The following is a 115,343-nucleotide window of genomic DNA, read 5'->3' as shown; positions in this document are numbered from 1 at the left end:
TCCTATATTATTGATTTTATGTGAAAGTTTTATGAAATTCAGGCTGACAAGCACCGCTCCAGGTAAAAGCGACACAATAATTGTTCGCCACAATGAAGGGAAGGCACATCAACCCTTGCTGCACACATGGATTTGAACAACGTCATGCCTTATGAAATACTCATCATCCGTTCCAATGATCTGTAAACAACGCTGAAATTTCTTGCACAGGAGAATCAAAAATGCCTTACGTCAATATCCGTCTGGCCGGCACATTAACCCGCGAACAGAAACAGCAGCTCGCCACTGAAATCACTGATGCGCTTGAACGTATCGCGCATAAACCTAAATCCTACGTTTATATTGCGTTTGACGAGCTGCCGCATGAAAGCTGGGCGATTGGCGGCAAATTACTTGGTGAGAATAAATAATGGAGTCAGGCTGTCTTGTCAGAATCCGCATTTGACGGAAAAGCATTTGTTCTGACCCTGCCCGCCCAGCCAGGTGTGTATCGCATGCTGAATGCAGCAGGCGACGTGATTTATGTGGGGAAAGCGATCGATCTGAAAAAAAGGGTCGCGTCTTACTTCCAGAAATCCAATCTGTCGCCTCGCATTCTGCTGATGGTATCGCAGATTGCGGGGATCGAAACTACAGTCACCCGTTCCGAAGCAGAAGCACTGCTGCTGGAAAACAATCTGATCAAGAGCCTTGCGCCACGCTACAACATCCTGTTCCGGGACGATAAATCCTATCCGTATCTGCTGCTGACCCGGCATACTTTTTCCCGGCTCGCGTTTTATCGTGGTGCATTGGATGACCGCCATCAGTATTTCGGCCCGTTCCCGAATGCAGGGGTCGTCAAATCCAGTATCCAGTTACTGCAGAAAGTGTTTCGCCTGCGTACCTGTGAAAACTCGGTATTCAATCACCGCACACGACCGTGCCTGCTGTATCAGATCAAACGCTGCAGCGGACCCTGTGTCGGGCTGATCTCGCCAGAAGCGTATCAGCAGGATGTAAACAGTGCGGCTCTATTTCTGCAAGGCAAGCAGGATGAAGTACTGAAAACAATCGAACAGAAAATGTTCGCCGCATCCGATCAGCAGGATTATGAACAGGCTGCACAGTTACGCGATCAGATGCAGGCGTTGCGCAAAATTCAGGAAAAACAGTTTGTCGACAGCGGCAAGGCGCTGGATGCGGATGTGATCGCCTGTGCAATTGAAACGGACAGCCGCGCCGCTGCCGTCAATCTGGTCATGATCCGCAGTGGCCGTCACCTGGGTGACAAAACCTTCTTTCCACAGAACGCTCATGAAGAGAATATCAGCACAGTGCTAGAGGCATTCGTCACGCAGCATTATTTGGGCCGTAGCGTTCCTCCCCTGATCATTCTCGGCCAGAAAATTCGCGTTACACTGCTGCAAAAACTGTTATCCGATCAGGCCGGGCACAAAGTCACCCTGACGATCCACCCGATCGGAGAACGGCGCAAATGGCTGGACATGGCAGCCGAAAATGCACAACTGGCACTGCAGCAGAAACTGATTCAACAGGCCAATCAGGAGGACAGATTGCAAGCTTTGCAGGAAGCATTGAATCTGCCCGGTCTGGGGCGTATTGAATGTTTCGACATCAGCCACACCATGGGAGAAGCCACGATTGCCTCCTGCGTAGTATATGACCGCTTTGCCATGCGCAATGGTGAATATCGCCGCTACAATATTACCGATATCACACCTGGGGATGACTATGTCGCGATGCGTGACGTACTACAGCGGCGCTATGCAAAAATTGCCATGGAGGAAGGAAAGTTGCCTGATCTGATTCTGATCGATGGCGGCAAGGGACAAATCAGAGTTGCCCGTGAAGTCATGATCGAACTGGGGCTCAATGATATTCCGCTGGTAGGCGTAGCTAAAGGAGAAACACGCAAACCTGGTCTGGAGCAGTTGATTCTCCCCTGGCAGGAAGAAGCACTGCATCTGCCGGACGACCACCCTGCTCTGCACCTCATCCAGCAAATCCGCGATGAAGCACATCGCTTTGCCATCCAGGGACATCGGGCAAAACGCGCCAAAACCCGCAAAACCTCTTCTCTTGAACAGATTGCTGGCATTGGTGCAAAACGCCGCCAGAGTTTGCTTACGCGCTTCGGCGGCCTCAAAGGCGTAAAAACCGCCAGCATCGAGGAATTACAACAGACCGAAGGCATCAGCCGGTCACTGGCAGAAAAAATCTACCGGGAACTCCGCTGACAGAAACTTAAGCTCCAGCAATCCATCTTGCCGCCGGATCCTGACAATAAAACCGGGCCAGTTGCTGGTACATATCGGGAAAATGCTGTTTGATCAGACACGGTCTGGTGAAAAAGACTTCACTGGATACAGCAAAGAATTCCGCAGGATCTTCTGCCGCATAGGGATTCATCGCAGTGACTTCACCCTGCTCCACCTGCCTGCAGAAAATTTCATACGCCCGACTGAAAACAGCTGCCCATATCCGCCGATCCATATCGCCGTGCAGTGGCGGATACCCATCGGCAGAACCATTCAGCATATCCAGCTTATGCGCAAATTCGTGTATCACCACGTTGTATCCGGATTCGCAGCGAATATCTACCACATCTTCCCACGACAGGATGACTGGTCCGGCCTGCCAGGATTCACCCGAGGCCACCACTCGTCTGGTATGAACGACGCCGGTTTCATCAGTATAAGTATGATCAAGCACAAATTTACCGGGATAAACGATCACCTCTACCCAATTATCATAATATTCCGGATCCAGTTTCAGAATCAGCAGACAAGCCTGTACCGCAATCATCGCACGCATTGCCTCTGTCACGACCAGCCCCTGCACACCATTTATTTTCTTGTTATACAAAAAAATGGTGCTCCATTCCCGCAACAGCCTGAATTCATCCCGGGTCAATCCACGCAGAAAAGGCAGTTGATCCACTACGGACCGCCAGATAGATTCCGGAATCGATTCACGTCCGAGAATCCAGCGTCGTCGCCATTTTTCCGGATACCAGATCATAAATCGACAAGGTTTTCGATAGCAGTCAACATAAAATTATTACCATTTCTCCCAGTGTACCAGTGGCTCTAATGAGGATTGGAGATTCAGCATACGCTGTTGTTTTCACTCTCGTATTTTAATTTTTACACGAGAATAATTCTCGATTACAATGTGCTGATCTTTAGGCAGTAACCCTATAGAACCGTGTCAGCCAGCATTTGCCAGCCAGTGCATATTAAGAAAACAAGAAAAAGGAAAACACTGTGTTGCGCAAAATGGATTTTATTTCCCCCTCCTCGCGCGTCTGCGCGAGCATGTTCCCCAAATCGCCAAATTTTGCCATGTGTATGATCTTCGCAGGCCTGCTGACTGTGGAATTCAATCCTGTTCATGCGCAAACTGCGCTAAAGGAAAAACAAGAAGGTGCCGCCGGCGATGTCACGACACTTCCTGAGATGAAAATCAGCGCAGAACGGCCTGATGAGCTTCCACAATCCTATGCCGGCGGACAAGTTGCGCGCGGCGGACGGCTCGGCGTGCTCGGCAATATGGATCTCATGAAGGCTCCTTTCAGCATCAGCAGCTATACCTCGCAGATGATACAGAACCAGCACGCCATCACGGCGGCTGACCTCTTGACCCGAGATCCCTCAGTCCGTTCTACCGGTCAGAGGGGTGGTGTCGTCGATTCTTTCTATATTCGTGGCTTTCCAATCGGCGAAGGCAACGTAGGGGAGTCCGCCTTCGACGGGCAGTATGGCGTGGCCCCCAATTATCGCGTATTCACGGAATACGCTGAGCGCATCGAGGTGCTCAAGGGGCCTGCTGCACTGCTGTATGGGATATCCCCGAACAGCGGAGTTGGCGGCGTCATCAATATTGTTCCGAAGCGTGCCTCGGCCGACCTGACCCGGCTCACGGGCAACTATTTATCAGGCACGCAGGGAGGCGGACACCTCGATATCGCCCGGCGCTTCGGTGCGGATCGCCAGTTCGGTATCCGGCTTAACGGCAGTCATCATCAGGGCGATACGCTCCTGGACAATCAGTTCCGCCAGGCGGATATCGCTTCCGTGGCGCTCGACTATCAGGGCGAGCGGTTTCGGGCAACACTTGATACCTTCGGCCAGTATGAATGGTTCAAGGCCCCGTCACGCCCATTCCTGGTGACTGCCGGTGTTGCGATGCCGTCGGCACCCAATGGCCGGCGCAACGTCACTCAACCTTGGGGCTGGTCGAAAATCAAGGATGCGGGACTCCTGCTTAAAGGCGAATACGATCTGTCCGACGCGCTGACATTGTTCGCCAGTGTCGGTGGTACTCACGCCTGGGTGGATCGGCTATCGGATCAGACGCCAACGATCCGGAATGTCGCCGGCGATACCAGGTCAGTACCGATGTTTTTCAGGTTTGGTGTCGGTCGCTCCAGCGCAGATGGCGGATTGCGCGCCCGATTCAATACCGGCCCTATTCACCACAACGTGACGCTTCAAGGTACCGGTTATCGCGATCGTCTGGAGCGAGGCTCCACCACTGGCACGGCGGTGTTGTCGAACATGTATTCCCCGATTGACCGTCCCGACCAAGCTCTGGCCACGCCTGACCTGATGAAAGTCTCGGAGACCGAATTCTACGGAGGCGCATTAACCGATATCGTATCCATAGCTGACGAGCGTGTATTGCTCACCCTGGGTGTACGCTTCCAACAAATCAGATCGGACAATTTCAGCTCAACAGGCGCCGTCACGTCCACCTACGACAAGGGAGCGATCAAGCCACTGGTGGGTTTGGTCGTCCGGCCCTGGAAAAACATCTCGATCTACGCCAACCGCATGGAAGGGCTTAGCAAGGGTGATATTGCTCCTCAGATCGCAATCAATGCCGGCCACGCTCTCGCACCCTACAAAACTGAACAACTTGAGGCCGGTGTCAAGGTTGATTACGGCCGTCTGATCACCACGCTGAGCTTCTTCCAGATCAAGCGGCCCAGTCCTCTGCTCACTGACAATGTCTTTTCCCTTAGTGGCGAGCAGCGCAATCAAGGTGTAGAACTCGCCATGTTCGGTGAACCCGTATCAGGTATCCGGCTGTTGGGTGGCGTAACATTGATAGATGGCGAGTTGACAAAAACCAGTAGCGCTGCCACGCGAGGCAATAAGCCAGTCGGGGTACCAGTATTGCAAGCCAATATGGGTGCCGAGTGGGACATGCCGTGGCTGCCAGGGTTCACCTTGACCGGTAATCTTGTCCACACCGGCAAGCGATATATCAACCAGACCAATACGCAGAGCGTGCCTTCCTGGACGACATTTGATTTTGGTGCTCGCTACAGCACTAAGGTGCTTGGAAAATCCACCAGTATCCGCGCCAATCTGCTTAATGCTTTCGATCGTAATTACTGGGCGGGCGTGGCTTCTTTCGGCACTTTATCAGTCGGCACGCCGCGCACTGTGCTGGTGTCGGCTACGATCGACTTCTGAGTTGAGCAGGGAACGCATTTTCTATTGATGGAGGGCCAGGCGGAGTGTGTACGTGTTCGTCTCCATTGCAGGTTGAAGCACTGCAGATATCCTCTATTGGGCACCCCGAACGCTTCTGGAATTGGTAGATCGCTCTGAATCTTCCCTCCATGTCATTTTGGAGTGGTTCTGGAAAGCGGTAAAGTACTGGTGTGTCACCTGCATGCCTTTGACGATGGTCAGCAACTGCACCAAACGCTGGCTTCGACTGGTACAACCGGGAATAGCTTCATGCCACCTTCAGATTCCGGCTATCAGGACGTAGAAAAAAGCCCTAAGATACGGATAAGGCTATTGAGTGGGTGATTGCCATGCGTCTTGGTCAGTACCGTCAACTGCCCGATTTTAAAATGGGAGCCCCCCGAAAAACAGCAAGAAGCAGGATAAAATTATTCAAAAATAATCAGATTTCCACTCAATTGGAAATATTGAGTGGAAACTGTAAAAAAATTTATTAAAGAACACTATTTGTTCAGTATTTCCATAACAATATGAAAACAATAACGTACACGGAAGTTCTCTCATTCTGGTTTCACGAAAGCGAGGAAAGACTCTGGTTTTCAGCCAACACCCATTTCGATGAACTTATCCGTCAACGTTTTTCCGCTTTGATCCAACAGGCTGCCGCTGCAGAACTGTTTTCATGGCGAGCTACTGCAGAAGGCCGTCTTGCTGAAATCATTGTACTGGACCAATTTTCCCGTAATATATATCGCAATACATCTCAGGCATTTGCGCAGGATTCCATGGCGCTGGTGCTCGCTCAGGAAGCGGTCGTATCCGGAGCATTGCAGTCATTGAATCAGAAACAACGAGGTTTCCTGCTGCTTCCTTACATGCACAGCGAATCAAGGCAGATACATATCACGGCAGAAGTACTCCACAAGGATTTTGCTTCTGCGAGAAGCTACGGGCATGAGTTACGGCACAAAGCCATCGTTGATCATTTTGGCCGCTACCCGCACAGAAACACAATTTTGGGCCGCATCTCCACATCGGAGGAACAGGAATTTCTGAAACGATCAAAATGACACTTCTTGTCAATGAAATGAAAATTGACGATTCATCTGAACTTACTGCCAGCCAGTCACCTCGTAGCCTTTTTCACGCAAACAGCGGTTTACAAAATTCGTATAAGCTGCTGCAGGCCGTGAAGTGCCGGAACCAAGCATACTTGATAATAATCCCCAGCTGGCACCACTGGCAGCACCAACCATAGCGCCACGCCCGGCAGAACCGGCAATGGCTCCACCCACGGCACCACTGGCTGCACCGGCACCCGCTCCAATGGCTGTTCTCCTTGCTGTATTTTCAGCGCTTCCACTTCCTTCTCTTGCCCCGGATGATTCAGCCAGTTGTCTGCATTCTCTAATATCCCGGTCTGCGATTGTTCTCCCGACAGATTGATAGTGAGCATTTGGATACAAAACGGGCTGATAGCTCGCACAGGCAGACAATCCTGATAGCACTATCCCGATTCCCACTATTCTTCCTGATTTGCTGATCATCGTATTCTCTCCCACTTTGGCATTATAGAATTTTCACTTTGAACTGACTGTCTTGCTAACGCTTCTCCGAGATTCCCTAAAAAAGAAGTGGCAGCTCCGCCAATGCCGGACGCGGCGCCAGTGTGCCAACATGGCTGGAAGCAAACGAGATATCGTCCTTCTGCATGATCAGTCGTGTCAGCGGTGAGCGGGTAATCGGCCACTGACCCTTATAGACATTATTCAGCTCGTTTCCCTCAAATACCAGATAGCTGTATTTGCGGTAATGCGGCAATTTTCTGGCCAGTTCCGCAATTGCTGCGGGTTGATCGGCAGCTACCCACAGCAGAGTCAAATCTGGATTAGCGGGCTGGCGGGCTGTCAACACAATGGCATGTTTGTCCTGTTGCCAGGTTTGCCCGCCCAGTTGCAACTTACCCTCCTTTCTGGCAACACCATGCTCCGCCAAAGTATTGGTTACCTGATTGCTGAATTTGTTCTGCCAACCCAGAATCCAGATCGTACGATCAGCGGGCAGCGCTTCCAGCTGATCATCCCGGACAATCTCCAGTAAACCGGTTTGCGTTTTCTGCCAGTTGGCAGCCAGTGCCTGATAGGCCTGCAAGTTCTCCCTGCTGGCATCAGCAGGTAATATCAACAAAGGATTTTCCGCACCCAATCCTTGTGACAAGGCAGAAGGAATTTCACGACTGTCCAGACGCCGAAATACATCGAACTGAGGATCAATATCAATGCGCACCGGGCGTGCCGGAAAGTCCATTTCGATGATGTTATCTGCCTGACCAATTCTGATCTGCTTCTGCCGAGCGGCCGCCTCTCCTTCCAGATGAACTGCAATCGGCACGCTCAATTGATAAGGCGTACCCGGCTGAGTCTGTCTGATAACAATCCTGAGCCGATAACCCTGATCCTGAGGTTCGGCCTGTGCGCTTTCCAGTAATAGATCAGGTGCGCCAGTCTGGTATACCCATTGCTGAAAAAACAAGGAAAAATCCCGGCCGGTCTGAGTATTGAAAGTCGCCAGCAAATCTTCAAAAGCGGCTTCCTTGAATTGATATTGCTGGTAGAAAGCACGCAGCACCCGAACAAAATCCTGATCACCCAGCTCCTGCCGCAACATATGAAACATCATCATGGTTTTGCCATAGCCGATTGCCTCCGTACTGGGACTGTGACGGGATGTAAACCGGGCAATCGGGAAATCCTTCTCTCTATTCACAAAATCAGTATATTTTTGCAGTACATCGCGGCGATATTCTTCTCCCTTACCATCCTGCTCACTGACAAGATGATCGGCCAGGTAAGCTGTCAACCCTTCTGACCAATTACCCTTGCTGTAATCGACAAAAACACCATTACCCCAATAATTATGCAGAATTTCATGAGGATAGGAAGTATGCAGAATAAAAGGGAAACGCACGACTCTTGGCCCCAGCAAGGTAAACGAAGGCATGCCATAACCGGTCTCCCAGAAATTTTCCACCAGAGCAAACTTCGCATAAGGATAAGGTCCGATCAGCTCACTATACATGGCGATGTACTGCCCGGTAGCATCCAGATATTTCTGTGCCAGCCCTTCATCCGGGCTGCGCAGGTAAACATAAGCTTCCACTGGTCCGGCTGATTGCTGGTAGCGCTGATAGCGTCCAGCTACCAGATAAATATCATCCTGTGGATGGTTTTCCTCCCAGATAACACATCGGATCGTTTTTGTAGTCTGTTCCTGTATCAATCTGCCCTGACTGACAACATCCCAATCGGCTGGCAGTTGCACATCCAAATGAAAAGACACCATGCCCGCATCAAACCGTGGATACCAGGCGGTGGAGCGGGCAAGAAACACCCCTTCCTTTGAAATTAACCCGGGCGAGTAACTGAAGCTGCGTGCATATTCCAGACTGGGATCGCGCACTGCATGGTGAATCTGTCCACTGAAAGTGAGCGAAAAAGATGTCTGTCCTGCAGATAATGTGACGACGTACCGTTTGAGTGGTACCAGGCCAACATGATCAGCAGCAACTTCCGCTGTCTGGGTAACAATATCCGTTCCTTCATCCGCCGTAACCGACAAACCGGCATGCAAACTGAATTCCAGGCGGGTAACCGCTGTTTGATTGAGTGCATTCCCTGGAATCTGGATGCGATCCTTTACCTGGATTTCAGAAGTATCGGGCGATAACGTGATCTCCATCCGGTGATGGAATGTTTGATCATCGGCCCATACAGGGACGCTACACAGCGAACTGACCACAATAAGGCAACACAGGGTAAAAAAACGGGTTAGAAGTGTCATGACTGATTAAAAATTACCGGAAATTAGTTGGATAACGGATCAGCTTGTCTGAGCTTGTTCGACAATTTCTCTACCCTTAGTGCCCTTGCAGAAGATGATTTCCTTACTTCTTTGCCAGGAGAAGGCAGTACAGTCGCGAGATGAAACTGATAAGATTCATTTTAGAAATGAGGCACCATCCCGCCGCAGATATAATATATCAGATGAAGTACGGATATTGTCCGAACCACACTTACCCAGTCACCTGAAAGTATGGGAAGGAATCACCTGAGGAAACATCTCTGATTCCGGAAAACTTGCGAACATACCACAACAGGAAGGTCAGGATGCAGTATCCCAAAGAGCATCTATCACAAGCAGGATACGAGGATTATCCGAAGGCATAACAGCAGGGGAGCGGTGTATTGCTCCTTGTCCAGCATTGCCCTGCCACAGTGTACCTTTGAGCAGCACTACATCGAAGCAGGAGGCAGCTTCTATTGATGTTTCATCCGTGGCAAACAGTCCTGATTCGGTATCAGGTAGTCCATTGGCTCCGGAACCGAGCTTGGTGCGATCGGCTTGTATGTCATCATCGATCCATTCTGTACCTGGACCCCGGTAGGTGCAGACCATACGTATTCCGGTACGATCCACGTGAAAGCGCGGGCACATGGCACCGTGCAATACCTCCAGACGCAGACCTATCGTAGAGCATCCCAGCAGATCGTGATAGAGGATTGAAAGTTGATGAATATCATCGGCAAGAGTATTGCGGCCCGATCCATCCGGGAGGTGAATCGGGTCGAGTTGCTGGTTTGCCTTGAGGCAGGTGCGGAAACCGCTGCTCAACAGGCCCTTTGTCGTGACTTGCCGCAAGTAGGTGGTAATAGCAAGATCTGCGCATCGTTGCCAGCGAACGACCTGGGTGCCAGCATCAAAGATCCGCAGCAGTTCTGCGGGGTGTTGCGCTACCCGGCTGTATGGCTGAAGGGTGAAAGTAACGGGAAATAACGACATTTATAACCGATTGTCGGAGAGAGCGTTCTTTGATGGAAAAGGAGTTCAGGAGCGATGGTTGCGTTCTATCAGCTCGTGACGTTCCTGTGCTTCGATGCAGAGAGTAGCAACGGGTCTCGCCAGCAGGCGAGGAATACCGATGGGCTCACCCGTCTCTACACACCAGCCATAGTTATCGTTTTCGATACGTTGCAATGCTTCATCGATCTTGCCGAGCAGCTTGCGCTCACGGTTTCTCACACGCAGCTCGAGAGAAAGTTTCTCTTCCATGCTTGCCCGATCACTGGGGTCCGGTGCAGTATTGACGCCGCGTATTTCCTCCAGTGTGTTGCGGGTATTTTCCAGCAGAGCACTCCGTTCCTGTTCGAGTCGCTGCCGGAAAAATGCCAGTTGCGCGGGTGACATGTACTCGCCGGGTGGCACGAGATCTTCAGGTATCTTCTCGGGTTGGTTTTTCATGATATGGATGAAGTTGTGCGGACAGACTGCGTATCGTTCAGCGCATGCTCGAACCAATGGATGATTCGTTGCCGATGCACCTCGCCGTAGTGTCGTACGAATCGCTGTGTTTCCTCATGCTGTGATTTACGCAGTATCGTCAGCCGGGCCGTTATGAATTCAGAGGTCAGGGCAATGCCGCAGTCGTGCTGAATGCAATATTGCCATTCTTCGAACGTTTCCGGGATGATCGCGCTCATGACAATTCCAGCTCTTCCGTCAGAGATGCCACGGACCACTCGGGAAAATCATCAGGCAGAGTGCGCCAGTAAGTCGGGCCTCGAGAAATTTCAACCGGGGTCAGCTTACAGGCGGAAAAAGCTGCTTCGATCGCGAGTCGGTCCCATTCCCGATGGCGTCCGATAAAAACAACCTCATTGATACGATCTCCATAGGGTTTGTACCAGTTCTGTTCGATCAAGGTACGCTCCTGACTGCCTTGAGCAGGCCACTGATCCTGGGGTACGGCCGCCCACCACTGCCCCACCGGCTCTACTGAAACAGTGGGGCCGGAACGGGAATAAGAAATTGCCCATTCGGGGCGACTGGCTAACCAAAGATAACCTTTAGCCCGCAAAACACCCGTCAACGGCATATCGAGGAAAGTTGCGAGGCGCCGGGGGTGGAGAGGCTCGTGTGTGCGCAGAATGAAACTGTCAATGCCATATTCTTCGGTTTCAGGGGTGTGCTCACCCGCCAGTTCCCGAGCCCAGCCCGCCATTGTGCTGGCATGTTCCAGATCGAAACGGCCGGTATTCAATATTTTTTCAAGTGGGACTTGTCCATACTCGGCATGAACAATGTCTGCTGCAGGATTCAGCGCCTTGACAGTGCCGATGACGGTATCAAGTTTAGTCTGACTGACGCAATCGACTTTGCTGATGATGATTACATCTGCGAACTCGATCTGCTCGATCAGCAAACTGGCGAGAGTACGATCATCTTCATCACCTGCCACTTCACCGTGCTGTGCCAGCAGATCTTCACTTGATAAATGATCCAGCAGATTGACTGCATCTACGACCGTGACCATGGTATCGATGCGGGAAATATCGTTAAGCGAGCTACCATGTTCATCACGGAAATCGAATGTAGCCGCAACCGGCATCGGTTCACCAATACCGGTTGATTCGATCACGAGGTAGTCGAAGCGATCTTCCGATGCAAGTTCATGCACTGCTGTAAGAAGATCGCCGCGCAGAGTGCAGCAAATGCAGCCATTACTCATCTGTACCAGCTTTTCCTCGGTACGCGACAGGGCCGTGCCTGTATTCCTGGCACTGCGTTCGATCAGTGAGGCATCGATGTTGACTTCGCTCATGTCATTGACAATGACCGCGATGCGCAACCCGGCGCGGTTTGCCAGAATATGGTTAAGCAAGGTGGTTTTACCTGCACCCAGAAAGCCGGAGAGTACCGTTACTGGCAGGCGTTTATCTGCTATCGTCATAATGTGTTGTGGAAATACTGGAGTCTAAGGCGCTGTTTGTGCTGGATATTCATCGATCAGTAGCGCGTGAATCTGCGTTTGATCCAGGCCAGCAGGCACAACCCGGCGGCAAACAGCGTGTATGTCTTGGGTTCGGGAACGGCTGTTACGGAAAAGTCAAAGCTGAACAGACCGGAGCTCTGGAGGGATGAATTCGAGCTGTTATTCAACAATTCAAACGTAGCCGAATAGATGCCTGCTGCGGCGTTTGTATCAACCCAGTACACCGGTTTGAACTCAGAACTGTTGCCTGCCCCCAGTGCGATGACATCACTACTCTCGTAGAGATCGAGGATCGTTTCAGTTCCGATATGCAAACCTGGTGTATTGCTCACCAGCCGGAGGCCAATCTGTGCGCCATCGAGGGTACCTGACCAGCGATCGCTGCTGCTGTGGAAGAGTATATCTTCAGTACTGTCAGGCGCATGACCTGCCAGGGATTGAATGGACGCAATGCCAAGATAACTATATTCGGAACTGCCTACACTGGAGCGCAGCATTCCCGTGTACAGATCGTTACCTGCGGTGAGAAGTAAAGGTGATTCTCCGGAGCTGATTTCAGGAATGCGATTATTGGTGCTGATCGGTAATATCTCCGGTGCGTCGGGGAGTCCAGTATAGCTGTAAGTGCCAATTCCATGAAAATGATTGCCGTGGTCAAGCAGAAGGGTGAGACGGTTTGCATTGGGGTTAGGAAATCCGGTATAGATACCGGAGCTGATTGTGGTGAGTGCATCGTAACCAATATAGAAGCCAATGCCTTCATCATGCCGCGATGAGGCTAACACATCTAGAGAGACTGTGATCATCAGGCCTACCAGACTGAGGTTCACTGCTCTGGCGGCACGGAATAGCTTGAGGTGCATATACATTTCCCTTCTGCAATTATAAAATAGGCTTTCGCTGAGACCTCTGCCCTTGCTCGAATGAGCAGACGCCATAGCCGTGAAGCAGAACAAACGGCTATTGATAATAAGATATCAATAGCATTGCAGTCAAGATTCGAATACAAGACAAGCTATGTAAATTGGAAGAACGGACTGTAACTGAATAGATCCTTGCCAGAGCAGGTTGGGGCATCAATACCATTGAGGTGAATATGGAACGAAATACCCGACAACGTAACACGATATTGAACGTCATTTCGGAAGCGGGCCGACCCTTATCCACACAGGAGATACACGAAATGGGTCGGGCCGATGTGCCGTCACTTAGCGTTGCAACGGTCTACCGGACGTTGAAGGATCTGGTAGCAGCAGAATGGATACTACCGGTCAGGCTGCCCGGAGAAGCGGATCGCTATGAAATGGCCAAGCTGGATGATCATTACCATTTTAAGTGCAGCTCTTGCAATCGAGTATTTGACGTTCATGAGCGCATCAAGAAAAACAATCTCCTTGCTCCCCATGACTTCGTGGTCGAGAAATACGACCTGATTCTGTACGGGCAGTGCAGCGAGTGCAGATAGCTGACGCCTTGCACCTTATGTTTTACGGATGGAATGCAAGACGAGTGAGGCAGTGAATGGTTGGTCTCTTTACAAAGGGCTCAACACCGTAATTCATCCGCAAAACCAGTGTTCCAAAGGATTGCGGAAAAATCATGCGTTCGCTGTGTCGCGCTTCTTGCGTCTTGCGATCATCATGATTTTTCCTGTACGCGGCTCATGGAGCACTGGATCAGAGTCTCCTAAGCGTCTTATTTACGCTTGTTCTGCTGCCGGTTGCTCAATCTTTTCTGGCTCCTGATGGCCGGATGGATCGGTGAACCGATCGTTCAGCATCTGGATGTAATCATTGGCATCTTCCTTAACTTCGGCCAGGATACGTTGATTCGTTGTGTTCCAGCCTGCTGGCTTTTTCAGGAACATGGGACGATAACCCGCAGTGCTTTTATTGAAAGCACGAATGATCTGTTTGGAGCTGGTGTGATCGTGGCTGTGTTCAGCCGCAAGCTGCTTCAGGACACTGCGGGCAGCATTTTTGCGGACAGCAAAGTGGATATAGCTAAAGACACCCGCTAAAACAACAATAGACAGAATCGGAAATACACCTCCGGCAGAAATACCAGCGATGCAATCTTCAACAAGCTGCCAGCTTTCGGTTACTGTCAGTGCTGCGCCTGTCAATATTACCAGCAAGCCAAGTATGATGCCATCCAGCGTGAACACCTGATTTCTCCACCGATCAAGCGCAGCTTCAAGTTTACTGACAACCTGAGTTTCAATGATATTGGCCGTTTGTTCAAGCATGGCGGCAATCCGGTAAGAGCGTTCGATTTCGATTTGCTGCATGCGTGCACTGATATCTGCCAGATCTTCTTCGCGCTTTTGCTCGAAACGCTCCCGGACTTGCGGATCGTCGATAGGAACAGCCGCATCCTTATCGTAAATCCGATAGAAACGTCCAGCCAGCAATCCGGATTGCGCTAGTGAACGCTGCCAGGCGGAAATGACTTCCTCGGGATTGTCTTCTTTTGCAGTTACATCAATCTGATTGAGTATATACAAAAACTTGTTGGCATCCGGACGATGGATCGTGGCGGACACCAGGTATTCAAGCGTGTCTTTCATGGCACCGGGTTCCGGGTGACGCGCATCGAAAAAAACAAGTACCAGATCAGACAGATCAATGATGTGCTGAGTCAGACGCAGGGTGGAAGTACGCTGGTTGTCCGCATCAAATCCGGGAGAATCGATCAGGATTTTGCCGCGAATTTTTTCCGACGGACAGGTTTTGAGCTGAATATAGGCATCAATGCGCTGTGGCCCGGTCTCTGCGATTTCATCGATGTTATGGCTGATCTGATAAAAAGGAAAACGCGGATCAGCATCAAGTGCCACGCCCGGCAACGTCTTGACTTCATCGTGACGGCTGTAGCAGATCACCGTAAATTTGTCATCGACTGCCTGATTACCGGTACGCTGCAATGGCAGCTCCAGGTAGGAATTAATAAAAGTGGATTTTCCTGATGAGAAAGTACCCAGCACTGCAATCATAGGCCACCAGGTAACATAGGTGGCATATGACTCGTTCAGTTCCAGCAATCCGAGTGCCTGGGCAACACTGTCCAGTTTTCTGAAGCTGTGGACGGCCTTAGTCAGAACCGGATTATCCGGGTGTTCCTCTGCGAGATGTTTTTCCAGATTGGCAAGGTGCTTAAGAATATTGGTTGTGCTCATAGTTGATGATCCTTGTTTGGTTGGTGGGGGTTGATGTTGAAAAGCATGAGTTGGCGGCAGGTCCTTACTTGTTTTCTACTTTGCTGTCCAGATCAATTTTATTGCGACCGCAGCCACTTAACAAATGAATACACAGGTGAACCAATTCTATCCATCCATACTAACCGAGTTCGGACAGTAGTTTTTTCATAATCGTTTCTGCCTGACCCAAGTATTGTGATCCAAACAGGTTAAGGTGATTCAGGATATGGTAAAGATTATAGAGCTGCTTGCGAGCAGCATATCCTGCATCCACCTGCCAGATATCACGGTAGGCGGCATAAAAATCCGGCGGGAAGCCGCCAAACAGTTCTGTCATGGCCAGATCAGTCTCCCTGTCGCCGTAATAAACAGCAGGATCAAAGATGACAGGTTGCCCGTCCGGATCAAAAGCATAATTACCCCCCCATAAATCACCATGCAGCAGTGAAGGCGGCGGCGGGGTATCCGTAAAGAAATGCTGAAATTCGGACAGAAGACGTTCCCCCAATGATTGTAGTGAACCAGTGTAGCCATTTTTGCGAGCAAGGGCTAACTGATAGCCCAGCCGGTATTGCCGCCAGAAGGAAATCCAGTTACTGCTAACCGCATTTTTCTGAAGTGTCGAACCGATCGTATTATCACGTACCCAACCGAATGCTTCCGCGGTATGCCGATGCATGTTTGCCAACCCAATACCCAATGCAGCTGCATTTCCCCGATTGTGCAGATCAATGAATTCCAGTACCAGCCAGGCATGATCGGGATTACTTCCAAAGCAAAGCGGACGAGGGGCACGCAGGCTGGCAGAATCAAGTATTGCTTCCAGCCCTGCTGCCTCAGCCTCAAACATGGCCAGGCCGCTGGCTGCGTTCAGTTTGATGCAGTATCGCCGCTCGCAATCACGGATACAGAAAGTCTGGTTGATACAGCCCCCACCAATCGGGATAAGACTTTCCGGAATAAAGGGGGACCGGGTAAATTGCGAGATTTGTGCAACAATTGTTGTCCACAGAGGAGAAGCAGTCTGCAGAGATGTCCGCTTCATTCCCGGCTTAGTCTGGCAACTGTGAACGCGCCCGGCGGATCGCTTCGCGCACTTGTGCCGGCGCGGTACCACCGGGATGATTACGGCTTTGCAGAGAGCCTTCCAGGGTGAGTACCTCGAATACATCCTGTTCAATAGTTTCGGAAAATTGCCGTAAATCTGCCAGAGAAAGCGCACTCAGATCACATGCCTTGCTTTCCGCAAAGCGCACAGCCTGGGCGACTGCTTCGTGCGCATCACGAAATGGCATTCCTTTCTTGACCAGATAATCAGCCAGATCGGTAGCGGTTGCATAACCGTGCAGTGCCGCCTGGCGCATGGCTTCCGGGTTGACGTGCAGTCCAGCCAGCATGTCGGCGTAAATGGTCAAGGTATCCCTCAGGGTATCAACCGTATCGAACAAAGGCTCCTTATCTTCCTGATTATCCTTGTTGTAGGCCAACGGCTGGGATTTCATCAATGTCAGCAGCGCAACCAGATGACCGTTGATACGACCGGTTTTGCCACGTACCAGTTCAGGAACATCAGGATTTTTCTTTTGTGGCATGATGGACGAGCCAGTACAAAATCGGTCCGCAATACGGATGAAACCGAATGCCGGACTCATCCACAGAATCAGCTCTTCCGACAGGCGGGAGAGGTGCATCATGATAAGCGCGGCACTGGCGCAAAATTCAATTGCAAAATCGCGATCGGACACAGCGTCCAGCGAGTTGTGGCAAATACCTTCAAACCCCAGTTCACGCGCTACCTGTTCACGATCGATCGGATAGCTGGTACCCGCCAGGGCGGCTGCCCCTAATGGCAATTGATTGACCCGTTTCCTGCAATCCTGCAGGCGTTGTCCGTCACGCTGCAGCATTTCGTAATAGGCGAGCAGGTGATGTCCGAACGAAACCGGTTGCGCCACCTGTAAATGCGTAAACCCAGGCATGATCGTGGCAGCGTGCTGCTCTGCCAGGTTCAGCAATACATGCTGCAGGACATGAATAAGGCCGATGATTTCATCAATGGCAGCGCGCAGATAGAGCCGGATGTCGGTGGCCACCTGATCGTTGCGCGAGCGGGCAGTATGCAGTTTTTTACCGGCATCTCCGGTCAGTGCAGTCAAACGCCGTTCGATATTCAGATGGACATCTTCCTGTTCGAGTTGCCATTCAAACTCACTCTTGCGGATTTCTTCACGGATCTGTATCAGCCCTTTCTCAATGGCCTCCAGATCGGCAGATTGGATAATATTGGTGGCGGCCAGCATACGTGCATGTGCAAGTGATCCCTGAATATCGTACTCGGCCAGCCGGTAGTCGAATCCAACTGACGCAGTATAACGTTGCACCAATTGCGCAACCGGCTCGCTGAAACGACCTGACCAGGTCTTGTTATCTTTTTCCACGGAAATTTCTGTTGTTGGTTGAAAGCCCCTATTTTACCCGCAACCCGTAAGGAATCTGCGCAAGACTGGCAGATTTTGTAACAAATATGCATAATATGCAGGTTATTGGCAACGCTGCTTTCCCTGAGAAAAGGAATGGTGGATAATTAGCGCCTTTCATTCGAGTCACTTATTAATACGAAGGAGCAATTCATGTCGGATCAAAATACGCAGAACGGCGGCGATCAGTCCAAAGACAAGGTTGAATGGACCAAACCCGCTTCATTATTCAACATTCTGTGCAATAAGTTTGCGCCAATTTCCGATCTTCAGCATAAACAGCTGCCTTCGTGGTCGATTCTAGTTTTTCTGGGTGTACTGCTGCTGGTATTCGTCTGGAAACAAATTGCCGTAAACCAGGCTGAATCACGACTGGAAAAAGGCCAGGCAGAATTAACCCTGAAACTCGAACAGGAAAGCGAGGCACTGGCTAAAAAGGCACGCGCATACGCAGATAGCCAATACAACAAGGAAGAAGAGCGCTTTGGTCAGGTGCTGGCATGGGCTGTACGTGGTGAACTGATCCGCAATAATCTTGACCAGATCGACCAGTATCTGTCCGAACTTGTCAGAACAAAGGATACCGAGCGTGTCGTACTGATCAGTGACGAAGGCAAATTGCTGGTATCCACCGATAAAAGGCTGATAACCGAAGAAGCCTCAAATCTTTATCCAGAGGCAGTCCTCGATCTGCAAACCATTACCGTTAAATCGGATGTGGGTGGTAAAAAACTGCTGGTTGTGCCAGTCATGGGACTGAACAAGCGTATGGCCACCATCATCATCAGCTATAATCCGCCCCCTTTGCTGGATTAACACCATAAAATCATCACCTTCAAACCCCCCGTGCAACGGGGGGTTTGTTAATCTGCTGCGGGTGTAATTTCCTCTCCCTTGAAGCGTAACGTATTCACGTTGAGTGTGTATTTACACAAGGGTCATAACGCAAAATATTGTTATATTATTCTATACTTCGGCAAAATACTGAAAACTGCATTTGACTCGTGCACGAGTGAAACATTGAAAGACACATGCAGGTAAGGTAACAGGGCAGATCTCCCTGAAACCTGCTCAAAAATCTACCGAAGGATACATTGCGACGTTAAAACCGGACTCAATCACATACTTCAAGTATGTTCCGTTGTTCAATTCTGTCTTGCATTGTCTCCCTTGATTGAAAGGTTGAGCGGGTAAGTGAATTGCAATGAATGATATTCAATACTCCGCTGCTTGCGGCGAGGTTGTTTATTTTTCTCTGCTGGAATTTCCGGCAACATCATTTACATTATTTACCTGAAGATGAACAGCGAGGCCTTCCTTCTTCTCCTGATACTGTTGCCCTTTGCCGGAAGTACCCTGGCAGCCCTGTTGCCAGCCAATGCCCGCAACACGGAAGCATGGTTGTCAGGATGCGTCATGATCATCGCATTTGCAATTGTTGTATACCTTTACCCCTCTGTTTCAGAAGGAGAAGTACTTCGTAATAACATCGAATGGCTGCCTGGGTCGGATTTGAATTTCACACTCAGGATGGATGGTTTCGCCTGGATGTTTTCAATGCTAATTACCGGCATCGGTTTTCTGGTGGTGCTCTACGCACGCTACTATATGGACCCCGAAGACCCGGTTCCCCGTTTTTTCTCCTTTTTACTGGCTTTTGCCGGTGCCATGCAAGGCGTAGTCATCGCGGGCAACCTGATCCTGTTGGCAATCTTCTGGGAGCTCACCAGTATTTTTTCATTTTTGCTGATCGGTTACTGGCACCACAATGCTGCAGCACGTGACGGTGCACGGATGTCATTGATTATCACCGGAACCGGCGGGCTTTGCCTGCTTGCCGGATTAGTTCTTATCGGTTATATCGCTGGCAGCTACGATCTCGACGTTGTACTGGCTACCGGCAACACAATCCGGGAACACGAACTCTATGTTCCCGTGCTGGTGCTGATCCTATTGGGCGCACTCACTAAAAGCGCACAATTTCCATTCCATTTCTGGCTACCTAATGCAATGGCAGCCCCAACACCGGTATCAGCCTATCTGCACTCTGCGACCATGGTAAAAGCGGGTGTATTTCTGCTCACCCGGCTGTGGCCGGTATTATCTGGCACCAATGAATGGTTTTTATTGCTCGGGTTTGCCGGCATGAGCTCATTGCTGCTCGGCGCTTACTTCGCCATCTTTCAGCAGGATCTCAAAGGGTTGCTGGCCTATTCAACCATCAGCCACCTCGGCCTGATTACAACTTTGCTCAGTTTTGGCAGCCCGCTGGCCGCAGTGGCTGCCATTTTTCATATGCTGAATCATGCTACGTTCAAAGCCTCCCTGTTCATGGCCGCCGGTATCATCGACCATGAAGCAGGAACACGTGACATGCGCAAGCTGAGCGGCCTCTTCAGTTATATGCCGATTACCGCCACACTGGCCATGGTCGCCAGTGCTGCCATGGCGGGTGTACCACTTCTCAACGGGTTTTTGTCAAAAGAAATGTTTTTTTCTGAAACACTTGGTCAACACTCCGGCTCTATGCTGGATAGTATCCTCCCTTATGCTGCCACGATTGCCAGTGCCTTTTCCGTAACCTATTCCATACGCTTCATTCATACCGTCTTTTTCGGCCCCAAACCTTTGGAGCTTCCCCGCGAACCGCATGAACCTCCCCACTGGATGCGGCGGCCAATCGAATTCCTGGTGCTAGCCTGTCTCATTATCGGCATCATTCCCGGTATCACCATTGGCCCTTACCTGCATACTGCTGTGACTTCGGTATTACACGAACATACACCACTTTACAGCCTGGCCGTATGGCATGGTATCAACACACCCCTGATTATGAGCATGACGGCGCTGATCGGCGGAGCGCTGCTTTACCTGGTTCTGCAGAATTACCTCGCCCAAAGTGAAGATGGTCCACCCGGCATACGACAGTTCAAGGGACAGCGCATTTTTGAACGATTACTGGTTGCACTCTCCTGGCGCTGGGCGCGCTGGATGGAGGAAACATTTGGTACGCAACGTCTGCAGCCACAACTGTTTCTGGTCATTTTCATTGCGTTGATTGCGGGCAGCTGGCCATTCCTTGAGATGAATTCCGGTTTTAGCCTGGCAGCGACTGCCGGAATCGATCCCGTTTTTGCGCTACTCTGGGGAGTAGGGGCCGCCTGCGCGCTTGGAGCTGCTTATCAAGCCAAATATCATCGGTTGGCTGCATTGATCCTGATGGGGGGAGCTGGTCTTGTCACCTGTGTCACTTTCGTCTGGTTTTCCGCACCCGATCTGGCCGTTACCCAGCTGCTGGTTGAAATCGTCACCACCGTTCTGATTCTGCTCGGCCTGCGCTGGTTGCCAAAAAGGCAGGAACAGGTTGACAACGCCACGACGCCGATTTCATGGACACGCAGAGTGCGTGATTTCGTGCTTGCTGTCAGCTGCGGTAGCGGGATGACATTCATTGCCTACAACATAATGACTCATGCCGAACTGTCGGAAAGCATTGCCGAATTCTTTCTGGAACGGGCCTATTCGGAAGGTGGCGGCAACAATGTTGTTAACGTCATTCTGGTCGATTTCCGCGGCTTTGACACACTTGGAGAAATCACGGTGCTGGGCATTGTGGCGCTTACCGTGTACGCGCTGCTAAGACGCTTCCGTCCTGCACCAGACAGTATCGAAGTTCCGGAGCAACAACGCATACAAAATGACTTCGATGACCGTCATCCTGATCGCAAAATTGGCGAAACGGTACACGATTACCTGATGATACCTGCCGTGCTCATGCAGTGGATGTTCCCGTTTATCATTCTGTTGGCTGTCTATTTCTTTCTGCGCGGCCATGATCTGCCAGGTGGCGGATTCGCCGCCGGTATCACTCTGGCGATCGGCCTCCTGCTGCAATATCTCGCCAGTGGCACCCGTTGGGTGGAAGATCACTTGCGTATCCTGCCAATCCGCTGGATTGGCTTTGGTCTGCTGCTGGCTGCGTTGACCGGAATGGGATCCTGGTTATTTGGATTTCCCTTTCTCACTTCTCATTCCACCTATCTGGAGATACCTCTGCTCGGCAAAATACCTGTTGCTACTGCCCTGTTCTTTGATCTGGGCGTCCTTTTGCTGGTTGTCGGCGCAACCGCCCTGATGTTGATTGCCATTGCACATCAGTCGATTCGCAGTCATCGTGCACGTGCTATTGAACCCGCCAAAACCAAGGAGGACAGCTGATGGAGCTAGTACTATCTCTCAGTATCGGAATATTGGCTGGATCCGGCGTCTGGTTATTACTGCGTCCACGCACCTATCAGGTCATTATCGGGCTGGGACTGCTTTCCTATGCCGTTAATCTATTTATCTTCAGTGTAGGCCGACTGGTAATGGGCAGACCACCCATTACACAGGCAGGCGCCCAGATTGATCCGGCTGCCTTTGCCGATCCGGTACCCCAGGCGCTGGTGCTGACAGCCATTGTCATCGGGTTTGCCACAACGGCACTGTTTCTGGTCATTCTGCTGGCTTCACGTGGCCTGACAGGTACCGATCATGTAGATGGTAAGGAGCCCGATCGATGAGATTGTCTCCGGAAGCCCTTGTCATTGCTCCTATTCTGATTCCGCTCGTTGCTGGTGCATTACAGCTTTTTCTCGATGATCGCGGACGCAAGCTGAAAGCGGCCCTATCCATTCTATCGACTGTTGCCTTGCTGATAATCTCGATTCAGCTGCTACGCTTTACTCATGCCGATGGTGACATAAGCGAAGGCAGAATTGCAGTCTACCTGCTTGGCAACTGGCCTCCTCCATTTGCCATCAATCTGGTACTGGATCGCTTGTCCGCCATGATGCTGACTCTGACCGCAACGCTCGCTCTGCCTGTTTTGATATTTTCACTGGGACGCTGGCACAAGGCCGGAGTACATTTTCATACGTTGTTTCTGTTGCTATTGATGGGATTAAATGGCGCATTTTTGACCGGGGATCTGTTCAATCTCTTCGTGTTTTTTGAAGTCATGCTAGCAGCCTCCTACGGATTGGTACTGCACGGATCCGGCTTGCTTCGGGTAAAAGCTGGAGTACATTACATCGCCATCAATCTCGTTGCTTCATTGCTATTCCTGATTGGAGTAGCCCTGATCTACGGCGTCACCGGTACACTGAATATGGCTGATCTCGCCATACGCATCCCGCAAATCAGTGAAACCAATTACATGATGCTGGAGTCCGGAGCCGCCATTTTGAGTGTGGCTTTTTTGATCAAGGCAGGCATGTGGCCGTTGAGCTTCTGGTTGCCGGCAACCTATGCCGCAGCTCCGGCACCATCTGCTGCTATCTTTGCCATCATGAGTAAAGTCGGCATTTATGTATTGTTACGCCTGGCACTACTTTTTTTCGGACATGACCCTGACTTTCCGGAAGGGCCAGGTGCGCAGATATTGCTCTATGGTGGTCTGGCAACCATCAGTTTCGGCACTGTCGGTGTCCTCGCCTCGCAGACTCTGGGACGATTTGCCGGTTTTTCGGTGTTAATCTCATCCGGCACATTACTGACAAGCATGGGCCTAGTGCAAACCGAAGTGACCGCCGGAGCCTTGTATTATCTTGTGAGCTCCACGCTGGCAATCAGCGCTCTATTCCTGCTCATAGAGCTGATTGAAAGAGGGCAGAACATGGCTACCAGCGTACTGGCCGTTACCATGGAAGCCTTCGGCTATCAGGACGAGGAAACAGAGGATGAGGAAATTGTGGGGGTAGTCATTCCTCGAACGATTGCAGTTCTTGGCACCTGCTTCGCCGCTTGTGCCATTTTATTAATTGGCCTGCCACCCCTTTCAGGTTTCATTGCCAAATTTGTCATCCTGTCCGCGTTATTCAATCCTGATGCAGCAAACCAGATGACGAATATCCCGACAGTATCCTGGTGGTTCATGGCATTGCTCATTCTTTCCGGGCTGGCTACGCTGATTGCCATGAGTCGTTCTGGTATCCACGCATTCTGGGTGCCTCCGGCTGATGCCGTACTGCCACGGGTGTTATTTATTGAAATTCTTCCGATTGCTGTTTTACTGTGCACAACGCTTGTACTGACCCTACAGGCAGGACCAGTGATGCGTTTCATGGAAGCAACGGCAAGCAGTCTACATGCGCCGCAACCCTATATTGAAAGTGTAATGCATGCGCCTCGTACTGAACTGCCGCAACCGCTGAAGGCAACAGAATGAGCAAGCTATTCTCTTACCCGCTGCTTATTGTTTTGCTGACCACTACATGGCTGATGCTGACCGGCTTTTCACTCGGCCAGTTTTTACTCGGCCTGACCACTGCCCTCGTTGCCGCATGGGGATTAACGGTACTGAGTCCGGCAAAACCACGGTTCAGGCGCTGGGATTTGCTGCCTAAGCTGTTTGCAATCGTATTTTATGACATTGTGCGATCCAATCTTGCTGTCGCCAGCATTATTCTGCATGGCGGCAAACGCATCGGAAAATCGAACTTTATGGCTATTCCGCTTGATCTGCGTGATCCTACTGGATTGGCTTATCTGGCTGTTATCATCACCAGTACCCCTGGTACAGCCTGGATCGACTACAACTCAGCACGCAGCGTCCTGATACTGCATATTTTCGATCTGGTTGACGAAGCAGTCTGGTTGGATCTGATCAAGAATCGCTATGAATACTTGTTACGGGAGATATTTGAATGAGCGCGGCCATACTCTTCTGGGCTGTTACCATCGCACAGGTTGCGCTGGCAATTGCCATGGCATTAGCATTGATTCGCATCATCAGAGGGCCACGCGCCCAGGATCGCGTGCTGGGACTGGATACGCTCTATTGCAATGCAATGTTGCTGATGCTTGTTTTCGGCATACGCACCAGCAATTCACTGTATTTTGAAGTTTCGCTAATTATCGCAGCTTTGGGTTTTGTGGCAACTGTAGCACTTGCCAAGTTCCTGATGCGTGGGGAGGTTATTGAATGAATCAGGCTGCCGATTTGCCTATATGGGCTGCGTTACTCATTGCCATCTTTCTGCTCATTGGCGCCGGATTAACCCTGATCGGTTCTTTCGGATTCTACCGTTTGCGCAGCTTCTACGATCGCATTCATGCACCAACACTGGGAACAAGCTGGGGAACAGCTGGTATCGTTATCGCTTCGATTATCTATTTCAGTGTAGTGGAATCACGGCTTGTTCTATATCAGTTGCTGATCGGCGCATTCGTCATTGTCACCACACCGGTAACCCTGATATTGCTGAGCCGTGCCGCACTGTACCGTGATCGCGCAGAAAACAGTCCTGATGTCCCTCCACTTGACGTCCTTCCCCTAGCTCCGTCCGAAAATCCATCCAGGACATCAAACCCGGAGAAGGCGCCCATCACTGCCCATAACAACACTCACATCGGGGAAAAATAATCTGATTTCGCCGCTGCTGCCAGACTCAAAACCCATTTAACGAATTACTGCTTTACTTTCTCAGTACCTGCAATGGTGGCTGGGACAAGGTTGTGCGTGTTCCCATCAAACCAAACGCCGTCACGCCAATCACGCTGATCAGTATGCCCGTCACTCCAATCCACGGGCCAGGTGAATACGTGATATGCAATGCATATTTTCCGATCAGAGAACTCAGCACGGCTGCCCCAGCTGCCGCAAAAAAACCTGCCAGTGCTCCGAGTACAGCAAATTCCACCGCCCACGCGCGTGCAAGCTGCCGTTTTCTTGCCCCGAATGTGCGAAAAATTGCAGCCTCGTAAATTCTTTCGTCTTGAGTCGAAGCAATCGCCGCGTACATCACAGCAAATCCCGCCAACAGTGTAAACAAAAATACAAATTCGATTGCGTGCGTCACCTGCCCGACCATGCTTTGCACACGTTCGATCACGCTTGCCACATCAATAATCAAAAAATTCGGAAAAGCACGTGTCAGCTCCTGCATGATATAAATCTTGTCGGGTGGCAAATAAAAGCTGGTGATGTAACTTGCAGGATAATTATCGAGTAGCCCGGGGCGAACTACTGCAAAAAAATTCACATGAAATGTATCCCAGTCCACCTTGCGTAAACTCGTAATTGTTGCCGAGAAGCCCCCTCCCCCCGTGTAAAAACTCAGGCGATCTCCCAATTTGAGGCCAAGCGTTTCAGCAAATCCTTCCTCCATGGACAACTCATGTTCGGAAGAGATCACTGTCTCGCGCCACCAGTGTCCTGCCACAATTTCATTGTCTGGTTGCAGCGTATCCATCCAGGATAAATTGAATTCGCGGTTAATCAGTTGCTTTGCCCGCGGATCAGGATAATCTTCGAGATTGACTGCCCGGTCATTAATCTTCAACAATCGGCCACGTACCATTGGAAAAACCTGCGGTCGCGGAATGGCGTGGCCATCGAAAAACACCATCAGCTGCTCCTGCTGATCCGGCTGAACATTAACCAGAAAGCGATTGGGTGCATTTTCCGGCAAACGTGCCTGCCAGTCCTGGAGCAGATCATTACGCGTTAATGCTAATGTCAGCAATGCCATCAATCCCAATCCCAATGCAGTCGCCTGCACCAGACTGGGAATAGCGCGCCTCCGGATATTGGCAAGCCCGTAACTCCACGGGCCGGAACCAGGTGAACGCGTCAGCAGAAACAGCCTGATCAGCAGCCAGCCAATCAGGCCAAAGAGAATGACTGCCAACAGAAAACCCAGCATGATCATGATTCCCAGTTTAAATGACCCGGCTTTCCAGATAAACAGTATGGACAGTATGGCTACCCCGAATCCATAGCCGGCCAGGCTGTGTATATTGGCCAGCTCCAGATCACGCCGAATCACCCGTAATGCGGGCACCTGTCGCAGATTCAGAAGTGGCGGTAAGGCAAAACCCAGCAACAGCACCATACCGGTCAGCATTCCCTGAATAGCTGGCAGCGTACTGGGTAACGGTAATGTCACCCCGATCAGCTCCTCCAGCCAGTAAGATAAAAATTCCTGAGTAAGCACGGCCAATACACACCCCAACAGGCTCGCGGTAAAACCCAGCATCATGAAGTAATAAGAATACAGGCGCAGCAGATCGGATTCGGTTGCACCCAAGCAACGCATAACCGCACAGCCATCCAGGTGACGTTGAATGAAACGGCGAATGGCCAGCGCAATCGCAGCTGCCGCTACCACTACACTGGCGAGAGCAGCCAGATTCAAAAATTTGCCGGCGCGATCAAGTGCTGAACGGATTTCCGGGCGTGCGTCCTGAATACCTTCTACACGCTCGCCCGGAGACAGCCTGTCTTTGACCCAGTGCCTGAACTCACTCACCCGTGCCTCATCTCCCGCTACCAGAAGCTGATAGCTGATTCGGCTGCCCGGCCGGACAAGCTGGGTAGCAGCCAGATCTTTCTCATTCATCAGCAATCTGGGATTCATGCCAATGAAACCGACAGAATGATCCGGCTCACTTTTGACCATGGACATGATTGTCATTTCGGAAACGCCTACTTCAATCTTATCGCCCAAAGTCACTTTCAAGCCATCCATCACTTTTTCATCCACCCAGACTGTTCCGGGCTCAGGAATTCCCTGGGCAGTCCTGACGGATTGAACAAGATCTTTTTCTGCAGGCGGGCCGGCCAGTTTCAGCTCACCCCGCAGCGGATAACCAGGCGCCACTGCCTTGATACTCGTTAAAAGATTATTGTCGCCAAAACTGATCATGCTGGGGAATCTGATCAAATGAGTAGTACTTAACCCGATCCGGTTCGCATATTCAGCATAGGCAGGGGGTACAGGATTATCGGAAGTTACCAGCAGATCTCCGCCCAGCAGCTGATTGCTTTCCAGCACCAATGCCTTTTGCACTCGATCCGAAAAGAAACTGACAGTTGCCACACTGCTCACTGCTATAACCAGTGCAAGAGTCAAAATATGCAACTCTCCCGCCCGCCAGTCCCGCAGCAGCATACGCAAAGAAAGCCTGATCATGTTCATTTCAGGATACCCTCGAACAAATAATTCAAAACAGAAATGCCCAGAAAGCGGGAAGGTTGATGCATATCAATCAACAGCCCGGCCAGCAACCAGCTCAATTACCCGGGAGCACCGGGCAGACAGGTTTTTATCATGTGTCACCAGAACGAGCGTGGTTCCCTGTTCCCGATTGATTTTGAACATCAGATCGATGATCTGGGCTCCGGTTGCCGCATCCAGATTGCCAGTCGGCTCATCAGCAAATAACAATTTGGGACCGGTGACAAAAGCTCGTGCGATCGCCACACGTTGTTGCTCCCCTCCGGAAAGCTGTCTGGGATAATGTTCGACCCTTTCTTCCAACCCGACCCGCACCAGCCAGTTATGTGCGATATCATGTACATTGTCAGCACCCGACAGTTCCAACGGCAGCATGACATTTTCAAGCGCAGTCAGTGACGGCAACAACTGGAATGACTGAAACATGAACCCCAGCAACCTGCCACGCAAACTGGCGCGCTCATCCTCATCCAGCTTGAAAATATCTTCCCCATCCAGAAAAACGGTGCCACGGGTCGGCACATCCAGCCCTGCCAACAAACCCAGCAAGGTTGATTTCCCGGAACCGGAAGCGCCCACTACAGCAATTGATTCCCCCGCACTGACCTGCAGATTGATATCCTGCAGAATAGTCAGCCGGTCTCCCCCCGTATCCACCTCTCTGGTTAAATTACTAGTCTGTATGATAGGCTGATTACCACTTACAGGAACCGATTGTTCAACAGCTGACTTTCTTGCCATGAAAAAACTATTGTTTGTCATATTATGTTTATTTGGTACCCTCCCGTTCAATTCAGCCTGGTCAGGAACAGACACCAGAATCATGGTGCTGGGGGACAGCCTGTCCGCAGGATACGGGCTGCCACCGGAATCCGGATGGGTGAATCTGCTGGAACGGCGATTACACAGTAAATCCACCAATTACAAAGTTATAAACGTCAGTATCAGTGGAGAAACCACCCTGGGTGGGCGCAAACGGATAGAGCAGGCACTGAGAAACAACGAATCGGATATCATCATCGTTGCACTGGGAGCAAATGACGGTTTGCAAGGCCGCTCAATCTCGTCCATTTATGAAAATCTGGAAGCGGTTATCCTGATCTGTAAACAACACAACGTCACCCCACTTCTCGTCGGCATGCAATTGCCACCTAATTATGGCATAAGTTACACGCAAAGGTTTCGTGATATCTACCCGCGTCTGGCGGAGGATCAACAACTGCAACTAGCTCCATTCCTAATGGAAGGTTTTGGTGATCAGATCGAATTCTTTCAGGTGGATGGTATCCATCCCACTGTACAGGCTCAGAAAAAAATGCTTGACAATATCTGGCCTTCACTGATTTCCGTGCTGAAGTCACGACAAACACAAACACCCGTCACCAGCAAGAATCAGCCTGATGAAATTGATACGTCAACCGGATTAACGCAGTAAATTCATCTATATGAAATATCAACTTCCAGACAGGAGTATCAGGACATTCTAAAATTCATATCCAGATTTCTCAGCAATATCCGTAATTCATCCGGAAGAGGTGCTTCCAGACGCAAAAGATTGCCAGTTACCGGGTGTGTACAAACAAATACTGCAGCATGCAAAAACATGCGCCTTAATACCCGCCCTTTTCCGTCATCTTTTTGCAATCGTCTATTCAATCCGAAGTCACCATATTTATCATCTCCGGCAATTGGAAAACCAAGATGCGCCAGATGTACCCGAATCTGGTGAGTGCGACCGGTTTTAAGCTCAGCATCAAGCAGACTGAAGTCTTCCCGGGCGCTCTGCAAAGTAAACAACGTATGCGCCTGCTGCACCTTATCATGATCATTTCTGCCAGTGGCTATTGCCACACGTCGTTCCCCTTCCGCAGTTAAATACTTATGCAATGGCAAGCGAACATTTTGCAGTGGATTTTTCCATTTCCCGCGAACCAGTGCCAGATAATGCTTCCGGACTGTCCCCTCGCGAATCTGCTCGTGCAACGCCAGCAAGGATCGCCGTTTTCGGGCAAGCAGCAGTACACCAGACGTTTCACGATCAAGGCGGTGCACCAGTTCCAGAAATTTCCAGTCCGGGTGTTGCCGGCGTAACTGTTCAATCACACCATAGCTGATACCACTACCCCCATGAACCGCGATCCCGGCCGGCTTATCGATCACCAGCAGATCGTCGTCCTGATACAGAACAGTAAGGTGATCCGCCTGATACGGCACCTGATGAGATATTGGCTTTGCCCGCATGAGAACGGGTGGGATACGCACCTTGTCATGCAGCAACAAACGATAGCTTGCATCAATGCGTTTGCTGTTGACACGCACCTGGCCACTGCGAAGCAATTGATAAATATGACGTCTGGGTATACCCTTGAGTAGTTTGATGAGAAAATTATCGATACGTTGCCCTTCAGCAGTTTCATCAATCTGTTTAACAGCTGCATGTTCCGATATAATAGTCGGTATAATTTTCTCTTTACCGGGCACACTGCTTTTACCTATACTCTTCAAACTCGAATTCCTGTAAATCTGTTTTTTCACCATGAAGCAATTGCGTGGTCTATCAAGAAATCATATACCCGGAGTTTCGTTTTCATACGCTGGATGAACCCAGTTTCCGGATGGTTAATGTCGCTCACCATTTTAAAAAGTAGCGATGATAATTAATTTGCGCGCTCGAAACATACATAGATTCAAGTTCCTGATCTCATACCCGGCCATACAGGGTATGCTCTCTGCTGGCTCCGTGCCTCACTCATTCCTGATCCGGCCAGCCCGAAGATCGAGATGCCGAGTGATCATTATCGATTGGTCAACCTCACAGGATATCGAAACCATTATTCGTATCATGTCCAGCACTTGGACCACAGGCAAATCCGTACAAAAAATATTAGGACGCCACACTGACAGCGAACGAAAGGTTTACCCGTACACCGAGCGCGGGAGACACTAAATGAAACGCATGTTATTCAATGCGACCCAGCCGGAAGAGCTGCGTGTCGCTATTGTAGATGGGCAAAAGCTCATTGATATCGATATTGAAACCTTAGGCAAGGAGCAACGCAAAAGCAATATTTACAAAGCCACTGTTACGCGCCTTGAACCCAGTCTTGAAGCAGCTTTTGTTGATTACGGTGCTGGGCGCCATGGTTTTTTACCCTACAAGGAAATTGCGCCCACCTGTTTTGACAAAAAGACCGAACGATCCAGCCATCGTGTCGGTGAGCTGCTGCGCGAAGGCAAGGAGCTGATTGTACAGGTTGACAAGGATGAACGCGGCAATAAAGGTGCTGCGCTCACAACCTATATCTCGCTGGCTGGCCGCTACCTCGTTCTGATGCCCAACAATCCACAAGGAGGGGGTATTTCTCGCCGCGTCAGCGCAGAAGAACGGGCGGAGCTGCGTGAAGTTATCAACCACCTCCAAGTACCTGACGGCATGAGCATCATTGCACGCACCGCGGGGATCGGACGCAATGAAGAGGAATTGCAGTGGGATCTGAATTATCTGGTGCAACTCTGGCGCGCGATCGAGGAAGCAGCAAATAGTGAAAGCGGCGTCTTTCTGATTTATCAGGAAAGCAGTCTGGTGATCCGTGCCATTCGCGATTATTTTCATGCGGAAATCGGTGAAATTCTGATTGACAATCCTGAAATATACGAGCAGGCATACCAGTTCATGGCCAATGTCATGCCGGCAAATGTTGATCGGTTAAAGCTCTACCAGGACGATATCCCGCTATTTTCCCGTTTTCAGATCGAACACCAGATTGAAACAGCCTACTCCCGCCAGGTTACCCTGCCTTCAGGAGGATCGATCGTAATTGATCATACCGAGGCACTGGTTTCGATCGACGTCAACTCGGCACGCGCCATACGGGGTTCCGACATAGAAGCCACCGCGCTCAACACCAACCTTGAAGCAACCGATGAGATCACCCGACAATTACGTTTGCGCGATCTGGGAGGCCTAGTGGTCGTCGATTTTATCGATATGGAAATCACTCGCAACCAGCGAGAAGTGGAAACCAGCCTGCTCAAGGCATTGCGCCTGGATCGTGCGCGTGTCCAGATTGGCAAAATTTCCCGCTTCGGACTGCTGGAGTTGTCCCGTCAACGTCTGCGGCCCTCGCTCGGGGAAGGGAACTACATCCCTTGCCCCCGTTGTCACGGTACTGGCCATATCCGGGGAACAGACTCATCCGCGCTGCACATCCTCAGAATTATCCAGGAAGAAGCAATGAAAGAGCAAACCAGTATGCTGCAGGTGCAGTTGCCGGTAGATGTTGCCACATTTCTGCTGAACGAGAAACGATCAGAGATCTATCGGCTTGAAGCACGCCTGAAGGTTGGAATTATCCTGATCCCCAATATCTATATGGAGACACCCAATTACACGATAACCCGGCTGCGCCATGAAGATATCAAATCGGCGGAATTACCACCAAGCTACGAAATGGTGGAAAAAACCACTGAAGAAGTCACACTGCCATCCACCTCTCATGAGCAAAAGACTGTTCGACCAAAAGCAGCGGTAACGGGTATCAAACCTGAACAACCCGCACCCGTTCCGGAAGAGAAACCCCGGGAACAACTCTCATTCCTGGACAAGTTTTTCAGTCTGTTCAGGCCGGCAAGCAGCAACCGGGTGGAGTCTGATCAGATAGCAGAGGAATCTCAGGCCAAACCGCTCCGTGGAGAACGCAGCCGGAACAGGCGCGATCGAGGCCGTAACAGGCATACAAAAAACAATATTCAAGGTACAACGACAAGCGAGGCATTACAGGAAACAGGCAATCCATCTCTACTCGAACCCACAACTGAACATGCTGTTGAAAATACGAACAACGGTAGCCGTCATCGCCATAAAGCCAGCCGACAAGAGCAGAAGCAAATGCAGGAACCCGGGGCGGAAGGTAACCTGCCTGATACAACGACAACCGGGGAAAACACGATACCAGCAGAAGATTCTGTTAACGAAAGAAAAACAGATAGAAGAAGCCGTTCACGCCGTCGCCGCGGAGGAATGCATCGCGATCGGGAAGATACAGGCAAAATCATAGAATCAGGTAAGGCTGCCCAGGTTACTGACAGCAAGAATACCGAACCGGTTGCACCTTCGACTGATGATAAGGAAGACACAAAGCTTTCATTCCTGCCTCCCTTAGAGCCGACTCAGCATATTATACCGACAGCATCCACTGATGCCATTGCGATAGCACAGGAAATAACATCTATCAGGGTAACTGAACCAATAAATACTAATGCTGAATCAGGCGCTAAACCACAGGCTGCTTCGGCTTCGGAATCCCGTCACCCCATCGAGCTACCTGATCTTGCTCAGAGTGGCTTGATCATGATAGAAACTGCTCCGGATAAAATATCCGAAATACCAGAAGAATCCCTGGCACCAGTCAAAAAGCGGCGCAGCAGGCCCAACCATTCAGCAGAACCGGATACAACAAGCTCCGAACCTTTGGTACAGGTAGAAACAAAGGATTGATCCGTAACTGAACATTGTATCTATGGCGGATGCGCTAACGATGAGGGTGAGTACGTCCGTCATTATGCTGCAGCTAAGGAGCCTCTGAAAAATGTTAACGAGGCAGTCAGTTCAAGACAGAAGTCGGCAAAAAGGCGGAGTTTATGCGTAATAAATGAGCATTTTGGGCCGACTCTTAACGCATAAAGACAACGCAAATCGTTTCTCAGAGACTCTTTAACACGTCCAGTGTGTCGCTACAGCTTCCCCCTTGGATGATGCCGGGCATGCAGCTGCCTGAGCCGCTCGCGTGCAATGTGGGTATAAATTTGCGTAGTTGCAATATCACTATGGCCCAGCAGCAGCTGCACCACGCGCAAATCGGCGCCATGATTAAGCAAATGGGTGGCAAACGCGTGGCGAAGTGTATGGGGTGACAGCAATTTTACAATCCCGGCCTGTTGTGCGTGACGCTTGATCAAATACCAGAACGCCTGGCGGGTCATGGCATCCCCTCGTGTCGTAACAAACAACATATTGCTGTGTTTGCCTGCCAGCAATACCGGGCGCGCTTGCGTAAGATACAAACCCAGCCAGTGCAGCGCCTCTTCTCCCAAGGGAATCAGACGCTCCTTGCTGCCCTTGCCCAGGATACGTGCCACGCCCATATCCTGACGGATCTGGGCAATGCCCAACCCAACCAGTTCTGAAACACGCAATCCTGCAGCATAGAGTACCTCCAGCATGGCACGGTCACGTAAACCAAGTGGCTGCCGGGTATCCGGGGCTGCCAGCAGTGCTTCCACTTCAGATTCAGTCAGGCTTACAGGGAGATGACGGGAAATTTTTGGATTATCTATATTGACAGCAGGATCGACAAAAATCTTTCCCTGACGCAGCAGATACCGGTAAAACCGTTTGATACAGGCCAGTGTTCTGCAAGTAGTACTCGCTTTCATCCCCTGCCCGATTCTGTCTGACAGAAAAGCCAGTAAATCAGCTTGTGTTATTTCTCTCAATGACACGTTTGCCCGTTCCTGTCGATTGAGCCATTCGACCAGTTGCATCAAATCAGATCGATAGCTGGCGAGTGTATTACGCGATAAACCATCTTCCAGCCACAAGGCATCTGTAAACTCATCCAGCATCCGGACATTGGTCTCAGCGACATTCATCCTAGAAACCGTAGTTGGAAGTACCCAAGTGTACGTCTGGGACGCTGCTTGGCAAGATGCAACGGTAGTATGGTAATCAGAGTTTTCAGAAGCTGATAAGCGATCAACAACTCTCTTCCAGATTTCCAATTACCGGTCGAGAATGATTTCCAGCACAAATTTGCTTCCAAGGTAAGACAGAACAAGCGCCACGAACCCTGCCAGCAACCAGCGAATCGCAGTGCGTCCACGCCAGCCGTACAGATGTCTCCCGGCAAGCAAAGCCGCGAATATTCCCCACGAAACGAAGCCAAACAATGACTTGTGCGTCAATGGCACTGACTTGCCAAACAGCTCCTCTGAAAACACGATACCGCTCAACAAGGTGAGGCTAAGCAGAATAAAACCGATCCACACGAGGCGGAACAGCATTTTATCCATCACCAGCAGGGGTGGCAGCTGCACAAATATAGCGGACACCACCGGATGGTGCAGACGACGTTCAAGAAGTGTCATAAGAGCCGCATGCAGAGCGGCAATCGTGAAAAGGCTATAGGCCAGCATGGCTGCCAGCAAGTGCGTGACAAAGGCTGTCATTCCGGCATGTGCCAGCGGATGAACAGAAGGCAGCAACAGTGGAACCAAAACAGCAATTGCCGCTATGGCAGAAATTGGTGCCATAAGATTTTGCAATCCCCGCAACGAGGGAAAAAACCCCGACACCCAATAGATCAAGGCAGTCAGCCACACAATGGCTGAAATGGCATTACCGACACCGAAACTCAGCATGTCATCCATAAATACGGAATGGTAAAGTACCACACCATGCACGATCAGAGGGATGAACATCATAAACTGCTGTAATTTCACGTTCGGTATCATGCCCGCAGCATTCGCCTGTAATGCTGGCACGGCTGTGCGCAAGGTTCGCCAGAAATACCATCCGGCAATCCCGTAAAGCAACGAAGCACTGAGATAAGTTAAAATACTGGGCATTGGCAATCGATCTGAACAATTGGTGGAAAACAACCAGTCTACCCTTCGTCCGGACAAAGCTGAAGTGCTGTTTGACAGTTTCCATAAAGTTTAGCACAGGGAACAACTCTCATCTGCAAATACCGTTTCTACAGGAGTTTACATGTTTGACAATTTGACCGAACGACTTTCCGGTGTCATCAAAACATTGCGTGGCGAAGCACGCCTGACCGAAAGCAATATCCAGGATGCACTGCGCGAGGTGCGCATGGCCTTGATCGAGGCAGACGTAGCCTTGCCGGTAATCAAAATATTCATCGAACGAGTCAGACAGCGCGCAATCGGCCACGAAGTGCTGGATAAACTTTCTCCCGGACAAGCGCTGATCGGCGTTGTCCACGATGAATTGGTTGCCATCATGGGTGGAGAAAAATCAGAACTCAACCTGAATACCGCTCCGCCTGCTGTCATTTTAATGGCGGGATTGCAGGGCGCCGGGAAAACCACCAGCAGCGGCAAGCTAGCGAAGTGGCTGATGGAGCAGAAAAAGAAAAAAGTATTGCTGGTATCCTGCGACGTTTATCGCCCTGCTGCAATCGATCAGTTGATGTTGCTGGCTGAACAAACCGGAGCTGATTTTTTCCCAGTACAAACCAGTCAGCGGCCTGCTGAAATTTGTACCGCTGCGCTGGATTTTGCACGCAAGCATCATCACGACGTGGTAATTGTCGATACCGCCGGGAGACTGGGTATCGATGAAGCTATGATGCAGGAAATCAGCGAGCTGGAACAATTGCTGAAACCGGTCGAAACCCTGTTTGTCGTCGATGCCATGCAGGGTCAGGATGCGGTCAATACAGCCAAAGCCTTTGCTGAAGTACTGCCACTGACGGGTGTGATTCTCACCAAGCTGGATGGAGATGCGCGCGGAGGTGCGGCACTATCCGTCCGGCACATCACCGGTAAGCCAATCAAATTTGCCGGTGTCACCGAGAAGCTGAACGGACTGGAACCATTTCATCCCGATCGCATGGCTTCACGTATCCTGGGTATGGGAGACGTGCTTGGACTGATCGAGGAAGCACAGCGAACTTCGGATCAGAAAGAAACAGAACGCCTGATGAAAAAAATGAAATCAGGCAAAAATTTTGATCTCAACGATTTTCAGCAACAGTTTCAGCAAATGAAAAAAATGGGCGGGATGAGCGCCATGCTGGAAAAACTGCCTTACCAGTTGAACCAGGCCGCCCAAAACATGAATGTTGATGAAAAAACCATCAACCGCACTGAAGGTATCATCAACTCCATGACACCCAGAGAACGAACCAAACCAGAGATTATAAAAGCATCCCGCAAGCGTCGCATTGCTGCTGGCTCCGGCGTTTCTGTACAGGAAGTCAACCGCCTGCTCTCACAATTTGAACAGGCACGCAAAATGATGAAAATGATGCACAAAGGAGGTATGGCAAAAATGATGCGGGCCGTCAAAGGCATACTGCCGAACATGCGATAGTGTTGATCAGTCAATCTGCGGTTGGCAGTATCGTTCGTATAAATAATCCATCGCTTTCTGCAGATCAGGCTGGAATCCATCCGGACCCAGCCGATCAACTATCCCCATATTACGTAATTTACGTGCGACACGAACATTGGCACCACATAATATCAGACAAGCACCACGCGCCTGAAAATCCATCACGATCCGATCCAACACCTGGATCGCAGTCACATCCATAAAGGGAACCTGCTCCAGCCGAAGTACCACCACTTCAGCCTGGGAAGCTTCCAAAGTGCTTTTCAGGTGTTCCACTGCAGCAAAAAACAGCGGGCCACGTACTTTAAAAATTTCCAGCTCTGGTTGTTGCGCATTTATCACCGGGTCGGTACCGCCCAGTTCCTCACACAAAGCTTCGCGAGTCTGCGGAATCACATCGGAACTTTCTGCCATACGACGCAGAAAATGCAAAACTGCAAGAGCAATCCCGATATTGACCGCAACTACCAGGTCAACAAAAACCGTCAATAGAAAAGTGACCAGCAGAATAACAACATCAGCCTGCGGCGCACGGCGTATCAATCGGATGACACGCGGCATCTCGCTCATATCCCAGGCAACCACGAACAATATGGCAGCCAGTGCCGCCAGAGGAATATCACGTGCCAATGGCGCCAGCAGCAATAAAATCAGCACCAAGGTAACAGAATGGATTATGCCGGCCAGCGGGCTGTTGCCGCCGCTGCGAATATTGGTAGCCGTTCGTGCGATAGCGCCAGTCGCCGCAATACCACCGAATAATGGTGAAAGAATATTGGCAGCCCCCTGACCGATCAGCTCGGCGTTAGAATCATGGCGAGTATTTGCCATACTGTCCGCCACGACAGCTGAAAGCAGAGATTCGATGGCCCCGAGCATCGCGATGGCAAATGCCGGTCCCGTCAGATCAATCAGTTTGTCGAGAGACCACTGTGGCCATACAAATGCTGGCAGACTGCGTGGAATTTCGCCAAAAGTACTCCCGACAGTAGCCAGTTGCGGAAAATGAAAAATCCCCTGAATAATAGTTGCCACCACCAGCACCAGCAAAGGTCCCGGTATATGGCGCAACCAGCGAACATTGCGCGGTAACAGCATCAGAATCAGCGATCCGACGCCAAATACAGTGGTCAACAAATCCAGACTGGAGAAACGCTGTAGCATAAACCAGAATTTTTCATGGAAATAATGCCCCTGTACTGCCGGCAATCCAAAAAAGCCTGGCCATTGATCTACCCAGATAACCACTCCGATTCCGGCAGTGAAACCCATGATAACCGGCAGAGGGATATAACGGATAACGCCGCCCATACGGGCAACACCGAGCAGACAAAGAATTACTCCGGCCATGAGCGTTGCCAACTGCAATCCATCGACACCGTGCTCCGCCACAATTCCTGAAAGGATCACGATAAAAGCGCCGGTAGGGCCAGCAATCTGGGTACGGCTTCCGCCAAATATCGACACCACCAGACCGGCAATAATCGCGGTATACAGCCCTTGTTCCGGTTTAACGCCTGAAGCAATGGCAAACGCCATCGCCAGCGGCAAAGCCACAATGCCTACAATAACTCCTGCAACCAGATTCCTGGCCCAGTGCGGCCTAGTGAGAAGTCCGGCCCGTTTGGCCTCAATGATGGCAAACATACTTTCCGCCTCCTATCTGCCGCAATTGATCCGGAAACACCTGCTGCAGATAGCAGCTATGGCTGCCTGCACTGCTATCCTCAATTTAACCGTCACCATATATCCGTACATGATGCCTGGCGTCGAACAATCGCTCCGATCAGGCTCAGCAACAAGGTAGAAAACATCCGGTTCGGTGGTCAAGCCGGTCATTAGAGTAATGGAATCGATAGCGGTAATCATAGCGTCGGCTCAATGAGTGATAATTCGAGATTACCCCCGAAAATAAATTGTCCCAACCCTTGATCAATGATGCGATAGCTAAATCAATACCATTGGTGAAACAGTATTTCATTTCCTATCTCTTCGTTTCCGAGTGATTGAAAAAACTCCTGTCCGTTTCAATATACAACAATAGCGCGTGATCTGCTGAGGCGAATTACATCTCTTTCGGGAGCTCAGTAACTGTTTCCAACGGGAGTCAAATTGTATCATGACAATTGAATAAAAATGAGAGCGCCATACGTCTCATTCGCAATCCTTTTCCAGGCACCCCAAACACAAATAGGAATTTTAGATTTTATATACGAAAGGCGGGGGCAGTCCACCACGAGATGGTGCGTACACATCCATGACAGCCCGCATAATCTTCATGCAGGCTTTCTACTGCATATTGTCGGAATTTATAGCGCCTGTGAGCCGATCTCCCACTTTGATTTTTCGTGCGGCGAACCAGCCAGTGTTCATTTCCAGCGCATAACGGGCAGCACGGACAGAACAGTGGGGAATCAAAGTCTCTGGAATCATCTCAGCAATATTGACAATTTTTTTTGCTTCATCCAGAAAAGCAACACTCAAAGGAAGAACAGTATCTTTCATCCACATGCAGTGAATGCCGGTTGTCGGAAAGATAAACAGCATGCCACTGTCTTCCGGCAGATATGTGCGGTGCATCAATCCTGTCGAACGTTTGGAAGCTGTATCTGCCACCTCGGCAATGATTGTATGCTCCAGAATACCGAGCGTCACGACTGGCAGCCAACGATCTTCTGCTCCCGCCACATTTAACTGACAATAAGCTGTTAATAACACCACAAGGCAGATTCTCGATATTTGCTGGTATTTTTGTTCTTTCATCCTTAACGCTCGCACAGCTAAAATGGAACAACATCAACTGCCTCTAACACATTTTAATATTTTTCCATAAGTGAAATAGCTATGAACTCCGAATTTAATATCATTGATCGCTATTTTTCACGTCCTGCATGCGATGCACTGCTGGGGCCAGGAGATGATGCCGCACTGATTGCCTGCAAAGCAGAAACGGACTGGGCAATATCGGTTGACACACTGGTTGCAGGACGACATTTTTTCCCTGATACCGAGCCTGCCACACTCGGCCACAAGGTGCTGGCTGTTAATCTTTCCGATATGGCTGCCATGGGTGCCACACCGCGCTGGATAACACTCTCCCTGACATTAACTGAAACAATTGCACAGGATGATGCCTGGCTCAAGGCTTTTTCCAGTGGTTTTTTCGCACTGGCAGATCAGTATCAGATCGAGCTGATTGGTGGAGATACGACCTGTGGCCCGCTCAATATCAGTGTGCAGATCATTGGCGAGGTTGAACGGGGCAAGGCACTTCAGCGAAGCGGCGCCAGGCCGGGAGACGATATCTGGGTATCCGGTTTTCTGGGCGATGCCGCTCTGGCATTACAATTTCTGCAACAACGCATACCGCTGACAGAACAGGAAGCCGCTTCCTGTCTGTCCGCCTTGCACACCCCCGCCCCTCGTGTCACTCTTGGAAAGGCACTGGTAAATGTGGCACACAGTGCGATTGATCTCTCTGATGGCCTGCTGGCCGATCTCGGACATATTCTGAAACGCTCCGAGGTTGCCGCTACAATCGATTTCAATTGCATCCCCTGTTCCCCAGCATTGAAAAACAGGCTACAGCCGGAAAATGCTGCCCGGCAATTGGCTATTGACTGTTTATTATCAGGCGGTGATGATTACGAACTGTGTTTCACTGTGCCGAAAAACAGACGCGATCTCATTGCACGACAAGCCGGTATAAAACTTTCTCGCATCGGAGAAATAGTGCCGGGAAAAGGATTGACTGTACTGAACACCAGCGGCAGCCCGCTCATTTTCAATAAAAAAGGCTATGATCACTTCCTTACACGATGACTATTCGCCACAACGCCAAACACCGCTCAAACCAGATATCACCTTTGTGCACGTCCGGCTTGCACATTTCATTGCAATGGGCGCTGGTGTCGGCCTCATCCGCTATGCGCCAGGTACTTTCGGCACGCTTGCCGCCATTCCGCTCTACCAGCTTCTGGATTCGATTCTCGAACCTGCTTCGCTGCTGCTGATCATTGATGTTTTTTTCATCATGGGCATCTGGGCATGTGCAGTCACCGGACGGGCTCTCAATTCCCCCGATCATTCCGGCATGGTATGGGATGAAATCGTCGCCTTCATGCTGATCCTGTTTTTCACACCAGCCCACTGGGGCTGGCAGCTTGCCGCTTTCCTGCTGTTTCGGTTTTTTGATATTGTCAAACCCGCACCCATCGGCTATCTGGACAGCAAGCTCAAAGGAGGATTGGGTGTCATGCTGGATGACTTGCTGGCAGCATTTTATACCCTGCTTTGTCTCGCGGGCTGGAAATCAATGGTTTTGTACGAGAGCTACTTTTGAGTGAAGCTCCAATCATTCCGGATGATAAAATGTTGCTGGAACTCGCCTGGCAAACCGGACAGGCACTCAAAGACAACACACTAAAACTGGTTTCGGCAGAATCCTGTACTGGCGGCTGGATCGGACAGATCATCACCGCGATCTCCGGCAGCTCCGATTGGTACGACCGCGGCTTCATTACCTACAGCAATTTATCCAAACAACAAATGTTACGCGTACAACTACTAACGCTGACACAGTTTGGCGCTGTATCCGAACAAACCGCGCGCGAAATGGCACAAGGCGCGCTCACCATGAGCCAGGCACAAATTGCAGTGTCCGTAACCGGCATCGCCGGGCCCTCCGGCGGCTCTGCAGAAAAACCGGTTGGAACCGTGTGTTTCGCCTGGGTGCTTAAAACTGCACTCATAAAATCTGCAAACAGCAGAACCTGTCACCTCAGCGGCGACCGCGAAGCCATCCGGCGACAATCCGTCGCCATAGCTCTGCAAGGCACGCTTGGACTACTGGAAAACACCCTGCCTCTGAATTTTGCTTGAAACGCGAGGTAATAACAAAATGTGCCCCGACAAACGCATCATCCCGAGGCCGGAAGTTGTATGGATCCCAGTAGATGTCACCTCTCCTGCATGTGAGGTTCAATCAGAGGTTCTCTGGATAATGAGCGGCGCGCAGGCGCCCAAAGGTTACCAAATCATCAGGTATTGTGGTAGCTTAGCACTACCTCAACCTCGTTTTTTGAGCCCAGAATCACGGGCACACGCTGGTGCAGATTCTCTGGTGTAATCTCCAGAATACGCTCGTAACCGGTTGAAGATATTCCCCCTGCCTGTTCAACGATAAAACTCATCGGGCAGGCTTCATACATCAAACGCAGTCGGCCAGGTTTGGCTGGATCCTTGGTATCGCGCGGATACATAAAAATACCCCCCCGGGTCAGAATGCGATGTACTTCCGCCACCATTGAAGCTACCCAGCGCATATTGAAATCACGGCCACGCGGACCTGTACTGCCTGCCAGGCATTCCGATACATACCGCTGTACCGGCGCTTCCCAGAAACGCTGATTAGAGGAGTTGATAGCGAACTCCCTGGTATCCGCAGGAATTTTCATGCCCGGATGCGTCAGCACGAATTCGCCGATATCGCGATCCAGCGTAAAACCATTAACGCCATTCCCCGTAGTCAGCACCAGCATGGTAGAAGAGCCATACAAAGCATAGCCGGCGCAGATTTGTTTGGTGCCGGGCTGCAAAAAATCCTCCATGCTGGCAGCCTGCCCAGATACTGGAGCGCGCAAAATCGAAAAAATAGTCCCGACCGAAATATTGATATCAACGTTGCTGGAGCCATCCAATGGATCAAATACCAGCAAATATTTTCCCAGCGGATATTGCTTCGGGATCGAATAAACATCATCCATCTCTTCTGAAGCCATACCCGCCAGATGACCGGCCCACTCATTGCTCTGAATCATGATTTCATTGGTGATCACATCCAGCTTCTTTTGCGTTTCACCCTGGATATTTTCTGTATCCAGCGCCCCCATGACACCAATCAGCGCGCCCTTGTTCACTGCATTGGAAATAGTTTTGATAGCGGTCACAATATCGTTCAGTAATGCGGTGAAATCGCCACTTGCGCCCGCAATGTGACGCTGATCTTCAATGATGAACTGGGTAAGGGTAGTACCGGTATGCATCATGCTTCCTCTTGATAAATTAAAAAAGCATTGATTATACTGGTTTGGCAACACCGGCGAGCGTGTGAAAAATCGATTACCACGCCCCATTCTCCAAAATCACTGTCTCCCGGCATAAAATCCGGATCCGAAGCCCAGCATACCGACTATATTCCATCCGCAAAACACAGTGTGCGGCCATGTGGAATTTAATCAGCGATTCCTTTGCAATCTGTTTTTTTACCCCCTCCGACTGCATGTGCCATACTTACCACAGCAGATGGCACCTGTCAGATGGCAATGAAACAAGCAATCGGCCCACCATCAGGCAGTTTTACACCCGGATTTTTGAAAGGAGAATTGCAATGACTTCAGATATAACAAAAAAACCAGAACCGGATCTGACTAAAGGAATTTCCCTGGCGGATTTTGGTAATCAACAGCTGCTGCGCGGAAAAGTGGGCGATGAATCCGTAGTCCTGGCTCGTGTTGGCAATGATGTCATGGCGATTGGTGGCAATTGCACGCATTACGGAGCCCCTTTGGAAGAGGGCCTGGTTGTTGGCGATACGGTACGATGTCCTTGGCATCACGCCTGTTTTTCATTACGCAGCGGCGAAGCGCTGAGGGCGCCCGCTTTTGATCCCCTGCCCTGCTGGAAAGTTGAACGTGATGGAGACCATATTTTTGTCCGCGGCCAGATCACAGCCACACCGCAACCCGCACTACTTGTCCCGGTCGCGGATCAGCTCGAAAACATCGTGATCGTGGGCGGTGGCGCAGCAGGATTTGCCTGTGCAGAAATGTTACGCAGACGCGGTTACCAGAAAAATCTGACATTATTAAGTGATGACACCGATGCACCTTGTGATCGTCCCAACTTGTCAAAAGATTATCTTGCCGGTACTGCACCTGAAGAATGGATGCCCTTGCGGTCGGAAGATTTCTACACAGATCACCATATTGATCTGCAGCTTAATACCGCTGTCCAGCGCATTGACACGCTCAATCATCAGATACTGACAAAAGATGGCCGCAGCTTCCCGTTCGATCGCCTCGTACTGGCCACCGGAGCTGAACCCGTTCGGCCTCCTATTCCCGGTCAGGATGGCGCACATGTGTTCACCCTGCGTTCTTTTGCCGATAGCCGCCACATCATTGAGCATGCAAAAAATGCCAGGACAGCCGTAGTGCTCGGCTCGGGATTTATCGGTCTGGAAGTGGCGGCTTCTCTACGTGTACGCGGCCTGAATGTCCATATTGTGTCACTTGACGAATGTCCGTTGCAAAACGTACTTGGCCCGGAACTGGGTGATTTTATCCGCAGCCTGCATGAAGAACATGGCGTGATATTCCACATGAAAACATCCCTGACGCACATCGAATCGGAATCAGTGACATTAAGCAACGGCAGCAAACTAGCTGCCGATCTCGTCATTCTTGGCATAGGTGTACGGCCCCGTACCGCATTGGCTGAATCAGCCGATATCCATATTGATCGCGGCATATTGGTCGATGAATATCTACAAACCAGCGTACCGGGTATTTATGCTGCAGGTGATGTGGCTCGCTGGCATGATGCAGCAAGTGGCCAGACATTGCGCATCGAACATTGGGTGGTAGCAGAGCGACAAGGGCAAACAGTTGCTGAAAATTTACTGGGAGCAAACAAAAAATTTCAGGATGTACCCTTTTTCTGGAGTGTCCACTACGACCTGACCATCAATTACGCTGGCCACGCCCAATCATGGGATGCAATTGAAATTGAAGGTGATATTACTGCGCGCGACTGTCTGGTTCGCTATCAGGAAAAAGGTGCCACCGTTGCTGTTGCGGCAATCGGGCGCGACCGGCAAGTACTGGAGTTTTCGGCGGCAAAGACATTGTAAGGCCCGTTTTATCGCAGCAATGGCAGCAGCACAGCTTTCCATAAGAGCGCCTAAGGAACTTCTGAAAAACTACCTGCGTTGTTTTCGGCGTTAAAAATCGGCTCAAGATGCTCATTTATTACGTATACACTCCGCTTTTTCGCCGATTTTTGTCTTGAACTGACTACCTCGCTGACGTTTTTCAGAGGTTCTCCAACTTTACATCCGTATCATCATGTCAATCAGAATTAAACTATTTCTGGCCTTTTTGCTGACCACTTTTCTGGTGGTAATGGGTATGCATTTTTTCACTCGCTGGTCACTGGAACGGGGGTTTACCGAATTTATCGAAAAAAGACAACAGGAGCGTCTGGATAAAATTATTGATGTGCTGGAGGAATACTACACCGATCATCACGGCTGGGACGATTTGACAAGAAACAAGCAGGATTGGGTAGCACTGCTGTGGCACACGGATCCACATCAACGTCGTCCACCACAATGGATAATCGAACAAGCCCGACAAGAGCCGGATCAATGGTGGCCCCCCGCAATAACCTCCGAAAAAGCCGGAAAAAGATGGATGCCATTCGGACTGCGCGTGATGCTACTGGACGCGGATCAATCAATTTTGTTCGGACGGGAAGAATTACTGCCTCAGCTGGATTTGTACCCGATCCAGAGTAAATATCAAACAGTAGGATTTCTCGGGTTGCTGCCCGGGAATCCGGTGAGTCAGGCCAGTGATATTTATTTCATGGAGCAACAGACCAATCTGTTTTTCTGGATCGCCACAGTCATGATTCTGCTATCTGCGTTAATCGCCTGGTTTCTCGCCTACCATCTTGGCCGGCCACTCAAGCAAATCGCAGCAGCAGCAAAGCAGCTGGCAACCGGGGATTACAAAACCAGATTACCGGTCATATCAAACGATGAAACCGGACAGCTGGCATTGAATTTCAACAATATGGCCGCCGCATTGGATCAGGCAGAACAAAGCCGCAGACGCTGGGTGGCCGATATTTCGCATGAATTGCGTACCCCACTGACAATTCTGCGCGGTGAGCTGGAAGCCGTACTGGACGGCGTCCATCCACTTAACCACGAGACAATCGAATCCTTGTCCAGCGATGTCATGCGTCTTAATCGTCTGACGGAAGATCTCTACCAACTTGCTTTATCTGATCAGGGCGGCTTGAGTTACCGCAAAACGCTACTCGATCCGGTACCGCTACTGAGGGACGATCTGGCAACTTTCGCATCCGATTTCAACAATAAGGAAATCGATATTAAATGGGTCAGTCGATTATTCAAATCTACACTGGTCAACGCCGATCCTGATCGACTGTCGCAATTGTTTCGCAATCTGCTGTCCAACAGCCTGCACCATACCGATCCAGGAGGACGGATGGAAGTTACGGTGCAGCGGTCGGGAGGCAAACTGATTATCGAGCTGGCTGATAGTAGTCCCGGCGTTTCCGAACAGGATATTACACATCTGTTTGATCGTTTTTATCGGGTTGATCCTTCACGTAATCGACACCTGGGTGGAGCCGGGTTGGGATTGGCTATTTGCAGCAATATTGTCAAAGCTCACGAAGGTACACTAACAGCCTCCCATTCACACCTGGAAGGTCTGTTAATACACATTGAACTGCCAATTGCAGGATAAATCACTCATGAATCGCATTCTGATCGTTGAAGATGAGCCCAAACTGGCCAAGTTGGAAGCTGATTATCTGCAACATGCAGGATTCCGGACACATTGTCTGGATCAGGGGTCGGAAGTTATTCCCTGGCTGAAAGAAAATCCAGTTGAATTGGTATTGCTCGATCTGATGATACCAGGCCGTGATGGCCTTGAAATCTGCCGTGACATTCGCAGTTTTAGCCAAATACCGATCATCATGGTCACTGCACGTGCTGAAGAAATAGATCGCTTGCTGGGCCTGGAAATGGGTGCCGATGATTACATCTGCAAACCGTTCAGCCCGCGGGAAATGGTGGCACGCGTCAAGGCCGTGTTACGCAGGCAACAGCCGGCCGCTATGGGTATTGATACGGCAGATCAGATTCTCAGGTTGGATCCACAAAGTTTCAGAGTGCAATATAACCAACGTGAAATCGAGCTGACTGCTGTGGAATTTCAACTACTCCACGTGCTGTATCAGCAGCCTGGGCGCATTTTTTCACGCGAACAACTCATGGATCGGATCTATCCAGATCAGCGCATCGTTTCAGACAGAACGATAGACAGCCACATCAAGAAATTGAGGAAGAAACTCACAGAACTCATCCCGGAAGAAGAAGTAATTCACTCGGTTTATGGGGCGGGCTACCGTTATGATCTGCAGGCAGTTGAACGAGATCAATGAGATATAACCGGGTGAATAATGAATGCAGGCAGCCACCATAAAATACGATCAGGATTTGATATGGAGCGCTATTTATCCTCCACCCCGTTTGTTTCATCACACTCCACCAGGGAATGAAGCGGCTCGATCAGGTTTTCACCACCAGAGGGGGTGTCAATGCCCAGCAGAACATGACTTCTACGATAACCATACAGAAAATAGAAAATCAGTCCAATGCCTGTCCAGATCGGAAATACCAGCTGGGCATCCAGTGGCAGAAACATAAAGAGGATCAGGCAGCCACCAATTGCAATCGGCCCTACCAGCCAGATTGCTGGCGTTTTAAAGGGTCTCGTGCGGTTTTTATCCTTAACCCGCAGAATCATGACGGACAGCGCCACTACCAGAAAAGCAAACAATGTTCCGGAGTTAGAGATATTTGCCAGTTTACCCACCGGCAGAAAAGCAGCGGATGCAGTAACAATCAACCCAGTGATTAACGTCACGATATACGGAGTTTTGAAGCGTGGATGAATATGGCTCAATACTTCCGGCAGCAGACCATCACGCGACATGACGAAGAAAATGCGCGTTTGTCCGAACAACATCATGAGAATGACTGAAGGCAGCGCCAGGAAAGCTGCCAGACCAATCAGATTTCCGATTTTTACCCATCCGATTTCGCGCAATACATGTGCCAGTGCTTCTTGCGAGCAAACCACCGGCCGCTGCCCTTCAGCCGCGAGCACTTTGCATTGCTCGGCCATTTCCATGGAGCCGGGCATAATGCCTTCCCCTGCCGCATTGATCAACGGTTGCGCGCCTGTCGCTCCAACCACACCGATGGATATCAACAGGTAAAACAAGGTACAAATCAACAATGAGCCCACCAGCGCAATGGGTAAATTACGCTGTGGATCCTTGGTTTCCTCCGCTGCTGTTGAAACAGCATCGAAACCGACATACGCAAAGAAAATGGATGCTGCTGCAGCGACAACTCCCGAAGCTCCCAACGGCAAGAATGGATGAAAGTGATCCATATTGGTAATCGGCAATGCGAGCACAGTAAATGCTGTCAGTGCAAGAATCTTGACTGCAACCAGCACGGCGTTAAATGTAGCACTTTCCCGTGTCCCGATAATCAACAAAGCGGCCACCAGAATACAAATGACGACTGCCGGTAGATTGATAATGCCTCCGGCAAAAGGGCCGTTTGCCAGCGCGAAAGGGATTTCAATTCCCAACGAGGAATTATTCAGCAATCCAACGAAATAACCTGACCATCCCACAGCCACCGCACCGGCTGCAACAGAGTATTCCAGAATCAGCGCCCATCCCACCATCCAGGCGATTAATTCACCCAATACTGCGTAAGAATAAGTATAAGCGGATCCGGATACCGGCACCATCGAGGCAAGCTCGGAATAGCACAGTGCCGCTACTGCACAAACGAAACCAGCGATGACGAAAGAGATCATCATGCCAGGACCGGCTTTTTGTGCAGCCTCGGCTGTCAGTACGAAAATACCGGTTCCTATGACTGCGCCAACTCCCAACAGAGTCAATTGCCACACCCCCAGGGAACGTTGAAGACATTTTTTCTCGGCTGTGGCCATGATGGAGTCCAGCGATTTGACGCGCCAGAAAATCATAGGCTTTCTCCTATAATGAAAACAGATGACTACAATACTTTTAGCAAGCCGTTAATTCGTGGCAAGGCCACTCATAACACTGCATAGTGTTCCTCATTACGTTTCTCAACGGCCTACTGGGTTCGACCAAAAAGTAGTCTACAAGAAATACCTGGACAGAAGACCAGAATCAGATCTTATTACCCGCAAACTTCCACATTTTTTACATAGTTGCTGCAATTTATTTACAAACTGGCAAGATATAGTTGTCATCAAGAGTGACAAACACCTTGCTCTTTTTAAAAACCAAACTGGAGGATTTATCATGAATACAAATCTTGTTGCTATCATCCTCGCTTTGACATTGCCTTTGACAGCAACTGCCAATCCCGGCGAATACAAAGGTGATCATGATCACTACCGGGCAAAGAAAATAGAACGGTTAGATAAGGAATTGTCACTGACCGATGATCAGAAATCCCGACTTGAGACACTTTTCAAACAGAGTGGAGAAAAATTCAAAGCGTTGCGCGAAGAGACACAATCCCAAATGCAAACCATCCTGACGCCCGAGCAATACACCACACTACAAGAGATGAAACAGCGTCGGCATGAGCAGTGGCACGCAAAGCAACAGAAGAAACAACATGAACATAACCAGGAAAAATCCGATACTACACAACCATAACAATATTTTCTGACATATTCAGATTATCTGAACTGCCTGCAGTGGCACCTTACCCTCCTCCGCCGCTGCAGGCAGATTATTCATCAGTCACTCCCCCCAGCGCATCCATCAATTCAGGTAGCAGTTGCCGCAGCTCACCGGTCATCAGAAGGAAATCACTGTCGAACTGCTCCGCAGCCGTCTCTGCTGGCTCATGATCAATATCGAGCACAGTCATCCGTTTTAACTGCAGATTTTCATCCAGAGTAAAGGAAATTTTGTCACGCCAAGTCATTGCCAGCTTGATGACTTCCTTGCCGGTCCGAACATGCCGGGTGATTTCCTGTGGATCAGGTGATTGCCGGATATAACTTACTGAAGCTTTTTTATCTTCCCGGCTACGAAAAATACTATCGCTATCAACTGAAAAGATGGAAGGTGGATCATCTCCTGACAGCCAGGTCGTCATGGCCGCTATCGGAGTCACCGATGTTCTGACACGTTTCAAGCCAATACCTGTTGACTTGATAAATACTTCGATCAGTGTATCTGCCCTGGTGGCATTGGCCCCTTCAATAATAAACCAGCCATCTGCAGGATCAATCCAGACATGATTCCTCTGCCGGACAGCAAATGCACGCGACAGCAGCTCATGATAAGCCGCTTCCTTGATTTCTTTCATCTGCTTGCGGCCAGGTGCATATCCCTGGCGAGCTTCCATTTCCTGCGCACGAACTTGAGCCAGCTGATTGACGACGGACACCGGCAATAGTTTTTTCTCGATTCCCAGCGCGATCAGTATTTGCTGTCCATAGCTATAGACCAGATCAGCGTCCTCTGCTCCGGGGGAAATCCATCCCCTGCTTTGCGCCTCCAGCCCCAGACAGCCTTGCAATGTTTGCTTTGCCAGATATGCTCTTAGTTCGTCCGGAGCAATCATCTCATCGACCAGACGATAAATCTGTAAATTTTTAAACCACATGAATTTGCATTGAGATAGAAATGCGCTATTCGTCTATAGCGGGCCGGATACTTCTACAATCCGGATGATCTGTTAAATGACTGTCTGCAAAGCGATTTGCATCGCGTCATTACACTAAAAACAGGCTCAAAATGCTCATTTACTCCTTGTAAACTACATTTTTTGTCTGTTTCCGCCTGGCGCTGGTGATCCCACTAATATTTTTTTCTTAGCAGATCGATGAGCTGGCGCCCTGGAGACGAATCGAACGTCCGACCTACCCCTTAGGAGGGGGTTGCTCTATCCCCTGAGCTACCAGGGCGGGGGCTGCATTTTACGCCAAAATTCCGGATGGATGAAATTGGTATGCTCTTCTGATCCAGAAAAATTCAATTTATTCCCAGATTTTCCACCAGGGTTTTTCTACCAGTGAACCCGTCGCAGTGAGGTAAGCACTTTCTGGAAAATTTTTCTGAATAATTTTTTCCGTATCTTTGCGCAAATCAGTCATACCCAGTTCGTTGTAAGCACTTGCCATGATATACAGCGCTTCTTCTATTGCCGGTGTTTGTGGATATTCTTCCAGCACGAATTGTGCACGTCTGATAGCCGCCACATAAGCTTTCCGCTTCATGTAATACTTGGCAACATGAATTTCACCCCTTGCCAGCGCATTGACCAGATAAGCCATACGCTGCAATGCATCGGGTGTATATTTACTATCTGGATAGCGGGTCACCAGCAGCTTGAAGCTTTCAAATGATTCTCTTGAAGCCTTTGCATCCCGTTCACTCAAATCCTGCTTGATGATTTTCGTTGTTATATACCCCAGCAGACCCTGATCATCATTAAAGTTGGCAAGTCCCTTGATATAATAAGCATAGTCAATATTATGATGATGCGGATAAAGCTGGATAAACCGGTCTGCCGCCGCAATGGCCGAAGCCTGTTCCTGATCCTTATAGTAAGCGTAGGCTATTTCAAGTTGTGCCTGTTGAGCGAACCGCCCATAGGGGTAACGGGCTTCCAGAGCCTCAAACAGCTTGACTGCAGCTGAATAATTACCCTCGTTGAGCTCATTTTTAGCTTCAACATAAAATTTACTCGCAGACCACTGACTGTTATCAACAGTTTTCTCGGACAGTATGCCGCATGAGACCAGCAATACTATCACCCCCCCTGCCAAAAATTGTCGCAACATATGAATAATCTCGATAACGGGCAAGATAAGCGCGATTATAGCGCAAAGCCTGATGCATCCGCAGCCGGCGATCAGGAAAGTAAAAACATCATTGAGCTGATTGCACCAGGCAATCTTGCAGGATTACGACTGGATCAGGCGCTGGCTCAACTGCTTCCTCAATGGTCGCGTAGCCGGCTACAACGATGGATTGGAGAGAACCGTATCAGCGTGGATGGTACGACAGGATCAACCAGGCAAAAAATATGGGGAGGAGAAACAATTTGTATTACCGTCGGGTTGATTGAAAGTGATCAGAGCTATCAGGCTGAGGCTATTCCACTCAGCATTATTTACGAGGACGATCATCTGATTGTTGTCGACAAAACTGCCGGCCTGGTCGTCCATCCAGGAAATGGCAATTGGCATGGAACATTACTGAACGCTTTGCTTAACCACGCTCCACAGTTAAGCCAGGTGCCCCGTGCCGGTATCGTTCATCGGCTGAACAAAGATACTACCGGTCTGCTGGTTGTTGCCAAGACAATCGAGGCACAACTCGATCTGGTCAGGCAATTGCAGCAACGTACAGTCAAACGTTACTATTTCGCACTCGCACTGGGCAAGATCGAGAAAGACGGTCTGGTAGACGCACCTATCGGACGGCACCCTGTACATCGCACCCGCATGGCAGTGGTACGACATGGCAAACCCGCCCGCACATATTATCAAGTTCTGGAAAAGTTCACTGCCTGCACGTTGCTGCAATGCAGCCTGGAAACCGGGCGCACACATCAGATCCGCGTTCATCTGATGTCTATTGGCCATCCACTGGTAGGAGATCCAGTATATGGCAAAATTTCATCCAACCCGCCAGCAATCAATGTAATTGCACACCTGCCCAGGCAGGCGCTGCACGCTCTGCAGCTCGAACTCACTCATCCTGACAGCAGACAGATCATGCGCTGGGAATCTCCGTTGCCAGACGATATGACCCAGCTTCTGCAAGCAATACGAAATACTCCACAGTCCACCCTGACATTTTCATGAGCCTCTGTTTCCGGATGTAACCTGTGCCGCCGTTTTCCGGATTTTTATTCAAAATGCAGATAGGCCACAGTTTTTTACCCGAAATAAAATGATGGGCCTATTTATTCGCTACCTGCCCAACGGTACAATACCGGTCAACGTACCTTGCTTGCATTTTCCCTGCCAAGTTCGCGTACCTTGCAAACCGTTTCACAAAACAAATGATACTTTTCTGGAGAAAAACTGTGGCAGCTGATGTTTTAAAGATGATTCAGGACCATGAAGTCAAGTTCATTGATCTGCGCTTCACCGATACCAACGGCAAGGAACATCATGTCACAGTTCCCGCACATACTTTTGACGCTGATAAATTCGAAGATGGCCATCCGTTTGATGGATCTTCAATTGCCGGCTGGAAAAATATTCACGCATCCGATATGTTGCTTATGCCTGATCCGGAAACTGCTTCACTGGATCCTTTCATGGAAGAAACCACATTGCTGCTGACCTGCGATGTTATCGATCCTGCAGATGGACAGGGATACAGCCGCGATCCGCGATCACTGGCCAGACGGGGCGAAACTTATCTGAAATCCACCGGTATCGGTGATACTGCCTACTTCGGCCCGGAATTAGAGTTTTTTATTTTTGACTCGGTACGCTGGCATGCCGATATGTCCGGGTGCTTTGTCAAAATCGAATCCGAAGAAGCCTCCTGGAGTTCGAGGAAGCGCTATGAGGGCAGCAACAATGGTTATCGACCCGCAGTCAAAGGCGGATATATGCCGGTACCACCAGTAGATTCCCTGCACGATATCCGCTCAGCCATGTGTATGGTGCTGGATGAACTAGGAGTTCCTGTTGAAGTTCATCACCATGAAGTTGCCAATGCCGGGCAATGTGAAATTGGCACCCGCTTCAATAGTCTGGTGAAACGCGCTGATTGGAATCAACTGATGAAGTACGTTATTCATAATATTGCTGTTTCCTACGGCAAAACAGCGACATTTATGCCTAAACCGATTGTTGGCGATAATGGCTCGGGCATGCATGTTCATCAGTCAATCTGGAAGGATGGTAAAAACCTGTTTGCAGGAAATGGCTATGCTGGCATGTCAGAAATTGCATTGTATTATATTGGCGGTATTATCCGGCATGCCAAGGCGCTGAATGCTTTTGCCAACCCGGGCACCAACTCTTATAAAAGGCTGGTTGCCGGTTTCGAAGCGCCAGTCAATATTGCGTACTCTTCCAGCAATCGGTCAGCCGCTGTGCGCATCCCTTATGCCAGCAGTCCCAAACAGCGGCGTATTGAAATTCGCTTCCCTGATCCCAGTGCCAACCCGTATCTTACCTTTACTGCTTTGCTGATGGCAGGGCTGGATGGCATACAAAACAAAATCCATCCGGGCGACCCAATTGACAAAAATCTTTATGATCTGCCTCCGGAGGAAGCCTCGATGGTGCCCAGTACCTGTGCATCACTGGAAGAAGCTCTGGAAAGCCTGGACCAGGATCGCGAGTTTCTGATACGCGGCAATGTATTTTCCAACGATACAATCGACGCTTTTATCAAGCTCAAGTCGGAAGAAGCAACACTGTTGCGCACTACGACGCACCCTGTTGAATTTGCCTTGTACTATAGTCTGTGAAAAAACGGTACTAACTCACGCTTATTTACAGATCGTCTGCTATACACCCGGCTTAAAATCTGATACTTCCCAGACAGAACCCCGTATTTCTCCTGATTTATTTAATACGGGACTTCGGTTTGAAACCATTTTTTCAGAAATCGGGAAAGTTATCATGAAACAAACTTACTACGTGAGCATTCTGATTGGAATTGTTGCATTCGGATCTTCCACTATTTGTACGGCCTCCGGTATTTATAAACTGGTGGATGAGCATGGGCGCATCATCTTTACCAACAATGCAGCCAAAGGTTCCATAGAAATTCAACCCGGGAAAACCAGATTGGTAAATACCACCCGCCGGGTGGACCCCAATTCCGGAGTCACACAGATCACCCTTAACGGAAGCTATCCCAAAGTCAGTAAACTTCAACAGGATCAGCGAGATACCAAACGTCGGCAAATCCTTTCTCAGGAACTTGCCAACGAAACCAGATTGCTGGAAGATGTTCTGAAAATCATTGATCTGACTCTCCGGAAAATGCAAAGCCATTTACCCAATCATCCATATTTTATCTCAAACCATTTTGATATTCTCCAGCTGCGTAACCAGGCTGTCTCACATGAACGTAACATCCAAGCGCTGAAAACAGAGCTTAACAACCTCTAAACAAACCCGGTTAGTTGCAATTAATACAACTTCTTGAATCCGGCGGGTACTAGTCACCAGCCAGTATCCGAGGGCATATCCATCCTTATTGTTTTACCCGAAATAATCACCTGCCTCTCCGTAAATACGGTTATTGGACAGAAAGCTTCGTCATAAAAATCAAATCGCGATAAACTGCCATCCTTTTGCACGTATACAAGATTTATCATCAATACCTGTCGGATAAACAATATTAATGCTGATCAGAGATCCTCTGGATTCTCGCGAAACATCATTTTTAAAATGACACAAACAGTATGAGAATTTTGCATGATTGACTTGTCCTACACGCTTGCCGGTACATTCACTGGTTTTGTGATTGGACTGACCGGTGTTGGAGGTGGCGCTTTGATGACACCTATCCTGTTACTGTTTTTCGGAATATCACCAACAACTGCCGTCGCTACTGATTTGTGGTTTGCAGCCATCACTAAAATAGCTGGCGCACGGATACATCACACCAGCGGCAATGTGGACTGGCAGATAGTCAAGCGTTTGTGGACAGGCAGCCTTCCGATGGCCTCACTTACCGTATTGCTGGTAAGTATGGGAACGCATATCGTAAAGATAGACTGGCTTACAAAGGGTATCGGCACAATAGTGCTGGTTACAGCGATCGGGTTACTGGCAGCCCCAAGACTGGTCGCTTTTGCCAAAAGAAAGCAGACTGGACATCCAGAACGATTCAGGACAATGCAAACAGTGCTGACGATCCTTGCAGGCTCAATCCTTGGAATATGTGTTGCACTGACATCAGTGGGAGCGGGCGTTCTGGGAAGTGTAATGCTGCTGTACCTTTATCCATTACGTATAACACCGCACCGCCTGGTTGCCACGGAAATCGTACATGCCATACCATTAGCGGTTATTGCCGGCATGGGTTATTTGTTCGCAGGAATGGTGGATGGCGAAATGCTCATCAGCCTGTTAGCTGGCTCCATACCAGCAGTCATTGCGGGGAGCAAGCTTGCCAACAGGATTACAGGACGATGGATCCGTTTTGCTTTAGCAATCGTGCTTGCTACAGCAGGGTTGAAGGTTCTGCTTTGACAGGATCATTGAAAAATGCAGCAAGAAAGGTTAGATGCATGGCATGCAGACCAGGAAAGGTGTGAGACTGCCAGCGCAAAGGAAAACAGACAAAAAAGTATGGTTTGCAGAAATAAATAGTATTTTAAGCCTGCGTATTGATTACCATTCCCTCAACGCACAGCAGCCCAGATTCTTTTCTGGATAGCATACATAATGCCTGTAAAGATGAGCAGGAAAAGCAACACTTTCATCCCGGCACGTTTCCTGTCCTCTAGCATGGGTTCCGCTGCCCAGGTTAGAAATGTCACGACATCTCGCGCATATTGTTCCAGTGTCTGCGGTGTTCCATCTTCGTAGGCAATCATATTTCCTGCCAACGGCGGCATCATCGCGATGATGTGACCGGGCATGTATCGATTCCAATACTGCCCTGCACGCAGAGCTGTCCCTTCCGGAGCCGCTTCATAGCCAGTCAGAATGCCATAGACATGATCTGGACCATGGTGACGCGCCTTGATGATCAGAGAAAGGTCGGGAGGCAAAGCCCCGTTATGGATAGCTCTGGCCGCGTTATGGTTGGGATAGGGTGATTTGAAATAATCACTGGGAAGACCGGGACGCTCATACATATTGCCTCCTTCGTCAGGCCCATCGGTATACATATACTCTGCAGCAATCGCTTTGATTTGTTCCTCGCTGTAACCAATCGCTTCCAGGTTACGAAAGGCTACATGCTTCATACTGTGGCAAGCAGCACAAATCCTGCGATAAATCATATAGCCACGTTGAAGTGACGCACGATCGAATGTGCTCAGCGGCCCGGAGAAGTGCCAATCCTGGATCGGCAACTGGATCGGCTCGACGGTATGGGCTACAGGTGACAGCACCACTGCCAGAACAGAAAACAATGCGAAAATGAGTAATCGTTTGATTTTCATGGCCTTACTCATTTTTTCCGCTCGTTGAACTGTTACCTGCCTGCAAAATTACCTGATGAATGCTGGTGGGAAGCTCGCGCCCTTTCTCGATTTTGCTAAGTAAAGGCAGTATGACCAGAAAGAACGCATAATAATAGACAGTTCCAGTCAGGCCAAAATGATTGAGCGGGATATCCAGTAATGTCGCATCAGCTGGCTGAGACCCTACATAGCCAAGAAAGACAAAATCAAGTACCAAAGCAATTAGAAAGAACCGGAACAGCGGACGAAAACGCGCACTGCGAATCGGATGCGAATCCAGCCACGGCAGGAAGAACAACAGAATGATCGATCCGAACATCGCAATCACTCCACCCAATTTGGCGCTAACCAGGATGATATCCATAAATGGAATAGGAATATCAAAGGTAATCGCACGCAGCATGGCATAAAAGGGGAGAAAATACCATTCCGGCGTAATATGCGTCGGCGTAACCAATGGATCGGCCGGAATATAATTATCCGGATGGTTAAACACGTTAGGCATGTAGAACACAAACACGGCATAAATCATCAGGAAGACCAGCAGCCCGAACATATCCCGCGTCGTAAAGTACGGGTGAAACGGCAGTGTATCCTGTGATTTCTTAACATTGATACCCAGTGGGTTATTCGATCCGGCTATGTGCAGCGTACAGACATGCAGGAATATCACAAAAATAATAATGAAAGGCAACAGGTAATGCAGCGCGAAAAAACGCGTCAGTGTTGGATTATCAACGGAAAATCCACCCCACAGCAGGGTAACGATACCGTCACCAATCAATGGAATGGCGGAAAATAAATTGGTAATCACAGTGGCACTCCAGAACGACATCTGTCCCCACGGTAGAACATGGCCAATGAAGGCTGTTCCCATCAGCAACAGGAAAATCAAAACCCCCAGCATCCAGAGCAATTCACGTGGTTTTTTATAAGAACCGTAATAGATACCGCGAAAAATATGAATATAAACAGCCACAAATAAGAAAGAAGCACCGTTCATATGCACATAACGGATCAGCCAACCACCATTGACATCACGCATAATGCGTTCGACGGAATCAAAGGCAAGCCTGGTATCGGCCGTATAATGCATAGCCATTACAATGCCGGTAGCCATCATCACTATCAGCATGAATATGGCAATAGCCCCGAAATTCCAGAAATAGTTGACGTTGCGAGGAATAGGAAATACCTTGTACTCTTTCCTCATCAGCGTAAAGATCGGTAATCGCTCATCAATCCACCTGACAACCGGATTCTTAAAGGTTACGCGCTCCGTTTTGCTCATTTTGTAAATCATAGAGCTCTCTTTTTAGCCAATTTTCACGACAACATCACTGACAAACACATAGGGGGGTACTACAAGATTTTTTGGTGCCGGGCCTTTGCGGATACGACCTGAAGTATCATAATACGAACCGTGACAGGGACAGAACCAGCCTCCATACTCTCCGCGTGAATCACTGGTTTTTTGCTCTATGGGCACGCATCCCAGATGGGTGCAAATGCCCACAACAATCAGCCATTCTGGCTTTTGCACACGTGCAGAATCCGCTTCCCTATCCACTAATGCGGCAACATCATCCTCTCGTGCCTGCGTAATCTCCTCGGATGTACGATGACGGATAAACACTGGCTTGCCACGCCACATGACAGTTCTAGCTTCTCCGACTGGAATATGACTGATATCAACCTCGATCGTAGCCAGTGCCAATGTATCTTGTGCGGGATTCAGGGAATTAATCAGGAATGTGGCAGCGTATGCGGCACCCACCACGCCGAAGGCTGCTCCGGAAAGGCAAAGAAAATCACGGCGCGAAGCACCTTCCTGACCATCCCCTTGTTCACCACCCTTATTACCGTCGTGGATTTCACTTTCTGCTGTCATCGTATTGGCCTACCGAAAAATTTATCGGGTTGTTTGCTCTGCAAAAGTTCTATGTCTTCCTTTTACAAACCCCTACTTCAAAATCATATCAGGTTAGTCTGTTCGCATGAACGGCAAGTTTGAAATAGAATGTTTACACCAAATCACCCACAGCAAGAGAGAAATTATCGCAATCGCTGTTATTACGTATTTATTGGAAATAATCTATTGGCACTTCATAAAATAACTCCTTTTTTTTATGAAGTGCAAGAATTTCTTAGTGCTGCTTACAGTTTCTTCTGAATACTGTAAGTGAACATACATCAACGTACTCATTTGACTTTAGAAGGGATACGGCTGGCAGAACATTTTTTGTGTCAGCCAGCCGGAATTTCAGAAATATCTGAGGCAGGAGAAAAATGGTTGATACTTATAATTACAGGATTGCGTTACAGGGCAAATCTTTTAGCCAGATACCACCCGAATATCCGGCTCAATCGTCCTTAGAAGCTGCTCAATTCCTCTTAACGTTCCGGAAATCGAACTTGGACAGGTTCCGCAGGCTCCTTGATAATGAATGCGCAGCACACTGCCTTCCAGAGCCAGTACATGAAGGTCACCACCATCGTGTTGCAAATAAGGTCGCACTTCTTCCTCTAGTAGAATATTGATTCGCTCCAATCGTTGCTGATCTTCTTCACTAAGATTCATCAAGGCTGCATTCGCTTCAGCAACTACCGTGGCTGATTGATCTGCAGCAGCCGGCGCAGCCCGAATCGGATCCGCCACCTCTCGCGCCAAATCTTGCCAATCCGCGCCTCCATCCTGTGTGATCGTAATCCAGCGATCCACATAGAAAACATTGATGACATGATCAATATCAAACAATGCAGCGGCAAGCGGATCATCAACTGCCTGCTCGGCGTTGCTGTAAGATTTTGTCACACCCCAGGTCAATGGCTCTTTCAGGATAAACTTCAATGCGTTAGGGTTTGGAGTTCCCTCGATTTCTGAGATCTTTGGCATGGTGATATCAGTGATTATTTGCTACGAGCTTGTTTGAATGATCATCTGCTTCGGTTGTGGCTTCTCCTGTTGAATTTATAGCAGCATGCAAGGTATGCCACGGCAGAATCGCACACTTGACCCTGGTCGGCAAGTCACGCACCCCTGCAAGTACCTTGAGCCGGCCAAGATGATCTAAATCATTATTGTCTTCCTTACTAACCAGCATCTCCCGAAATTCCCGAATCAGCGCTTCTGCTTCCTGACGTGATCTCCCCTTGACAGCACTGGTCATCATTGAAGAAGAAGCCTTACAAATTGCACAGGATTCACCGCGAAATGCAATTTCTTCAATATGGCCATCCAGCATATTGATATCCAGATCAATACGATCACCACACAAAGGGTTGTGTCCAGTTGCATGATGCGTAGGACAGTCAAGAGAGCCATAGTTACGCGGCTTACGGTTATGATCCAGAATAACTTCCTGATAAATTGATTTCAGATTCATTGTGCGAAAACCTTTTGTACAGATCGAATACCAGCCACCAGAATATCGATCTCTTCTTTAGTATTGTAAAAAGAAAATGAGGCACGTGATGTTGCCGCTACATTAAAACGCTGCATGATCGGTTGTGCACAATGATGGCCTGTGCGCACAGCCACACCCTCCTGATTCAGCAGAGTACCGACATCATGCGGATGAATACCATCGATAACAAACGATATCACCGCAACCTTGTTCGGACAGTCGCCTACGATTTTCACACCCGGAATCGTTCTGATTTGGCTGGCAGCATAAACCAGCAGTTCATGCTCATAAGCGGCAATGGCATCAAGGCCGATCTGTTCCAGATAATCAATTGCCACGCCAAAGCCTATGGCCGCTGCAATAGGAGGCGTACCCGCCTCAAATTTGTAAGGTATCTCGTTATAGATTGTTTTTTCAAAAGAAACCGAGGCAATCATATCCCCTCCACCCTTGAATGGCTGCATGGACTCAAGCAGATGCGCCTTTCCGTACAAAATACCCACCCCGGTAGGACCGCACATCTTATGCGCAGAAAACGCATAAAAATCACAATCGAGATCCTGAACATTTATTTTCAAATGTGGCGCTGCCTGGGCACCATCGATCAGAACGGGAACACCATGCTGATGTGCTATGGCGATCATGCGTTTAACCGGATTAATACTGCCAAGCGCATTGGAAACATGTGACAAAGCTACAAATCGGGTCCTGGAATTGAAAAGCTTTTCATATTCCTCTACCAGCACTTCTCCTGCATCATTAATTGGAGCCACCCGGATATGTGCACCTTTTTCTTCTGCTAACATCTGCCAAGGTACGATATTGGAGTGGTGCTCAAGTTCGGACAGGATAATTTCATCGCCATCCTGAATAAACTTGCGCCCGTATCCATGCATCACCAGATTGATACTGTCAGTTGTACCACTGGTGAATATCACCTCTCTATCTTCACGGGCACCGATAAAATTCTGTAGTTTGCACCGCGCTGCCTCATACTCCTGTGTGGCCAGGTTGGATAAATAGTGCACTGCACGATGAATATTTGCATGCTGTGTTTTCTGGTAACGAACCAGACAATCGATTACTGCCTGCGGCATCTGACTGGAGGCAGCGTTATCAAGATAAACCAGCGGTTTGTCATCCACCTTGATATCAAGAATCGGAAAATCTGCACGAAATCGCTCTATTCCAAGTGCGGTTGTCTGCTGTGCGGATGAAGTAACTAATGCATCGACAATTTTCATGATTTAACTGATTCGTGTTCTTGCAAGAATATATTCTTCAAGTCGTTGTCTGAGTGAAGCCACTACAACGCGATTAATAATTTCGCCCCCAAATGCATAGGTCAACAAATTACGGGCCGCCTCTTCAGCAAGCCCCCTGCTCTGAAGATAAAAAAGGGATTCCTTGTCAAGCTGCCCCACCGTAGCCCCATGCGCACATTTAACATCATCAGCGAAGATCTCAAGCTGAGGCTTGGTGTCCATACGCGCTTTCTCCGACAACAATAAATTATGGTTCAATTGCTTGGCATCAGTCTGCTGTGAATGTGGGCGAACCATAATTTTTCCGCTGAAAACACCATGCGCACTCTCATCCACAATACACTTGTGCAGCTGTCTGCTTCCACAATGCGGATTGGCATGATCAATGAAGGTATGTGTATCCGCAAGCTGACGCCCAGCTATCAGCGCCAACCCATCTATCTGACACTCAGCACCCTCGCCTGCCAACGTAATTTTCTGATCAAAACGTGAAATACGCGCGCCAAACGCAAAGCTGACCGAATCATAACGCGCTGCCTTCGCAACAAATGTAGCATTATTGGCAATATGAAAAGCCTGTGGAGCTTCACGCTGTACACGGATATGATTCACGCGAGCCGACTCCCCGATGTATATTTCTGTTACTGCATTTGTCAGGGAAGCACCTTCACGCAATGCTACATATTCTTCAACAATTGTTACTTCAGCTCCGGATTCGGCAACAAGCAAACAACGCGGATAGGCAGCCACTTCTTCCTTTCCGGAAGTAACATATAGCACATGAACAGGTATCGTTGCGGAAACATTAGCCGGTATAACAATACAAACGCCATCATGCATAAGAGCGGTATTCAGTGCCACAAATACGCTATCCTGAAAATCGGCGAGCTGGCCGAGATGCCGTTCCGCTTTGGAAGCACATGTATTGGCCAGTCCGGATAACCTGCAAACAGTAACAGAATCATCATCTACCAGACTGGATAGCTCGGGTATATATTGACCATCCACAAATACCAACCTGCAAACAGGCTCATTCAGGAAAGTATTTTTCTGGCTATCCAGACTCAGCAACGAAATCGTTGAAGCTCTCGGAAACGGTGTATTCCTGAGTGAAGAAATATCAGTGAAGCGCCACTCCTCGTCACGAATCGTAGGTAATCTGAGTGATTCGACACGATTTAATGCATTTGTCCGCAACCGGTTCAAATAAGATACGGTGCGAAAAGGCTGAGTTTCTTTCTTCCAGGATTCAATCAATTTCTCGAGATAATCATCCCAGATAGCCGTGCTCATGGTCGCGCCTCGGTCATTTGATCATCAGCATGGATCCAATCATAACCGTGCTTTTCCAAAGCCAGCGCAAGCTCCTTGCCACTCGTTCTGATAATGCGACCGGCTTCCATTACATGCACATAATCAGGAACAATATAATCCAATAAACGCTGATAATGCGTTACCAGAATCAGAGCATTATCTTTATTAGATAACTGGTTAACCCCGTTCGCAACTATTCTGAGCGCATCAATATCCAATCCTGAATCCGTTTCGTCCAGCAAAGCAAGGCGAGGTTCAAGTAAAGCCATTTGCAATATTTCATTGCGTTTCTTTTCGCCACCCGAAAACCCTTCGTTCACACTGCGATCAAGAAAATCCGGATTCATCTTTAGCAGCTTCATTTTTTCCCGCACAAAATCATCAAACTCGAGAGGATCCAGCTCTTCCTCGCCACGCTGTCCCCGGACGGTGTTATAAGCCAGTCGCAAAAACTGGTTGTTGGCAACTCCCGGTATTTCCACTGGATATTGAAAAGCGAGAAACACGCCGGCACGCGCACGATCTTCTGGCGCTAATGCTGATAAATCATGACCATCAAACAGCAATGTCCCCCGGGTGACCTCATAACTTGGGTGTCCAGCTAACACCTTGGCAAGAGTACTTTTCCCTGAGCCATTCAATCCCATGATGGCATGGATTTCGCCACTTTTAACGGTGAGATCCACACCCTTGAGAATCTCGGCACCACCAACAGTCGCGTGTAAATCACGGACTTCCAGCAGAGTTTTACTGTTTACATTTATCATCCGACACTCCCCTCCAGCTTGAAGCTGAGTAATTTAGTGGCCTCCACCGCAAATTCCAAGGGCAACTGCTGAAAAACCTCCTTACAGAAACCATTGATAATCATCGAGACTGCCTCTTCCGCACCGATACCGCGCTGAGAAAAATAAAACAACTGATCCTCTCCAATTCTGGAAGTTGAAGCTTCATGTTCAACTTGTGCGCTGTTGTTCTGTACCTGGATATAAGGGAACGTATGGGCACCACATTGATTGCCAATCAGCATCGAATCACACTGCGAGTAATTACGGGCATTCCGGGCTGCAGGAGTAATTCTCACCAGGCCACGGTAGCTGCTATTGGATTGTCCTGCCGAAATTCCCTTGCTCACGATGGTGCTGCGCGTATTCGCACCAATGTGAATCATCTTGGTACCGGTATCAGCCTGTTGGTGGTGATTGGTCACTGCAACAGAATAAAATTCTCCGACAGAGTTTTCTCCGCGCAGAATGCATGAAGGGTATTTCCAGGTAATGGCCGACCCGGTTTCCACCTGCGTCCAGGAAATACGCGAATTCCTCCCTTTGGCCAGCCCACGCTTGGTAACAAAATTGTAAATTCCTCCAACGCCATTCTCATCTCCGGCATACCAGTTCTGTACAGTTGAGTACTTGATATCCGCATCATCCAGAGCAATCAACTCGACCACGGCTGCATGAAGCTGATTCGTATCAAAACGGGGGGCTGTGCATCCCTCCAGATAAGAAACAGATGCGCCCTCCTCCGCAATGATCAACGTACGCTCAAACTGCCCCGACTCTTCCGTGTTGATGCGGAAATAGGTGGATAAATCCATCGGGCATTTGACTCCTTTCGGGATAAAACAGAAAGAACCGTCCGTAAATACAGCCGAATTCAGTGCGGCATAGTAATTGTCTCCCGGCGGCACAACTGTACCCAGGTATTGCTTGATCAGCTCTGGATACAACTGAACAGCCTCCGAAATCGAACAAAAAATAATACCAACTTCAGCCAGTTTTTCCTTATAGGTAGTTGCAACCGATACACTGTCAAATATGACATCAACAGCAACTCCTGCCAACGCTGCCCGTTCATGCATGGGAACACCCAGCTTCTCAAATGTACGCAGCAACTCAGGATCGACCTCATCCATGCTGGCAAGTTTTTTCTTTGGCTTGGGTGCCGAATAATAACTGATTGCCTGAAAATCAATTTTGGGATACTTAACATTCTGCCAGGCAGGCTCGACCATATTGAGCCATCTTCGATAAGCATCCAACCTGAATGCAAGCAACCACTCAGGCTCATTTTTCTTGGAGGAGATTAGCCGGATAATGTCCTCATTGAGCCCTTTAGGTGCAATGTCGGATTCTATATTTGTGACGAAACCGTGCTTATATGGTTGATTCACCAAATTTTGTAATGCAGCACTCATTTTTTAATTCCTGAATTTCTAAGTTTTAAGGCTGAAACTCTCTCCACAGCCACAGGTATTGTCTATATTCGGATTGCTGAATTTAAAAGAACTGTTCAAACCTTCCTGAATAAAATCAATCTCGGAACCATCGATGAAAGATAATTGATCTCGACTAACGACGATCTTGGCATCGTTGGACTCAAATAATTGATCATCATTCTGTACATCGTCGGCATAATCAAAACTGTATGCAAACCCTGAACAGCCTGATTTTCTGACTCCCAATCGCAGCGCAATTCCTCTGCCCCGTCTGTCCAGCTGCTGCCGGATTTGTCTGGCCGCGCGCTCAGTTAATGTAATTGCCATAACTTCCCGCATCAAAAAATAAATAATCAGAATGCAGCTTCCCGCATGTCATATAACTTAACTACTGACTGCTCACGCTGCAGCTCACGCTGGCTTTGCTCATCCACCAGCCGTTCCAGTGTGACATTGCCAAGATAATCAAATATTATCTCGTTCAGCTTTGCCCATAAATCGTGGGTCATACACTTACTGTCACCCAAACAGTTTTCCTTACCGCCACATTGCGTGCTGTCAATAGGCTCATCCACAGCCAGAATAATGTCGGCTACCGATACCTCATGTAACCCTTTGGCCAGACAATATCCACCACCAGGTCCACGCACGCTGTCAACCAGCTTCCGCTGACGCAGCTTGGAAAACAGCTGTTCCAGATAAGACAGCGAAATTCTCTGCCGTTCACTAATATCAGCTAGCGTCACCGGCCCATTTCCATGCCGTATCGCGATGTCCAGCAGTGCTGTTACCGCAAATCGTCCTTTCGTCGTTAATCTCATTTCAGCCTCTTAGCGTATACTTTTAAAGTAACCAAACATACTTATCATTCACCTTGATCAGTAAGTAACTGTATAATAACCTACTATATTAGTCAACTATAGTCAGCAGTAATATCCGTTGTTGCGCAATGGAAGCAAACACTTTATATTTACCAGCATGATGCAAGCTATCAAAATTACTCCTTTCCTCTATCCTTCTTGCCCGACGACCCTGTTATGTCTGCTCGGCCGACTGCTGCGCCTTGCGCGCTAATTATTTCAATCATTTCTTAATCTGTTTTGAAGTATATGGACTGCACACCATCAGTCTGATTGTGCATTTTGGCCGGAATAATAGTGGAGTGAAACAATGAAAGAACATTTGGTTATTTTTGATACAACTTTACGTGATGGTGAGCAGAGTCCAGGCGCATCCATGACGATGGAAGAAAAAGTACGTATCGCCAGACAGCTGGAGCGTATGGGTGTGGATGTGATAGAAGCAGGTTTCCCGGCTGCTTCGAGAGGTGATTTTGAAGCAGTCCGGGCAGTGGCAGAGGCGGTAAGCAATAGCACGGTGTGTGGCCTTGCCCGTGCGATGGAAGCTGATATTGATCGTACCGGAGAAGCCTTGCAGATCAATCAGAATGTGCGTATTCATACCTTCATTGCGACGTCTCCGATCCATATGAAGAACAAGCTGCGTATGTCGCCCGATCAGGTCATCGATCAGGCGATCAAGGCGGTAAAGTGGGCACGTCAGTACACGGATAACATCGAATTCTCCCCTGAAGATGCCGGGCGATCGGAAATCGATTTTCTTTGCCGAGTGCTGGAAGCAGTGATCGATGCGGGTACACGGACACTAAATATTCCGGACACGGTGGGATATACCATGCCGGATCAGTTTGGTAGCCTGATCCGTACGCTGCGAGAACGCATCCCGAATTCTGACAAGGCCATATTCTCGGTTCACTGCCATAACGATCTCGGCCTGGCAGTGGCTAACTCATTGTCCGCAGTCATGAACGGCGCACGACAGGTGGAATGTACCATCAATGGTCTGGGTGAGCGGGCCGGCAATGCCGCACTTGAAGAAATTGTGATGGCGGTGCGCACACGGCAGGATTATTTCCCATGTGATACACGTATCGATACAACGCAGATCATCCCTGCCAGCAAATTGGTTTCAGGAATTACCGGGTTTCCGGTACAACCCAACAAAGCGATTGTCGGTGCCAATGCCTTTGCCCATGAATCAGGTATTCATCAGGACGGAGTACTCAAACACCGTGAGACCTATGAAATCATGCGTGCAGAGGATGTGGGCTGGGGAGCAAACAAATTACTGCTGGGTAAACATTCGGGTCGGAATGCGTTTCGCAGCCGTCTGAAAGAGTTAGGGATCAACCTGGAATCAGAAGAGAAACTGAATGCCGTATTCCTGCGTTTCAAGGATCTTGCAGACAAGAAGCATGAAATTTTCGACGAGGATCTGCATGCGCTTGTTTCGGATGAGGCACAGATTCCTGAAGAACACTATCGTTTGCTTTCATTGCATGCGATCAGTGAAACTGGAGAAACACCCTCTGCTCAAATCGTTATTACCGTGGGAGACAGTGAAAAGCAGGCTGAATCTGAAGGAAGTGGCCCGGTAGATGCAACGTTTCGCGCGATCGAAAAAATACTGGACAGCAAAGCAGAACTACAATTATTCTCCGTGAATAATATCACCAGCGGAACAGATGCACAGGGCGAGGTAACCGTCCGTCTGCAAAAATCCGGACGGATCGTCAATGGTCATGGAGCAGATACCGATATCATTGCAGCTTCTGCCAAAGCTTACTTGAATGCCTGCAATAAACTGCACTCCAGTTTGGAACGAACTCATCCCCAAATTTAACTGACATAAGGATCACTAAAGATTGTTTACTGCCAAAATTGAACGTACAAGAATAGCTGGAGCGAGTAGTGATATAGATGTAATTCTCGTAGAGTGGTTTTACGAAAAAGACCGCAACCGATCTTTCAGAGTAAATTGCTCTGGCCAATTCTGCCAAAATATGCGATGAAAAAATGGTTTACAATTTTTCTGCTTATACTGATCGGGTATCTGCCTGTCTTCGAGGTGGGAGCCTATGGTTTCCATTTCGAAGACAGCTCAGGCAAAATGCATACTTTGTCAGGCTATAAGGGAAAATGGGTATTGGTCAATTTCTGGGCAACATGGTGCCCACCCTGCTTGAGAGAAATTCCTGATCTGTCCGAATTGTCTCGGGAAAGAAACGACATTATCATCATTGGAATTGCGATGGAGTATGACGATACCCAGGAAGTCATGAAATTTGTGGAGAAGATGACGATTCCCTATCCGATTGTGCTCGGCGACAGAACCGCCGTAGCGCAACTTGGAGATGAGATTTCGATGCTGCCGAGCACCTATTTGTTCGATCCTGACGGAAATCCCGCAGCGCGTAAAATTGGACTGATTACCCGCGCCGAGATCGAAACTTTCATCAATACCCACTAAGGAACCTCTGATCAAGCCCTCTATGAGTCATCATTGCAGGCAGAATCGTGATGATTGCAAGGAGCGTGAAATAGCGAGCGCATGATTTTGCTGTAACCCTTTGGGGTACTGGCTTTGCGGACGGGCTGCACCCGTTGTGAAGTATGCCTTACTCGTCTTGTATTCCATCCGCACAGGCTAGCTATTGCTGCAAAGCAGTGGAGTACGTCCAGTAGCGGCGCCAAGCATTCAATACCAGATCAGGATAGTCAGCTTTGCCCACGCTGCCGTTATATCTTCCCAAAGCTCTGAAATAATCTCCTCGTTCCAGATCAAGATAGTGGCGAAGGATAGTGCAACCGTAACGCAGATTGACACGCAGATGAAACAGATTATGCTCCGGATCGCCAATTGTATCCACCCAAAACGGCATGACCTGCATGTATCCGCGCGCGCCGGCAGAAGAGATCGCGTATTTTCTGAAATTACTCTCGATCTGGATAATGCTGAGTACCAGTTCAGGATCGAGTCCAGCACGGGTGGCTTCATAATGAACGGTGATCAGGAATGCCCTGCGTTCTCCAATATCAGGTATCCGTTTTTCCAAGCGTTTTGTCATACTGTCCAGCCAGTCTTTTGCTTCAGGTCCCGTGGGAGTAACAAGCACCGTCACTGCCTGATCACTGACGGTGCGATGTAACACGGTGAGAGTACTGGCCGACAAGGGCTCATACATCTGCATCCCGGCTATCACTGCACCGGGCATCAAAAATAACAGGAAATATATCAGTCGCCACATATTTTGCTGATGATGGAAGCTACCTCCGACAACGAGAACATTTGAGATTTTTCGTCCAGTCTGCTCTGATATTCCACCATGCCTTCCCGTAGATTGCGCTCACTGACCACAATACGATGCGGAATTCCAATCAGTTCCTGATCTGCAAACATGACTCCAGGTCTTTCCTCGCGATCATCCAGTAATACCTCGATGCCAGCTGCACAACAGGCCTGATAGAGTCTTTCGGCTTCAGTCCGGACTTGCTGGCTTTTATGATAACTGACTGGGATGATCGACAGCTGGAACGGGGCGATCATCTGTGGAAATATGATGCCTCGTTCATCATAGTTTTGCTCAATAGCCGCAGCGACAATACGTGAAACACCAATACCATAACAGCCCATTTCCAGTATTCGAGTTTGTCCTGATTCATCCAGATAGGTGGCTTTCATTTTTTCCGAATATTTGGTGCGCAACTGAAAAACATGGCCGACTTCGATACCTCGGCAGATTTCGAGCGTCCCTTTGCCATCGGGTGAAGGATCACCTGCCACTACGTTACGGATATCGAATACCTGGTCCGGCAGCGGCAGATTTCGCCCGAAATTAACATGGCTCAGGTGAAAGCCTTCTTCGTTTGCACCGCAGGTGAAATCGCTCATTTCCAGAACAGCTCGGTCAGCGATAATTTCTGCTTTTACACCAACCGGCCCGAGATACCCCGGCGGACAACCTGTTTCGGCAATAATCCTGCCTTCTTCAGCAAACTCGAAATCATCCAGAAACGGAATTTTTCTAACCTTGGTTTCGTTGAGTTGATGATCGCCTCGCAGCAATAGTAAGTAAAACTTGCCTCCCGCGGTGACAGCCAACGTCTTGAGTGTCTGCTCAACCGGAATCCTCAGAAAATCGGCCACATCCTGACAGGATTTTCGATCAGGAGTAGCGATTTTCTCCATAGTCCCTGCCGGCTCCCTGCGTGGAATACCATAAGATACAGCCTCGGCAAGTTCAATATTGGCGGCATAGTCAGAATCAGGACAAAAGGCGATGGCATCTTCACCGGAGTCAGCCAGAACATGAAATTCATGCGATCCACTGCCGCCTATCGCGCCGGTATCAGCAGCAACTGCACGGAACTTCAGGCCGATCCGGGTAAAAATCCTGCTGTACGTTTCCTGCATGAGGTGGTAGGTCTGCTCTAAGCTATTCACATCGGCATGAAAAGAATAAGCATCCTTCATGATGAATTCGCGCGCGCGCATCACACCAAATCGCGGACGGATTTCATCACGAAACTTGGTCTGAATCTGGTAAAAATTAATGGGCAGCTGCCGGTAACTTTTGATTTCACGGCGCGCAATATCAACGATGACTTCTTCATGTGTCGGACCGAAGCAGAAGTCGTGTTTGTGCCGGTCCTGGATTTTCAACATTTGTGGGCCGAATACATCCCACCGACCTGTCTCCTGCCAGAGTTCAGCCGGATGAATGGCGGGCATCAGAAGCTCCAGGGCGCCACTGCTATTCATTTCCTCGCGGATGATATGCTCGATCTTGTGTAGAATTCTCAGACCCAACGGCATCCAGGTATACAATCCACTGCCTAAACGCTTGATCAGACCGGCTCGCAGCATCAGCCGGTGGCTGATTAATTCGGCTTCAGCGGGAGCCTCTTTAAGTGTCGCAAGAAAGAATTGAGAAACGCGCATGACAGGATTCCATTATCATTGTAGGTAATTGGGCAATTTTACCTTGAAATCGTCGTAGCTCAGCATGCTTCAGCGTATTCCGATGGGAATTGACTGCTACTCCGGGAGTCAAAATAAGTTAACTATAAAATTTGCAGTAATTTGTGGTGCTAATAGGTTCTACAACTACAAATTATGATCAAAATATGGAAGAATTATCGGCATTTCAATGCAGATTAAGTTAAATTGATGAGCGAATCGGATGATAGACCGTAATGGATATAGAGCAAATGTCGGTATTATTCTCCTGAATTCACAAAACCAGGTTTTCTGGGGAAAGCGTGCACGGCAAGATTCATGGCAGTTTCCGCAGGGTGGTATAAAGTCAGGAGAAACACCTACCGAAGCAATGTACCGGGAATTAGCGGAAGAAACAGGTCTGCAGTCTGTGCACGTGGAAATTCTGGGACGGACGAGGGAGTGGCTGCGCTATGACGTACCCACCTGCTGGACACGTCGCAGCTGGCGCAAAAACTACCGTGGGCAGAAACAGATCTGGTTTCTGCTGCGCCTGCTGGGAAGAGACAGTGATGTATCGCTTGAAACCTGTGCACACCCTGAATTCGATGCTTGGTGCTGGAATCAGTATTGGGTCGAGCTGGAATCCGTGGTTGAATTCAAGCGGCAGGTTTATCGACAGGCACTCACAGAACTTTCGCGACTACTGGATCATGAAACCGGCCTGGGTAATGATCAGGCTTACCGGGAACCGGTTAAAAAAAACGGAGCAAAATCTTCTGATACCAGACAAGGCTGATTCTGATTTTTGTCTGGGGTACTATTGTCGGACTGAAGAATTCAAGGCGTAAGCGGCTGCGCCATGTCAGCCGTTACAATTATCAAATCACAAGGAGAGTGCAATGATCAAGCGTACATTGACTGTTTCGCTGCTGTCATTAAGTCTGGGGGCGATGTTCGCGTCTGCCGGTGCAATGGCTGCCAACGAACCAATACAGCCGATTAAAGCGGTGATTCCGGAGAATGCGGATATGGCAGAGCTTGGGAAAATGCTGTTTTTTGACCCCAGACTTTCCAAATCAGGATTCATTTCCTGCAATTCTTGCCATAACCTGAGCATGGGTGGAACAGACAATATCAGCACCTCAATCGGGCACAAATGGCAGCAAGGCCCGATCAATGCCCCAACCGTGCTGAATTCCAGTATGAATCTGGCACAATTCTGGGATGGCAGAGCCAAGGATCTGAAGGAGCAGGCTGCCGGCCCGATTGCCAATCCGAAGGAAATGGCCTCCACCCATGAAATGGCAGAAAAAGTGATCGCTTCCATGCCCCAATATCGTGAATGGTTCAAGAAAGCCTTTGGCTCCGACGAAGTGACGATCGATCGCATCACAACCGCAATCGCCCAGTTTGAAGAAACGCTGGTTACACCGGGTTCAAAATTCGATCAATGGCTGGAAGGCGATAAAAACGCACTGAACCAGGATGAGCTGGAAGGCTACAACTTGTTCAAGGGCAGCGGCTGCGTGCAATGTCATAACGGACCAGCTGTCGGTGGAAATTCTTACCAAAAAATGGGCGTCTTTAAACCCTATGAAACCAAAAATCCAGCTACGGGGCGGATGGATGTAACCGGCAATGAAGCCGATCGTAATTTATTCAAAGTACCCATCTTGAGAAATATTGAGCTAACCTACCCCTATTTTCATGATGGAGAAGCCGCAACGTTGGAGCAAGCAGTGGAGACCATGGGTAGAATTCAGCTGAATCGCGAATTTAACAAGGATGAAATTTCCAAGATTGTCGCTTTCCTGAAAACATTGACCGGTGATCAGCCCGACTTCAAGTTACCAATTCTGCCACCTTCCAATAACGATACGCCGCGCCCTCAGCCATTTAATTAGTACTAAACTATACTCGGAACTTTCTGAAATGCCTGACCACCTCCATTAAAAAGAGTTGGTTGGGCAATATCAATCAAGTCTAACTGCAGATAGTACATATCCACTCCTGATCTACACACATGGAGCCAGCAATCTGACACTTAAGAAATCTCTGATCAGATCACCTGACTGTATAGTAGTAAAATAGCAGATTAAACAGAGCAAACCAACGCAGGCCATGGGTATTTTCAGCATTCTGAACCAGTCACCTTCCGGCAAAAATCTGCAGCGTCTGTTTCAGCTCAGATCCATTGCTATCGCTTTCCAGATCATTCTTTTCTGGGCTGTTTATGCCCTTATCAAGCTGGAACTGCCATGGATAGCCATTATGCTGACCATCTCCATACTTGCCATTCTGAATTTCTTCACTTGGGTTCGTCTGCGCTATCCCTGGCCGGTAACTTATCCCGAATTTTTTACCCAGCTGTTAATCGATGTTGCCGGATTGACTGCCCTGCTATATTTCAGTGGCGGATCAACCAATCCCTTCGTCTCGCTCTATCTGCTTCCACTTACTATCGCAGCGACTGTACTACCATGGCACTACACCTGGAGCATGGCAGTGATCACTATTTCCTGCTATACCTTCCTGTTATTTAAATATATCCCTTTTCCGCATGATCACCTCGATGACCACAGTCGGCACATGTTTGAATTCAACCTCCATGTTTCTGGAATGTGGCTGACATTTGTGCTGAGTACCTTACTTATTACCTCATTTGTTGTCAGAATGAATGCCTCCATTCGCGACCGTGACAAGGAATTGTCCAGATCACGTGAGCGAGCGCTGCAAAATGAACAAATTATTGCGCTCGGTACTCTTGCGGCCGGAGCTGCACATGAGCTAAGCACCCCTTTATCAACCATGGCTATTATTACGGGTGAATTGCAGCAGGAATCCCCTGAAAACACTGAATTCCAGAATAGTATTCGTATCCTGCGCGACCAGATTTCTCACTGTAAACAAACATTGACTCATCTGCTGGCAGATGCCGGACAAACCAGAGTAGAAGAAGGTAATGGGCAGCCTGTCAATCTTTTTCTGCAACAAATAATTGATAAGTGGCAATTGATTCGCCCCTCAATTAAGTTCATCCATCAATGTGAAGGCACACAACCCGTACCGATTATCATGAATACCCGCCTGCTGAGCCAATCCATCCTGAATCTGTTGAATAATGCAGCGGATGCCTCAACCAAACTGGTAACCATTACCAGCCGTTGGGATGGAAAGCTGCTACACCTCGAAATACTTGATGATGGTACCGGGTTAAATACGGAAGCTGTCGAACATGCGGGCGAGCCATTCTTTACCAGCAAGGGACCAGGGCAAGGCTTTGGTATCGGGTTATTTCTTGCTAACACCAACATTGAACGTTTTGGTGGGAATATACGTTTATTTAACCGGCCGGAAGGAGGTGCGTGTACCTATGTCACGATTCCGATTTCATACAGAACAACCAGCACTTCACTAAAAGGAGATTCCCCATGAATGATTCCATGGATCGCCCTAGCCTGTTGATCGTAGATGATGATGAAGTTTTCTGTGACGTGCTGGCCAAGGCAATGACAAAACGCGGGTTTGACACCACCTGTACACATACCATTCAAACTGCAATCGAGCAAGCAGAGTTGCTGATGCCGGAGTATGCGATCATTGATCTCAAGCTGAGTGACGAATCCGGCTTATCACTTGTCGAGAAAATCAGGGAGCTGGATCCTGGAACCCGCGTCATCGTACTAACCGGTTATGCCAGTATTGCAACTGCAGTTGAAGCCATCAAATTGGGAGCTACTCACTATCTGGCAAAACCAGTGGACGCGGACGATATCATGGTAGCGTTCGAGCGCACCAGCGGGAATGTCGATACGCCCATCAGCCCTCACCCACTTTCAGTCGAGCGGCTGGAATGGGAATATATACACCGTATACTAATGGAAAATGACAATAATATCTCTGTTACAGCTAAGGCACTCAACATGCATCGCAGAACCTTGCAACGCAAACTCTCCAAAAAACCGGTGAAGCTTTAATTCTCGTTTCGCTCTGTCTGGCAAATATATCCTCTACGCTGCAAGTGTACCTCTTCCCATTCCTGATGAATCTGAAAATAGCGCCTGGCAATAGACTCAAATATCCTTACGTAATTCACCACGTTTTCTGTTTTTGCATAATCGCCAGATTTTCATGGCATATCCGGATAATGCGTAAGTCAGAAACAATCCAAACAGCACGAGAGGTGGATGACTTGGAATCAAGACGAAGAAAAACAAGAGCAGCAACACTACCACGAAAAATGAGACTTTTCTATGCAGATTGATTTCCTTGCCACTGTAGTAGGGAATATTCGTTACCATGCTCAATCCTGCAAACAGAGTCATGGCCCAGGCTAACCATCTAATATCATCTGCGGCAATCTGAAACCCCAGTGCGACCCACATCATACCCGCAATCAATGCGGCAGCGGCCGGGCTTGGCAGACCCTGAAAAAATTTCTTGTCTACAACTTCGATTGATACATTGAAACGAGCAAGACGCAGCGCTGCACAAGCACAATAGATAAAGGCAGCAATCCAGCCCAATTTTCCCATGTCCTTCAAAGCCCATTCGTACACGATCAGTGCAGGGGCAGCGCCAAATGAAACCATATCCGATAAACTATCGTATTCTGCACCAAATTCACTTTGCGTATGCGTCAGGCGTGCCACCCGGCCATCCAATCCATCAAATACCATGGCCACGAATATAGCCACGGCAGCATGCTCATAATGGCCATTCATCGCTTGCACAATCGCATAAAAACCGGCAAACAAAGCCGCTGTTGTGAAAAGATTAGGCAACAAATAAATACCTCGCCTTCTCCAGCGGACATTTGCAACAGGTAGTTGTTCTGAATCAGATTCCTGCATAAACAGATATATATTCAGCCATAAATAATCAGTGAAACTCAGCCAATACCGTCTGGGTAGCCTGAACCTTATCGCCAATTCCGACATGGACTTTCGTCCCTAATGGAAGATAAACATCAACACGCGAACCAAAGCGAATAAAACCAAAACGCTGTCCACGAGCAAGATGCTCCCCGGGGTGTACATGGCAAACAATCCGTTTTGCAATCAGGCCAGCGATCTGCACACAAGTCACATCCTGCCCCTCTTTAGTTCTGATCCACAAGGCATTGCGCTCATTTTCCAAAGAGGCCTTGGGTAGGCTTGCATTTAGAAAGCTCCCGGGGAAATACCACTGATTGCGTATTTCACCATCTACTGGACTGCGATTTGAATGTACATTGAAAACATTCATAAAAACACTGATTTTCAGCGCTTCACGTGAAAGATAAGGATCCTGAACTTTATCCACTGCAACGATTCGCCCATCCGCCGGGGCCAGTACTGCTCCAGCAAGAGCAGGTATAACCCGCGGCGGATCACGGAAGAACTGCAGAACGAACAGAGCAATCAGCCATAGTGGCAGCGCCCATAGCCAGCCTGCAAAAATTTGCACTAGTAACGCAACGACAAATGCTCCAGAGATAAAAGGCCAACCTTCACGTGCAATGATCGGATGAGGATAGTAAGAAGTCGGCATATATCAGTTCTTCGCCTGATCAACCAGTTTGTTTTTACTGATCCATGGCATCATATCTCGCAACCGAGTACCTACTGTCTCAATCGGATGCTCCGCAGCGAGGCGGCGGCTTGACTTGAGTACGGGCGCACCCGCACGATGCTCAAGAATAAATTCTCGCGCATATTCACCCGTCTGAATCTCGCGCAGAATCTTGCGCATCTCATTACGGGTTGCGTCAGTAATAATACGGGAGCCTCTGGATACATCACCGTATTCCGCATTATTTGATACAGAATAGCGCATATTGGCAATTCCGCCTTCATAAATCAGATCCACTATCAGTTTGACTTCATGCAGACATTCGAAATAGGCCATTTCAGGTGCATAACCGGCCTCCACCAGAGTTTCAAATCCCGCCTGAATCAGTGATGTCAATCCACCGCATAGTACCACCTGCTCACCAAACAGATCCGTTTCTGTTTCTTCCTTAAAAGTCGTTTCAATGACACCACCTCGAGTACCACCATTTGCAGCAGCATAAGAAAGTGCCAGGTCACGCGCCCGCCCGGATTTATCCTGATGGACGGCGATGAGAGATGGAACTCCTCCCCCCTGAGTATAAGTGGAACGCACCAGATGACCGGGTCCCTTGGGTGCAATCATGATGATATCCAAATCTTCACGGGGAACGATCTGACCGTAATGAATGTTGAAACCATGCGCAAAAGCAAGTGTGGCATTTTTTTTCAGTACCGGCTCAACTTCAGTCTGATAGATCGATGCCATCTGCTCATCTGGCAGTAGCAGCATGACGACATCAGCATCCTTGACTGCCTTGTCAACTTCTTTCACGATCAAGTTGGCTTTTTTTGCTTTATTCCACGATGCCCCATCCTTACGCAAGCCGATGACAACCTCGACACCCGAATCATTCAGATTATTGGCATGTGCATGTCCTTGTGAACCATAGCCAATGATGGCGACTTTCTTTTTCTTGATAAGGGACAGATCCGCATCTTTATCGTAATAGACTTTCATTATTTTCCTTTCTGAGTGTTTATGCAGTCGCATCAGCAGATGATGCTATCGATGAAATCAGAATCCGCCGCCAGATTCCAGTAAAAATTTACAGCTTTAAAATCCGTTCTCCACGGCCAAGACCAGACACACCCGTCCTGGCTATCTCCAGAATCAGATTGCGATCTACTGCCTGCAAAAAACCATCCAACTTTGATCTGGTACCCGTAAGCTCTATGGTGTAGATTTTATTTGTAACATCAATGATGTTGCCTCGAAAAATATCGACAAGCCGCTTCATCTCCTCGCGATCCTTATCCACCGCCCTCATCTTTATCAGCATGAGCTCTCGCTCAACATAACCCTCATCACTCAAATCAATTAACTTGACAACCTCGATTAACTTGTTGAGCTGCTTGGTAATCTGTTCAATGATTTCTTCAGGGCCATTCGTGACCAACGTCATACGAGACAGTGTCGGATCTTCGGTAGGTGCAACAGACAGGGATTCGATATTGTAACCACGGGCAGAAAACAAGCCGGCCACTCGAGATAGAGCACCCGCCTCATTTTCCATGAGTAAAGAAATAATATGTCGCATGCTGTTATACCAGAATCATTTCGGACAGACCCTTGCCACCGGGCACCATAGGAAAAACATTCTCGGTTTGATCCGTAATAAAATCTATAAATACAAGTTGTTCTTCCAGTTTGAAGGCTTCTCTCAGTGCACCATCAATATCTTCCGGTTTATCGATTCGCATGCCGACATGCCCGTAACTCTCAGCCAACTTAACAAAATCGGGTAACGCATCCACATAGGATTCAGCGTAACGATTGCCATGAAAAAATTCCTGCCATTGCCGCACCATTCCCATGTAGCGATTGTTAAGATTGATAATCTTGATCGGCAGGTGATACTGTTTGCAGGTGGATAGCTCCTGTATACACATCTGAATACTCGCCTCTCCGGTAATACAAGCCACCCTGCTTTCCGGGTTAGCCATCTGCACACCCATTGCTGCAGGCAAGCCGAATCCCATCGTACCCAGACCTCCTGAATTGATCCAGCGGCGCGGCTTGTCAAATTTATAAAACTGCGCTGCCCACATTTGATGTTGCCCAACATCAGATGTAACAAAAGCATCTCCGTCGGTTATTTCACACAGCTTTTCAACTACCATTTGGGGTTTGATTATATGAGTCGCCCGATCGTATTTCAGACAGTCACGCGCACGCCACAACTCAATCTGCTCCCACCATTTAAACAAGGCATTGGCATCTGTTGTTTCCCTGCTTGCCTTGAACAGCGTGTTCAGCTCTTTTAATACCGCAGATACGCCCCCCACAATAGGAACATCCACTTTGACACGCTTGGAAATTGATGATGGGTCAATATCAATATGGATAATTTTCCTTTCTTCATTACAGAAATGCTTGGGATTTCCGATAACCCGGTCATCAAAACGGGCGCCTACTGCGATCAGCACATCGCAGTATTGCATAGCCATATTTGCCTCGTAAGTACCATGCATACCCAGCATTCCGACAAACTGCCGATCAGTTGATGGATAGCCTCCCAACCCCATGAGTGTACCGGTACACGGAAAATTCAGCATCCGCACAAATTCTGCTAATTCCGCTGAAGCGTTATCCAGAATTACACCGCCCCCAAAATAGACCATGGGACGTTTTGCTTCCAGAATCATCTGGATGGCTTTTTTAATCTGCTGAGCATCTCCTGTAACGACCGGGGCATAAGAACGCAGTGAGATATTGGCAGGATAGTTAAACTCAGCCTTTTGTTGCGTGACATCCTTGGGAATATCTACCAAAACAGGCCCAGGGCGCCCCGTGGATGCAATATAAAAAGCTTTCTTGATCGTTGTGGCCAGCTCTGCTACATCTTTCACCAGAAAATTATGTTTGACGCACGGACGCGTAATCCCCACCGTGTCCACTTCCTGGAATGCATCCTGACCAATGGCTGCCGTTGGCACCTGCCCACTGATAATCACCATCGGAATCGAATCCATGAAGGCGGTAGCAATGCCTGTTACAGCATTCGTAACACCTGGGCCGGATGTAACCAGAGCCACACCTACTTTATTGCTGGAACGTGCATAGCCATCTGCTGCGTGGAGTGCAGCCTGCTCATGGCGAACCAGAATATGCTTGATTTTATCTTGTTTGAACAGCTCATCGTACAGGAACAACACGGCACCACCAGGATAACCAAAAATATGACTTACCCCTTCCTCCTGCAGACAGCGTATTGTGATTTCAGCACCTGTCAATTCAGTACTCATACCAGGAAATTCCCAGATTTAAAATAATTTTTCTCATTTTTTAATTAAAATCAATGCAATACCCACGTTATATCGTTTGCAGATTATAAAGTAATCAGGCCTATTGAATGCCTTAACATCCGAAATCCGAAATAAAAATTGCAATACAGAAAAAGCACCACTGCTTTTATTGATAAATTAAAAGTGGCGATCTTTCCATATTTTCTTCATTCGCTACAAATATACGGATGCGAAATGAGCAATATTCAGCCATATTGCTTGAATTATATATTTACTCCTCATCAATCGCTCTAGTAAAACACGCAGATAATGCCAGCATGCAGAGCTACCCGTTTGTGCCTCCCACCGTTAATCCATCTATCCGTAAAGTTGGTTGTCCAACACCCACCGGAACACTTTGTCCTTCCTTACCGCACGTACCAACTCCGGGATCCAGTGTCAGATCATTGCCAATCATGGAAACGCGAGTCAGCACATCAGGACCGTTACCAATCAGTGTTGCCCCTTTCACTGGATAAGTAATTTTACCATTTTCAATCATATAAGCTTCTGCAGCAGAAAATACGAATTTACCACTGGTAATATCAACCTGTCCTCCCCCAAAATTAGCGGCATACAGGCCATGTTTAACAGAAGCAATGATTTCTTCCGGTTCTTTGTCACCATTCAGCATGCAGGTATTCGTCATGCGTGGCATGGGAATATGTGCGAATGATTCACGGCGGCCGTTACCGGTAACAGATTGATTCATCAGTCGGGCATTCAAGTTATCCTGAAGATAGCCTTTGAGAATACCATCTTCAATCAATACGGTGCGTTGCGTTGGATTACCTTCATCATCAATATTCAATGATCCGCGACGATCACCTATTGTGCCATCATCGACCACCGTCACACCTGGTGCGGCCACTCGCTCTCCGATACGCCCGGAAAAAGCTGAACTTCCCTTGCGGTTAAAATCTGCCTCAAGGCCATGGCCAATTGCCTCATGCAGCAAAATACCCGGCCACCCATTACCCAGCACAACCGTCATGCTTCCTGCCGGAGCCGGTTTTGATACCAGATTTGTTACTGCCTGATGAACAGCCTTACGCGCATAATCCTGTAGTACCAAATCGGTAAAATAGCCATAGTCAAAACGTCCTCCACCTCCAGCAACACCCTGCTCCCGCTGACCATTTTCCTCGACTATAACCTGCAGAGACACTCGCACCAGAGGTCGCACGTCAGCAGCGAGCAAACCATCACTGCGTGCAACCATGATCACCTCATACTCTCCGGCCAGCGATGCCATGACCTGAATAACTCTTTTATCCAGTGCGCGCACAAACCTTTCCAGTCGTTCAAGTAACCCGATCTTGTCAAGATCCTGACTAAGAACGATAGGATCCAGAGACGGGTAATATAGCGCTTGCTGGATATTATTTCCTGATAAGCCTGCTATACGTGCCTGCGTTTCGCTACCTTGAGCAGCAATTGCGCGCGTTGCTCGAGCTGCAGAAATCAGAGCCTGGCTACTGATATCATCCGAATAGGCAAAGGCAGTTTTTTCTCCGCTGACAGCTCGCACCCCGACTCCCTGACTAATACTAAAACTGCCCGATTTGACAATGCCCTCTTCCAGCACCCAGCCTTCCGATCGACTATACTGAAAATAAATATCAGCATAATCAATGCGGTGGGTAAGAATTTGGCCAAATACATCCTGAAGCCTGTCTGTATTCAGTTCATACGGGGCCAGCAGGTACTGATCGGCTATTGCAAATGAATCCATCATTTCAGAAATAAGTTCATTAGTTAAACAGGCAAGTAAACCACGGCCGCAAGATGGTAGCCAAGGCAATAACCTGCAGAAAATGAAGGTTAATAATTATATCTTCTCAACAGGCAAGCAAGCACCGATGCTCCAATGCGGGCAGACTTGCCCGTACGCTTGACTGATATACACGATCGATTTCTGCAAGTACCACCCCGGCTCCGCGTGGAAGGCGATCAATAATTACACCCCACGGGTCAACAATCATACTATCGCCATTAGTCTCACGTCCGCTCACATGAAACCCTCCCTGCGCCGGCGCAATCAGATAAGCCTGGTTCTCAATCGCACGAGCACGAATCAGTGTCTCCCAGTGAGCCTTGCCGGTAATAGCGGTAAACGCAGCGGGTGCAAGAATAATATCTACCTTGCCCATCATGCGGTACAGCTCGGGAAAACGTAAATCGTAGCAGATGGACAACCCCATCCGACCAAAAGGTGAATCAATTGCGACCACCCGGTTCCCAGCATCAATCGTTCTTTTCTCAGCGAAATTCTCGTTACCCAATGATAACCCGAACAGGTGGATTTTATCGTATCGTGCCACCTGTTGACCGTGTTCATCGTACACCAGGCAGCTGTTGTACACCTTATCCGAGAGCGGTGAAACCAAAGGTACCGATCCCCCTGCCAGCCAGATACCGAATCGTTTGGCAGTTTCGCTCAAGAAGTTCTGAATTTCACCTTCCCCGGGATTTTCACGCACTGCCAGCTTATCAGTATCCTTCATTCCCATGATACAGAAATATTCCGGCAATACCACCAGTTGAGCTCCTTTTGCAGCAGCCTCTTCAATCAATCGAAAAGCCTCCTCAAGGTTAGCTGTTACACTGGGGCCGGAAGCCATCTGTACAGCTGCCACCCGCACCTTGGAATCAGCACATGCGCTGGGAAAAGTAGCCAATTCAACATTTGTGTCAGTCAACATAATTCTCCCCCTTCCTGCATTTAATTAGTACTGTCAAGCTGTTCATGTTCAGCTTTCCTTTTTCTCTGCTCCGAACTCGGATTTTCATTTTAATAACAAGCATGTGAATGTTAGATCTTTCTGCAATTTTTATTGTATCCAGCCCGGATGACACAATTTTGACAGCCCATCTAAAACAATTTTATTGATTTTGCTCCGGGCTGAGCTGTATAGCGACTCATGGCTGTTCAAGCGGTATCTCTTCACTCAACCTGACTACGATCGGATCACTCCAGCTGCCGGTTATAGCGTATTCATTAAGCAGCACCCGGTCAAAAGGATCCTGCAGCGTTCCCGAAGCAATCATGGCAGCAATGCCAGCAATGGGTGTTACCAATCCAAATGAGGGAAATACTTTCAAATTCAAGGCCTGAGTCTCATTTACCAAATTCCACTCTCCGCTTAGGACAAGTTCGGCCGAACTTCCGGAAATATATAAACTATCAGTCGAAGCCATGCCGTTCCGGATAACAACATGCCCACCCAGTTCATCAAAACTGAATCCTTTACCAAATACATCATAAAAGTCCAATGTCAATCTGCGAGGCAAGGATTTCAGATCGAAAATCCCCAACAATCTGCCGATACCAGGCTTCAGTTCTATGAACTGCCCAGCATGAGCATCAAACTGCAGATCACCGGATAAAGTGGGAAAGCTGATTGAAAACGGTCTACCTACCCATTCCAGATCACCTGCTACTGTTCCCTTACCACGCGCGATACGACTTGGGTAACCATAGCGCTTCAGAAATTTACCGATGTTATCCGATTGCAGCCAAACATGACTGAACACTCGATAAGGCGGATTATGATTTTCCCACAATCCCCTGGCCTGCAACCTGCTATCTGGATGTCTGATATCCAGATTCTCCACCTCCCAGCCATTCTGTTTTTGCACAGCACTCAATTTCATCTGGCCCAGCAACACACCATCCATGATCAGTTCATCGGCTTCAATGTCCATAGCCGGCCAATCTCCAGGACCAGCAAGATTGTGCTGCAGTAATACAGATTCAGGCGCAGCCTCCGGCATAATCAATCTGTCCAGACGCGCTACCACTTTCTGTGGAGATACTGTATGCCAATCTATCTTGCCAGCAACCTCACGGCTGGAAACCTGCGTTTGCCAGGCATTATCCTGCCTGTCGATAGCAAGATGGACATCGTTGAAGTAGCTGGACAGAAACTCAAACTGCCCGATTCTCAAATCAAACTGTACTGATCTGGTCAGGATATTATCCAATCCACGCGCTGTACGATCAATTGAGACATCCGCTTCAGCGTGCCTCCGAAACAATTCCCGCCACTGATCCCATTCCAGCCTGGGAACTGCACCCTCAATCCGGGTAATCTGATCCTGTGGCAACACCCCTTTTCCGCCAAAATGGATGATGCCACGTACCGGATGGTAACGATGCGCTTCTTCATGAATACGCTGAAACTCTACGGTAGCAACATCCCCGTAGCGTAAACGGGTACGATCGTCATGCGGCCAGGTAAAATACTTTTCCAAACGTAATGGGATAACTTCCGCTGCTGTTTTGGAAAAAGGAGCTGGTAATGTAAGCGCCATTCCTTCCAGAGAAGACTCAATCACGATACTGGCCTGATTGTGTCCGATATTTATTCCACACTGCCAGTCGGCACTTCCTTGCATGAACTGTGTCCAGAGGTGCGATAAATTTATTGGCTCGGTTGTACCCCCATCCGCCTGAAAACGATCAAAATCAACCCGTCCGCTTGCAGTAATATGCGTATCCCCTTCCGGCGTAGTAACAGAAGATATCTCAGCTGGACCACCCAGTACCTGGGCACGAATACCCTCCAGCGCCATATCATTCTCAGTAAACACCAAGAATCCATTGACTTGATAGAAATCAGGAACATATCGGTCAAAATTGATCCGATTATTCATAAATTGATACTGCCCCTGCATTCCGGCAACGGAAAATTTTTCTTGAGAAAGCGACAAGGAAACATCTGCCTGTAACCGTCCCTTTCCAGAAAATTCAACCCGGTTCAATAACTCATCGATATGCTGGTTTACATCTGTCTTGCGCAATAAAGCAACTATCTCATCAGTCTCTCCCTCCGCCACTCCCTTTATCCTGATTTTCGGCTGTTCTGCATACAAATCGCTGGATTGCAGCATAAATTTCTGTAACCTGATGTCGGAAATACTGGCAGAAGAAAGCGATATATCCAGAGCGCCATCCTGTATCGAGACATGTCCTGTCATCCCGGAAACTTCCGGCCAGCTATCCGGGATTTTGACGTCGACATTGCTAATATCCGTTTCCGCACGGATGGATAATCGACCTGTTTCCTCTCTTTTGTCAGCTGACTGATTATTCAATGCGCCCTTGATGTGAAACCTTGCATCATGCAACTGCCCCGAGATGACAGCTTTGCTAATCTCGTTCATCGTGCTTTCCTCAATCCACCAGGCAATGTATTGACCAAGAAGAGACATATCAGCCTGTGATAAACGCCCCGTCAGATCAATCTGCCCAGGCAAATCGCCATTAAAAGTGTAGTTCCCCTGGAGCACCCCATTTCCAGCATCATTCGCAAAAATAATGTTATTGAACTTCAGCGTTTCATGATCGCGTGCAATTTCCCAGTCCACACGCCCGATCAATGCATCCAGGCGTAATTTTTCTTCCGGTTGCTGCGTCCTACTGATTTCCATATTTTTCGAAGACAGAAACAGGGAGCCACTTGTTTCTGTAGTATGGATAATCCCGCTTGCGCCGCTAAATGCAGGATATTTGCCAAATGACTGCACGGCAAGATCACTGAAGACAGCACTCACTTTGAAAGGTGGTTTTTCAGACCAACTGCCCTGCCATTCGAGATTTGCACGTTTTACAGTGCCACGCGGTGATAATTCGGACAGGAATTCATGTATAACATTGTCCGGTGGCAGACCGGCGACAAGTCTGGTCAGCACACTCAGGTCGAGCCTTTCCGCCTGCAACCTGTATTCAGATGGACTACTGTCCTTGCGATCCAGCACACGCCACGATGCTGCAACTGGCCCGACCAAAGATAAATCTTTCAATTCAACACCTAAATCACGAACAAACCACTGCTCATTTGTGCCCTGTATATCTTCTGTTTTGCTCCATCCAGCACGACCATACAAATGATCCACTTCCAGCAGAGGTAAATGCGGCGCAAAACGAACTGCTACTTCCTGCAAATTGATATCTGCCACCCAGCGCGAGAATTTACCGGCACCAATATCCGCCCAGGCACGCATGCTGCCTGTCCCATGCTCAAGCAGCAGATCATCCGGCAGCGTTACCCTCTTCTGCCAGCGTTCCAGATTGAAATCCTTCAATTGAACAAACAAGCGCCCTTGCCATGCTGACAATGTCTGCACCGAATCACCAGTCAAATCTCCACGCATATCCACCTCAGAAAACAGGGAATTGGATGATTGGGCCCGCAACCCGAATTGATGATGCTTGCCTCCCCGTTTGTTCTGCAGATGCAAATCAACCGATTCAAAATAATGTACCGAATCACGATGTAATTCATCCTGCCAGTAGATGCTTGCCTGTTTCACAATCAAGCGGCGCTGACGCAGCAGCCAGTCAAGAAATCCACTTTCCTGCCGGCCCCCGCTCAGAGTGATACCCGCAATATGCAGCAAACCCTCCGCATCCCGACGCGTTATCAGGGCTGGGCGGTCAATCACAATCTCGTGAAAATTCAGTTCACCACGCAACATTGATCGCCACGAAACGGTGCCTTCTATCCCCGGAAAAACCAATACCGGCTGGTCTTGTTGATCATGCACACTGACACCTTGCATCAACAAATGTGGACGCAACCCATCCCAGCTCGCCTGGATGGTATCAACCTGCACTGGCTGCCCGGCAACATAGGTAAGCGCTGCAACGATATCAGAACGATACTGCCCGATATCCGGCAAAATCCAGTAACGCAATGCAAGCAGCACCAGACAGAAAAATATTACGCCAACCAAAAGAAATCTGCCTGCCCAACCCAGGCAAATCACACAATAACGCAGAAAGTAACGTGGCATAAACCGACTCAATACGAAACCGGCTCCCGGAATATCTCATCCGTTACCTGAAATTTATTGTCCATTATGAGAAATAACAGTCTTTACACCCTTCAACGGGATATCATTTCCGCAAAATCATGCGCTACAGTAAAAACAAGACATTTTATGCGAAGCGGTCAACGTATCTCTAAAAATAAGCTGTGCAAAGTAACATGCAGGGTGCGCCACCACTGCTCACACAACAGCCGATTTCTGGATGCACCTTGTGATACATCAGAACTATAAAACCAGCCACATCAACTTCATACGACTTGTCCCGTAACTGCTCATCTTTCTTCTATGACGACGCCAACCAGCACATCCCAGGAAGCCTCTATTGTGAACAGCATCCTGCCTTACAGCCAGTACTTAAAGCGAGTGCTGGAAAGCGAGCCCAAACTTTGGCAGGAACTCCTGGAACAATTACATCACCTCTTTACGCGGGAAGAAATGCTTGATTTTCTGCAAAATCCTTCAGCATGCCTGACAGATGAGTCGGATTTACACCGTTTACTGCGTCAACTGCGCAAACGTGTCATGCTTCGGCTGGCGACACGCGATCTGGCCGGACTGGCTGATTTGCACGAAGTCATGTCAACCATGACTACGCTGGCCGATGTAACGATCCAGTTTTCACTTGAATTTCTCCATGCGGTAATGACGCAACCAGGACACTTTGGCAAACCAACAGGAGAAAAAACCGGTGCAGAGCAACAATTACTGATTGTAGCCATGGGAAAGCTGGGAGGGGGCGAACTCAATGTATCCTCTGATGTGGATCTGATTTTTATTTATCCCGAAGACGGCGAAACGGATGGCAGAAAATCCATTACCAATCATGAATTTTTTGTCAGACTCGGGCAAAAGCTGATTGCAAGTCTGAATGATTATACCGCGGACGGTTATGTGTTTCGTGTCGATATGCGATTGCGTCCGTACGGTGAAAACAGTCCACTCGCCATCAGTCTGACTATGCTTGAAGATTACTTTGTCACACAGGGCCGCGAATGGGAACGCCATGCCTGGATCAAGAGTCGTGTAATCTCCGGTTCATCCATCGCTGAAGCAGCCTTGATGGAATTAATCGTACGTCCTTTCGTATTCCGCAAATATCTGGATTTTGAAGCCTATGAGGCAATGCGCAGCCTGCATATACAACTGCGAAAAGAAGTAGATCGACGCGAGCTACACGATAATATCAAGCTGGGCCCCGGTGGAATCCGCGAGATTGAATTTATCACGCAGGTGTTTCAGCTCATCCGGGGTGGACGGGATGCCGATCTATGTATCCGTCCCACGCTTGGTGTTCTGCAGCGATTAAAACAGAAACAGCCACTTCCCGAACAGACGGTTGAAGAGTTGGTCGAAGCTTACTGCTTTCTGCGCAAACTCGAACACCGCCTGCAATATCTGGATGATCAGCAAACTCAAAACCTGCCACAAAATCCGGATGATCAGGCACTGATTGCAAAAAGCATGGGGTTTGCCGATTACAACAGCTTTCTCAAGCACCTCGATCTGCACCGCCAGAATGTTACCCGCCATTTTGAACAGATTTTTGCAGCACGCCGTAAAGCCGTAAGACCCGGCACGTTTGCCCGGATCAGACCCGGGCAGACCAACGATAATGAGATAGTCAAGGCTTTCAGTAACCAGCTGAAAACACTGGGATATACCGATCCAGACAAAGTTACTGCGCGCGTTCAGAGATTTTACGATAGCACTATCTTCCGGCAACTGAGCCATCCTAACCAGGAACGCCTCCTGGAACTGATGCCAACATTGATGGAAGTGGCGGCCCGGGTTCCCCCAGTGGAAATCACCCTGGAGCGCATGCTGCAATTACTCGAAAAAATCGGACAATATTCAGCCTATCTTGCTTTATTGCAGGAATATCCGCAAACCCTGCTGCGAGTAGCCAAGCTGGTCAGCGTCAGCCAGTGGGCCAGCGATTATCTTGGCAAACACCCGATTCTGCTGGACGAACTGCTCGCCCCATCCGGCTTGCATACTTTGCCAGACTGGCCAACGCTTAAAACAGAGCTTACCCATCAGCTGCATCATGCCAATATACCCAAGGCACAAATGATGGAATGGCAAATGGATGTATTACGACATTTTCAGCATGCACAGGTATTTCGTCTGCTCGCCGTTGATCTCGAAGGAAATTTATTACTGGAAACACTCAGCGATCATTTAACTGCACTGGCCGATATTATTCTCGACAATGTTTTGCAACTCGCCTGGCAGGGATTAAAAAAGAAACACCGGAAATCACCCGTTTTTGCCATTATCGGCTACGGAAAACTTGGGGGAAAAGAACTGGGTTACGTATCCGATCTCGATATTGTCTATCTTTATCAGGACAATCATCCTGATGCCATGGAGACTTATACCAAGCTTGCCCAAAATATCAATCTATGGCTCACCAGTCATACTTCCGCTGGCGTACTTTACGAGACGGATCTGAGATTACGTCCGAATGGCACCAGCGGATTACTGGTTAATTCTATTGAGGCTTTCTCCCTGTACCAACATGAACAGGCATGGGTGTGGGAACACCAAGCACTGACACGCGCACGCTTTGTCATTGGTAATTGTAATGTAGGCAAGAAATTTGAGCAGATACGTAAAGACATTCTTTGCCAGCCACGTGACCTGGTAAACCTCAAACGTGAAATTCTGATGATGCGAACCAGAATGCTGGAAGCGCACCCGAATTCCACGCCGTTGTTCGATATCAAGCATGATCATGGTGGCATTATCGATGTGGAGTTTATCGTGCAGTATCTGGTTCTGGGTTACGCACACCACTATCCACAATTGACCGGAAATATCGGTAACATCGCCTTACTCAAGCTTGCAGGAGAACTTGGGCTGACATCCGCCGGGAAAGCAAACGCAGCCCTTGTCGCCTATCGTGAACTCCGACGCACACAGCACCAACTCCGACTGAGCGGCATACCTGAAGCCACCGGCACAACCCTGTTGAAAGATGCATCCCAGAAGTTTGCTCGCGTAACAAACAATTATTTAAGTAATGCCAGGCAGGCGGTCTTTCGACTGTGGGAAGATGTTTTTGGTACGTAGGCAAAGACTGTATTTCAAAAGAAGACTTCTCTCGATTCACTTCCGTCGCTTCCGGTAGTATGGGCCTTGGGATAAAATCCGCTCTACCTGATCTGATTCTGGAGCTTGTCGGTGCGTATACATTACCCATTCCTATATTTTTTGCCAAGTCTCATTTTTATGCTGTCTGCATGCCAGGACAGCAAACATTCTCTGCCAAGCAGCCTTTCGACTCCGTTTCGCACTGAGTTACCCACACCGGTCGATTTACCCCCACCTGCGCAGCACCTGGTTTCTTTCACAAGGGAAGTCCAGCCGATCATTGAGGCCAAATGCCTTTCCTGCCACAGTTGTTTTGACGCACCCTGCCAGCTTAAACTGGAGAATACCGAAGGTTTGCTGCGCGGCGCTTCCCAGGAACTGGTATATAGCAGTACACGCACCGAAGCAGCGAAACCTACCCGCCTGGGAATCGATGAACTGACTGCCGATGGTTGGCGCAAGCAGGGATTTTATTCTGTATTGCAATCAGAAAAGAAACAATCTCAGGCATTGCTGAAAAGAATGATCTCCCTGAAAAAACAGTTTCCGCTCCCGCCCAACAGCAAACTGCCCGACACAATCGAAACAGGTTTTTCCCGCGAAAACCAATGTGTTCTCGAAGGAGAATTTGACGATTATGCACACGATCATCCCTATGAAGGTATGCCACTTGGCACCAGTGGCCTGACTGATCAGGAATACTCACTTCTGGCCGGATGGCTGGATCAGGGAGCCGTGATACCAATTGAACCCACTGTTACCCTGACACGGGATGAAGAACAGGCAATTCTGGCGTGGGAAACCCTATTCAACTGGGAAGACAATCGCAGTCGGCTGGTGGCGCGCTGGTTGTACGAACACTTGTTTCTAGCTTACTTGTATTTTCCGGAATCCGGAGATGAACCCCGTTTTTTCGAGCTATTGCGCTCGTCTACCCCTCCTGGTGAAGCTGTCATACCGATCGCTACCGTCAGCCCGAATGATGACCCGGGCGGATCGTTCTTCTATCGTCTGCGCCCGATATCGGGCGTAATCACGCACAAACGTCGTATCTTTTACCCGCTTGACCAGGAAAAATTGAAGCGTATCAGCGAACTGTTTTACAGCGAAGACTGGACTGTGGATGATTTGCCCGGTTATGGGTACACAGAACGCGCCAATCCATTTGTTACTTTTGCTGCCATACCAGCACGCGCGCGCTATCAATTTATGCTGGACGAAGCGGAATACTTTGTGCGCACCTTCATTCACGGACCGGTTTGCCGTGGCCAAATTGCAACCGATGTGATTCGTGATCACTTCTGGACACTATTCCTATCCCCGGAATCCGACCTCTTTGTTACCAATAATGTTTATCAGCATCAGGTCATCCCTTTATTGGGCGTACCCGGTCAGAATGATAATTTGCTTGATGCCGGTGAAAACTGGCTGCGTTATCTCAAACGCCATAATAATTATCTGGCATTGCGCCAGAAAAATTATGTCCAGCAACAGCCACAAGGAGCATCACTCACTCATGCCTGGAATGGCGATGGTCACAATAAGAATGCCTTGTTGACTATTTTCCGCCATCACAATAGCGCTTCCGTCGTGAAAGGACTTGCTGGAGCTATTCCTCAGACTATCTGGCTAATGGATTACCCCCTGCTGGAGCAAACCTACTACCAGCTGGTCGTCAATTTCAATGTATTCGGCAACGTTGCTCATCAGATCCTGACACGGCTTTATTTTGACCTGATCCGCAACGGCTCGGAACAAAATTTTATCCGGCTGCTTCCAGCTGGACAACGAAAAACCGTATTAAGCGACTGGTATCAGAATTTGGGCAAATTGAAGTTTGGTATCATCTATAACAACATTGACGATAACTCGCCATCAGCCGAACACTTCACCACGGACAACCCAAAATTGGAGCTGGCATCGAACATACTTGAACATTTCCAATCTATCAATGCTGTACCACATGATCCGCTGAACCGCTGCAAAAAAGAAATCTGTGGGCGTGGTGACCAACCACTCTGGATACAACAGGCTGACCATGCATTATCTGCTATTGCCGCACGACCCGCTGCCAACCTGCCCGGAATCATCCAGCTTCCGGAGGTAACATTCATCCGCGTCACACATGAGCAAAAGAAAGAGCGTACAGTTTATACACTGCTGAGAGATCGCGCTCATAGCAACGTTGCCTTCATGTTGGGAGAAGAGCTGCGCTATCAGCCGCAGAAAGACCACGTCACTATTTACCCGGGCATTACTGGCAGCTATCCCAATTTCATGTTCAACGTTCCCCTTGCACAAATCGAAGAGTTTGTATCGAGGCTCAGCAAAGCAGAAGAAACAAAGGAATTCGAACAAATTGTAGAAACCTGGGGAATACGGCGTACACATCCGCAGTTCTGGCAGATCCTACACGACATCACAGCCTGGCAAAAACAACGACAACCCTTGCAGGCAGGTATTTTTGATATTAACCGCTATGAAAATTTCTAGAACCTGCCAGATTTAGACTCTTGCTCTTACTTACTGTAACGCAGCTTACTGCATTCAATCATGATTCTCTTTAAATCAATAACTTACGAAAACACGACAGCCTGTTAAAAATCGTAACGCGACCTGGCTTAAATCTTCCGGCACGTACCATACTCGTTGCGGGATGACAGTGAGATGAGCTGCATGACAGTATTATCGCTTGAGAAAAACCAATAAACGAATCTACAAACGTTAGACAAGCAGCAAAAAAGCTGCAAACTAGCCATGACGATCGTGCAGAATCAATACCGTCTAGTAAATTATTAGGGTCTGATATTGATGGGGTGGCTGATGGGACTCGAACCCACGACAACCGGAATCACAATCCGGGACTCTACCAACTGAGCTACAGCCACCATGGATCTGAAAGCCAACTTAATCTGATCAAGACAAGATCAGACCTAATCTGGCGTGCCCGACAGGAATCGAACCTGTAACCCCCAGCTTAGAAGGCTGGTGCTCTATCCGGTTGAGCTACGGGCACCTCTACTCAAACCGGGCTCTGGCCCGTATCAACGACACGAAAATTGGTCGGGGTGGAGAGATTTGAACTCCCGACATCCTGGTCCCAAACCAGGCGCGCTACCAGACTACGCTACACCCCGGAAAAGTCGCTCACTATACCGATTAACCAGGCAAGCGTCAATCAGACATAGCATTTGTATAAAAATAAATAAACTACCCGAACAGCCACAATCCGGATAATACATCCGGCTTCTCTCTCAAATAGGATTTCGAATCCGGCAATTGACCAATTTTGCCCACCATGCCCTCATTCAGATATTAATTGGGGCTTTCCCGGCTCATTCCAGCCTTTATCTTTTCAAAATTCAAAAAATACACCCAGTTTAACAAAAACATACCATGCAATATCTTGCCGACAATACCAATTAATAACAACGTATTACATCTCACTCTCATACAAAAAATCTACGCACAAAAGCATCTTGCGCCCCAAGAGAGTGAGAAATCAAACCTAAAAAAATTAAAAACATATTGACAACGACCATAATATCTGGCATTAAATAGTTGTCTTCTGAAAAGGAAGGCAACAGGTCTAAACAGTGAGAAGAGCTATATTGTCAATATATTTTTCTTATAGGAGACTGAAAATGAAACTCATACTTACCGCTGCTGCTCTGCTAGTAGCTTCAACTGGCTTGACTGGATGTATTGATACGGACAAACCCGGTAACTACCCACCAAGCATGATGATGGAACGTAGCACAATGCCGGATAAAGTAGACCAAGCAACAGATCAAACAGCGAATCAGGAAGCAGAACAAACAAACAAGCAATAAAAAGGAAAACATGAAAAAACAAATGTAACCGCCCCTCCGGGGCGGTTTTTCATTGTGCCTGAAAAATATAGTTTTATAAGTGTCCGTGATACAAATTTATTTCCATCCGTAAACTTCTCCATAATTCTATTTTATATCCAACCAATCAAGTCAAGTTTCCAGTTTAGTATCTGTTAATCTCAATAAAATCCATACCAAGGGTTCTGTAATTCTCCACTTGATCTAGCTGTAGCAACACCAGAAATACTCAAATTGTTATATCTGGGGTAATTGAGAAACTATCTGATACAAAAGCGAGATAAGAAAAACAGTAGAATACCTATTTCTGAACAACTCCGTCTGGATACCACTATCAGTTCCAGATGATCGAGATAATTGCTTCCTAAAATGTTGAACCCCACGATATGCCGGTGTAAATCTACTTTATAAAACATGGAAACCAATGTCATGATCCGCTCCCTGCTGGCAATATCGCTGGGGGCGTCACTGGGGGCCATCCTGCGCTGGAGCCTGGGTATGACCCTCAACGCGCTGTTCCCAACCATTCCACCAGGAACATGGCTGGCCAATATGCTTGGTGGTTATTTAGTAGGCGTAGCAATCGCGTACTTTGGTCAGCATGCAGGCTTGTCTCCCGAATGGCGGCTGTTCATCATTACCGGATTTCTGGGAGGCTTGACAACTTTCTCAACATTTTCAGCAGAAGTCGCTACATTGATTCAGCAAGAGCGCCTGTTATGGGCAGGCGTAGCTATGTCAGCCCACGTATTTGGCTCATTATTAATGACATTTCTAGGGCTAGCCACCTACGACATTTGCAAGCACCTATGATATAAAAGAGGCATTATGCAAGGTTATCAATTGACATTCTTCACTCAGCAGAACCGCACGCACAAGCGTCAGTTCCTGAGCAACTGGTTGATTGAAGAAGCCCATAAACTTGGAATCGGTGGCGCAACCTTGATTGCAGCAACCGAAGGTTTCGGGCGTGATCGCAAATTACACGCTGCACGTTTCTTTGAGCTGGCGGATCAACCCATCGAGATAACAATGGCACTTAGTGAAGCAGAGAGCAAACGTCTGTTTCAACGGCTACACGATGAAAAAATTAACATGTTCTATATCAAAATACCAATCGAATTCGGTATGACTGATGATCTGCCGGGAGATCAGGAGTGACTTCAAACGACTGGTTCTATTGGGCACTGTTATCCGCTGTTTTCGCGGCATTAACTGCTATTTTCGTCAAGATAGGCATTCAAGACGTAGATTCTGATCTGGCCACCTTGATCTGGACAGCCATTATCATTATTGTTTTATCTGTATTTGTGGCTTCCACCGGTAAATGGACCAACCCCTTTGAATTATCACCCAAAACATGGCTGTTTCTTGGTCTATCCGGTTTAGCTACAGGAGCCTCCTGGGTGTGCTATTTTCGGGCACTCAAGATCGGCGATGCATCCAAGGTTGCACCCGTGGACAAATTCAGCCTGGTACTAGTGGCTACATTTGCTTTCATTTTTCTGGAAGAACGTCCATCGTTTCAGGAATGGCTCGGAATTGCAATGATCGCAGGAGGCGTGCTTCTCCTCGCACTCAAACGATATTAATCATTAAGCTACCGCTCGGCTTCGCAACATTCTGACCATGTCAGTCTTTAGTCGCGCCAATTTTATTGGCCAACGGAAGATCATATACGCCCCCCCAGACATCCAATCCAACCCTCACATAGACCAGCACAGTCACTTTGTACGAGCAAGGACTAGGCACAATCTCTATATAATCGAAAATCCCCGGAATTTCCGGGGTTCTAGCGTTGTTTCAGGGCTTCAAAGCAATTTTATGAAATGTTGAGAAAAGGCTTGTTTAGATTAGACGTTGAACAGGAAATGCATTACATCTCCATCCTGAACGATGTAATCCTTACCTTCCACCCGCATTCTACCTTTCTCCTTCGCGCCGGCTTCACCGTCACACGCAATGAAATCAGCATAGGATATGGTTTGTGCACGGATGAAACCTTTCTCGAAATCGGTGTGGATAACGCCCGCTGCCTGCGGAGCGGTATTGCCCTTGTGTATGGTCCAGGCGCGTACTTCCTTGACACCGGCAGTGAAATAGGTTTGCAGGCCGAGCAGATCGTAACCTGCGCGAATCAGGCGATTGAGACCGGGTTCTTCCAGCCCCAGATCAGCCAGAAATTCCTTTTTATCTGCTTCGTCTAGATCGGCCAACTCGGCTTCGATCTTGGCACACAGCGCCACGACCGGTGCATTTTCTTTTGCTGCGTACTCACGCAGATGATCAAGATACGGATTGTTCTCGAAGCCGTTTTCCAGCACATTCCCCACGTACATGGCGGGTTTGATCGTCAACAGACACAGCGGCTGAATGATTTCCTTTTCTTCGTCCGAAAGCGGAAACGTGCGCGCCGGCTGTCCCTGATTAAGGTGAGGTACCAGTTTTTCAAGCACCGCAACCAGTTTGATTGCTTCCTTGTCACCGGATTTCGCTTTCTTGCCGTCACGTGCAATGGCTTTGTCCACGGTTGCAAGATCAGCCAGTGCCAGTTCGGTCAGAATGACTTCGATATCGGCTAGTGGATCGATCTTACCAGCGACGTGCACAACGTTTGGGTCATCGAAACAGCGCACAACATTGACGATGGCGTCTGTTTCACGAATATTGGCAAGAAACTGGTTACCCAGTCCTTCTCCCCTGGAAGCACCTGCCACCAACCCGGCAATATCGACAAATTCTACGATGGCCGGTTGCACGCGCTGTGGATTGACGATTTTGCTCAGCTCTGTAAGGCGTGAATCAGGCACTTCAACGATGCCAACATTGGGTTCGATGGTGCAGAATGGATAGTTTTCTGCAGCGATACCCGCTTTGGTCAATGCATTAAATAAAGTGGATTTGCCAACATTGGGCAAACCGACGATTCCACATTTCAAGCTCATAATCCGGTTTCCATCGATTTCCTGAAAGTTGTACCAGAATAGTTATTTTCAGATAAAACAGTATTGTCAGTTTTCCTGCCGGGTATGCAGTCGCTGCATTGCCACGGAAAAATCCCCCCGGGCGATTAATGGCCATACCTGCATGCTGTGATCTATTGCCTCATCAATCAACACGGCTTCTTCCTTACGCGGGGGATGCAGGACATAATCCACCACCTGATTTCGATCCCCGGGATGTCCCACGCCGATCCGCAATCGCCAGAAAGCCTGACTGGAAAGATCAGCAACGATACTTTTAAGACCATTGTGCCCCCCGGTTCCACCACCGAATTTCAGCCTGATAATGCCAGGCTGCAGATCCAGTTCATCATGAACGATCAGTATCTGCTCGGGTGCTATCTTGTAATAGCGGCATATAGCAGCAACTGACATACCACTGACATTCATGTAGGTTTGCGGTTTGAGCAACCAGATATCAGTATCAGATTGAATAATACGCGTGCATAATCCTCGGAATCGGGTTTCCAGTGCGAATGCAGCCCGCTGCAAGCCGGCCAGATGATCCAGCCAATCAAAACCGACATTATGACGGGTCGAAGCATATTTTTCACCCGGATTGCCAAGGCCAGCCACCAGCCTTATGGGTAATTCCATAGTTCAGTACGGTCCCGACAGCAGACGATTTGGTAAAAGAGAATTGAATTTCAGAATAACAAGAATCACGCCAGAGCAATATACTCTGGCGCATAAACAGAAATCAGGCAGAATCAGGCTGATTCTTCATCAGATTCACTGGCAGTCTCGCCGCCTCGTGGCACGATAAGACTGGAGATTGGCTGATTATCACCTCTCAACAAGGCTGGTATTTCAACATTTTCCGGCAGATTCAGGTCGCTTGTGTGTATCGTGCTACCGGCTACCATTTCCGACAAGTCCACCGTAATGGATTCAGGCAAATCTTTAGGCAAGCAAGATATTTCAATTTCAGTTGCCACATGACTGATGATCCCGCCTGACAATTTCACTCCCGGTGCCACGTCAGCGTTAATGAAATTCAGAGGGATCTTCACGTTAATTTTCTGATCCTGTTTAATACGCTGAAAATCAATATGCAATACCTGTTGCTTGAACGGATGCATCTGCACATCACGCAAAAGCACTTGTTCTTTTTTGCCATCTACATCAATTGACAGTATCGATGCATGAAAGGCATCTGTTTTCAGCTTGTAATAGAGATCCTTGTGATCAAGATCTATCGACTGTGTGGCACCGCCCCCCCCGTAGATGACACCCGGCAATCTTCCTTGGATACGCAGGCGACGATTTGCACCGGTTCCATGTAATTTACGACTGTTGGCACTTATCTCGATTGACATTCTATTCTCCTGAAAACAGCCCATCCATCTGTGAACGGACCAGAAAGTTATTTTATTCTATGAATAACGAGCTCAGTGAACTTTCATTACTCACCCTGAGCATGGATTCACCTAGTAAACTGGCCACACTCAATTGCTGTATACGATCACATTGGATAGCATCTTTTCTTAGGGGAATCGTATCCGTCACCACCAGTTTGTCCAGATCAGAATTCTGTACGCGTTCCACCGCCCTGCCTGATAAAACTGCATGCGTTGAATAGGCAATCACGCTGGCTGCACCCTCCTGTTTAAGCGCTGAAGCCGCCTCACATAATGTATTTGCTGTATCCACCATGTCGTCAATAATTACACAGGTACGCCCCCTAACATCACCGATGATATTCATGACCTTAGATTCATTCGGTTTGGGACGCCGCTTGTCGATAATGGCCAAATCACATTCCAGACGCTTGGCCATGTGGCGAGCCCTGACAACCCCACCCACATCAGGAGATACCACAATCAGATTCTGGTAATCATGCTTCCAGATATCGCCCAGCAATGTTGGCGTGCCATAAATATTATCCACAGGAATATCAAAAAACCCCTGGATCTGATCGGAATGCAGATCCATGGTCAACACCCTGTCGACACCGACGCTACTTAGCATGTTTGCCACAACCTTGGCTGTAATAGGCACCCGTGCAGAACGGGTTCGCCTATCCTGTCGCGCATAGCCGAAATAAGGAATCGCCGTGGTAACACGGCTGGCTGACGCACGTTTCAGTGCGTCAACAATCACCAGAATTTCCATCAGGCTGTCGTTAGTCGGTGCACAGGTGGATTGCAATACAAAAACATCGTTACCCCTGACATTTTCAAGTATTTCCACCATGATCTCACCATCGCTGAAGCGCCCCACGGTTGCACGCCCAAGATTGATATTCAGGTACTTGACCACATCATGTGCCAGCTTGGGATTGGCCGTTCCGGTAAAAACCATCAGGCTGTCATAGGACATAGGTAACTTTTACTTCCGGTTTAAAAGGTGGCACGGATAGATTTGGCAGAATTTGGCTGGGGAGGTAGGGATCGAACCTACGAATGCCGGAATCAAAATCCGGTGCCTTACCACTTGGCGACTCCCCAAAATATTCTAAAAATCCAGCAAAGGATGTCTTGCAAGCCCTGGTGCGACAAAACCACTCATGCCATCAGGCAATTGTCCGAATATCGCCTGCGCAGTTGATTCGGAAGGGAATTCTGCAAATACACATGATCCGGAACCACTCATTGCTACTTTTGTCAATCCATGTTGCTGTTTTAACCAATCCAGCCATTCAGCAATAACAGGCTGCAAGCGCATTGCAACCGGCTCAAGATCATTATGTCCCTGCACCATGGAAAAGGCCGCCATTTTGATAGGAATCGTGTTTCGTGTCAACTCCTTGCTGGCAAAAACCATTGCTGTGGAAATCCGAACAGGTGGTGTCAGAACGACGTACCAGGCGGGTAGCAAATCGACTTCCTCCAGTTTTTCACCAATGCCTTCAGCAAATGCATTCCTGCCGTAAATAAATACCGGGACATCGGCACCCAGTTCCAGCCCCAGCGCCATTAAACGTTCTCTTTCCCAATCAATCCCCCATAGCCTGTTCAGAGCAATCAGCGTTGTAGCCGCATCGGAGCTTCCTCCGCCCAGCCCTCCTCCTACCGGAATGTTCTTTTCCAAATGAATTTTCACTCCGAGTGACTCTCTGCCGGACTGTTGCCGTAACAATTTTGCTGCCCGCACACATAAATCATCCGCTTCCGGAAGGCCGGGAATCAAATTCGCATGTCCGATGACACCATCACGAGTGACGTCAAAACGCAGCCTATCCGAGTAGTTGATAAAGCGAAAAACAGTCTGCAGCAAATGGTAACCGTCATCTCGACAGCCGATCACATGCAGAAACAGATTAAGTTTGGCCGGCGCTGGAAATATATTCATGCCTTATATGAAAATGAAGAACCATTACGGCAGCTTTCTGTCCGCTCCAGTAGCCCTTCCCGTCTCGCCCTCCCAACGATCAACGATCAGCTTCATCTTTATACCTTGACGACTGAACTCCAGTAACCTGGGCAAGGCCGGAACGGTCGACTGCTCCGGGTAATAACTCTGATAGACGATATTCCATCCATCCTGGCGAATTGCCACGACATGATTACGCTGATCCAGATCCTTTTCAGCGACGGTACCTGGAAAATGTTCTCCGCGCACCCAGAACTGCAAACCGGCAAGAGGCAATTCCCAGCCCAATACCTGGCTGGTAAGATATTCTGCACTTTGTGCCTGATAGATCGCCGGTTCGGAAGTTGCCAGACGAACCCCAGTCTGATCTTGGAGGATTTCTGCAACAACCTGTCCAAGGGGAGAAAACAAATAAATTTCATCACTCTGCCCGGTATGGTGCCAGCGTATTCCACCCGAGAACTTCTGCTGCCGGGCATTTACTACCAGCCTGCCGATCAGCACAAAAGGTTTCTCCAAAATACCAGCCTGTTCATATACAGGCTGGATAACTACTGTTCTTACCTCGGCATGACGGACATCCGGCCCAGCACATCCAGCCAAAATCAGAATCACAGCCAGAATCCATTTCCTGCACCCTGCTCTGCTGGCATCCAACTCGGAAAAACAAAAAAGCGCAACGCAAGTCATCTCAGGAGATCTGGCAGCCAGGCCCTCGTAAAAACTTCCTGATGAATTTCAGCAATCTGATAGACGCCTCCAGAAATCAGGTTGTATGGAATAAAGCGCAAGGCGCACAGAACGCAAACAGGATATATCAAATGGACAAATGAATCAGCAAGCACCATACAACACCATGGCTTGCTTGAAAGCCAATTTCAGGGGGTCTCCTAAAGCGCATTCCGGATCATACCCTGCTGGGTATTCCGGGTATTTTGCGTATCCGGCAAAATGATATTCAGCTCCAGTGTTTCCTGATTGTCATCCTGATCAAATTTTACAGATATGGCATCCTGATCTACTTGTACGTATTTCCGGATAACCTGCATCAGTTCTTCCTGCAGCTGCGGCAGATAGGATGGCTTGTCGCGGTAATAGCGCTCATGAGCGACAAGGATCTGCAATCTTTCCTTGGCAACCGAAGCTGTCTTAGATTTAGACGATCTGAAATAATCCAGTAAGCTCATTATTTACCCTCCAAACAGCTTTCTAAAGAAACCTTTCTTGCCATCGATAAAACGAAGAGGTCTTTTTTCACCAAGATAACGCGCCACCACATCTGCATAAGCTTGTCCGGCGTCGCTTTTTTCATCCAGAACCACAGGAATTCCCGCGTTTGACGCATTCAATACCGCTTTGGATTCAGGAATAACGCCAAGCAAATGCAGTGACAGAATCTCCTGCACATCTTCCAGGCTCAGCATTTCACCCGATTCAACCCGTTCCGGATCATAGCGCGACAGCAGCAGATATTCCTTGATGGGTTCCATGTTCAATTCAGCCCGACGCGATTTACTTGCCAGTATTCCCAGCATGCGATCCGAATCTCTTACGGACGAAACTTCCGGATTGGTCACAACGAAAGCATCGTCCGCATAATACATGGCCAGATAAGCTCCTTTCTCAATACCCGCAGGAGAATCGCACACAATATATTTAAAATCTTTGGAAAGTTCCTCCAGTACTTTGCCAACACCTTCCAGATTCAACGCATCCTTATCACGCGTTTGTGATGCAGGAAGAATATAAAGCTGATTACAATTCTTGTCCCGGATCAGCGCCTGATTAAGATTTGCTTCACCATTGATAACATTGACAAAATCGTACACCACACGACGCTCGCACCCCATAATCAAATCCAGATTACGCAAACCGACGTCAAAATCGATGACAGCCGTTTTATGCCCTTTTTTTGCCAGCCCCATGGCAATAGCAGCACTGGTTGTGGTTTTGCCAACCCCCCCCTTCCCAGATGTTACAACAACGATTCTTGCCAATTGAATCTCCTTCTCAGAAATATTTTCAGCCCAATTCTTCGATAATCAACGCCTGATCCCGCAAATAAACCTGTACCGGCTTTTTCCTGGAAACTTCCTTCAAATCCTCGCTAGTCTTATAAATGCCCGCAATCGAGATCAGCTCTGCCTGCAGGTCCAGACAAAAAAGTCTCGCCTCGATATCCCCCTGTACTCCAGCCAGAGCACGTCCTCTCAGCGTGTTGTAAACATGGATATTACCCTCAGCCATGATTTCCGCACCGGCACTGACCTGAGCCAGAATCACCAGATCACTGGCGGCATAGACGCGCTGGCCCGAACGTACTGGCTGGGTAATCATCATTGCCGGGGTACGCACTGCTTCCCTGACCACAGTCTGGAATTCAGACGCAGTATCATCCTGCTTTTGTATTTCAAGCAAGATGGCGTCACCGCGACTGCGGCCGGAATCAAGCGGAACAGATAATTCCAGTGCCCGCTTTTCCTGTGAAGCATCCCCGCCTCTGATCCCGACGGGAAACAGGCTCAATTTGCGAAGAAGTGATATGAGTGCCTCGACATCCACTTTTATGTCATTTTTATTCAGCTCACTCAAATCAAACAGCACAGGAGAATTACTGAAAAAGCCAGGAGCACTTGCAATTTTGTCCTGTAACCGCTGGCTGATCATTTCCATGTTGTTGCTATACAGAACCAGGACTGGCGCAAAAAAAGTACCGCTCCTGAAATCCAGGATAGAAGACTGATTCATATTAGCAATGCCTCAGCCTCGTACAAAATCGGCTATGATACAAGGGCATGTGAAAGATGGAATTAAGCAAAACAATCTAAAGTCGAATGTAAAAAATATTATTATACCTTTCAATCAAACGGAATAAACCGGTTTGATCAGAAACATGGCAAATCGTGTATTGTCCGAGCCGAACATCCAGACAGCGTACTTGTCTAACTTGAAGTTGCTTAAGGTTCACATTTTCACCTCATTTGCTGAGGAAAACATGAAGACCCACACCTTGCTCTTTCTCTCGCCGTGCATTCTGTTTCTTACCAGCGCATGCACCAGCATGCCGCCTGAAATCAGAAATTTTTCAGCAACGGATATCCCCTATCAGCTAGTCAGCCAGAATGCTGAAACCTATAAGAGCACACCGGTTCGTTGGGGAGGAACTGTAATCGAAGTGGAAAATGAAACGGATTTCAGCCTGATGCAGGTACTTTTTTATCCACTCAATCGCAATGGGTACCCGGAAACCAGAAAATCCGGAGAGGGGCGTTTTGCCGTGGAAATCAACAAATTTCTTGACCCGGCAATTTATACCAAAGGCACGGAAGTAACTATCGTCGGCACGGTGAAAGGGGATATTGAACGCACGATCGGACACAAAACCATTCATATCCCGTTCATTACAGCCAAGGCCATTCATCTTTGGCCACAGAGCTATCGTGAAGATAACTCCTATCGTTATGGGCCCTACCCTGGTTATTATGGATATGGCTATCCGTTTTTCTACAACGGCTATTACCGGCCCTATCGGTACTGGTGGTAAGCAGCCACATTTATGATAGTGAACATCCAATAACGTAACGCCACATCAGCTCGTATATGACACAGATTACCAGCCAATAACCGAATTGCATCCAGCCTGATATAAGACCCTGTTGATCTGCATGCGAAAATTACTCAATCTAACAGGAATCAGCTTGCTGATTCTTGCTGGCATCTTTGCAGGAGCCTCTTACTTGGCTATTGATAGCCGACCAAAGATTGCGAGAGAAGTCTCCATCACACCGAAACAGATTGCACGCGCAAAAAATATTCTCGATACCCACCGCCACCGGGTGCATCCTGGCACATCCGCCACAATCAGAATCTTGCCCGATGATATTGATAACGCATTGAATTATCTGGCTTATTATCTCGGACAAGGGCATGCACAAATCACCATGCATGACGGAATCGCACAGATCGAGTTAAGTCTGCCAGTTCCAGCGAAAATAATGGATAGCTACTTGAACCTGCAAGCCACTCTGACTGAAACAAGCGGCCTCCCTGAATTCAGCGCGGTAAAGATTGGGAGCCTGCCTATCCCGGACACACTCGCCAACCTGTTACTCAAAACATTCCGGACATGGCTGCAAATCACCAGCCCTGATATACACGCCGGAGTAGATGCCTTCAGAAAACTGCAATTCTCTCGCAATGAAATGGCCATCACCTACTACTGGAAGGGATGGGATATTGACGATACCAACCCTGCATCGATCAATCTCCCTTTTTTTAATCGACAAGCACTCGACAGACTGCTGCACTATCACCTTTTTTTGAACGAAAAAAATCGCCAGCAAGCTTCACAAGCCGCTCCATTGTCTGAAATATTAGCGCTCATCATGCGGGAAACTGTCCGTCATACCTCACGTGAAAACGTACTGGAGGAATTTCGGGCCGCAATACTGGTAACCGCATTCCATGTCATTCATGTCCCGTTCAAACTGATCATTCCGGAAGCTGCCAGTTGGCCGGACCCGGTCCGGGTCAATATCACGCTGGACGGGCGCAGTGATCTTGCCATGCATTTCATGGCATCTGCAGTCATTACCGCTTACTCGGATACAATCCTGTCCAACGCAATTGGCTTATACAAAGAACTGGAAGACGCACGCTCAGGCAGCGGATTTTCCTTCAACGATTTCATAGCAGATCGCTCCGGCACGCGCTTCGCCGAGAAGGCCATGTCCAGTCAGGATTCTGCACGCAGAATGCGCAATATCATCCTGGCCGGAATCCGCGATACCGATCTCATTCCCCCATGGTCCGACCTGCCTGAGCATATGTCGGAAAGTGCTTTTAAAGCTCGCTTCGGGAGCATCGACGACCCCAGATACCACGAAATCATGGATGAAATCGAGCAGCGTATTACTTCCCTGAAGTGGTTGCAGTACTGAATTTCAACAGTCATTTTGCAATTCCGGCAGCAACCGTACCAGTCAGATCACATATTTGCCGTAAAAGATAATGTTTCTATATTCGTACTGCACACAACCTTGATCCGGTTTCTCTCTTTCTTGGATTTAAGGTCAGGATGATATACCATGACGTGGCTTTTTTCCGTCAACTACAAATCTCCCGCTCCATAAACCGCCAGCAGGCGGAACATGAATCACGCCAAACATTATCAGCTTCGTAAAAACGGGTATCTGCAGTGAAAATTATCATTCTGGGAGCAGGTCGAGTCGGATCGGCCGTTGCTGAAAGTCTGGTCAGCGAGTCCAATGATATAACTGTCGTTGATCAAATAAGGAGCAACCTCACTTCATTGCAAGAGCGATTGGATTTACGCACGATTACTGGCAGTGCATCTCATCCTAACGTTATGATCCAAGCAGGCATGGAAGACGCTGATATGCTGTTAGCCCTTACCGGTAGCGATGAAACCAATCTGGTTGCATGCAAACTGGCGGCAAGTCTGTTTAGCACCCCCACCCGAATCGCCCGAATCCGCACCACCGATTATCTGAATCATCCCGATATATTCTCAAACGAAAATTTTTGTGTTGATTTCGCGATTTGCCCAGAACGCATCCTGACTAAATATATCAAGAAGCTGATTGAATTCCCCGGTGCATTGCAGGTGCTTGATTTTGCATCGGGTAAAGTCAGCCTGGTCGCAGTAAAGGCGATCCACGGCGGCCCGCTGGTAGGGCGCCAGTTGAAAGAATTACGACATCATGTTCCCAGTCTGGAAACGCGCGTTGCAGCTATTTTCCGCCGTAATCACCCCATCATTCCCGAAGGCTCTACCATTGTTGAAGAAGGGGATGAAGTATTTTTCATTGCCTCCACGCATGATATTCAGGCCGTTATGGGCGAATTACGCCGTATGGATAAACCGGTTAGGCGAGTAATGATTGCTGGTGGTGGAAGAATTGGTCAGCGTCTGGCTGAAGTGCTACAAGTATCTCACCAGATACGGATTATCGAACGAGACCTCCGGACATGTGAATCTCTGACCCAAAATCTACATAACGTACTGGTTTTACATGGGGATGTCACGGACGAAGATCTACTGGAAAGCGAAAACGTCAGCGAAATGGATGTATTCTGCGCGCTAACCAATGATGAAGAAAACAATATCATGGCTGCCTTAATTGCCAAACGCAAAGGGGCCCGCCGGGTAATTGCACTGATTAATCGCAGTATTTATGTAGATCTGATGCAGGACAGCGGCATCGATATCGCTATTTCACCCGCCCAGGTTACGATTGGCTCGCTGCTGGCTTATGTCCGTCAGGGCGATGTGGCGGTGGTGCACAGCCTGCGGCGCGGGGCAGCCGAAGCATTGGAACTGGTCGCTCACGGGAGCGCCAGCTCTTCCCGAATAGTCGGCCGCAAAATCGGGGAGATCAAATTGCCCAGAGGAGCTACCATCGGCGCCATTGTGCGCGGACTGCCGCCCAGAGATATTTATCATCAAGAATCATCCGGAACCGAAGAAGATGATACTGCCGATCAGCCCAATCAGGCTCAAGTCATCATTGCACACCGTGACGTGGTAATCGAACCGGATGACCATATTATCCTGTTCGTCGTCAACAAAAAAATGGTGCAACAGGTTGAGAAATTGTTTCAAGTAAATGTAGGGTTCCTGTAACTACATGTTATGAAGCGTTTCCCATGAGCCACTTCCTCGCGGTAGCCAATATCCTGGGCAAAGTAATACTGATGTTCGGGCTGATTTTGCTGATCCCCTGTGGAGTCGCCTACTGGATGCAAGATGGATCATTGCCTGTTTTTCTTAAAGCGCTACTCACCACACTGGGGTGTGGCACAACAATATGGTTGCTGACATACCGATTCAAACGCGAGCTGCAAATCCGGGATGGATTTTTACTGGTTGTACTGGTGTGGCTATCATTATCCGTATTTGGTATGCTGCCCCTGTTTTTTTACTTTCCGGAGCTTGGCCTCGCCAAAGCGTATTTTGAAGCAGCATCCGGCCTGACTTCAACGGGCGCAACAATATTGACAGGGCTCGACGAACTTCCCTGCGCGATCAATCTATGGCGCTGTCTCATGGGATGGATTGGTGGCATGGGATTGATTGTGTTGGCAGTAGCCATTCTGCCTATGCTTGGCGTTGGGGGGCGGCAACTTCTCAGTGCAGAAATTCCCGGTCCCATCAAGGAATCCAGATTAACGCCCCGGATCGCAGAAACAGCAAAACGATTATGGCTGATCTACGTCACTTTAACCATTATTTGCGCAATCGCTTACTGGCAGGCAGGCATGACTTCATTCGATGCAATTGCTCACGCCTTAAGTACGCTCGGTCTGGTAGGATTCTCCACTCATGACGCCAGTTATGAATACTGGGATTCCTCATTAATTGAAACCATTGCGGTGGTGTTCATGCTGATCGCTGGCATCAATTTCTCAGCGCACTTCATGGCCTGGCATACCAAGAGTTTCTTTGCTTACCGTATTGATCCGGAAGCAAAATTGTTTATCCTGATTACGCTTGGCAGCTGTATCAGCATAGCGGCTTTCCTTTGGATTAAAGGAATTTATACAGATCCTCTCATTGCGCTACGTTATGCCGTTTTTAACGTGGTTTCCGTCGCTACAACCACCGGTTTCAGCAATACTGATTATACCCTCTGGCCAATTTTTGCACCTCTTTGGATCCTTTTTTTATCGGGTTTTTGCACATCATCTGGCTCAACGGGTGGCGGCATCAAAATGATCCGTGCGCGCATCCTGTTTCAGCAGTTCTTTCGTGAAATGATTATTATCATGCATCCACGCGCAATTTCTCTAGTTAAAATTGGTAAAAATATTGTCCCCAATGAAATTATTTTTGGCGTGCTGGCATTTTTGTTTGTTTATCTGATTAGTATCGTTCTGATGACACTCACGCTGGCATTGAGCGGGCTTGATGAAATTACCGCTTTTTCAGCTGCTGTTGCATGTCTGAATAACCTGGGCCCTGGATTAGGAAGAGTAGGTCCATCCATGAACTATGCTTCGCTCAACGATTTTCAAATCTGGCTGTGCAGTTTTGCCATGTTCCTCGGTCGACTGGAATTTTATACTCTGATGATTGTTTTCACCCCCGCCTTCTGGCGAAAATAAAGCAGACGGAATACTCAGATCAAATTGAAGCAGCCGATAATACGTTATTATAATAAGCAAAAATCTGCTTGCGGTAAAAAAGAACACCCGACAAGAACAAACTCCGACGTACAAAATAAAAACCTTGCAGGAAATTCTGGATTCTGGAAATAGGGGAAAATTGTGACTGACATGGAAAATGATTTAGCAGACATCAAAGTGATGGTGGTTGATGACAGCAACACCATTCGTCGCAGTGCCGAAATTTTTCTTGCACATTCAGGCTGCAAAGTGATTCTGGCCATAGACGGATTTGATGCAATGGCCAAGGTGATTGATTATCAACCGGACATTATTTTCCTGGATATCGTTATGCCACGGCTGGATGGCTACCAGGCCTGTATGCTGATCAAGAAGAATCCCAGATACCAGTCTGTGCCGGTCATCATGCTCTCCAGCAAAAACGGATTGTTTGATCGCGCACGCGGCAGAATGGTCGGTTCTGACGAATACCTCACCAAGCCGTTTACCAAAGAAGCACTACTCAATACGATCCGGAAACATACATTAAAGAACCAGGTGCCAGCCTGACCGTGGATCTCCGTTTTTACAGACCAATGCTACAACCAGCTTCCCCGTCTTACATACTCTTGTCGTAATGAAGGCCAACCCGCCTCTGGCGTGGCATCCTGAACCTGTTTCCGCGCCCGTCGATCTCAACTGGTGGCTGACTCACCGGGGTTCCCTCACCCGCCTGATCCAGGATCGCTGCGAGCATTTTCAAGTTGAACCCGTTTTTCAGGCACTGTCGACAGCATGTATCGATGAGCTGGAAATCATGCACCTGCGCAGACAGACCCGGGCATTGATACGGGAGGTTTACCTGCGTTGCAATGAAACACCAGTTGTATTTGCCCATTCAATCGTCAGAAGAGAACATTTACGGGGAGCATGGCGTGGCCTGAGCCGCCTGGGCAACCAGTCGCTGGGCACCATGCTGTTCACCAACCCGCTGATACAGCGCACGCCCCTCGCCTTCAGAAAACTGAAACCGCACCATCCGCTGTTTGAACGTGCCTGCCGGCAACTCCAGATTCGTCCGATCAATCTCTGGGCAAGACGCTCGTTATTTATCCTGTTACAGCAGCCGATACTCGTCACCGAAGTATTTCTGCCTGCAATCCGCAGACTTTAACGCGGTAAAATACGCTCTACCTTCCTGATCATCTATCAGGCCCGGATACATTACTGAACTGATTCTTATGACTACTGTAAACATAACCTTCGCAGACCGGCTTTCTGCATACGCCCGGCTGATCCGGCTGGATAAACCTATCGGCATCTTGTTGCTGCTATGGCCGACATTATGGGGATTATGGCTGGCGGCTGATGGTACGCCGGATTTGAAGATTCTGGTAATTTTCGTTCTCGGCACGATTCTAATGCGCTCCGCTGGTTGCGCCATCAACGATTTTGCCGACCGACGTATCGATCCTCATGTTTCCCGCACCCGCAATCGCCCTCTGGCGGCCGGCCTCATTACGACACGCGAAGCATTGCTGATTGCCGCCGGGCTGAGTTTGTGCGCGTTCCTGCTGATACTGCCGCTCAATCTGCTGACGATTCAGCTATCCGTACCCGCCCTGTTCCTTGCAGCTTCCTATCCATTTACCAAACGCTTCTTTGCCATGCCACAAGCGTACCTGGGCATCGCATTCAGCTTCGGCATTCCCATGGCATTTGCAGCACAAACCGGTACTGTGCCACCGCTCGCATGGTTATTGGTGCTGGCCAATCTGTTCTGGGTGATCGCTTACGATACCGAATATGCGCTGGTAGATCGCGCGGATGATCTGAAAATCGGCGTCAAAACGTCTGCCATCACATTCGGTCGATTCGATGTGGCAGGCGTTCTGCTATGCCACATCATCTTTCTGAGCATCCTGGCTTACGCAGGCATATTACTGCAGCGCGGCATCTGGTTTTATGGCGCTCTGCTGATTGCATTGGGCCTGGTCATCGTTCAATACGGCATGATCCGTAAACGTGAACCCTTTCGCTGTTTCCAGGCATTTTTGCATAACAACTGGATCGGCGCAGTCATATTTGTGGGTATAGTGCTCGATACGCTGCTCAGAACCAATCCATCCCTCTGACAAGGACTCAGGATCAGCTCCAACTCCATCACATTCCGTTCAATTTTCTTACACAACCATTACCGTGCCTGATTGATGAAATATAAGGATTTACGTGATTTTCTCGTACAGCTTGAGCAACGAGGTGATCTGAAGCGCGTAGGGATCGAAATCGACCCGCATCTGGAGATGACGGAAATCTGTGATCGTCTGCTCAAGCAGGCCGGTCCGGCCGTACTGTTCGAACGGCCTGCCGGATATACTATCCCGGTATTGGGCAATCTGTTCGGCACACCGGAGCGAGTAGCGCTGGGCATGGGCCAGACCTCGGTTTCTGCCTTGCGGGAAGTGGGCAAACTGCTCGCCTATCTCAAGGAACCTGATCCCCCCAAAGGACTGCGCGACGCTTGGGAAAAACTGCCGGTACTGAAGCAAGTGCTCAATATGACACCCAAACAACTGACCAGCGCTCCTTGTCAGGAAATCGTGTGGGAAGGGAATGATGTCGATCTGGGCAAACTGCCGATCCAGACCTGCTGGCCGGAAGATGTGGCCCCCCTGATCACCTGGGGACTCACGGTGACACGCGGCCCGCATAAATCCAGACAGAATCTGGGCATTTACCGGCAGCAGGTAATTGCACCGAACAAAGTAATCATGCGCTGGTTGGCGCATCGCGGCGGAGCGTTGGATTACCGTGATTTCTGCCAGACGAATCCGGGACAGCCCTATCCAGTCGCCGTTGCACTGGGTGCGGATCCGGCAACGATTCTGGGAGCAGTCACCCCGGTTCCCGACAGCCTGAGCGAATACCAGTTTGCCGGATTGCTGCGTGGTGCAAAAACCGAAGTCGTCAAATGCCTGACGCATGATTTACAGGTTCCCGCCAGCGCCGAAATCGTGCTGGAAGGCTATATTTATCCGGATGAAACAGCTGTGGAAGGACCTTATGGCGACCATACCGGCTATTACAACGAACAGGAAACCTTCCCGATCTTCACGATCGAACGCATCACCATGCGCCGCGATCCAATCTATCACTCCACCTACACCGGCAAACCCCCTGATGAGCCGGCCATCCTCGGTGTAGCGCTCAACGAGGTATTCGTACCACTGTTGCAGAAACAATTCACCGAAATCACCGATTTTTACCTGCCACCTGAAGGCTGCTCTTACCGCCTTGCTGTAGTCAGCATGAAAAAGCAGTATCCCGGCCATGCCAAGCGCGTCATGTTTGGTATCTGGAGTTTTTTGCGTCAGTTCATGTATACCAAATTCATCATCGTGACCGATGACGATATCGATATCCGTGACTGGAAAGAAGTCGTCTGGGCAATGACGACCCGAGTCGACCCAGTACGCGATACTCTGATCGTGGAAAATACCCCGATCGATTACCTCGACTTCGCCAGCCCGGTTTCGGGGCTTGGCAGCAAAATGGGCCTGGATGCCACCAACAAATGGCAAGGTGAAACAACACGTGAATGGGGTCGCGCCATCGAAATGGATGCAACCGTCAAAACCAGAATCGACCATCTTTGGCAGCAGCTGCCATTCTGATCAGGCCATCACGAGAATAAGAAGATTTTTCCTGATGCGCTCCTTACTTCTCGTAATCTTTTTGTGAACCTTACCCGATAGCTCACCATGTATTGCTCCCGGAGTAAATCTGGTTTATCCTTCACGGTCGCGTTTGCAGGGCAAGGAGAAGTGACCGAGCGGTTGAAGGTGCACGCCTGGAAAGCGTGTGTACGGTAATACCGTACCGCGGGTTCGAATCCCGCCTTCTCCGCCATTTATTCGTTAATAATCAAATGGTTAATTTCTGATGTTGCCTAAATGTTGCCCAAACATTTCGACTGCTTTGTTGCCATGTTGCTCATTATTGTTTATCCAGCGCATATAAATTCGTGCTGTTATAAGTACATTTGAGTGCCCCATTTGCGCCGATACCCACGCTAGATTTTCCCCTGCAGACAACATCATTGATGCATATGTGTGCCTGGTCTGGTATGGGTTTTTGTACCTGGCACCGGCTTTTCTTAATAAAACCCCTTCCTGATTTGTTGATCCTCAGTCCATTTGTGGCAATGTGTATTGTTTTTGATCAATCAGAACATTTTCTACATGCGGCAACATATCTATTTCTCAAGTACTGGATTTAGTTTTTGTTGATTCGTCTGGCGCAGGCAAGGTACGCCATCTCTCATGGCATCTGCCAGCGTCGGGCCTGTGCGCCGATGGATGTTTCCCGTTCGAGTTTATATTACACGCTGAAGATGCCGCCGAAAGATGCGCCAGTGATTGAGGTTATGCAACGCCTATCTGGTCAATACCCACGCTTTGGTTCTCGCCGTATCCGTGTCTTCCTGGATCGTGAAGGCATTCAGGTCGGCCAGGAGCGCTGTTCACGCCTATGACGGGAAACAGGACTCCAAGTGCCCGCCAAACGCAAGCGGCGCCGTGTGGCCGGATTTCAGCCTCGCCCATGCCTGCCGACTGGCAGGAACAGCGTCTGGAGCTATGACTTCGTGTACGACGCCTGCGCCAACGGTCAAACACTTAAATGTTTAACCGTGGTGGTGACCTGCTCCCTGCTGGCGTACCAACATTAAGGACTGTTTGCCAAAACATATGATATCGGCTTCAAATTGACTGGCGATTCCAGGCATATTTCCAGCTGTCATCTCAATAAATGTATCCCAAGATTTTCCAGACCTTGATACTCCTGTACGAGGTTATGTAGAAACCATCCTGGTTTCTGGCTGCTGCCAATAAAGTTATTCAATGTTATACCCAATCGTCAATGCGACAATTTGTCGCATTCTCGATTGGCAGATTTGAGGAGATAATGATTATATAAAGTATGAAAAACGGTGATGAGCAGCGCATAGCGCCGCTGTAAAGTAAGTATAGTTATAAGGTTATTTATATAATGGCATCACAACGTTCTTTCTGGGTGTGGCTGCACCGCTGGGCCGGGTTGTTCATGGCTGGTTTTCTGATCATCGTGGGGACGACGGGCAGTTTACTGGCGTTTTATCCCGAGCTGGAACGCCTGATCAATCCTCAGTTTATTCCCAAACAAATCCAGGCTAACAAGCTGGATATTACAGCATTGGCCGAGCTCGCGCAGCAGCGAGTCCCGTATGGCCGAGTTGATTATGTAACGCTCGAAGGGGTTTATGGTGCAGCACAGATCAGCATGAGTGCACGTCCGGGTGAGACTGGTCAGGCAAATGAACTCGGGTTCGATCAGCTGTTTCTCGATCCCTATACCGGTGAAGAACTGGGGCGGCGCCAGTTCGGGGCGATCTCGGAAGGGATGATTAACTTCATGCCTTTTGTTTACGAACTGCACGATCAACTGGCGTTAGGCACATTCGGGGTATGGGTACTGGGCATCTGTGCCTTGATCTGGACGATCGATTGTTTCGTCGGGTTTTATCTGACCCTGCCGCAGCGGCGCAGGCAATCTCCGAAATCCTCTCCTGATCAGAACAGCTGGTGGCAACGCTGGCAGCCGGCCTGGAAAATCCGCTGGCGATCAAGCAGTTACAAACTCAATTTCGACCTGCATCGCGCCAGCGGTCTATGGCTGTGGCTGATTCTGCTCACTTTTGCCTGGTCCAGTGTTTACATGAATCTGTGGGATACGGTCTATACCTGGACCACTCGCGCAGTGATGGAATACAAGGCGCCCTGGACAGAGCTTCCAAAACGGGATATCCCTCTGGCAGAAACCGAGATAGGCTGGCGGCAGGCACAGCGCATCGGTGAGCAGCTGATGGCTGAGCAGGCAGAGAAACAGGATTTCACCATCGAACAGGTGGTTGCACTGGGATTGAATCGCATGAACGGTACTTATGTCTATACCGTGCGTAGCTCGAAAGATATTCAGGACAAGCGCGGCAGAACAAATGTATTTTTTGATGCCAATTCGGGTGAACTCAAACTGGCACTGCTGCCCAGCGGCCAGTACAGCGGCAACACTGTAACCACCTGGCTCGCTGCGCTGCACATGGCCAATGTATTCGGACTGCCATACCGTATTTTTGTCTGTGTGCTTGGCCTGGTGATTGTCATGCTGTCAGTAACCGGCATCATTATCTGGATGAAGAAGCGCCATGCGCATTTCATTAGAAGGAAAATGTTAACGTAATCAATATAGTATGTTGTGCTGCTGATACCGTGTTTGCGACAAGGTTCAGCCACCAGCACACCAGTCTCACTCTCTTTGAGTGACCTGCTCCCCGCATGCCGTACCAATGAAAAGTTCGTAACCGTACTTCGGAGGTGCCAACTTTATTTGCAAATTACCGACTTTATTTCGATCCTACAATTGATTCATGGCGTCATGGTTTGATGAAGCCTGCCAATCTTTGTACGGCCTTTTTGGCAAGATAACCACCATTCTTTTCTCAGTTTCAGGTTTATGAAACTGGTTCATGACAGAATGATCATCCGAATTGATCGTTAGCATGATGAAAGAGTGGATCTTGTCTTTTGACCTAGTCAAATAAAACAGGACACTCCAGTTAAGCTGCTTTTATCGATTTTTTTGCCTCTGCTTCATATTGGTTTGGGCTTTTGTAATCCAGATATGAATGCAGTCTCTGGTTGTTATTATAAAACACGGCGATATACTGCAAAATGTCCTGCTGTGCTTCATAGCGGGTTTGGTAATGTCGCCACTGGCAGCGTTCCTGCTTGAGGCTACCAAAGAAGTTTTCTGCAACTGCGTTGACGCTCCTATGTCAAGTGGATCGCATCGAATCGAATCGTTTAGATCAGCAAGGATTAAAGGGTACAGTTCCCGGACAATGTATCGCTTCAAGCATCGGTGAATTTCCTTGTGGGACATGCCTTCTTTAGTCCGTCGCTCAACGTACACCCGCGTTCTCGAATCGCTTCGCATACGTACCATGGCAATGGTCC

Annotated in this window: 100 protein-coding genes, 6 tRNA genes and 1 pseudogene; 49 read left to right on the top strand and 58 right to left on the bottom strand. The window is 48.8% G+C overall.

The window, feature by feature from the left end; genetic code table 11:
* The first annotated feature begins 221 nt into the window (after positions 1–221).
* Positions 222–410: a 4-oxalocrotonate tautomerase family protein gene (locus ABO04_RS05630; protein WP_160809712.1), complete on the top strand. Its 189-nt coding sequence runs from the start codon at positions 222–224 to the stop codon at positions 408–410.
* Between the two features lie 15 nt (positions 411–425).
* On the top strand, positions 426–2,240 hold the full coding sequence (gene uvrC / locus ABO04_RS05625; RefSeq protein ID WP_160809711.1) for an excinuclease ABC subunit UvrC: 1,815 nt from the start codon (positions 426–428) through the stop codon (positions 2,238–2,240).
* A gap of 7 nt (positions 2,241–2,247) precedes the next feature.
* Here uvrC and ABO04_RS05620 read toward each other — a convergent pair whose 3' ends face one another.
* Positions 2,248–3,024: a M90 family metallopeptidase gene (locus ABO04_RS05620; RefSeq protein WP_160809710.1), complete on the bottom strand. Its 777-nt coding sequence runs from the start codon at positions 3,022–3,024 to the stop codon at positions 2,248–2,250.
* A 257-nt stretch (positions 3,025–3,281) separates the two neighbouring features.
* Here ABO04_RS05620 and ABO04_RS05615 point away from each other — a divergent pair, with 257 nt between their 5' ends.
* Together ABO04_RS05615 and ABO04_RS05610 are read left to right on the top strand one after the other, a co-directional pair.
* Positions 3,282–5,486, top strand: coding sequence for a TonB-dependent receptor (locus ABO04_RS05615; RefSeq protein WP_160809839.1), 2,205 nt, complete (start codon positions 3,282–3,284; stop codon positions 5,484–5,486).
* 530 nt (positions 5,487–6,016) lie between these two features.
* A complete protein-coding gene (locus ABO04_RS05610) occupies positions 6,017–6,556 on the top strand; it encodes a DUF924 family protein (protein WP_160809709.1) in 540 nt (179 codons plus the stop codon).
* 42 nt (positions 6,557–6,598) lie between these two features.
* Here ABO04_RS05610 and ABO04_RS05605 read toward each other — a convergent pair whose 3' ends face one another.
* From ABO04_RS05605 to ABO04_RS05575, 7 genes are all read right to left on the bottom strand, one after another.
* Positions 6,599–7,033 (bottom strand): glycine zipper family protein, encoded by a 435-nt coding sequence (locus ABO04_RS05605; protein ID WP_160809708.1) that lies wholly within the window; start codon positions 7,031–7,033, stop codon positions 6,599–6,601.
* A 76-nt stretch (positions 7,034–7,109) separates the two neighbouring features.
* A complete protein-coding gene (locus ABO04_RS05600) occupies positions 7,110–9,326 on the bottom strand; it encodes a M1 family aminopeptidase (protein WP_240141435.1) in 2,217 nt (738 codons plus the stop codon).
* Between the two features lie 321 nt (positions 9,327–9,647).
* A complete protein-coding gene (locus ABO04_RS05595; RefSeq protein WP_160809707.1) occupies positions 9,648–10,325 on the bottom strand; it encodes a DUF1826 domain-containing protein in 678 nt (225 codons plus the stop codon).
* 45 nt (positions 10,326–10,370) lie between these two features.
* A complete protein-coding gene (dksA, locus tag ABO04_RS05590) occupies positions 10,371–10,784 on the bottom strand; it encodes an RNA polymerase-binding protein DksA (RefSeq protein WP_160809706.1) in 414 nt (137 codons plus the stop codon).
* Entirely contained in the window at positions 10,781–11,023 is a 243-nt protein-coding gene (locus tag ABO04_RS05585; protein WP_164504276.1) for a hypothetical protein, read from the bottom strand. The genes dksA and ABO04_RS05585 overlap by 4 nt, the downstream gene beginning before the upstream one ends.
* Positions 11,020–12,273: a GTP-binding protein gene (locus tag ABO04_RS05580; RefSeq protein ID WP_160809705.1), complete on the bottom strand. Its 1,254-nt coding sequence runs from the start codon at positions 12,271–12,273 to the stop codon at positions 11,020–11,022. Before ABO04_RS05580 ends, ABO04_RS05585 begins: the two co-directional genes overlap by 4 nt.
* Before the next feature lie 56 nt (positions 12,274–12,329).
* Positions 12,330–13,178, bottom strand: coding sequence for an all3515 family Zur-repressed PEP-CTERM protein (locus ABO04_RS05575; RefSeq protein ID WP_160809704.1), 849 nt, complete (start codon positions 13,176–13,178; stop codon positions 12,330–12,332).
* A 233-nt stretch (positions 13,179–13,411) separates the two neighbouring features.
* Between ABO04_RS05575 and ABO04_RS05570 the strand changes: the two genes are divergently transcribed.
* Positions 13,412–13,780 carry a transcriptional repressor gene (locus tag ABO04_RS05570; protein ID WP_160809703.1) on the top strand — a complete coding sequence of 123 codons (369 nt, stop codon included), beginning with the start codon at positions 13,412–13,414 and terminating at the stop codon, positions 13,778–13,780.
* 234 nt (positions 13,781–14,014) lie between these two features.
* Here ABO04_RS05570 and ABO04_RS05565 read toward each other — a convergent pair whose 3' ends face one another.
* The 3 genes from ABO04_RS05565 to argH all read right to left on the bottom strand — a co-directional run bounded on the left by ABO04_RS05565 (position 14,015) and on the right by argH (position 17,952).
* Positions 14,015–15,493: a dynamin family protein gene (locus tag ABO04_RS05565; RefSeq protein ID WP_160809702.1), complete on the bottom strand. Its 1,479-nt coding sequence runs from the start codon at positions 15,491–15,493 to the stop codon at positions 14,015–14,017.
* A gap of 160 nt (positions 15,494–15,653) precedes the next feature.
* A complete protein-coding gene (locus tag ABO04_RS05560) occupies positions 15,654–16,559 on the bottom strand; it encodes a fructosamine kinase family protein (RefSeq protein ID WP_160809701.1) in 906 nt (301 codons plus the stop codon).
* Positions 16,560–16,566: 7 nt separating this feature from the next.
* Complete coding sequence (gene argH / locus ABO04_RS05555) at positions 16,567–17,952, bottom strand: argininosuccinate lyase (protein WP_160809700.1); 1,386 nt, start codon at positions 17,950–17,952, stop codon at positions 16,567–16,569.
* A 192-nt stretch (positions 17,953–18,144) separates the two neighbouring features.
* Between argH and ABO04_RS05550 the strand changes: the two genes are divergently transcribed.
* The 7 genes from ABO04_RS05550 (at position 18,145) to mnhG (ending at position 25,396) form a co-directional block, all read left to right on the top strand.
* Positions 18,145–18,807: a hypothetical protein gene (locus ABO04_RS05550; protein WP_160809699.1), complete on the top strand. Its 663-nt coding sequence runs from the start codon at positions 18,145–18,147 to the stop codon at positions 18,805–18,807.
* Positions 18,808–19,290: 483 nt separating this feature from the next.
* On the top strand, positions 19,291–22,209 hold the full coding sequence (locus ABO04_RS05545; protein WP_160809698.1) for a monovalent cation/H+ antiporter subunit A: 2,919 nt from the start codon (positions 19,291–19,293) through the stop codon (positions 22,207–22,209).
* Positions 22,209–22,553 (top strand): Na+/H+ antiporter subunit C, encoded by a 345-nt coding sequence (locus tag ABO04_RS05540; RefSeq protein WP_160809697.1) that lies wholly within the window; start codon positions 22,209–22,211, stop codon positions 22,551–22,553. The genes ABO04_RS05545 and ABO04_RS05540 overlap by 1 nt, the downstream gene beginning before the upstream one ends.
* A complete protein-coding gene (locus ABO04_RS05535; protein WP_160809696.1) occupies positions 22,550–24,199 on the top strand; it encodes a monovalent cation/H+ antiporter subunit D in 1,650 nt (549 codons plus the stop codon). Before ABO04_RS05540 ends, ABO04_RS05535 begins: the two co-directional genes overlap by 4 nt.
* Positions 24,196–24,681: a Na+/H+ antiporter subunit E gene (locus tag ABO04_RS05530; protein ID WP_160809695.1), complete on the top strand. Its 486-nt coding sequence runs from the start codon at positions 24,196–24,198 to the stop codon at positions 24,679–24,681. The genes ABO04_RS05535 and ABO04_RS05530 overlap by 4 nt, the downstream gene beginning before the upstream one ends.
* On the top strand, positions 24,678–24,959 hold the full coding sequence (locus ABO04_RS05525; protein WP_160809694.1) for a K+/H+ antiporter subunit F: 282 nt from the start codon (positions 24,678–24,680) through the stop codon (positions 24,957–24,959). The genes ABO04_RS05530 and ABO04_RS05525 overlap by 4 nt, the downstream gene beginning before the upstream one ends.
* On the top strand, positions 24,956–25,396 hold the full coding sequence (gene mnhG / locus ABO04_RS05520) for a monovalent cation/H(+) antiporter subunit G (protein ID WP_160809693.1): 441 nt from the start codon (positions 24,956–24,958) through the stop codon (positions 25,394–25,396). Before ABO04_RS05525 ends, mnhG begins: the two co-directional genes overlap by 4 nt.
* Before the next feature lie 52 nt (positions 25,397–25,448).
* Here mnhG and ABO04_RS05515 read toward each other — a convergent pair whose 3' ends face one another.
* Both ABO04_RS05515 and ABO04_RS05510 read right to left on the bottom strand, forming a co-directional pair.
* Positions 25,449–27,947 carry an FtsX-like permease family protein gene (locus ABO04_RS05515; RefSeq protein WP_240141434.1) on the bottom strand — a complete coding sequence of 833 codons (2,499 nt, stop codon included), beginning with the start codon at positions 27,945–27,947 and terminating at the stop codon, positions 25,449–25,451.
* A gap of 72 nt (positions 27,948–28,019) precedes the next feature.
* Positions 28,020–28,733, bottom strand: coding sequence for an ABC transporter ATP-binding protein (locus tag ABO04_RS05510; RefSeq protein ID WP_160809691.1), 714 nt, complete (start codon positions 28,731–28,733; stop codon positions 28,020–28,022).
* Here ABO04_RS05510 and ABO04_RS05505 point away from each other — a divergent pair.
* Positions 28,732–29,427: an arylesterase gene (locus ABO04_RS05505; protein WP_160809690.1), complete on the top strand. Its 696-nt coding sequence runs from the start codon at positions 28,732–28,734 to the stop codon at positions 29,425–29,427. The two genes, ABO04_RS05510 and ABO04_RS05505, sit on opposite strands and share 2 nt — an antisense overlap.
* 38 nt (positions 29,428–29,465) lie before the next feature.
* Here ABO04_RS05505 and ABO04_RS05500 read toward each other — a convergent pair whose 3' ends face one another.
* A complete protein-coding gene (locus ABO04_RS05500; RefSeq protein ID WP_240141433.1) occupies positions 29,466–30,497 on the bottom strand; it encodes an RluA family pseudouridine synthase in 1,032 nt (343 codons plus the stop codon).
* Between the two features lie 442 nt (positions 30,498–30,939).
* Here ABO04_RS05500 and ABO04_RS05495 point away from each other — a divergent pair, with 442 nt between their 5' ends.
* Complete coding sequence (locus ABO04_RS05495) at positions 30,940–33,489, top strand: Rne/Rng family ribonuclease (RefSeq protein ID WP_160809688.1); 2,550 nt, start codon at positions 30,940–30,942, stop codon at positions 33,487–33,489.
* Between the two features lie 236 nt (positions 33,490–33,725).
* Here the strand turns inward: ABO04_RS05495 and xerD are convergent, their stop codons facing one another.
* Complete coding sequence (gene xerD / locus ABO04_RS05490) at positions 33,726–34,643, bottom strand: site-specific tyrosine recombinase XerD (protein ID WP_160809687.1); 918 nt, start codon at positions 34,641–34,643, stop codon at positions 33,726–33,728.
* Between the two features lie 129 nt (positions 34,644–34,772).
* Positions 34,773–35,618: a cytochrome c biogenesis protein CcsA gene (gene ccsA, locus ABO04_RS05485; RefSeq protein WP_160809686.1), complete on the bottom strand. Its 846-nt coding sequence runs from the start codon at positions 35,616–35,618 to the stop codon at positions 34,773–34,775.
* Positions 35,619–35,760: 142 nt separating this feature from the next.
* Between ccsA and ffh the strand changes: the two genes are divergently transcribed.
* Complete coding sequence (ffh, locus tag ABO04_RS05480) at positions 35,761–37,110, top strand: signal recognition particle protein (protein WP_160809685.1); 1,350 nt, start codon at positions 35,761–35,763, stop codon at positions 37,108–37,110.
* A gap of 6 nt (positions 37,111–37,116) precedes the next feature.
* Here the strand turns inward: ffh and ABO04_RS05475 are convergent, their stop codons facing one another.
* Both ABO04_RS05475 and ABO04_RS05470 read right to left on the bottom strand, forming a co-directional pair.
* A complete protein-coding gene (locus ABO04_RS05475) occupies positions 37,117–38,778 on the bottom strand; it encodes a SulP family inorganic anion transporter (protein ID WP_160809684.1) in 1,662 nt (553 codons plus the stop codon).
* Between the two features lie 642 nt (positions 38,779–39,420).
* Positions 39,421–39,894, bottom strand: a complete 474-nt coding sequence (locus ABO04_RS05470; protein WP_160809683.1) for a DUF192 domain-containing protein — start codon at positions 39,892–39,894, stop codon at positions 39,421–39,423.
* A gap of 81 nt (positions 39,895–39,975) precedes the next feature.
* On the opposite strand from ABO04_RS05470, the gene thiL reads away from it, so the two are divergent.
* The 3 genes from thiL to ABO04_RS05455 are packed head-to-tail and all read left to right on the top strand — an operon-like array spanning position 39,976 to position 42,012.
* Positions 39,976–40,953, top strand: a complete 978-nt coding sequence (gene thiL / locus ABO04_RS05465; protein WP_160809682.1) for a thiamine-phosphate kinase — start codon at positions 39,976–39,978, stop codon at positions 40,951–40,953.
* Positions 40,931–41,473: a phosphatidylglycerophosphatase A gene (locus tag ABO04_RS05460; protein WP_160809681.1), complete on the top strand. Its 543-nt coding sequence runs from the start codon at positions 40,931–40,933 to the stop codon at positions 41,471–41,473. Before thiL ends, ABO04_RS05460 begins: the two co-directional genes overlap by 23 nt.
* Complete coding sequence (locus ABO04_RS05455) at positions 41,470–42,012, top strand: nicotinamide-nucleotide amidohydrolase family protein (RefSeq protein WP_240141432.1); 543 nt, start codon at positions 41,470–41,472, stop codon at positions 42,010–42,012. The genes ABO04_RS05460 and ABO04_RS05455 overlap by 4 nt, the downstream gene beginning before the upstream one ends.
* Before the next feature lie 158 nt (positions 42,013–42,170).
* Here ABO04_RS05455 and ABO04_RS05450 read toward each other — a convergent pair whose 3' ends face one another.
* Complete coding sequence (locus ABO04_RS05450) at positions 42,171–43,175, bottom strand: class 1 fructose-bisphosphatase (RefSeq protein ID WP_160809836.1); 1,005 nt, start codon at positions 43,173–43,175, stop codon at positions 42,171–42,173.
* A 344-nt stretch (positions 43,176–43,519) separates the two neighbouring features.
* On the opposite strand from ABO04_RS05450, the gene ABO04_RS05445 reads away from it, so the two are divergent.
* The 3 genes from ABO04_RS05445 (at position 43,520) to ABO04_RS05435 (ending at position 47,397) form a co-directional block, all read left to right on the top strand.
* Positions 43,520–45,043 (top strand): FAD-dependent oxidoreductase, encoded by a 1,524-nt coding sequence (locus ABO04_RS05445; RefSeq protein ID WP_160809680.1) that lies wholly within the window; start codon positions 43,520–43,522, stop codon positions 45,041–45,043.
* Positions 45,044–45,257: 214 nt separating this feature from the next.
* Positions 45,258–46,694, top strand: a complete 1,437-nt coding sequence (locus tag ABO04_RS05440) for an ATP-binding protein (protein WP_160809679.1) — start codon at positions 45,258–45,260, stop codon at positions 46,692–46,694.
* Positions 46,695–46,701: 7 nt separating this feature from the next.
* On the top strand, positions 46,702–47,397 hold the full coding sequence (locus ABO04_RS05435; RefSeq protein WP_160809678.1) for a response regulator: 696 nt from the start codon (positions 46,702–46,704) through the stop codon (positions 47,395–47,397).
* A 68-nt stretch (positions 47,398–47,465) separates the two neighbouring features.
* On the opposite strand, the gene ABO04_RS05430 is transcribed toward ABO04_RS05435, so the two are convergent.
* Positions 47,466–49,028 (bottom strand): amino acid permease, encoded by a 1,563-nt coding sequence (locus ABO04_RS05430; protein ID WP_160809677.1) that lies wholly within the window; start codon positions 49,026–49,028, stop codon positions 47,466–47,468.
* Between the two features lie 304 nt (positions 49,029–49,332).
* On the opposite strand from ABO04_RS05430, the gene ABO04_RS05425 reads away from it, so the two are divergent.
* Positions 49,333–49,695 (top strand): hypothetical protein, encoded by a 363-nt coding sequence (locus ABO04_RS05425; protein WP_160809676.1) that lies wholly within the window; start codon positions 49,333–49,335, stop codon positions 49,693–49,695.
* Positions 49,696–49,771: 76 nt separating this feature from the next.
* On the opposite strand, the gene ABO04_RS05420 is transcribed toward ABO04_RS05425, so the two are convergent.
* From ABO04_RS05420 to ABO04_RS05410, 3 genes are all read right to left on the bottom strand, one after another.
* Complete coding sequence (locus tag ABO04_RS05420; protein WP_160809675.1) at positions 49,772–50,656, bottom strand: recombination-associated protein RdgC; 885 nt, start codon at positions 50,654–50,656, stop codon at positions 49,772–49,774.
* 225 nt (positions 50,657–50,881) lie between these two features.
* Positions 50,882–50,957, bottom strand: a tRNA-Arg gene (locus ABO04_RS05415).
* Between the two features lie 72 nt (positions 50,958–51,029).
* Positions 51,030–51,836 (bottom strand): outer membrane protein assembly factor BamD, encoded by an 807-nt coding sequence (locus ABO04_RS05410; protein WP_160809674.1) that lies wholly within the window; start codon positions 51,834–51,836, stop codon positions 51,030–51,032.
* Between ABO04_RS05410 and rluD the strand changes: the two genes are divergently transcribed.
* From rluD to ABO04_RS05390, 4 genes are all read left to right on the top strand, one after another.
* Complete coding sequence (gene rluD, locus ABO04_RS05405) at positions 51,837–52,865, top strand: 23S rRNA pseudouridine(1911/1915/1917) synthase RluD (RefSeq protein ID WP_160809673.1); 1,029 nt, start codon at positions 51,837–51,839, stop codon at positions 52,863–52,865.
* Positions 52,866–53,110: 245 nt separating this feature from the next.
* Positions 53,111–54,496 (top strand): type I glutamate--ammonia ligase, encoded by a 1,386-nt coding sequence (gene glnA / locus ABO04_RS05400; protein ID WP_240141446.1) that lies wholly within the window; start codon positions 53,111–53,113, stop codon positions 54,494–54,496.
* A 154-nt stretch (positions 54,497–54,650) separates the two neighbouring features.
* Positions 54,651–55,145, top strand: coding sequence for a hypothetical protein (locus tag ABO04_RS05395; RefSeq protein WP_160809671.1), 495 nt, complete (start codon positions 54,651–54,653; stop codon positions 55,143–55,145).
* 309 nt (positions 55,146–55,454) lie between these two features.
* Positions 55,455–56,234, top strand: a complete 780-nt coding sequence (locus ABO04_RS05390) for a sulfite exporter TauE/SafE family protein (protein WP_160809670.1) — start codon at positions 55,455–55,457, stop codon at positions 56,232–56,234.
* Positions 56,235–56,386: 152 nt separating this feature from the next.
* Here the strand turns inward: ABO04_RS05390 and ABO04_RS05385 are convergent, their stop codons facing one another.
* From ABO04_RS05385 to ABO04_RS05335, 11 genes are all read right to left on the bottom strand, one after another.
* Positions 56,387–57,154 (bottom strand): cytochrome c1, encoded by a 768-nt coding sequence (locus ABO04_RS05385; RefSeq protein ID WP_160809669.1) that lies wholly within the window; start codon positions 57,152–57,154, stop codon positions 56,387–56,389.
* Between the two features lie 4 nt (positions 57,155–57,158).
* A complete protein-coding gene (locus tag ABO04_RS05380) occupies positions 57,159–58,466 on the bottom strand; it encodes a cytochrome b/b6 (protein ID WP_160809668.1) in 1,308 nt (435 codons plus the stop codon).
* Positions 58,467–58,490: 24 nt separating this feature from the next.
* A complete protein-coding gene (gene petA / locus ABO04_RS05375) occupies positions 58,491–59,066 on the bottom strand; it encodes a ubiquinol-cytochrome c reductase iron-sulfur subunit (protein ID WP_160809667.1) in 576 nt (191 codons plus the stop codon).
* A 444-nt stretch (positions 59,067–59,510) separates the two neighbouring features.
* On the bottom strand, positions 59,511–60,071 hold the full coding sequence (locus ABO04_RS05370; RefSeq protein WP_160809666.1) for a NifU family protein: 561 nt from the start codon (positions 60,069–60,071) through the stop codon (positions 59,511–59,513).
* 7 nt (positions 60,072–60,078) lie between these two features.
* Positions 60,079–60,561 carry a Fe-S cluster assembly sulfur transfer protein SufU gene (sufU, locus tag ABO04_RS05365; RefSeq protein WP_160809665.1) on the bottom strand — a complete coding sequence of 161 codons (483 nt, stop codon included), beginning with the start codon at positions 60,559–60,561 and terminating at the stop codon, positions 60,079–60,081.
* Entirely contained in the window at positions 60,558–61,826 is a 1,269-nt protein-coding gene (locus tag ABO04_RS05360; RefSeq protein WP_160809664.1) for a cysteine desulfurase, read from the bottom strand. Before ABO04_RS05360 ends, sufU begins: the two co-directional genes overlap by 4 nt.
* A 3-nt stretch (positions 61,827–61,829) precedes the next feature.
* Complete coding sequence (gene sufD, locus ABO04_RS05355) at positions 61,830–63,140, bottom strand: Fe-S cluster assembly protein SufD (RefSeq protein WP_160809663.1); 1,311 nt, start codon at positions 63,138–63,140, stop codon at positions 61,830–61,832.
* Positions 63,137–63,928, bottom strand: coding sequence for a Fe-S cluster assembly ATPase SufC (sufC, locus tag ABO04_RS05350; protein WP_160809662.1), 792 nt, complete (start codon positions 63,926–63,928; stop codon positions 63,137–63,139). Before sufC ends, sufD begins: the two co-directional genes overlap by 4 nt.
* The gene (gene sufB / locus ABO04_RS05345; protein WP_160809661.1) at positions 63,925–65,361 is read right to left on the bottom strand and encodes a Fe-S cluster assembly protein SufB; all 1,437 of its coding nucleotides are present in this window, start codon (positions 65,359–65,361) and stop codon (positions 63,925–63,927) included. The genes sufC and sufB overlap by 4 nt, the downstream gene beginning before the upstream one ends.
* 18 nt (positions 65,362–65,379) lie before the next feature.
* Positions 65,380–65,709, bottom strand: a complete 330-nt coding sequence (locus ABO04_RS05340; protein WP_160809660.1) for an iron-sulfur cluster assembly accessory protein — start codon at positions 65,707–65,709, stop codon at positions 65,380–65,382.
* A gap of 26 nt (positions 65,710–65,735) precedes the next feature.
* Entirely contained in the window at positions 65,736–66,203 is a 468-nt protein-coding gene (locus tag ABO04_RS05335; protein ID WP_160809659.1) for an Rrf2 family transcriptional regulator, read from the bottom strand.
* A gap of 349 nt (positions 66,204–66,552) precedes the next feature.
* Between ABO04_RS05335 and ABO04_RS05330 the strand changes: the two genes are divergently transcribed.
* Both ABO04_RS05330 and ABO04_RS05325 read left to right on the top strand, forming a co-directional pair.
* On the top strand, positions 66,553–68,085 hold the full coding sequence (locus ABO04_RS05330) for a 2-isopropylmalate synthase (RefSeq protein WP_160809658.1): 1,533 nt from the start codon (positions 66,553–66,555) through the stop codon (positions 68,083–68,085).
* Positions 68,086–68,250: 165 nt separating this feature from the next.
* Entirely contained in the window at positions 68,251–68,712 is a 462-nt protein-coding gene (locus ABO04_RS05325; protein ID WP_160809657.1) for a TlpA disulfide reductase family protein, read from the top strand.
* 181 nt (positions 68,713–68,893) lie between these two features.
* Here ABO04_RS05325 and ABO04_RS05320 read toward each other — a convergent pair whose 3' ends face one another.
* Both ABO04_RS05320 and ABO04_RS05315 read right to left on the bottom strand, forming a co-directional pair.
* A complete protein-coding gene (locus ABO04_RS05320; RefSeq protein WP_160809656.1) occupies positions 68,894–69,490 on the bottom strand; it encodes a lytic transglycosylase domain-containing protein in 597 nt (198 codons plus the stop codon).
* Positions 69,478–71,184, bottom strand: a complete 1,707-nt coding sequence (locus ABO04_RS05315) for a proline--tRNA ligase (RefSeq protein WP_160809655.1) — start codon at positions 71,182–71,184, stop codon at positions 69,478–69,480. Before ABO04_RS05315 ends, ABO04_RS05320 begins: the two co-directional genes overlap by 13 nt.
* A gap of 241 nt (positions 71,185–71,425) precedes the next feature.
* On the opposite strand from ABO04_RS05315, the gene ABO04_RS05310 reads away from it, so the two are divergent.
* The 4 genes from ABO04_RS05310 to ABO04_RS05295 all read left to right on the top strand — a co-directional run bounded on the left by ABO04_RS05310 (position 71,426) and on the right by ABO04_RS05295 (position 75,161).
* Positions 71,426–71,980, top strand: a complete 555-nt coding sequence (locus ABO04_RS05310; protein WP_160809654.1) for an RNA pyrophosphohydrolase — start codon at positions 71,426–71,428, stop codon at positions 71,978–71,980.
* A gap of 103 nt (positions 71,981–72,083) precedes the next feature.
* A complete protein-coding gene (locus tag ABO04_RS05305; RefSeq protein ID WP_160809653.1) occupies positions 72,084–73,088 on the top strand; it encodes a cytochrome-c peroxidase in 1,005 nt (334 codons plus the stop codon).
* Positions 73,089–73,305: 217 nt separating this feature from the next.
* Positions 73,306–74,619, top strand: a complete 1,314-nt coding sequence (locus tag ABO04_RS05300; protein ID WP_160809652.1) for an ATP-binding protein — start codon at positions 73,306–73,308, stop codon at positions 74,617–74,619.
* The gene (locus tag ABO04_RS05295; RefSeq protein ID WP_240141431.1) at positions 74,616–75,161 is read left to right on the top strand and encodes a response regulator transcription factor; all 546 of its coding nucleotides are present in this window, start codon (positions 74,616–74,618) and stop codon (positions 75,159–75,161) included. The genes ABO04_RS05300 and ABO04_RS05295 overlap by 4 nt, the downstream gene beginning before the upstream one ends.
* Positions 75,162–75,257: 96 nt before the next feature.
* On the opposite strand, the gene pssA is transcribed toward ABO04_RS05295, so the two are convergent.
* The 8 genes from pssA to ABO04_RS05255 form a co-directional block, all read right to left on the bottom strand.
* A complete protein-coding gene (gene pssA, locus ABO04_RS05290) occupies positions 75,258–76,037 on the bottom strand; it encodes a CDP-diacylglycerol--serine O-phosphatidyltransferase (RefSeq protein WP_160809651.1) in 780 nt (259 codons plus the stop codon).
* Between the two features lie 28 nt (positions 76,038–76,065).
* Positions 76,066–76,716 carry a phosphatidylserine decarboxylase gene (locus ABO04_RS05285; RefSeq protein WP_160809650.1) on the bottom strand — a complete coding sequence of 217 codons (651 nt, stop codon included), beginning with the start codon at positions 76,714–76,716 and terminating at the stop codon, positions 76,066–76,068.
* A gap of 3 nt (positions 76,717–76,719) precedes the next feature.
* Complete coding sequence (ilvC, locus tag ABO04_RS05280) at positions 76,720–77,769, bottom strand: ketol-acid reductoisomerase (RefSeq protein ID WP_275689211.1); 1,050 nt, start codon at positions 77,767–77,769, stop codon at positions 76,720–76,722.
* A gap of 55 nt (positions 77,770–77,824) precedes the next feature.
* Positions 77,825–78,316: an acetolactate synthase small subunit gene (ilvN, locus tag ABO04_RS05275; protein ID WP_160809648.1), complete on the bottom strand. Its 492-nt coding sequence runs from the start codon at positions 78,314–78,316 to the stop codon at positions 77,825–77,827.
* 4 nt (positions 78,317–78,320) lie between these two features.
* On the bottom strand, positions 78,321–80,024 hold the full coding sequence (locus ABO04_RS05270; RefSeq protein WP_160809647.1) for an acetolactate synthase 3 catalytic subunit: 1,704 nt from the start codon (positions 80,022–80,024) through the stop codon (positions 78,321–78,323).
* A 325-nt stretch (positions 80,025–80,349) separates the two neighbouring features.
* Positions 80,350–81,801 carry a metalloprotease TldD gene (gene tldD, locus ABO04_RS05265; protein WP_160809646.1) on the bottom strand — a complete coding sequence of 484 codons (1,452 nt, stop codon included), beginning with the start codon at positions 81,799–81,801 and terminating at the stop codon, positions 80,350–80,352.
* 103 nt (positions 81,802–81,904) lie between these two features.
* Positions 81,905–82,768, bottom strand: coding sequence for a carbon-nitrogen hydrolase family protein (locus ABO04_RS05260; RefSeq protein WP_160809645.1), 864 nt, complete (start codon positions 82,766–82,768; stop codon positions 81,905–81,907).
* Positions 82,769–82,985: 217 nt separating this feature from the next.
* The gene (locus ABO04_RS05255; RefSeq protein WP_160809644.1) at positions 82,986–86,864 is read right to left on the bottom strand and encodes a YhdP family protein; all 3,879 of its coding nucleotides are present in this window, start codon (positions 86,862–86,864) and stop codon (positions 82,986–82,988) included.
* A 321-nt stretch (positions 86,865–87,185) separates the two neighbouring features.
* Between ABO04_RS05255 and glnE the strand changes: the two genes are divergently transcribed.
* Together glnE and ABO04_RS05245 are read left to right on the top strand one after the other, a co-directional pair.
* A complete protein-coding gene (gene glnE, locus ABO04_RS05250) occupies positions 87,186–89,975 on the top strand; it encodes a bifunctional [glutamate--ammonia ligase]-adenylyl-L-tyrosine phosphorylase/[glutamate--ammonia-ligase] adenylyltransferase (RefSeq protein ID WP_160809643.1) in 2,790 nt (929 codons plus the stop codon).
* A gap of 159 nt (positions 89,976–90,134) precedes the next feature.
* Positions 90,135–92,489: a fatty acid cis/trans isomerase gene (locus tag ABO04_RS05245; RefSeq protein WP_160809642.1), complete on the top strand. Its 2,355-nt coding sequence runs from the start codon at positions 90,135–90,137 to the stop codon at positions 92,487–92,489.
* Between the two features lie 319 nt (positions 92,490–92,808).
* Here ABO04_RS05245 and ABO04_RS05240 read toward each other — a convergent pair.
* The 3 genes from ABO04_RS05240 to ABO04_RS05230 all read right to left on the bottom strand — a co-directional run bounded on the left by ABO04_RS05240 (position 92,809) and on the right by ABO04_RS05230 (position 93,133).
* Positions 92,809–92,884: transfer RNA gene (locus tag ABO04_RS05240), tRNA-His, on the bottom strand.
* 51 nt (positions 92,885–92,935) lie between these two features.
* A tRNA-Arg gene (locus ABO04_RS05235) sits at positions 92,936–93,012 on the bottom strand.
* A gap of 44 nt (positions 93,013–93,056) precedes the next feature.
* Positions 93,057–93,133, bottom strand: a tRNA-Pro gene (locus tag ABO04_RS05230).
* Positions 93,134–93,640: 507 nt separating this feature from the next.
* On the opposite strand from ABO04_RS05230, the gene ABO04_RS05225 reads away from it, so the two are divergent.
* From ABO04_RS05225 to ABO04_RS05210, 4 genes are all read left to right on the top strand, one after another.
* Positions 93,641–93,829, top strand: a complete 189-nt coding sequence (locus ABO04_RS05225) for a hypothetical protein (protein ID WP_160809641.1) — start codon at positions 93,641–93,643, stop codon at positions 93,827–93,829.
* Between the two features lie 447 nt (positions 93,830–94,276).
* The gene (gene crcB / locus ABO04_RS05220; RefSeq protein ID WP_160809640.1) at positions 94,277–94,660 is read left to right on the top strand and encodes a fluoride efflux transporter CrcB; all 384 of its coding nucleotides are present in this window, start codon (positions 94,277–94,279) and stop codon (positions 94,658–94,660) included.
* Positions 94,661–94,675: 15 nt separating this feature from the next.
* On the top strand, positions 94,676–95,008 hold the full coding sequence (locus tag ABO04_RS05215; protein WP_160809639.1) for a DUF190 domain-containing protein: 333 nt from the start codon (positions 94,676–94,678) through the stop codon (positions 95,006–95,008).
* Positions 95,005–95,439 (top strand): EamA family transporter, encoded by a 435-nt coding sequence (locus tag ABO04_RS05210; RefSeq protein WP_160809638.1) that lies wholly within the window; start codon positions 95,005–95,007, stop codon positions 95,437–95,439. The genes ABO04_RS05215 and ABO04_RS05210 overlap by 4 nt, the downstream gene beginning before the upstream one ends.
* 261 nt (positions 95,440–95,700) lie before the next feature.
* On the opposite strand, the gene ychF is transcribed toward ABO04_RS05210, so the two are convergent.
* From ychF to minC, 10 genes are all read right to left on the bottom strand, one after another.
* Complete coding sequence (gene ychF, locus ABO04_RS05205) at positions 95,701–96,792, bottom strand: redox-regulated ATPase YchF (protein WP_160809637.1); 1,092 nt, start codon at positions 96,790–96,792, stop codon at positions 95,701–95,703.
* A 66-nt stretch (positions 96,793–96,858) separates the two neighbouring features.
* Positions 96,859–97,446 (bottom strand): aminoacyl-tRNA hydrolase, encoded by a 588-nt coding sequence (pth, locus tag ABO04_RS05200; protein WP_160809636.1) that lies wholly within the window; start codon positions 97,444–97,446, stop codon positions 96,859–96,861.
* A 113-nt stretch (positions 97,447–97,559) separates the two neighbouring features.
* Positions 97,560–98,168, bottom strand: coding sequence for a 50S ribosomal protein L25/general stress protein Ctc (locus ABO04_RS05195; protein ID WP_160809635.1), 609 nt, complete (start codon positions 98,166–98,168; stop codon positions 97,560–97,562).
* Positions 98,169–98,220: 52 nt separating this feature from the next.
* On the bottom strand, positions 98,221–99,171 hold the full coding sequence (locus ABO04_RS05190; protein WP_160809634.1) for a ribose-phosphate pyrophosphokinase: 951 nt from the start codon (positions 99,169–99,171) through the stop codon (positions 98,221–98,223).
* A 53-nt stretch (positions 99,172–99,224) separates the two neighbouring features.
* A tRNA-Gln gene (locus tag ABO04_RS05185) sits at positions 99,225–99,299 on the bottom strand.
* A gap of 7 nt (positions 99,300–99,306) precedes the next feature.
* A complete protein-coding gene (gene ispE / locus ABO04_RS05180) occupies positions 99,307–100,143 on the bottom strand; it encodes a 4-(cytidine 5'-diphospho)-2-C-methyl-D-erythritol kinase (RefSeq protein WP_160809633.1) in 837 nt (278 codons plus the stop codon).
* Positions 100,144–100,167: 24 nt separating this feature from the next.
* Positions 100,168–100,779 (bottom strand): lipoprotein insertase outer membrane protein LolB, encoded by a 612-nt coding sequence (lolB, locus tag ABO04_RS05175; protein ID WP_345852954.1) that lies wholly within the window; start codon positions 100,777–100,779, stop codon positions 100,168–100,170.
* Between the two features lie 275 nt (positions 100,780–101,054).
* Positions 101,055–101,351, bottom strand: coding sequence for a cell division topological specificity factor MinE (minE, locus tag ABO04_RS05170; RefSeq protein WP_160809631.1), 297 nt, complete (start codon positions 101,349–101,351; stop codon positions 101,055–101,057).
* Between the two features lie 3 nt (positions 101,352–101,354).
* Positions 101,355–102,161 carry a septum site-determining protein MinD gene (gene minD, locus ABO04_RS05165; protein ID WP_160809630.1) on the bottom strand — a complete coding sequence of 269 codons (807 nt, stop codon included), beginning with the start codon at positions 102,159–102,161 and terminating at the stop codon, positions 101,355–101,357.
* A gap of 25 nt (positions 102,162–102,186) precedes the next feature.
* Positions 102,187–102,912, bottom strand: coding sequence for a septum site-determining protein MinC (gene minC, locus ABO04_RS05160; RefSeq protein WP_160809629.1), 726 nt, complete (start codon positions 102,910–102,912; stop codon positions 102,187–102,189).
* A gap of 247 nt (positions 102,913–103,159) precedes the next feature.
* Between minC and ABO04_RS05155 the strand changes: the two genes are divergently transcribed.
* The 11 genes from ABO04_RS05155 to ABO04_RS05100 all read left to right on the top strand — a co-directional run bounded on the left by ABO04_RS05155 (position 103,160) and on the right by ABO04_RS05100 (position 114,567).
* Entirely contained in the window at positions 103,160–103,708 is a 549-nt protein-coding gene (locus tag ABO04_RS05155) for a Slp family lipoprotein (RefSeq protein ID WP_160809628.1), read from the top strand.
* 154 nt (positions 103,709–103,862) lie between these two features.
* The gene (locus tag ABO04_RS05150; protein ID WP_240141430.1) at positions 103,863–105,104 is read left to right on the top strand and encodes a hypothetical protein; all 1,242 of its coding nucleotides are present in this window, start codon (positions 103,863–103,865) and stop codon (positions 105,102–105,104) included.
* 257 nt (positions 105,105–105,361) lie between these two features.
* The gene (gene trkA / locus ABO04_RS05145) at positions 105,362–106,810 is read left to right on the top strand and encodes a Trk system potassium transporter TrkA (RefSeq protein WP_160809626.1); all 1,449 of its coding nucleotides are present in this window, start codon (positions 105,362–105,364) and stop codon (positions 106,808–106,810) included.
* 23 nt (positions 106,811–106,833) lie between these two features.
* Entirely contained in the window at positions 106,834–108,291 is a 1,458-nt protein-coding gene (locus tag ABO04_RS05140; RefSeq protein WP_160809625.1) for a potassium transporter TrkG, read from the top strand.
* Positions 108,292–108,462: 171 nt separating this feature from the next.
* Positions 108,463–108,861 (top strand): response regulator, encoded by a 399-nt coding sequence (locus ABO04_RS05135; protein WP_160809624.1) that lies wholly within the window; start codon positions 108,463–108,465, stop codon positions 108,859–108,861.
* Positions 108,862–108,928: 67 nt separating this feature from the next.
* A complete protein-coding gene (locus tag ABO04_RS05130; protein WP_160809623.1) occupies positions 108,929–109,465 on the top strand; it encodes a chorismate lyase in 537 nt (178 codons plus the stop codon).
* A gap of 82 nt (positions 109,466–109,547) precedes the next feature.
* Positions 109,548–110,426, top strand: coding sequence for a 4-hydroxybenzoate octaprenyltransferase (gene ubiA / locus ABO04_RS05125; RefSeq protein ID WP_160809834.1), 879 nt, complete (start codon positions 109,548–109,550; stop codon positions 110,424–110,426).
* Positions 110,427–110,501: 75 nt separating this feature from the next.
* The gene (gene ubiD / locus ABO04_RS05120; RefSeq protein WP_160809622.1) at positions 110,502–111,965 is read left to right on the top strand and encodes a 4-hydroxy-3-polyprenylbenzoate decarboxylase; all 1,464 of its coding nucleotides are present in this window, start codon (positions 110,502–110,504) and stop codon (positions 111,963–111,965) included.
* Positions 111,966–112,109: 144 nt separating this feature from the next.
* Positions 112,110–112,200: transfer RNA gene (locus ABO04_RS05115), tRNA-Ser, on the top strand.
* A 373-nt stretch (positions 112,201–112,573) separates the two neighbouring features.
* A complete protein-coding gene (locus ABO04_RS05105) occupies positions 112,574–112,825 on the top strand; it encodes a hypothetical protein (RefSeq protein WP_160809621.1) in 252 nt (83 codons plus the stop codon).
* Between the two features lie 515 nt (positions 112,826–113,340).
* A complete protein-coding gene (locus ABO04_RS05100; protein WP_160809620.1) occupies positions 113,341–114,567 on the top strand; it encodes a PepSY-associated TM helix domain-containing protein in 1,227 nt (408 codons plus the stop codon).
* A 376-nt stretch (positions 114,568–114,943) separates the two neighbouring features.
* Here ABO04_RS05100 and ABO04_RS05095 read toward each other — a convergent pair.
* A pseudogene (locus tag ABO04_RS05095) lies at positions 114,944–115,150 on the bottom strand (IS3 family transposase); the annotation flags it as partial.
* Between the last annotated feature and the right edge of the window lie 193 nt (positions 115,151–115,343).

It is taken from the genome of Nitrosomonas sp. HPC101 (assembly GCF_009833125.1).
In the GTDB taxonomy this organism is placed as follows: Bacteria; Pseudomonadota; Gammaproteobacteria; order Burkholderiales; family Nitrosomonadaceae; genus Nitrosomonas.
The sequence above is the reverse complement of the archived record's forward strand: the minus strand, read 5'-3'. Positions and strand labels throughout refer to the sequence as shown.

Bases quoted from the DNA above. Each gene is read 5' to 3' on its own strand.
- sufD (WP_160809663.1), bottom strand. From the start codon at position 63,140: ATGAGCACGGCTATCTGGGATGATTATCTCGAGAAATTGATTGAATCC.
- mnhG (WP_160809693.1), top strand. From the start codon at position 24,956: ATGAATCAGGCTGCCGATTTGCCTATATGGGCTGCGTTACTCATTGCC.
- pssA (WP_160809651.1), bottom strand. From the start codon at position 76,037: ATGCAGGAATCTGATTCAGAACAACTACCTGTTGCAAATGTCCGCTGG.
- ABO04_RS05460 (WP_160809681.1), top strand. From the start codon at position 40,931: ATGATCACTTCCTTACACGATGACTATTCGCCACAACGCCAAACACCG.
- rluD (WP_160809673.1), top strand. From the start codon at position 51,837: ATGAATAATCTCGATAACGGGCAAGATAAGCGCGATTATAGCGCAAAG.
- ABO04_RS05260 (WP_160809645.1), bottom strand. From the start codon at position 82,768: ATGTTGACTGACACAAATGTTGAATTGGCTACTTTTCCCAGCGCATGT.
- ABO04_RS05300 (WP_160809652.1), top strand. From the start codon at position 73,306: ATGGGTATTTTCAGCATTCTGAACCAGTCACCTTCCGGCAAAAATCTG.
- sufC (WP_160809662.1), bottom strand. From the start codon at position 63,928: ATGATAAATGTAAACAGTAAAACTCTGCTGGAAGTCCGTGATTTACAC.
- tldD (WP_160809646.1), bottom strand. From the start codon at position 81,801: ATGATGGATTCATTTGCAATAGCCGATCAGTACCTGCTGGCCCCGTAT.
- ilvN (WP_160809648.1), bottom strand. From the start codon at position 78,316: ATGCGACATATTATTTCTTTACTCATGGAAAATGAGGCGGGTGCTCTA.
- ABO04_RS05440 (WP_160809679.1), top strand. From the start codon at position 45,258: ATGTCAATCAGAATTAAACTATTTCTGGCCTTTTTGCTGACCACTTTT.
- ABO04_RS05100 (WP_160809620.1), top strand. From the start codon at position 113,341: ATGGCATCACAACGTTCTTTCTGGGTGTGGCTGCACCGCTGGGCCGGG.
- ABO04_RS05510 (WP_160809691.1), bottom strand. From the start codon at position 28,733: ATGGCAAGAAAGTCAGCTGTTGAACAATCGGTTCCTGTAAGTGGTAAT.
- glnE (WP_160809643.1), top strand. From the start codon at position 87,186: ATGACGACGCCAACCAGCACATCCCAGGAAGCCTCTATTGTGAACAGC.
- ABO04_RS05255 (WP_160809644.1), bottom strand. From the start codon at position 86,864: ATGCCACGTTACTTTCTGCGTTATTGTGTGATTTGCCTGGGTTGGGCA.
- ychF (WP_160809637.1), bottom strand. From the start codon at position 96,792: ATGAGCTTGAAATGTGGAATCGTCGGTTTGCCCAATGTTGGCAAATCC.
- ABO04_RS05430 (WP_160809677.1), bottom strand. From the start codon at position 49,028: ATGATTTTCTGGCGCGTCAAATCGCTGGACTCCATCATGGCCACAGCC.
- ABO04_RS05495 (WP_160809688.1), top strand. From the start codon at position 30,940: ATGAAACGCATGTTATTCAATGCGACCCAGCCGGAAGAGCTGCGTGTC.
- ABO04_RS05385 (WP_160809669.1), bottom strand. From the start codon at position 57,154: ATGAAAATCAAACGATTACTCATTTTCGCATTGTTTTCTGTTCTGGCA.
- thiL (WP_160809682.1), top strand. From the start codon at position 39,976: ATGAACTCCGAATTTAATATCATTGATCGCTATTTTTCACGTCCTGCA.
- ABO04_RS05470 (WP_160809683.1), bottom strand. From the start codon at position 39,894: ATGAAAGAACAAAAATACCAGCAAATATCGAGAATCTGCCTTGTGGTG.
- ABO04_RS05360 (WP_160809664.1), bottom strand. From the start codon at position 61,826: ATGAAAATTGTCGATGCATTAGTTACTTCATCCGCACAGCAGACAACC.
- ABO04_RS05585 (WP_164504276.1), bottom strand. From the start codon at position 11,023: ATGAGCGCGATCATCCCGGAAACGTTCGAAGAATGGCAATATTGCATT.
- ABO04_RS05380 (WP_160809668.1), bottom strand. From the start codon at position 58,466: ATGAGCAAAACGGAGCGCGTAACCTTTAAGAATCCGGTTGTCAGGTGG.
- ABO04_RS05135 (WP_160809624.1), top strand. From the start codon at position 108,463: ATGGAAAATGATTTAGCAGACATCAAAGTGATGGTGGTTGATGACAGC.
- ABO04_RS05600 (WP_240141435.1), bottom strand. From the start codon at position 9,326: ATGACACTTCTAACCCGTTTTTTTACCCTGTGTTGCCTTATTGTGGTC.
- ABO04_RS05420 (WP_160809675.1), bottom strand. From the start codon at position 50,656: ATGTGGTTTAAAAATTTACAGATTTATCGTCTGGTCGATGAGATGATT.
- ABO04_RS05615 (WP_160809839.1), top strand. From the start codon at position 3,282: ATGGATTTTATTTCCCCCTCCTCGCGCGTCTGCGCGAGCATGTTCCCC.
- minE (WP_160809631.1), bottom strand. From the start codon at position 101,351: ATGAGCTTACTGGATTATTTCAGATCGTCTAAATCTAAGACAGCTTCG.
- ABO04_RS05580 (WP_160809705.1), bottom strand. From the start codon at position 12,273: ATGACGATAGCAGATAAACGCCTGCCAGTAACGGTACTCTCCGGCTTT.
- ubiD (WP_160809622.1), top strand. From the start codon at position 110,502: ATGAAATATAAGGATTTACGTGATTTTCTCGTACAGCTTGAGCAACGA.
- ABO04_RS05605 (WP_160809708.1), bottom strand. From the start codon at position 7,033: ATGATCAGCAAATCAGGAAGAATAGTGGGAATCGGGATAGTGCTATCA.
- ABO04_RS05570 (WP_160809703.1), top strand. From the start codon at position 13,412: ATGGAACGAAATACCCGACAACGTAACACGATATTGAACGTCATTTCG.
- ABO04_RS05565 (WP_160809702.1), bottom strand. From the start codon at position 15,493: ATGAGCACAACCAATATTCTTAAGCACCTTGCCAATCTGGAAAAACAT.
- ABO04_RS05515 (WP_240141434.1), bottom strand. From the start codon at position 27,947: ATGATCAGGCTTTCTTTGCGTATGCTGCTGCGGGACTGGCGGGCGGGA.
- ABO04_RS05505 (WP_160809690.1), top strand. From the start codon at position 28,732: ATGAAAAAACTATTGTTTGTCATATTATGTTTATTTGGTACCCTCCCG.
- ABO04_RS05435 (WP_160809678.1), top strand. From the start codon at position 46,702: ATGAATCGCATTCTGATCGTTGAAGATGAGCCCAAACTGGCCAAGTTG.
- sufB (WP_160809661.1), bottom strand. From the start codon at position 65,361: ATGAGTGCTGCATTACAAAATTTGGTGAATCAACCATATAAGCACGGT.
- ABO04_RS05575 (WP_160809704.1), bottom strand. From the start codon at position 13,178: ATGCACCTCAAGCTATTCCGTGCCGCCAGAGCAGTGAACCTCAGTCTG.
- ABO04_RS05550 (WP_160809699.1), top strand. From the start codon at position 18,145: ATGTCGGATCAAAATACGCAGAACGGCGGCGATCAGTCCAAAGACAAG.
- ABO04_RS05335 (WP_160809659.1), bottom strand. From the start codon at position 66,203: ATGAGATTAACGACGAAAGGACGATTTGCGGTAACAGCACTGCTGGAC.
- ABO04_RS05410 (WP_160809674.1), bottom strand. From the start codon at position 51,836: ATGTTGCGACAATTTTTGGCAGGGGGGGTGATAGTATTGCTGGTCTCA.
- glnA (WP_240141446.1), top strand. From the start codon at position 53,111: ATGATTCAGGACCATGAAGTCAAGTTCATTGATCTGCGCTTCACCGAT.
- ABO04_RS05390 (WP_160809670.1), top strand. From the start codon at position 55,455: ATGATTGACTTGTCCTACACGCTTGCCGGTACATTCACTGGTTTTGTG.
- ffh (WP_160809685.1), top strand. From the start codon at position 35,761: ATGTTTGACAATTTGACCGAACGACTTTCCGGTGTCATCAAAACATTG.
- ABO04_RS05225 (WP_160809641.1), top strand. From the start codon at position 93,641: ATGAAACTCATACTTACCGCTGCTGCTCTGCTAGTAGCTTCAACTGGC.
- ABO04_RS05545 (WP_160809698.1), top strand. From the start codon at position 19,291: ATGAACAGCGAGGCCTTCCTTCTTCTCCTGATACTGTTGCCCTTTGCC.
- ABO04_RS05395 (WP_160809671.1), top strand. From the start codon at position 54,651: ATGAAACAAACTTACTACGTGAGCATTCTGATTGGAATTGTTGCATTC.
- ABO04_RS05310 (WP_160809654.1), top strand. From the start codon at position 71,426: ATGATAGACCGTAATGGATATAGAGCAAATGTCGGTATTATTCTCCTG.
- ABO04_RS05370 (WP_160809666.1), bottom strand. From the start codon at position 60,071: ATGCCAAAGATCTCAGAAATCGAGGGAACTCCAAACCCTAACGCATTG.
- ABO04_RS05315 (WP_160809655.1), bottom strand. From the start codon at position 71,184: ATGCGCGTTTCTCAATTCTTTCTTGCGACACTTAAAGAGGCTCCCGCT.
- dksA (WP_160809706.1), bottom strand. From the start codon at position 10,784: ATGAAAAACCAACCCGAGAAGATACCTGAAGATCTCGTGCCACCCGGC.
- ABO04_RS05245 (WP_160809642.1), top strand. From the start codon at position 90,135: ATGCTGTCTGCATGCCAGGACAGCAAACATTCTCTGCCAAGCAGCCTT.
- ABO04_RS05595 (WP_160809707.1), bottom strand. From the start codon at position 10,325: ATGTCGTTATTTCCCGTTACTTTCACCCTTCAGCCATACAGCCGGGTA.
- ABO04_RS05450 (WP_160809836.1), bottom strand. From the start codon at position 43,175: ATGCATACCGGTACTACCCTTACCCAGTTCATCATTGAAGATCAGCGT.
- ABO04_RS05630 (WP_160809712.1), top strand. From the start codon at position 222: ATGCCTTACGTCAATATCCGTCTGGCCGGCACATTAACCCGCGAACAG.
- ABO04_RS05320 (WP_160809656.1), bottom strand. From the start codon at position 69,490: ATGTGGCGACTGATATATTTCCTGTTATTTTTGATGCCCGGTGCAGTG.
- petA (WP_160809667.1), bottom strand. From the start codon at position 59,066: ATGACAGCAGAAAGTGAAATCCACGACGGTAATAAGGGTGGTGAACAA.
- ABO04_RS05155 (WP_160809628.1), top strand. From the start codon at position 103,160: ATGAAGACCCACACCTTGCTCTTTCTCTCGCCGTGCATTCTGTTTCTT.
- ABO04_RS05130 (WP_160809623.1), top strand. From the start codon at position 108,929: ATGAAGGCCAACCCGCCTCTGGCGTGGCATCCTGAACCTGTTTCCGCG.
- ABO04_RS05295 (WP_240141431.1), top strand. From the start codon at position 74,616: ATGAATGATTCCATGGATCGCCCTAGCCTGTTGATCGTAGATGATGAT.
- ABO04_RS05475 (WP_160809684.1), bottom strand. From the start codon at position 38,778: ATGTTTGCCATCATTGAGGCCAAACGGGCCGGACTTCTCACTAGGCCG.
- ABO04_RS05525 (WP_160809694.1), top strand. From the start codon at position 24,678: ATGAGCGCGGCCATACTCTTCTGGGCTGTTACCATCGCACAGGTTGCG.
- ABO04_RS05610 (WP_160809709.1), top strand. From the start codon at position 6,017: ATGAAAACAATAACGTACACGGAAGTTCTCTCATTCTGGTTTCACGAA.
- ABO04_RS05535 (WP_160809696.1), top strand. From the start codon at position 22,550: ATGAGATTGTCTCCGGAAGCCCTTGTCATTGCTCCTATTCTGATTCCG.
- ABO04_RS05530 (WP_160809695.1), top strand. From the start codon at position 24,196: ATGAGCAAGCTATTCTCTTACCCGCTGCTTATTGTTTTGCTGACCACT.
- ABO04_RS05340 (WP_160809660.1), bottom strand. From the start codon at position 65,709: ATGGCAATTACATTAACTGAGCGCGCGGCCAGACAAATCCGGCAGCAG.
- ABO04_RS05425 (WP_160809676.1), top strand. From the start codon at position 49,333: ATGAATACAAATCTTGTTGCTATCATCCTCGCTTTGACATTGCCTTTG.
- xerD (WP_160809687.1), bottom strand. From the start codon at position 34,643: ATGAATGTCGCTGAGACCAATGTCCGGATGCTGGATGAGTTTACAGAT.
- ABO04_RS05325 (WP_160809657.1), top strand. From the start codon at position 68,251: ATGAAAAAATGGTTTACAATTTTTCTGCTTATACTGATCGGGTATCTG.
- ABO04_RS05620 (WP_160809710.1), bottom strand. From the start codon at position 3,024: ATGATCTGGTATCCGGAAAAATGGCGACGACGCTGGATTCTCGGACGT.
- ABO04_RS05215 (WP_160809639.1), top strand. From the start codon at position 94,676: ATGCAAGGTTATCAATTGACATTCTTCACTCAGCAGAACCGCACGCAC.
- pth (WP_160809636.1), bottom strand. From the start codon at position 97,446: ATGGAATTACCCATAAGGCTGGTGGCTGGCCTTGGCAATCCGGGTGAA.
- minC (WP_160809629.1), bottom strand. From the start codon at position 102,912: ATGAATCAGTCTTCTATCCTGGATTTCAGGAGCGGTACTTTTTTTGCG.
- ABO04_RS05305 (WP_160809653.1), top strand. From the start codon at position 72,084: ATGATCAAGCGTACATTGACTGTTTCGCTGCTGTCATTAAGTCTGGGG.
- ABO04_RS05285 (WP_160809650.1), bottom strand. From the start codon at position 76,716: ATGCCGACTTCTTACTATCCTCATCCGATCATTGCACGTGAAGGTTGG.
- sufU (WP_160809665.1), bottom strand. From the start codon at position 60,561: ATGAATCTGAAATCAATTTATCAGGAAGTTATTCTGGATCATAACCGT.
- ABO04_RS05540 (WP_160809697.1), top strand. From the start codon at position 22,209: ATGGAGCTAGTACTATCTCTCAGTATCGGAATATTGGCTGGATCCGGC.
- ccsA (WP_160809686.1), bottom strand. From the start codon at position 35,618: ATGCCCAGTATTTTAACTTATCTCAGTGCTTCGTTGCTTTACGGGATT.
- ABO04_RS05195 (WP_160809635.1), bottom strand. From the start codon at position 98,168: ATGTCAATCGAGATAAGTGCCAACAGTCGTAAATTACATGGAACCGGT.
- ABO04_RS05445 (WP_160809680.1), top strand. From the start codon at position 43,520: ATGACTTCAGATATAACAAAAAAACCAGAACCGGATCTGACTAAAGGA.
- ABO04_RS05140 (WP_160809625.1), top strand. From the start codon at position 106,834: ATGAGCCACTTCCTCGCGGTAGCCAATATCCTGGGCAAAGTAATACTG.
- ABO04_RS05330 (WP_160809658.1), top strand. From the start codon at position 66,553: ATGAAAGAACATTTGGTTATTTTTGATACAACTTTACGTGATGGTGAG.
- ilvC (WP_275689211.1), bottom strand. From the start codon at position 77,769: ATGCGACTGCATAAACACTCAGAAAGGAAAATAATGAAAGTCTATTAC.
- ABO04_RS05190 (WP_160809634.1), bottom strand. From the start codon at position 99,171: ATGTCCTATGACAGCCTGATGGTTTTTACCGGAACGGCCAATCCCAAG.
- ABO04_RS05560 (WP_160809701.1), bottom strand. From the start codon at position 16,559: ATGAAGCGGACATCTCTGCAGACTGCTTCTCCTCTGTGGACAACAATT.
- ABO04_RS05270 (WP_160809647.1), bottom strand. From the start codon at position 80,024: ATGAGTACTGAATTGACAGGTGCTGAAATCACAATACGCTGTCTGCAG.
- ispE (WP_160809633.1), bottom strand. From the start codon at position 100,143: ATGAATATATTTCCAGCGCCGGCCAAACTTAATCTGTTTCTGCATGTG.
- crcB (WP_160809640.1), top strand. From the start codon at position 94,277: ATGATCCGCTCCCTGCTGGCAATATCGCTGGGGGCGTCACTGGGGGCC.